At 70.6% G+C, this 114,793-nt stretch carries 96 protein-coding genes and 3 pseudogenes (1 of these 99 running past the window's edge); 60 read left to right on the top strand and 39 right to left on the bottom strand.

Going from position 1 to position 114,793, the window contains the following annotated elements:
• From ACQEXA_RS27490 to ACQEXA_RS27480, 3 genes are all read right to left on the bottom strand, one after another.
• Positions 1–731: the 5' portion of a glycosyltransferase gene (locus ACQEXA_RS27490; RefSeq protein ID WP_433131360.1), read on the bottom strand. It extends 448 nt beyond the left edge of the window; 731 of the gene's 1,179 nt are visible here — the first part of the coding sequence; its start codon is at positions 729–731; its stop codon lies off the left edge, out of view.
• Between the two features lie 197 nt (positions 732–928).
• On the bottom strand, positions 929–2,128 hold the full coding sequence (locus ACQEXA_RS27485) for an MraY family glycosyltransferase (RefSeq protein WP_432930483.1): 1,200 nt from the start codon (positions 2,126–2,128) through the stop codon (positions 929–931).
• Positions 2,129–2,133: 5 nt separating this feature from the next.
• The gene (locus ACQEXA_RS27480) at positions 2,134–3,204 is read right to left on the bottom strand and encodes an NAD-dependent epimerase/dehydratase family protein (RefSeq protein WP_433131358.1); all 1,071 of its coding nucleotides are present in this window, start codon (positions 3,202–3,204) and stop codon (positions 2,134–2,136) included.
• 262 nt (positions 3,205–3,466) lie between these two features.
• Here ACQEXA_RS27480 and ACQEXA_RS27475 point away from each other — a divergent pair, with 262 nt between their 5' ends.
• A complete protein-coding gene (locus ACQEXA_RS27475) occupies positions 3,467–4,747 on the top strand; it encodes a nucleotide sugar dehydrogenase (RefSeq protein WP_433131356.1) in 1,281 nt (426 codons plus the stop codon).
• Between the two features lie 228 nt (positions 4,748–4,975).
• On the opposite strand, the gene ACQEXA_RS27470 is transcribed toward ACQEXA_RS27475, so the two are convergent.
• From ACQEXA_RS27470 to ACQEXA_RS27445, 6 genes are all read right to left on the bottom strand, one after another.
• On the bottom strand, positions 4,976–5,914 hold the full coding sequence (locus ACQEXA_RS27470) for an NAD-dependent epimerase/dehydratase family protein (RefSeq protein WP_432930491.1): 939 nt from the start codon (positions 5,912–5,914) through the stop codon (positions 4,976–4,978).
• On the bottom strand, positions 5,911–7,065 hold the full coding sequence (locus ACQEXA_RS27465; protein WP_432930493.1) for a glycosyltransferase: 1,155 nt from the start codon (positions 7,063–7,065) through the stop codon (positions 5,911–5,913). Before ACQEXA_RS27465 ends, ACQEXA_RS27470 begins: the two co-directional genes overlap by 4 nt.
• Before the next feature lie 315 nt (positions 7,066–7,380).
• Positions 7,381–9,648 carry a (Fe-S)-binding protein gene (locus ACQEXA_RS27460; protein ID WP_432930495.1) on the bottom strand — a complete coding sequence of 756 codons (2,268 nt, stop codon included), beginning with the start codon at positions 9,646–9,648 and terminating at the stop codon, positions 7,381–7,383.
• 206 nt (positions 9,649–9,854) lie between these two features.
• On the bottom strand, positions 9,855–10,736 hold the full coding sequence (locus ACQEXA_RS27455) for a glutaminyl-peptide cyclotransferase (RefSeq protein ID WP_432930497.1): 882 nt from the start codon (positions 10,734–10,736) through the stop codon (positions 9,855–9,857).
• The gene (locus tag ACQEXA_RS27450) at positions 10,729–12,606 is read right to left on the bottom strand and encodes a DUF4012 domain-containing protein (RefSeq protein ID WP_432930499.1); all 1,878 of its coding nucleotides are present in this window, start codon (positions 12,604–12,606) and stop codon (positions 10,729–10,731) included. Before ACQEXA_RS27450 ends, ACQEXA_RS27455 begins: the two co-directional genes overlap by 8 nt.
• Before the next feature lie 10 nt (positions 12,607–12,616).
• Positions 12,617–13,246, bottom strand: a complete 630-nt coding sequence (locus ACQEXA_RS27445) for an LPXTG cell wall anchor domain-containing protein (RefSeq protein ID WP_432930501.1) — start codon at positions 13,244–13,246, stop codon at positions 12,617–12,619.
• A gap of 343 nt (positions 13,247–13,589) precedes the next feature.
• Here ACQEXA_RS27445 and ACQEXA_RS27440 point away from each other — a divergent pair, with 343 nt between their 5' ends.
• The 8 genes from ACQEXA_RS27440 to ACQEXA_RS27405 all read left to right on the top strand — a co-directional run bounded on the left by ACQEXA_RS27440 (position 13,590) and on the right by ACQEXA_RS27405 (position 23,371).
• Complete coding sequence (locus ACQEXA_RS27440; RefSeq protein WP_433131354.1) at positions 13,590–15,059, top strand: polysaccharide biosynthesis tyrosine autokinase; 1,470 nt, start codon at positions 13,590–13,592, stop codon at positions 15,057–15,059.
• On the top strand, positions 15,056–15,757 hold the full coding sequence (locus tag ACQEXA_RS27435) for a low molecular weight phosphatase family protein (RefSeq protein WP_433131352.1): 702 nt from the start codon (positions 15,056–15,058) through the stop codon (positions 15,755–15,757). Before ACQEXA_RS27440 ends, ACQEXA_RS27435 begins: the two co-directional genes overlap by 4 nt.
• Before the next feature lie 211 nt (positions 15,758–15,968).
• The gene (dnaK, locus tag ACQEXA_RS27430) at positions 15,969–17,816 is read left to right on the top strand and encodes a molecular chaperone DnaK (RefSeq protein ID WP_359409223.1); all 1,848 of its coding nucleotides are present in this window, start codon (positions 15,969–15,971) and stop codon (positions 17,814–17,816) included.
• Positions 17,813–18,472, top strand: coding sequence for a nucleotide exchange factor GrpE (grpE, locus tag ACQEXA_RS27425; RefSeq protein WP_432930508.1), 660 nt, complete (start codon positions 17,813–17,815; stop codon positions 18,470–18,472). The genes dnaK and grpE overlap by 4 nt, the downstream gene beginning before the upstream one ends.
• A 39-nt stretch (positions 18,473–18,511) precedes the next feature.
• Positions 18,512–19,681: a molecular chaperone DnaJ gene (gene dnaJ / locus ACQEXA_RS27420; RefSeq protein WP_359409227.1), complete on the top strand. Its 1,170-nt coding sequence runs from the start codon at positions 18,512–18,514 to the stop codon at positions 19,679–19,681.
• A gap of 4 nt (positions 19,682–19,685) precedes the next feature.
• Positions 19,686–20,138, top strand: coding sequence for a heat shock protein transcriptional repressor HspR (locus tag ACQEXA_RS27415; RefSeq protein ID WP_432930511.1), 453 nt, complete (start codon positions 19,686–19,688; stop codon positions 20,136–20,138).
• A gap of 564 nt (positions 20,139–20,702) precedes the next feature.
• Positions 20,703–21,845, top strand: a complete 1,143-nt coding sequence (locus ACQEXA_RS27410) for a sugar ABC transporter substrate-binding protein (protein WP_433131350.1) — start codon at positions 20,703–20,705, stop codon at positions 21,843–21,845.
• Positions 21,846–22,333: 488 nt separating this feature from the next.
• The gene (locus ACQEXA_RS27405) at positions 22,334–23,371 is read left to right on the top strand and encodes a LuxR C-terminal-related transcriptional regulator (RefSeq protein WP_432930515.1); all 1,038 of its coding nucleotides are present in this window, start codon (positions 22,334–22,336) and stop codon (positions 23,369–23,371) included.
• A 391-nt stretch (positions 23,372–23,762) separates the two neighbouring features.
• Here the strand turns inward: ACQEXA_RS27405 and ACQEXA_RS27400 are convergent, their stop codons facing one another.
• Positions 23,763–24,794: a helix-turn-helix transcriptional regulator gene (locus ACQEXA_RS27400; RefSeq protein ID WP_432930517.1), complete on the bottom strand. Its 1,032-nt coding sequence runs from the start codon at positions 24,792–24,794 to the stop codon at positions 23,763–23,765.
• Between the two features lie 104 nt (positions 24,795–24,898).
• On the opposite strand from ACQEXA_RS27400, the gene ACQEXA_RS27395 reads away from it, so the two are divergent.
• Both ACQEXA_RS27395 and ACQEXA_RS27390 read left to right on the top strand, forming a co-directional pair.
• Positions 24,899–25,096, top strand: coding sequence for a hypothetical protein (locus ACQEXA_RS27395; RefSeq protein ID WP_359395609.1), 198 nt, complete (start codon positions 24,899–24,901; stop codon positions 25,094–25,096).
• Positions 25,097–25,136: 40 nt separating this feature from the next.
• Positions 25,137–25,433 carry a (2Fe-2S)-binding protein gene (locus tag ACQEXA_RS27390; protein WP_432939359.1) on the top strand — a complete coding sequence of 99 codons (297 nt, stop codon included), beginning with the start codon at positions 25,137–25,139 and terminating at the stop codon, positions 25,431–25,433.
• A gap of 134 nt (positions 25,434–25,567) precedes the next feature.
• On the opposite strand, the gene ACQEXA_RS27385 is transcribed toward ACQEXA_RS27390, so the two are convergent.
• Entirely contained in the window at positions 25,568–25,981 is a 414-nt protein-coding gene (locus ACQEXA_RS27385) for a pyridoxamine 5'-phosphate oxidase family protein (RefSeq protein ID WP_432930519.1), read from the bottom strand.
• A gap of 149 nt (positions 25,982–26,130) precedes the next feature.
• Here ACQEXA_RS27385 and clpB point away from each other — a divergent pair, with 149 nt between their 5' ends.
• Both clpB and ACQEXA_RS27375 read left to right on the top strand, forming a co-directional pair.
• Positions 26,131–28,728: an ATP-dependent chaperone ClpB gene (gene clpB / locus ACQEXA_RS27380; protein ID WP_433131348.1), complete on the top strand. Its 2,598-nt coding sequence runs from the start codon at positions 26,131–26,133 to the stop codon at positions 28,726–28,728.
• 349 nt (positions 28,729–29,077) lie between these two features.
• Complete coding sequence (locus ACQEXA_RS27375; RefSeq protein WP_359395617.1) at positions 29,078–29,608, top strand: YbjN domain-containing protein; 531 nt, start codon at positions 29,078–29,080, stop codon at positions 29,606–29,608.
• A gap of 24 nt (positions 29,609–29,632) precedes the next feature.
• Here ACQEXA_RS27375 and ACQEXA_RS27370 read toward each other — a convergent pair whose 3' ends face one another.
• A complete protein-coding gene (locus ACQEXA_RS27370; RefSeq protein WP_432930524.1) occupies positions 29,633–30,838 on the bottom strand; it encodes a mannosyltransferase family protein in 1,206 nt (401 codons plus the stop codon).
• Positions 30,839–30,990: 152 nt separating this feature from the next.
• Positions 30,991–32,190, bottom strand: a complete 1,200-nt coding sequence (locus ACQEXA_RS27365; protein WP_432930526.1) for a pyridoxal phosphate-dependent aminotransferase — start codon at positions 32,188–32,190, stop codon at positions 30,991–30,993.
• 354 nt (positions 32,191–32,544) lie between these two features.
• Here ACQEXA_RS27365 and ACQEXA_RS27360 point away from each other — a divergent pair, with 354 nt between their 5' ends.
• From ACQEXA_RS27360 to ACQEXA_RS27265, 20 genes are all read left to right on the top strand, one after another.
• Complete coding sequence (locus ACQEXA_RS27360) at positions 32,545–34,512, top strand: SpoIIE family protein phosphatase (RefSeq protein ID WP_432930528.1); 1,968 nt, start codon at positions 32,545–32,547, stop codon at positions 34,510–34,512.
• A gap of 995 nt (positions 34,513–35,507) precedes the next feature.
• Positions 35,508–36,062, top strand: coding sequence for a DUF2617 family protein (locus tag ACQEXA_RS27355; protein WP_433131346.1), 555 nt, complete (start codon positions 35,508–35,510; stop codon positions 36,060–36,062).
• Between the two features lie 79 nt (positions 36,063–36,141).
• Positions 36,142–37,794, top strand: coding sequence for a polyamine aminopropyltransferase (locus ACQEXA_RS27350; protein ID WP_432930532.1), 1,653 nt, complete (start codon positions 36,142–36,144; stop codon positions 37,792–37,794).
• Positions 37,795–37,873: 79 nt separating this feature from the next.
• A complete protein-coding gene (locus ACQEXA_RS27345) occupies positions 37,874–38,854 on the top strand; it encodes an SRPBCC family protein (RefSeq protein WP_432930534.1) in 981 nt (326 codons plus the stop codon).
• 64 nt (positions 38,855–38,918) lie between these two features.
• Positions 38,919–39,707 carry an aldose 1-epimerase gene (locus tag ACQEXA_RS27340; RefSeq protein WP_359395633.1) on the top strand — a complete coding sequence of 263 codons (789 nt, stop codon included), beginning with the start codon at positions 38,919–38,921 and terminating at the stop codon, positions 39,705–39,707.
• A 40-nt stretch (positions 39,708–39,747) separates the two neighbouring features.
• Positions 39,748–40,320 (top strand): orotate phosphoribosyltransferase, encoded by a 573-nt coding sequence (gene pyrE / locus ACQEXA_RS27335; protein ID WP_359395635.1) that lies wholly within the window; start codon positions 39,748–39,750, stop codon positions 40,318–40,320.
• 138 nt (positions 40,321–40,458) lie between these two features.
• Positions 40,459–41,490 (top strand): class II fructose-bisphosphate aldolase, encoded by a 1,032-nt coding sequence (gene fbaA / locus ACQEXA_RS27330; protein WP_359395637.1) that lies wholly within the window; start codon positions 40,459–40,461, stop codon positions 41,488–41,490.
• Between the two features lie 116 nt (positions 41,491–41,606).
• The gene (locus ACQEXA_RS27325; protein WP_432930537.1) at positions 41,607–43,106 is read left to right on the top strand and encodes an MFS transporter; all 1,500 of its coding nucleotides are present in this window, start codon (positions 41,607–41,609) and stop codon (positions 43,104–43,106) included.
• 174 nt (positions 43,107–43,280) lie between these two features.
• Positions 43,281–43,694 (top strand): DUF3151 domain-containing protein, encoded by a 414-nt coding sequence (locus ACQEXA_RS27320; protein WP_359395641.1) that lies wholly within the window; start codon positions 43,281–43,283, stop codon positions 43,692–43,694.
• A gap of 146 nt (positions 43,695–43,840) precedes the next feature.
• Positions 43,841–44,689 (top strand): tryptophan 2,3-dioxygenase family protein, encoded by an 849-nt coding sequence (locus ACQEXA_RS27315; protein ID WP_359395644.1) that lies wholly within the window; start codon positions 43,841–43,843, stop codon positions 44,687–44,689.
• Positions 44,682–45,875 (top strand): kynureninase, encoded by a 1,194-nt coding sequence (gene kynU / locus ACQEXA_RS27310; RefSeq protein ID WP_432930540.1) that lies wholly within the window; start codon positions 44,682–44,684, stop codon positions 45,873–45,875. Before ACQEXA_RS27315 ends, kynU begins: the two co-directional genes overlap by 8 nt.
• A gap of 484 nt (positions 45,876–46,359) precedes the next feature.
• Positions 46,360–47,409 (top strand): alpha/beta hydrolase, encoded by a 1,050-nt coding sequence (locus ACQEXA_RS27305; protein ID WP_432930542.1) that lies wholly within the window; start codon positions 46,360–46,362, stop codon positions 47,407–47,409.
• 182 nt (positions 47,410–47,591) lie between these two features.
• Positions 47,592–48,746: an alpha/beta hydrolase gene (locus ACQEXA_RS27300; protein ID WP_433131344.1), complete on the top strand. Its 1,155-nt coding sequence runs from the start codon at positions 47,592–47,594 to the stop codon at positions 48,744–48,746.
• On the top strand, positions 48,739–49,959 hold the full coding sequence (locus ACQEXA_RS27295) for an acyltransferase family protein (RefSeq protein WP_432930546.1): 1,221 nt from the start codon (positions 48,739–48,741) through the stop codon (positions 49,957–49,959). Before ACQEXA_RS27300 ends, ACQEXA_RS27295 begins: the two co-directional genes overlap by 8 nt.
• 34 nt (positions 49,960–49,993) lie before the next feature.
• Entirely contained in the window at positions 49,994–51,499 is a 1,506-nt protein-coding gene (locus tag ACQEXA_RS27290) for a sensor histidine kinase (protein WP_432939362.1), read from the top strand.
• Positions 51,496–52,170, top strand: coding sequence for a response regulator (locus tag ACQEXA_RS27285; RefSeq protein ID WP_432930548.1), 675 nt, complete (start codon positions 51,496–51,498; stop codon positions 52,168–52,170). The genes ACQEXA_RS27290 and ACQEXA_RS27285 overlap by 4 nt, the downstream gene beginning before the upstream one ends.
• A gap of 101 nt (positions 52,171–52,271) precedes the next feature.
• A complete protein-coding gene (locus tag ACQEXA_RS27280; RefSeq protein WP_433131342.1) occupies positions 52,272–53,615 on the top strand; it encodes a sensor histidine kinase in 1,344 nt (447 codons plus the stop codon).
• Positions 53,612–54,286, top strand: coding sequence for a response regulator (locus ACQEXA_RS27275; protein WP_432930552.1), 675 nt, complete (start codon positions 53,612–53,614; stop codon positions 54,284–54,286). Before ACQEXA_RS27280 ends, ACQEXA_RS27275 begins: the two co-directional genes overlap by 4 nt.
• A 70-nt stretch (positions 54,287–54,356) precedes the next feature.
• On the top strand, positions 54,357–55,577 hold the full coding sequence (locus ACQEXA_RS27270) for a cytochrome P450 (RefSeq protein WP_432930554.1): 1,221 nt from the start codon (positions 54,357–54,359) through the stop codon (positions 55,575–55,577).
• 88 nt (positions 55,578–55,665) lie between these two features.
• Complete coding sequence (locus ACQEXA_RS27265; RefSeq protein ID WP_432930556.1) at positions 55,666–56,259, top strand: Uma2 family endonuclease; 594 nt, start codon at positions 55,666–55,668, stop codon at positions 56,257–56,259.
• Between the two features lie 7 nt (positions 56,260–56,266).
• Here the strand turns inward: ACQEXA_RS27265 and ACQEXA_RS27260 are convergent, their stop codons facing one another.
• Both ACQEXA_RS27260 and ACQEXA_RS27255 read right to left on the bottom strand, forming a co-directional pair.
• Complete coding sequence (locus tag ACQEXA_RS27260; protein WP_432930558.1) at positions 56,267–57,877, bottom strand: ABC transporter permease; 1,611 nt, start codon at positions 57,875–57,877, stop codon at positions 56,267–56,269.
• A complete protein-coding gene (locus ACQEXA_RS27255; protein WP_432930560.1) occupies positions 57,874–58,776 on the bottom strand; it encodes an ABC transporter ATP-binding protein in 903 nt (300 codons plus the stop codon). Before ACQEXA_RS27255 ends, ACQEXA_RS27260 begins: the two co-directional genes overlap by 4 nt.
• Before the next feature lie 102 nt (positions 58,777–58,878).
• On the opposite strand from ACQEXA_RS27255, the gene ACQEXA_RS27250 reads away from it, so the two are divergent.
• Positions 58,879–59,376, top strand: coding sequence for a GbsR/MarR family transcriptional regulator (locus ACQEXA_RS27250; protein ID WP_359395665.1), 498 nt, complete (start codon positions 58,879–58,881; stop codon positions 59,374–59,376).
• A gap of 55 nt (positions 59,377–59,431) precedes the next feature.
• On the opposite strand, the gene ACQEXA_RS27245 is transcribed toward ACQEXA_RS27250, so the two are convergent.
• Positions 59,432–60,286: a diacylglycerol kinase family protein gene (locus ACQEXA_RS27245; RefSeq protein ID WP_432930563.1), complete on the bottom strand. Its 855-nt coding sequence runs from the start codon at positions 60,284–60,286 to the stop codon at positions 59,432–59,434.
• Positions 60,287–60,481: 195 nt separating this feature from the next.
• On the opposite strand from ACQEXA_RS27245, the gene ACQEXA_RS27240 reads away from it, so the two are divergent.
• A complete protein-coding gene (locus ACQEXA_RS27240) occupies positions 60,482–61,765 on the top strand; it encodes an adenylosuccinate synthase (protein WP_359395669.1) in 1,284 nt (427 codons plus the stop codon).
• Between the two features lie 216 nt (positions 61,766–61,981).
• A complete protein-coding gene (locus ACQEXA_RS27235) occupies positions 61,982–63,790 on the top strand; it encodes a bifunctional metallophosphatase/5'-nucleotidase (RefSeq protein ID WP_432930566.1) in 1,809 nt (602 codons plus the stop codon).
• On the opposite strand, the gene ACQEXA_RS27230 is transcribed toward ACQEXA_RS27235, so the two are convergent.
• A complete protein-coding gene (locus ACQEXA_RS27230; RefSeq protein WP_433131340.1) occupies positions 63,787–64,581 on the bottom strand; it encodes an SDR family oxidoreductase in 795 nt (264 codons plus the stop codon). The genes ACQEXA_RS27235 and ACQEXA_RS27230 overlap by 4 nt on opposite strands.
• 99 nt (positions 64,582–64,680) lie before the next feature.
• On the opposite strand from ACQEXA_RS27230, the gene ACQEXA_RS27225 reads away from it, so the two are divergent.
• Complete coding sequence (locus tag ACQEXA_RS27225) at positions 64,681–65,547, top strand: sigma-70 family RNA polymerase sigma factor (protein ID WP_433134632.1); 867 nt, start codon at positions 64,681–64,683, stop codon at positions 65,545–65,547.
• Positions 65,548–65,566: 19 nt separating this feature from the next.
• Here the strand turns inward: ACQEXA_RS27225 and ACQEXA_RS27220 are convergent, their stop codons facing one another.
• The 4 genes from ACQEXA_RS27220 to ACQEXA_RS27205 all read right to left on the bottom strand — a co-directional run bounded on the left by ACQEXA_RS27220 (position 65,567) and on the right by ACQEXA_RS27205 (position 70,925).
• The gene (locus ACQEXA_RS27220; RefSeq protein ID WP_360996185.1) at positions 65,567–66,217 is read right to left on the bottom strand and encodes a hypothetical protein; all 651 of its coding nucleotides are present in this window, start codon (positions 66,215–66,217) and stop codon (positions 65,567–65,569) included.
• Between the two features lie 74 nt (positions 66,218–66,291).
• Positions 66,292–68,748 carry a dolichyl-phosphate beta-glucosyltransferase gene (locus ACQEXA_RS27215; protein WP_433131338.1) on the bottom strand — a complete coding sequence of 819 codons (2,457 nt, stop codon included), beginning with the start codon at positions 68,746–68,748 and terminating at the stop codon, positions 66,292–66,294.
• Positions 68,745–69,434 (bottom strand): GntR family transcriptional regulator, encoded by a 690-nt coding sequence (locus ACQEXA_RS27210; protein ID WP_359395775.1) that lies wholly within the window; start codon positions 69,432–69,434, stop codon positions 68,745–68,747. Before ACQEXA_RS27210 ends, ACQEXA_RS27215 begins: the two co-directional genes overlap by 4 nt.
• 135 nt (positions 69,435–69,569) lie before the next feature.
• Entirely contained in the window at positions 69,570–70,925 is a 1,356-nt protein-coding gene (locus tag ACQEXA_RS27205; RefSeq protein ID WP_433131335.1) for an aspartate aminotransferase family protein, read from the bottom strand.
• 327 nt (positions 70,926–71,252) lie between these two features.
• Here ACQEXA_RS27205 and ACQEXA_RS27200 point away from each other — a divergent pair, with 327 nt between their 5' ends.
• Positions 71,253–73,160 (top strand): protein kinase domain-containing protein, encoded by a 1,908-nt coding sequence (locus ACQEXA_RS27200; protein WP_433131333.1) that lies wholly within the window; start codon positions 71,253–71,255, stop codon positions 73,158–73,160.
• Positions 73,161–73,166: 6 nt separating this feature from the next.
• Here ACQEXA_RS27200 and ACQEXA_RS27195 read toward each other — a convergent pair.
• Positions 73,167–73,616: pseudogene (locus ACQEXA_RS27195) on the bottom strand (RNA-guided endonuclease InsQ/TnpB family protein); the annotation flags it as partial.
• Between the two features lie 168 nt (positions 73,617–73,784).
• Here ACQEXA_RS27195 and ACQEXA_RS27190 point away from each other — a divergent pair.
• Positions 73,785–75,053, top strand: a complete 1,269-nt coding sequence (locus tag ACQEXA_RS27190; protein WP_432920608.1) for an ISL3 family transposase — start codon at positions 73,785–73,787, stop codon at positions 75,051–75,053.
• Here ACQEXA_RS27190 and ACQEXA_RS27185 read toward each other — a convergent pair.
• Entirely contained in the window at positions 74,948–75,907 is a 960-nt protein-coding gene (locus ACQEXA_RS27185) for a transposase (protein ID WP_433131331.1), read from the bottom strand. The genes ACQEXA_RS27190 and ACQEXA_RS27185 overlap by 106 nt on opposite strands.
• Positions 75,908–76,165: 258 nt before the next feature.
• Between ACQEXA_RS27185 and ACQEXA_RS27180 the strand changes: the two genes are divergently transcribed.
• Entirely contained in the window at positions 76,166–77,716 is a 1,551-nt protein-coding gene (locus ACQEXA_RS27180) for a PstS family phosphate ABC transporter substrate-binding protein (protein ID WP_433134630.1), read from the top strand.
• A 121-nt stretch (positions 77,717–77,837) separates the two neighbouring features.
• Here ACQEXA_RS27180 and ACQEXA_RS27175 read toward each other — a convergent pair whose 3' ends face one another.
• A complete protein-coding gene (locus ACQEXA_RS27175; RefSeq protein ID WP_359395682.1) occupies positions 77,838–78,578 on the bottom strand; it encodes an SLATT domain-containing protein in 741 nt (246 codons plus the stop codon).
• A 367-nt stretch (positions 78,579–78,945) separates the two neighbouring features.
• On the opposite strand from ACQEXA_RS27175, the gene ACQEXA_RS27170 reads away from it, so the two are divergent.
• From ACQEXA_RS27170 to ACQEXA_RS27140, 7 genes are all read left to right on the top strand, one after another.
• Complete coding sequence (locus ACQEXA_RS27170) at positions 78,946–79,284, top strand: YbaB/EbfC family nucleoid-associated protein (protein WP_432930575.1); 339 nt, start codon at positions 78,946–78,948, stop codon at positions 79,282–79,284.
• Between the two features lie 108 nt (positions 79,285–79,392).
• Positions 79,393–79,992 (top strand): recombination mediator RecR, encoded by a 600-nt coding sequence (gene recR, locus ACQEXA_RS27165; RefSeq protein ID WP_103837909.1) that lies wholly within the window; start codon positions 79,393–79,395, stop codon positions 79,990–79,992.
• Entirely contained in the window at positions 79,985–80,644 is a 660-nt protein-coding gene (locus ACQEXA_RS27160; protein WP_432930578.1) for a DUF5063 domain-containing protein, read from the top strand. Before recR ends, ACQEXA_RS27160 begins: the two co-directional genes overlap by 8 nt.
• A gap of 372 nt (positions 80,645–81,016) precedes the next feature.
• On the top strand, positions 81,017–82,294 hold the full coding sequence (locus ACQEXA_RS27155; protein WP_359395690.1) for an aspartate kinase: 1,278 nt from the start codon (positions 81,017–81,019) through the stop codon (positions 82,292–82,294).
• A gap of 40 nt (positions 82,295–82,334) precedes the next feature.
• Positions 82,335–83,402 (top strand): aspartate-semialdehyde dehydrogenase, encoded by a 1,068-nt coding sequence (locus tag ACQEXA_RS27150; RefSeq protein ID WP_432930580.1) that lies wholly within the window; start codon positions 82,335–82,337, stop codon positions 83,400–83,402.
• A 486-nt stretch (positions 83,403–83,888) separates the two neighbouring features.
• Entirely contained in the window at positions 83,889–84,548 is a 660-nt protein-coding gene (locus tag ACQEXA_RS27145) for a SigE family RNA polymerase sigma factor (protein WP_359395695.1), read from the top strand.
• Complete coding sequence (locus ACQEXA_RS27140; protein WP_432930582.1) at positions 84,545–86,002, top strand: hypothetical protein; 1,458 nt, start codon at positions 84,545–84,547, stop codon at positions 86,000–86,002. Before ACQEXA_RS27145 ends, ACQEXA_RS27140 begins: the two co-directional genes overlap by 4 nt.
• Before the next feature lie 361 nt (positions 86,003–86,363).
• Here ACQEXA_RS27140 and ACQEXA_RS27135 read toward each other — a convergent pair whose 3' ends face one another.
• The gene (locus ACQEXA_RS27135; RefSeq protein ID WP_432930584.1) at positions 86,364–87,278 is read right to left on the bottom strand and encodes an SURF1 family protein; all 915 of its coding nucleotides are present in this window, start codon (positions 87,276–87,278) and stop codon (positions 86,364–86,366) included.
• 297 nt (positions 87,279–87,575) lie between these two features.
• Positions 87,576–89,450: a S9 family peptidase gene (locus tag ACQEXA_RS27130; RefSeq protein ID WP_432930586.1), complete on the bottom strand. Its 1,875-nt coding sequence runs from the start codon at positions 89,448–89,450 to the stop codon at positions 87,576–87,578.
• A gap of 455 nt (positions 89,451–89,905) precedes the next feature.
• On the opposite strand from ACQEXA_RS27130, the gene ACQEXA_RS27125 reads away from it, so the two are divergent.
• A complete protein-coding gene (locus tag ACQEXA_RS27125; RefSeq protein WP_432939370.1) occupies positions 89,906–90,280 on the top strand; it encodes a nuclear transport factor 2 family protein in 375 nt (124 codons plus the stop codon).
• 44 nt (positions 90,281–90,324) lie between these two features.
• Here the strand turns inward: ACQEXA_RS27125 and ACQEXA_RS27120 are convergent, their stop codons facing one another.
• Positions 90,325–92,298, bottom strand: coding sequence for an NAD-binding protein (locus tag ACQEXA_RS27120; RefSeq protein ID WP_432939373.1), 1,974 nt, complete (start codon positions 92,296–92,298; stop codon positions 90,325–90,327).
• A gap of 267 nt (positions 92,299–92,565) precedes the next feature.
• Between ACQEXA_RS27120 and ACQEXA_RS27115 the strand changes: the two genes are divergently transcribed.
• The 3 genes from ACQEXA_RS27115 to ACQEXA_RS27105 all read left to right on the top strand — a co-directional run bounded on the left by ACQEXA_RS27115 (position 92,566) and on the right by ACQEXA_RS27105 (position 96,811).
• Positions 92,566–92,775: a twin-arginine translocase TatA/TatE family subunit gene (locus tag ACQEXA_RS27115; RefSeq protein WP_432930587.1), complete on the top strand. Its 210-nt coding sequence runs from the start codon at positions 92,566–92,568 to the stop codon at positions 92,773–92,775.
• Between the two features lie 305 nt (positions 92,776–93,080).
• Positions 93,081–94,028 (top strand): MIP/aquaporin family protein, encoded by a 948-nt coding sequence (locus ACQEXA_RS27110; protein ID WP_433131329.1) that lies wholly within the window; start codon positions 93,081–93,083, stop codon positions 94,026–94,028.
• Between the two features lie 263 nt (positions 94,029–94,291).
• Positions 94,292–96,811 (top strand): SpoIIE family protein phosphatase, encoded by a 2,520-nt coding sequence (locus ACQEXA_RS27105; RefSeq protein ID WP_433131326.1) that lies wholly within the window; start codon positions 94,292–94,294, stop codon positions 96,809–96,811.
• A 20-nt stretch (positions 96,812–96,831) separates the two neighbouring features.
• On the opposite strand, the gene ACQEXA_RS27100 is transcribed toward ACQEXA_RS27105, so the two are convergent.
• The gene (locus ACQEXA_RS27100) at positions 96,832–97,296 is read right to left on the bottom strand and encodes a nuclear transport factor 2 family protein (protein ID WP_433131324.1); all 465 of its coding nucleotides are present in this window, start codon (positions 97,294–97,296) and stop codon (positions 96,832–96,834) included.
• A 513-nt stretch (positions 97,297–97,809) separates the two neighbouring features.
• Between ACQEXA_RS27100 and ACQEXA_RS27095 the strand changes: the two genes are divergently transcribed.
• On the top strand, positions 97,810–98,418 hold the full coding sequence (locus ACQEXA_RS27095) for a GNAT family N-acetyltransferase (RefSeq protein WP_432930595.1): 609 nt from the start codon (positions 97,810–97,812) through the stop codon (positions 98,416–98,418).
• Between the two features lie 536 nt (positions 98,419–98,954).
• Here ACQEXA_RS27095 and ACQEXA_RS27090 read toward each other — a convergent pair.
• The 3 genes from ACQEXA_RS27090 to ACQEXA_RS27080 are packed head-to-tail and all read right to left on the bottom strand — an operon-like array spanning position 98,955 to position 100,636.
• Entirely contained in the window at positions 98,955–99,236 is a 282-nt protein-coding gene (locus ACQEXA_RS27090; protein WP_433134628.1) for a calcium-binding protein, read from the bottom strand.
• 51 nt (positions 99,237–99,287) lie between these two features.
• Positions 99,288–100,232 (bottom strand): M56 family metallopeptidase, encoded by a 945-nt coding sequence (locus tag ACQEXA_RS27085; protein WP_433131322.1) that lies wholly within the window; start codon positions 100,230–100,232, stop codon positions 99,288–99,290.
• Between the two features lie 14 nt (positions 100,233–100,246).
• Positions 100,247–100,636 (bottom strand): BlaI/MecI/CopY family transcriptional regulator, encoded by a 390-nt coding sequence (locus tag ACQEXA_RS27080; RefSeq protein ID WP_433131320.1) that lies wholly within the window; start codon positions 100,634–100,636, stop codon positions 100,247–100,249.
• Between the two features lie 511 nt (positions 100,637–101,147).
• On the opposite strand from ACQEXA_RS27080, the gene ACQEXA_RS27075 reads away from it, so the two are divergent.
• The 3 genes and pseudogenes from ACQEXA_RS27075 (at position 101,148) to ACQEXA_RS27065 (ending at position 103,950) form a co-directional block, all read left to right on the top strand.
• Positions 101,148–101,801 carry a DedA family protein gene (locus tag ACQEXA_RS27075; protein ID WP_432930601.1) on the top strand — a complete coding sequence of 218 codons (654 nt, stop codon included), beginning with the start codon at positions 101,148–101,150 and terminating at the stop codon, positions 101,799–101,801.
• Positions 101,798–103,018: pseudogene (locus ACQEXA_RS27070) on the top strand (glycosyltransferase family 4 protein). Before ACQEXA_RS27075 ends, ACQEXA_RS27070 begins: the two are co-directional and overlap by 4 nt.
• A 95-nt stretch (positions 103,019–103,113) precedes the next feature.
• Positions 103,114–103,950 carry an undecaprenyl-diphosphate phosphatase gene (locus ACQEXA_RS27065; RefSeq protein WP_432930603.1) on the top strand — a complete coding sequence of 279 codons (837 nt, stop codon included), beginning with the start codon at positions 103,114–103,116 and terminating at the stop codon, positions 103,948–103,950.
• 427 nt (positions 103,951–104,377) lie between these two features.
• Here the strand turns inward: ACQEXA_RS27065 and ACQEXA_RS27060 are convergent, their stop codons facing one another.
• Positions 104,378–106,357: a heavy metal translocating P-type ATPase gene (locus tag ACQEXA_RS27060; protein ID WP_433131318.1), complete on the bottom strand. Its 1,980-nt coding sequence runs from the start codon at positions 106,355–106,357 to the stop codon at positions 104,378–104,380.
• 113 nt (positions 106,358–106,470) lie between these two features.
• On the opposite strand from ACQEXA_RS27060, the gene ACQEXA_RS27055 reads away from it, so the two are divergent.
• Positions 106,471–106,866: an ArsR/SmtB family transcription factor gene (locus ACQEXA_RS27055; protein ID WP_433131316.1), complete on the top strand. Its 396-nt coding sequence runs from the start codon at positions 106,471–106,473 to the stop codon at positions 106,864–106,866.
• 102 nt (positions 106,867–106,968) lie between these two features.
• Here the strand turns inward: ACQEXA_RS27055 and ACQEXA_RS27050 are convergent, their stop codons facing one another.
• Positions 106,969–107,607 (bottom strand): DedA family protein, encoded by a 639-nt coding sequence (locus ACQEXA_RS27050; RefSeq protein WP_432939378.1) that lies wholly within the window; start codon positions 107,605–107,607, stop codon positions 106,969–106,971.
• Between the two features lie 226 nt (positions 107,608–107,833).
• Between ACQEXA_RS27050 and ACQEXA_RS27045 the strand changes: the two genes are divergently transcribed.
• Positions 107,834–108,061: a hypothetical protein gene (locus ACQEXA_RS27045; protein ID WP_432930610.1), complete on the top strand. Its 228-nt coding sequence runs from the start codon at positions 107,834–107,836 to the stop codon at positions 108,059–108,061.
• A 55-nt stretch (positions 108,062–108,116) separates the two neighbouring features.
• Here ACQEXA_RS27045 and ACQEXA_RS27040 read toward each other — a convergent pair whose 3' ends face one another.
• The 3 genes from ACQEXA_RS27040 to ACQEXA_RS27030 form a co-directional block, all read right to left on the bottom strand.
• Complete coding sequence (locus tag ACQEXA_RS27040; protein ID WP_432930612.1) at positions 108,117–108,851, bottom strand: polysaccharide deacetylase family protein; 735 nt, start codon at positions 108,849–108,851, stop codon at positions 108,117–108,119.
• Positions 108,848–110,176, bottom strand: a complete 1,329-nt coding sequence (locus ACQEXA_RS27035; protein ID WP_433131314.1) for an MGDG synthase family glycosyltransferase — start codon at positions 110,174–110,176, stop codon at positions 108,848–108,850. Before ACQEXA_RS27035 ends, ACQEXA_RS27040 begins: the two co-directional genes overlap by 4 nt.
• Before the next feature lie 138 nt (positions 110,177–110,314).
• Positions 110,315–110,575 carry a hypothetical protein gene (locus ACQEXA_RS27030; RefSeq protein WP_432930616.1) on the bottom strand — a complete coding sequence of 87 codons (261 nt, stop codon included), beginning with the start codon at positions 110,573–110,575 and terminating at the stop codon, positions 110,315–110,317.
• 398 nt (positions 110,576–110,973) lie between these two features.
• Between ACQEXA_RS27030 and ACQEXA_RS27025 the strand changes: the two genes are divergently transcribed.
• Entirely contained in the window at positions 110,974–111,624 is a 651-nt protein-coding gene (locus ACQEXA_RS27025; RefSeq protein ID WP_432930618.1) for a phosphatase PAP2 family protein, read from the top strand.
• Positions 111,625–111,822: 198 nt separating this feature from the next.
• On the opposite strand, the gene ACQEXA_RS27020 is transcribed toward ACQEXA_RS27025, so the two are convergent.
• The 3 genes from ACQEXA_RS27020 to ACQEXA_RS27010 form a co-directional block, all read right to left on the bottom strand.
• The gene (locus tag ACQEXA_RS27020; protein WP_433131312.1) at positions 111,823–112,275 is read right to left on the bottom strand and encodes a hypothetical protein; all 453 of its coding nucleotides are present in this window, start codon (positions 112,273–112,275) and stop codon (positions 111,823–111,825) included.
• A 282-nt stretch (positions 112,276–112,557) separates the two neighbouring features.
• A complete protein-coding gene (locus tag ACQEXA_RS27015) occupies positions 112,558–113,493 on the bottom strand; it encodes a M56 family metallopeptidase (protein WP_433131310.1) in 936 nt (311 codons plus the stop codon).
• A 3-nt stretch (positions 113,494–113,496) separates the two neighbouring features.
• Entirely contained in the window at positions 113,497–113,889 is a 393-nt protein-coding gene (locus ACQEXA_RS27010) for a BlaI/MecI/CopY family transcriptional regulator (RefSeq protein ID WP_360996129.1), read from the bottom strand.
• Between the two features lie 117 nt (positions 113,890–114,006).
• Here ACQEXA_RS27010 and ACQEXA_RS27005 point away from each other — a divergent pair.
• Positions 114,007–114,144, top strand: a pseudogene (locus ACQEXA_RS27005) (protein kinase); the annotation flags it as partial.
• A gap of 121 nt (positions 114,145–114,265) precedes the next feature.
• Positions 114,266–114,541, top strand: coding sequence for an SHOCT domain-containing protein (locus tag ACQEXA_RS27000; protein WP_432930623.1), 276 nt, complete (start codon positions 114,266–114,268; stop codon positions 114,539–114,541).
• The last annotated feature ends 252 nt before the right edge of the window (positions 114,542–114,793 follow it).

The following is a 114,793-nucleotide window of genomic DNA, read 5'->3' as shown; positions in this document are numbered from 1 at the left end:
CTTCCGGAGCGCTGGAGCATCCCACAGGCCTCCAGGAGGTACCGGTGCCCTTTGTGCGTGGCGAAGTTGGCGACGCACAGCACCACGGGCAGTGCGGTGTCGACATCGGCGGGTTCGGCGGACTCGAATTCGTTCGGCTCCATCCCATTGGGAATGACGGAGATCTTGGCCGACGGCACCCTCTCGTCACGGCGGACCTCGTCGGCGATCGCGGTCGCGTTGGCCACCAGGAAGTCCGTCCAGCGGGTGGCGACCCGCTCCACCGCGAGCGCCAAACGGTTGCCCCTCTTGAAGAAGCCGAGACTCCGCCGGCCTGCGATCAGCACCGGAACGCGTGCAAGCCGTGCGGCAGGCGCGGCCATGACGTAGGAATGGAACAGAAAGGCTTGGAGAACCCCCGGCCTTTCTTTGCGCAAGAAGGCCACGAAGCGGGCGAAGGCACGGATGTCACCGGCGAGTGACTCGAGGCCCTGGCAACGGAAGCCGAGTTCCACCACGGAGACACCGGAATCCCGAAGTTCCTGCTCCCGCGCCCCTTTCTCGAACATGACGGCCAAGTGGGTGCGAATACCACGGGCGCTCAGCCCCCGAGCGAGCAGCACGAGTTGTTTCTCGGCACCCCCGAGACCGAGTTGCCCGATCAACAGGCAGATCTGACCGGGGTGTTGCACCAGCTCTGTGTTCCGAGCGGCCGGAGCCAGGGGCGCTGGTGTTTCGTCAGTCAATGGCATGCGGCACACCCCTTTTTCCGTGAATCGTGGATCTTTTGACATAGTCTATGCCGCATATTGATCGGAGCCGTAGCTTTTGATGGCCGTACGTCCGCGTGTCAGAGCGGGATCGGTTTATCACGGCACGTCGGCTTGGTATCCGCGCAAGGCGGGGCCAAGCCGACGTGCCGTGATCCCTACACTTCCGGCACTCGGCATCACTGCGGTGCGGCCGGAGTGCCGGCGGTCCGGGACAGCGTGGTTGCCTCCCGGGCTCCTCGCGAATGCGGCACCGCTGTCGGCCGGAGCAGTCGGTGACGGCGCGCGAATGCGCCACCGGATCTCAACGGCCGTGGGCCGTGTACGAGTCCGCCCGTCGACGTCCCGGCCTGTCCGGTGAAGCTCGGTGAAGCCGGTGCCGTGGCAGGGACGTTGAGCAGCAACCGCACCGCCCCGGCACCCACCAGACAGGCGATGACGAGCGCGACTCCGGGAGGGAGCCACCCGTGCGCCACCAGTGTCGCCGACAAGCAGCCCGCAACCGCGAACGCGCTGAGGAATCGCACGACCTGACGTACCGTCAAGCCCATGCGCCGAAGCCGGTGGGCGACATGGTCCGTGCCACCCTGCAGCAGGGGCCTCGACTCCCGATAGCGCGACACCATCACCAGGGTGGTGTCCAAGGTCGGGACGAGGGTGGTGAGCAGAAGGACGGCGGGCCCGGAAAGGCCCTCGACGTCGTCGTGCACCACCATCATCGCGGAGGCCAGCGTGAAGCCGAGGAAGAGCGAGCCGGCGTCGCCCAGAAAGATCCGTGCCGGATGCCTGTTGTGAAAGAGGAAGCCGAGGCAGGACCCGGCAAGGGCCGCCATCACCACGCCCTGGCCGACCGAGCCGTCGGCCAGGGCGGCCAGGCAGAGGAATCCGCCGATGACGACGCCCACTGACGACGCCGCACCGTCCATGTTGTCGAGCAGATTGAACGCGTTGGTCACGAAGACGATCCATACGACGGCGAGCACCACGTCGATCCTGCCGCCGAGGATGGTGGGATGCCCCCCTGCCAGTACGACCACCGCGGCGGCCGACGTCTCGACGCACAGCCGGAGCCGTGGGCTGAGCTGGCGCAGATCGTCGACGAGTCCGAGGACGCACATGAGCGCGGAACCGCCGAGCAGGGCCCCGAGAACCGGGTCGAAGACGTCGGTGGCGAGTGCGGCGACCGCGGTCGCCGCCAGAGTGGCGGTCGCGATGGCGACACCACCGAGGTAGGGCGTCGGCGAGGCGTGCGCCTTGCGGGCGCTGGGACGGTCGGTGATCCCATGACGCAGGGCGAATCGTCTCAGGGGCTCCGTCAGCAGCAGGCCGAGCAGCAGGGCCGCGAGGCCCGCGCCCGTCGTCGCGAGCGCTGTGCTCATGCCTGTCACCGTCCTGCCAGAGCGGTCTCGGCAACGGGCCCGCAGGTCAGCGGGAGACGTTGCTCCGGGGTGCTCGGCACCCGCAGCGGCCGGCCGCCGCGCCAATCGGCCCGGGCGTCCGCGATCGCATCCGCGAGGACGTCGGCGAGGGTGCGCCGGGGCTGCCAGCCCGTCAGGGCACGGAGCTTCCCGGTGTCGGGGACGCGTCGTTCCATGTCCTCGAAGCCCGGGCCGTACGCGTCGGCGTACGACAGGTGCTCCAGCCGGGAGACGCTTTCGGCCTGAGCGATGATCCGGTCGGCCAGCTCGCGGATGCTGATCTCGTCGTCCGCGCCGATGTTGAAGGTCTCTCCCTCCGCCCCCGGGTGCTCCAGCAGGAGCAGCAGTGCCGCGACGGCGTCGTGGACGTGCAGGAAGCAGCGCCTCTGACGGCCGTCCGCATGGATGGTGAGGGGCTCCCCGTGCACCGCCTGCCGGGCGAACCGCGGGATGACCATCCCGTACGCCGGGCTCTGGCGGGGCCCCACGGTGTTGAAGAACCGGACGACCGTCGACCGCAGTCCGCGCTCCCGGTGGTAAAGGACGGCCATGATCTCGTCCACCGCCTTGGCCGTGCTGTACGACCACCGGGCCACGGACGGACTTCCCAGGATGCGGTCGGAGGTCTCGTTGAGCGGTCCGGACGAATTCTTTCCGTAGATTTCCGAGGTGCTGGCGATCAGAATCCTGCGCTCGTGCCGCTGCGCCGACTCGATGACGTTCTCGGTGCCTTTTGTGTTCGTGACGAACGACTTCAGCGGGTGCTCGACGATCAGTTTGACCCCGACGGCGGCGGCCAGATGGATGACCGCATCGCTTTCCTCCACGAGTTCGTCGACGAACGGCGCGTCAAGGACCGATCCGCGGAAGAACCGGAAACGCGGGTTGTTCTGGGCCTTGGCGAGGTTCTCCTGCCGCCCGGTGGTGAGGTCGTCGAGGACCACCACGTTGTGTCCGTTGGCTAGCAATGCGTCCACGAGATGGGAGCCGATGAAGCCGGCTCCACCCGTGACCAGGTACTTCGAACTGCGATCCATGTGCGGCTTCACTCCGGTTTCGGGGGTGGAGACTGGGGTCCGACACAGCTCGATCGATCGCCGAGCCGACGTTCACATATGCGATGAATAGCGGAAGTTGAAACCTCCCAGGTGAACGTCGGTCCCTTCGGCGCGTCTGTTTCGTTACGGAAACAGGGTGACGCGGGGCGGACACATTGCACAGGACCTCGAAAGGGCCGTCATACATGCGTGAATGAAGGCCGGCGTATGCCGATTCCTCTACAGCAACGGAGTGGTGACCGTGCGTCAGAGAAGTGATGTCGACAAGGGCAAGCTGATTGTGGTGGGCCTGGGCTACGTAGGCCTTCCCCTGGCGGTGCGGGCCGTCGAAGTGGGCTATTCGGTCGTCGGCGTGGACACGGACGAATTGCGTGTGAAGCGCCTGGGTGCTTGCGACTCCTACATCGAAGGCGTCGACGACGCACGTCTCGTGGCCGCCGCCGACAGCGGCCGTTTCCACGCCACGACCGAGTACAAGTACATCGACGGTTTCGACGTGTGCGTCATCACCGTTCCGACGCCGCTGCGTGAGGGCGTACCGGACCTGAGCTTCGTGGAGTGTGCCGGACGGAGCGTCGCCCCGCACCTCACCCCCGGCGCCACCGTGGTCCTGGAGTCCACCACGTATCCCGGGACGACCGAGAGCCTGCTGCGTCCGCTGCTGGAGGCGGGCAGCGGGCTGACGGCGGGCGACCACTTCCACCTGGGCTACAGCCCCGAGCGCATCGACCCCGGCAATCCCGACTGGCACCTGGAGAACACCCCCAAGGTGATCTCCGGAATCGACGCCGCGTCGCTGAGCCGCGTCGAGCGTTTCTACGGCGACATCGTGGAGCGCACCGTGTCCGTGAGTTCCTGCCGGACCGCCGAGCTGACCAAGCTGCTCGAGAACACCTACCGTCATGTCAACATCGCGCTGGTCAACGAAATGGCCATGGTGTCACGGCAGTTGGGTGCCGACATCTGGGAGGCCGTGGACGCCGCCAGCACCAAGCCGTTCGGCTTCATGCCGTTCAGGCCCGGCCCGGGCGTGGGCGGGCACTGTCTGCCGGTGGATCCCTCCTATCTGTCCTGGCAGGTCAAGAGGTTGCTGAAGCGGGATCTCCGGTTCATCTCGCTGGCCAACGAGATCAACGACCACATGCCCGACCACGTCGTCCGGCGGATCACCCGCGGGCTGAACGAACGCGGCAAATCGGTCAAGGGGTCGCGGGTACTCCAACTCGGCCTCGCCTACAAGAAGAACACCGGTGACATCCGTGAGTCGCCGGCGCTCGTCCTCGCCCGGTCGCTGCTCGCCCTCGGTGCCCGGCTGGTGGTGTCCGAGCCGCACACCGACGCGTATCTCGTTCCCCTGGACATCACACGGGTGGAATTCAACGAGGCGGAGATCCGGGCGGCCGACGTGGTCCTTGTGGCGACCGACCACGACGCCTTCGACTACGCGCTCGTCGAGCGTGCCGGGGCATACGTGCTCGACACCCGCAACCGATGCCGGGGAGAGAGGGTCGAGATCCTCTGACGGGGGGCTGCCCCGGTCCGAGCCGGCCGGTGCCCGCCATGTGCCGGCTGCGCGGCCGTGGCGGGCCCCGGTCGCTTTTCTGCTGCTCACGTACCGCGGTTCGCCGCGGCGCGCGCACCGCGGCGAACATCGCGGTCCAGACCGCGAAACGGGCCGCGATCAAGGACCGCGACCCGTTTCCTCAGCCTGTTGCGCGGCGCCCAGTGGCCGCTTCTGCCCCTGCCGCTGTCACGCGTACGCGGGCAGGGAGCGGAACCACCGGACGGTCTCGGCCAGACCCTGCTCCAGGGGAACCGCCTGGAGACCCGCGAAGAGACCGCGGAGCACCCCGTCGTCGGCCTGCGAGTCCCGCACATCACCGGGGCGCGGTGCCTCGTGGCGGATCTCCACTGCCAACTCCATTGCCTTGGCGAGGTGATGGGCCAGTTCCAGGACGCTGACCCGGGTACCGAAGGCCAGGTTGACGGGGCTCGCGCAGGTGACCTTCCGCAGGACGGCGTCGGCGAGCACCCGGACGACCGTTCCCACGTAGGTGAAGTCGCGGGTCTGGTGGCCGTCCCCGAAGACCGTGAGCGGGTGACCGCGCAGCGCCGCATCGATGAACGACGGAACGACCGCTGCGTACGCGTGTCCGGCGGGCTGCAGCGGGCCGTAGACGTTGAAGAAGCGGAACACGAGCGCCGGCAGACCGAAGGCCGGTCCGTAGGAGAGCACATAGGACTCGGTCGCGAGTTTGCTGGCGGCGTACGGGCTGAGCGGACGGGTCGGCAGGTCCTCGTGCTTGGGCAGGTCGGTGACCGAGCCGTACACCGAGGACGACGACGCGGCGACGAGGTGGGTGTGACGGCGGCGGCACGCTTCGAGCACGCGCACGGTGCCGGTGGCGTTGACGTCATGGGTGGCGAACGGATCCGCCAGGGAGCGCGGCACGGACGGCCGGGCGGCCAGGTGGACCACGGCGTCGGCGCTGTCCACCACGTCTTCGAGCAGGGCCTGGTCGAGGATGCTGCCATCGACCAACTCCACGTCCGTGCCTGCCAGATTGGCCGCCGAACCGGTGCTCAGGTCGTCCAGGGCGACGACCTTGCCGACGGAGGGGCGGGAGGCAAGCTCGCGGCAGAGGTTCGCTCCGATGAACCCGGCGCCGCCGGTCACTACGACGTTCAACGGTTGACACCTTTCGGTAGGGCTGAGGGCCACCAGCCGCGTTCCACAGCGATGGAGGCATAGAGGTCATGGGTGTCCTGGACCAGGCGCTCCGTCCCGAACTTCCGCGCCGTCCACGCGCGGGCCTGCTGCCCCATGCGCGAACGGAGCCCGTCGTCGTTGAGCAGCCTGATGGCGTGACGGGTGAGTTCCTGGGCGTCGGGGGGAGCCAGCAGGCCGGTCTGCCCGTCCTGCACCACCTCCGACACGCTGCCCACGTTCGTCGCCACGGTCGGCACACCGGCCAGGCCCGCCTCGATGAGACTGACCGGCATGCCCTCGTTGTCCGACGTCAGCAGCACCAGGTCCGCGGCCGCGTACACGGTCTCGACGTCGGCGCGCCAGCCCAGCAGGTGGAGCGACTCGCGCAGGTCGGCGGCCGTTTCCAGCTCGCTCTGCAGGTCTCCGCCACCGCACACCAGGAACCGGGCGTCCGGCACGGCGCGACGCACCTCCCGGGCCACCGACAGGAACCGGTCGGGCCGCTTGACCCTCGTCACCCGCCCGACGTAGGCCACGACGGGGCCGTCCGCCGGCAGGCCGAGCTGCCTGCGTGCCTCCGGGCGCGGGGAAGGCACGGCCGGGGTGGTGCCGGGCGGCACCACGGCGTACTGCCGGGGCTCGCCGATGCCGGCGGCCAGGAGGTCGTCGCGGACGGTGCGCCCCACTGCCACCAGCCGGTCGGTGACGGTCGCCAGGCCCCGCTCGGCCTGCACCAGCAGCCGGGTCTTCGCCGGTGAGAAATAGCCGTGCAGAAGGTGGCCGTGGTACGTGTGCACGCGTGCCGGCACCCGCGCGAGCACGGCCGCCGCACGTCCCAGGGTTCCGGCCTTGGCGGTGTGCGTGTGCACGATGTGCGGGCGGAACCGGCGCATGGCGGCGGTCAGTGCGGCCAGTGCGCGCAGGTCGTCGGTGGGCCGCACGGCCCGTCCCAGGGTGGGCACCCGGCACACCTGCACATCGGGCGCCCGTTGATCGACGTAGTCGGCCTCGTCCGGGCCCACGAAACCGGCGTACAGCCGATGGTCGAAGAACTCGTCGTCGAGGCCGCGCATCAGGGTGGAGACCTGGAGGGCCGGACCACCCACGTTCATCCTGGCGATGACCCTCATCACCCGGATACGGGAGCCATCGGGGCCGGCTGTGTCACGCCGGGCAGACACCATTCAGCTTCACCGCGTTCCTGGCCGACCGCTGAGGCGGCAGCGATTCATGATCACGACAGGCAGTCATGCTGGCAGCACAGGACAGAGCGGCGTGGGCGGCGTACCGCCCACCGGGAGAAGAGCACACCTACGGCCTACAGACCTGCGGACGTCGCCGAAGAGCCCTGGTGGAGCCCGGTGCAGCGGCGCTGGCCGTGAACGGCCGAGGGGCCGAGGTCGCAGTACGCGACCTCGGCCCCTCGGCCGTTGTTCGAGCACCGGCTACTTCACCGGCTGCGGCTCCGGCTCGCTCTCCGTCTCCGCCTCGCCCGCCGGGTCGACCGGCGTCCTGACGGAGTCCAGCAGCAGCTGGGCCACGTCCACGACCTGGATGGACTCCTTGGCCTTGCCCTCGTTCTTCTTGCCGTTGACCGAGTCGGTCAGCATGACCAGGCAGAACGGGCAGGCTGTGGAGACGATGTCCGGGTTCAGGGAGAGGGCCTCGTCCACGCGCTCGTTGTTGATGCGCTTGCCGATGCGCTCCTCCATCCACATCCGGGCGCCGCCGGCGCCGCAGCAGAAGCCGCGCTCCTTGTGGCGGTGCATCTCCTCGTTGCGCAGGCCCGGGACCTTGCCGATGATCTCGCGCGGCGGCGTGTAGATCTTGTTGTGGCGGCCCAGGTAGCACGGGTCGTGGTAGGTGATGATGCCCTCGACCGGGGTGACCGGGATCAGCTTGCCCTCGTCCACCAGGTGCTGGAGCAGCTGGGTGTGGTGGACGACCTCGTAGTCGCCGCCGATCTGCGGGTACTCGTTGCCGATCGTGTTGAGGCAGTGGGGGCAGGTCGCGACGATCTTCTTGGCCGACCGCGGCTTCTTCGTCGCCGGGTCCTCGTCGTCCTCACCGAAGGCCATGTTCAACGCGGCCACGTTCTCCATGCCGAGCTCCTGGAACAGGGGCTCGTTGCCGAGGCGGCGGGCGGAGTCACCGGTGCACTTCTCGTCGCCGCCCATGATCGCGAACTTGACGCCCGCGATGTGGAGGAGTTCGGCGAACGCCTTCGTGGTCTTCTTGGCGCGGTCCTCGAGGGCGCCCGCGCAGCCGACCCAGTACAGGTACTCGACCTCGGACAGGTCCTCGATGTCCTGGCCCACGACCGGCACCTCGAAGTCGACCTCCTTGGTCCACTCCAGGCGCTGCTTCTTGGCCAGGCCCCAGGGGTTGCCCTTCTTCTCCAGGTTCTTGAGCATCGTGCCCGCCTCGGACGGGAACGAGGACTCGATCATGACCTGGTAGCGGCGCATGTCGACGATGTGGTCGACGTGCTCGATGTCCACCGGGCACTGCTCCACGCACGCACCGCAGGTGGTGCAGGACCACAGCACGTCCGGGTCGATGACGCCGTTCTCCTCGGCGGTGCCGATCAGCGGGCGCTCGGCCTCGGCGAGGGCGGCGGCCGGAACGTCCTTGAGCTGCTCGGCGGACGCCTTCTCCTCGCCCTCCATGGTCTTGCCGCCGCCGGCCAGCAGGTACGGAGCCTTGGCGTGGGCGTGGTCCCTCAGGGACATGATCAGGAGCTTGGGGGAGAGCGGCTTGCCCGTGTTCCAGGCCGGGCACTGCGACTGGCAGCGGCCGCACTCGGTGCAGGTGGAGAAGTCCAGCAGACCCTTCCAGGAGAACTGCTCGACCTGGGAGACGCCGAAGACGTCGTCCTCGCCCGGGTCGGTGAAGTCGATCGGCTTGCCGCCGCTCGTCATCGGCTGGAGGGCGCCGAGGGCCGTACCGCCGTCGCTCTCCCGCTTGAACCAGATGTTGGGGAAGGCGAGGAAGCGGTGCCAGGCCACGCCCATGTCCGTCTTCAGCGAGACGGTGATCATCCAGATGAAGGACGTCGCGATCTTGATCATTGCGACCAGGTAGACCACGTTCTGCAGCGTGCCCACGCTCAGGCCCTTGAAGGCCGCGACCAGCGGGTACGAGATCAGGTACGACGCCTCGTAGCCCGTCACGTGGTGGAGGGCACCCTCCAGGCCGCGCAGCGTGAGGATCGCCAGGCCGATGATGAGGATGACGGCCTCGACGAAGTACGCCTGCCCGGTGTTGGAGCCCGCGAAGCGGGACTTGCGGCCCGGGCGGCCCGGGCGCGACAGCTGGCGGATCGCGATGAGCGTCAGGATGCCGAGCGTGGTGAGCAGGCCCACGAGCTCGGTGAAGACCTCGTACGGCGGCCAGTCGCCGATGACGGGGATGTACCAGTCGGCCTGGAAGAGCTGGCCGAAGGCGTTGACCAGGGTCAGGACCAGGGTGAAGAAGCCCACCGCCACGAACCAGTGCGCGACGCCGACGATGCCCCAGCGGTTCATACGGGTGTGGCCGAGGAACTCCTTGACCACGGTGACGGTGCGCTGCTTGGGGTCGTTGGTGCGGGTGCCGGCGGGCACGTTCTGTCCGAGCCGCACGAAGCGGTAGATCTGGCCGATGGCTCGGGCGAACAACGCCACGCCGACCACAGCCAGGACCAGCGACACGATGATCGCGGCGAGTTGCATTTGGGGGCTCCTCGGGCCTGCGAGGGGGGTCACCTCCGTTGTACGTCCGTGTACTCCGAAGATGCGATTACTAAGCGGTAACTTATGCAGTCCGTCTGAGACTACCCACTTATCCCGCCGCACTGTAGTGGCGCAAGCGGTGATCTGCGTCGCTGTGGGGCCGGCGCCGGTCCCGGCTCGGCCGCTGGTCCGGCCCGTCCGCGGGATCAGGCCGGAACGAACTCGACACGGAACATTCTGGGCCAGAACTTCCCGGTGATGAGGAACTGATCCGTTCCGGGGACGGCCGCGATGCCGTTCAGTACGGCCCCGGGGGCGAGATCCTCACCGGACATCAGGCCCGAGGCGTCGATGGTCGCCGTCACCGCGCCGGTGGCGGGATCGATGCGCACGATCCGGTCGGTGGGCAGCACATTCGCGTACACGGTGGAGCCGACGCACTCCAGCTCGTTCAGCTCGGTGACCGGCCGCCCCGACTCCGTCACCGTGACGCCGCCCGTCCTCGCGAGCCTGACAGGGCTGCGGAACGTCAGGCGCGCCGAGCCGTCGCTGGTGATCAGCCGCTGTGTCCCCCGCTGGAGGCAGATGCCCCAGCCCTCGTCCGGATACGGGACGCGGCGCAGCTCCCTGAGCGTCGTGGCGTCCCGCTCGATGGCGATCCCGTCACGCCAGGTGAGCTGCCACAGGGTCCGGCCCAGCACGGTGATCCCCTCCCCGAACAAGGGGGAGGGCAGCTTCACCCGGGCCTTGGGCGGTTTGCCGGGAGGGCCTGCCTGCACCGAGGACCCGCCCGCCAGACCGGTGCCCTCGTAGAGGGTGCCGCCGGCCATCTCCAGGCCCTCGGTGAACGCGCGCCGGTCGTGCGGCAGGACCTCGAGCACCTTGACCCGCAATCGCTCGACCCGGTGGGCGGAGGCCCGCCGCCCACTGACAGCCGGGTCCGCCGCGACGCCGGGGGTGCGGTCCCCCGCGGGACGGAACGCGAGCAGCAGCACGGAGGCGAGCACGGCTGCCGCGGCGCAGCGCACAGGCCGCGCCGCCCCGGGGCGCACGCGCTCGGCCGTCGCACGGCGTACGCGCTCAGACATAGCAGCCGACTCCCGGCTTCAGCGTGGCCCGCAGCGGTGTCGCCAGCGGCTGCCGCAGCAGGGTGGGGGTGCCCTCGGCGCTCGGCTCCCGCAAGTGGAGCACGAGGGTGCGCTGCGAGCCGGCCGGCAGCTCCAGGTCCAGTGTGAAGACCGAGTGGCCGCGCTCGATGCCCGGCGCGAGCAGCGCGGGCCGGCCGTCCAGGGTGGCACTGCTCAAGGTGGCTCCGACCCCGGCGTAGTAGGAGACCAGGAGCCGGTTGTCCCCGGGCCGGGTGCGGTAGAGCGGGTAGTCGGACCTCATCGTGACGGAGGTGGGCAAACCTGCGGTCGGCGCCCGGTTGGCCAGGGTCACGGTCACCGTCACCGGACGGCCGCCGGCGGCGCAGCCGCCCGCTTCCCAGACCAGGCTCCGGTCGAGGTAGTAGTCCAGCTTGCCGCCGGCCTTGTTGTTCACCACCAGTCCGGCGAAGGGGCCGGCGGTTTCCGGGAGCGTCCCCGCCAGAGGGCGGGACTGGATGAGGCTCTGCTCTTCCTCGTGGGCGCTCCACACCTTCAGCCGTCCGTCCCGCTGGACGTCGTCCACGGCGACGAGCAGCGCGGGCAGCCGGCGTGCGTCGTCGAGCGCCCCCAGCACCCCGCCGGCAGCGACACGGGCCGCGTCGACGAAGAAGTCCCTGCGCTTGATGACGTCGTGGTACTCCGCGTAGCCGGACCTCTCGGTGAGGTCCACCACGTTGTCGGCGGTGAGCTTGGTGCCGTCGGCCATGCGGACCGGGCCGGTGACCCGCAGGAGGCGGCTCAGCACCACCGGGTCGACGGCGATCGCCCCGTCCACGTCTTCGCCGGTGTGTTTCTGCCAAGCCGCTGCCCAGATGCGGGCCGCGTAGGGGAAGTGCGGGCTCATGTTGGAGTTGGCCCACACCTTGGTGGGGTTGCTGGCCCGGTACTGGGTCTTGAATTCCGATCCGAGGTCGACGGCCGACTTCACCTTGGCCATCTCGGTGCTGCCGAACCGTTCGAACGACAGCCGGCCCCGGTCGGCCCGCAGCACGGCGAAGGCGCCCGGAAGACCTCCGGTGCCGCGTGCCTCGGCCGGGTTCTGGAACGCGAGGAAGTAACGTCTCTCCCCTTGCATGCCGAGCATGGGCGGCAGGACACGGGCGGCCAGGGAGACGTCGGTCATCACGGGGGCGAGATGGTCGAGCTGCTGTTTCAGATCGGCACGGGCCCGGTCGGCCTCGGGCAGCCAGGTGGAGTGGGGCAGGGCGTCCACCTGAGCCCGCACCCCGGCGGTGACGTCCGCGGCCCGGGCGAGGTACGGCGTGTACAGCTGCAGCGCCGCCACGGCCTGGGCCATCCCGCCGCCGCTTCCGCCCGGGGCGGACGCCGGAAGGACACCGATCAGCGGGGTCAGCACCCTGCGGGTCAGCCGGTCCACCGCATGGGCGGTACCACTCATGCTGGTGACCGGGCTGCCGAAGTAGGGGACCTCGGCGGCCGCGTCCCAGGCCGGTCCGGAGGTGAGACGGCGCGCCCGAGCCGCGTGGACGGCGGCGGACTGCACCAGCCGCAGCCGTTGTGAGGGGGACGCGGTCGCCGCGCCGGAGGCGGCTCTGGGCGACAGCGAGTGCCGCAGCGCGTCGAGGTCCCGCTGGGCGGCGAGGAGTTCCTGGCGGGCGAACAGTCCGGTGATGCCGATCCAGACGGCGCAGGCCAGCGGGATCAGCGCAGCGGTCAGCAGAACAATCCTGAGTGCTCGAGGGCGGTGTGGTGCCCGGTCGCCGGAACCGCCGGATCCGGGCATGGCGACGGCGTCCCGGCCGGTGCCGGGACGCCGTGCTTCCGCCATACGGATGTCTTGCTCCGTCATCGACTGTCCGTCATGAGCCGTGGCGGCGACGCACGGCCAGGAGCGTGCCACCACCCGCCAGGAGCAGTGCCGCCGCGGTGCCGCCGAGTGCCAGGGCCTGGTCGTCGCCCGTCGCTGCGAGGCTGCTGCGGTTCTGGTTCACGTGCTGGTTCTGGTGCCGGTAGCTCACCGTGCCGCCGGTCGCGCCGCGTCCCTGGGACCCGTTGCGTCCTCCGCCGGTTGCGTTGTGCCCGCCCGGGGGGGTGGTCGCCGTCCCGCCCAGGACGTAGATGGTGGCGCCCAGGCTGATGTCGGGATGGTCCGCGGCGAGCCGGAAGACGTGCCAGCCGGCCGGGGCCCTCCTCGGGATGGTCACGGTCCCGGACACGGATCCGTCGTGGTGGGCATGGAACCGGCCAAGGATGATCGGCGTCGACTCCAGGATCGCCAGGACCCTCTGCCGGAAACGGAACAGTCCCGCGGCGGTGTGGAAGTGCAGCTGCTGTCCCCGCGCCATCGTGGTGAGGTCGAGGCCCAGGGCCGAGGACGGCGGGTACGGCTGCGCGTGAGCGGCCTGCGCCCCTGCCAGCGGTGCGGCGATGAGCATGGCAACCGATGCTGCCGATGCCAACGCGACCCGCCATCTGGGCGATGTCGTCATTTTCTTCACTCTCCTTCTTCGCTCTTCTCGACTTCAGTCCGGGCCAGGCGGCTGCGCGTCGGCCGTCATCAAGATCTAGATACATCGAATAAATGGGACATATCTACATCGGCTGACGGGGCGTCGCTCAGGAGTGACCGGATGGGGTAGCGCTCGCTTCTCGATGGCCCAAGCGGTCGCGCCGACGGGGTGACGCGGCGATGTGCGTCGACAGGGGCGTTCGACGGGCCCGTGCGGGGGTGGCTCCCCCCTTCGCTGTGGATGAGTCCCTATCGTCGGCGGTGCGAAACGGGAAGTAAGACGGCATTTCAACTGATTTCGTCAGTTCTATGATGGGTGCAGTTTGGATCTCCACGGTTTCCTGAAGGCCCTTGCCAGACGCTGGCCGACCGTCACGGTCTGTCTGGTTCTCGCAATCGGGGCGGCGATCGCCGCAACGGCCTTGAGCACCCCGGTCTATGAGGCCAGGACCCAGCTCTTCGTCGCGACCCGCACCGGCGAGGACACCACCCAGCTCAACCAGGGGCAGAGCTTCTCGCAGGCGCGAGTGCAGTCGTACGCCGCGATCGTGACGACCCGTCAGGTGACGGAGTTCGTCGTGCAGAAGCTGCGGCTGCGCACCACGCCCGAGGAGCTCGCGTCCCGGATCACGGCCGTCGCCCCGCTCAACACCGTGCTCATCGACATCACCGTGCGGGACACCGCTCCCCGGCGGGCGGCGCGCATCGCCAACGCCGTGGCGACGCGATTCAGTGCGGTCGTCGAGCGGCTGGAGACGCCCAAGCGTGCGGTGACCTCCGAACGGCCCGTCAGGAGCCGCACCGCTGCGGGCACTTCCCCCGTCTCCCTGGGCATCACCCAGGAGGCCGTGGCCCCCACCGTTCCGGTCTCGCCGCGGCCCATGGTGAACCTGGCCGCGGGCGTGCTCGGCGGCCTGCTGCTCGGTGCCGGGATCGTCGCCCTGCGCGAGACGCTCGACACCACGTTCAAGGCGAGCGAGGCGCTCGGCGAGTTCACCGCACTGCCCGGCCTCGGCACGATCCCGTACGACAGGAACGCCCCCAAGCGGCCGCTCGTCACGGTGGACGCGCACTCGAGGCGCGCCGAGGCCTTCCGCAAGCTGCGCACCAACCTGCAGTTCTCACAGGTCGACGACCCGCCCCGGATCATCGTGGTGACGAGTTCCATGCCGGGCGAGGGCAAGACCAACACCGCCGTGAACCTCGCGCTGTCGCTCGCCGAGGCGGGCGTGTCCACCTGTCTGGTCGACGGCGACCTGCGCCGGCCGTGTGTGGCCCCGGCCTTCGGCCTCGTCCAGGACGCCGGTCTGACCACGGTGCTCATCGGGCAGGCCCGTATCGAGGAGGTGATGCAGCAGGCCGGCCGGCTCTCCGTGCTCGCCGCCGGCGCCGTACCGCCGAACCCCACGGAACTGCTGGCCTCGGCACGCATGGAGGAGGTGCTGCGCGAGCTGGCCGGCACCTACGAGGTCGTGATCGTCGACACCGCGCCGCTGCTGCCGGTCGCCGACACCGTCGGCCTCGCCTCGCTCGCTCAAGGTGCGTTGCTCGTCGTCCGCGCGGCCAAGACCAGCCGGGACCAGGTGCGCACCGCCGCCCAGTCGCTGGAGCGCGTGGGTGTCCGCGTCCTCGGCACGGTTTTCAGCATGGCGCCTGTTCCCAAGGGGGGGCGCTACGGCTACGGCCGCTACGGCGCCTACGGGCGGTACGGCGAGCTGCCCGCACCTCGTGCGTCTGCCCCCGGGGAGGAGGCCGTCGCGCCCGCGGCGACGCGGCGCACGGGTGAGAAATGACCCGGGTCCTGTTCGTCTGCACGGGCAACGTGCACCGCTCGGTGTTCGCCGAGCGGTTGCTGGCCGCGCGGCTCCCGCCCGGGTCGGCCGTGCGGCCGGAGAGCGCGGGCACCGAGGCGCGGCCCCGGCCCGGTATGGAGAACTCCACGAGGGCCGTGCTGGAGAGGCTGGGCGGGGACGGATCCGGGTTCTCGGCCCGCCCGCTCACCGCGCAACTCGTCGCTGAGGCGGCTCTGGTGCTCGGGCTCGCGCGCGAGCACCGGGAGGCGGCCGTGCGGCTCGCGCCGTCGGCGATGCGCCGCTGCTTCACGCTGAAGGAGTTCGTCCGTCTCGCCGCCGGGGGAGTGGACGGCGCGCGGGCCCGGGACGCCGCGGTCGCCGTGGACGACTCCGTCGCCACGGGTGCCGTGGACGGCCTGCGCACGGCGGCTGGCAGTGCTGCGGGCGGTGCGGGGCGGTGGGCGGTGTCCGGCGGGATGATGGACGGGGAAGACCTCGGGGTTGCGGGTGGTTTCGATGGAGTGGTGGCAGTCGTGGCCGCCCGCAGAGGTGCCACCGCCCCGGTCGCCGCCGCCGAGGACGACGTCCCCGACCCCTGGGCGCAGCCGCACGACGTGCTGTACGACTGCGCCCGCGAGATCGACCGGGCGGTGAGCCGGCTGGCCCTGCTGCTGGGCAGCGGTGGCGCGAGCGCTTGAGGGCGCGGGTCCGGTGCGTGCGGCGGTCCTGCTGGTCGCGGTGTCCGGGCCCCTGGCGTGGTCCCCGGAGGGCTGCCACGCAGGGTGTTTCCCTGGTTGCCGAGCGGCCCCGGACCAAAGTTGAGTCTGCTCGACTCAGGTCTGTTGACGCCGCACCGATCCCTCGTGCATCCTTGAGCCTGTTCCACTCAAGTCAGCTGGAGGAATCGAAATGGCACGTGCGGTCGGCATCGACCTGGGCACGACTAACTCCGTCGTCAGCGTTCTGGAAGGCGGCGAGCCCACCGTCATCACCAACGCCGAGGGTGCCAGGACCACGCCGTCCGTCGTCGCCTTCGCCAAGAACGGTGAGGTGCTCGTCGGAGAGGTGGCCAAGCGTCAGGCGGTCACCAACGTGGACCGGACCATCCGCTCCGTGAAGCGTCACATGGGCACGGACTGGAAGATCCAGCTCGACGGCAAGGACTTCAACCCGCAGCAGATCTCCGCGTTCATCCTGCAGAAGCTGAAGCGGGACGCGGAGGCCTACCTGGGCGAGAAGGTGACCGACGCGGTCATCACCGTCCCGGCCTACTTCAACGACTCCGAGCGGCAGGCCACCAAGGAGGCCGGTGAGATCGCGGGCCTCAACGTCCTGCGCATCGTCAACGAGCCGACCGCGGCCGCCCTCGCCTACGGCCTCGACAAGGACGACCAGACCATCCTCGTCTTCGACCTCGGTGGCGGCACCTTCGACGTGTCCCTCCTGGAGATCGGTGACGGCGTCGTCGAGGTGAAGGCCACCAACGGTGACAACCACCTCGGTGGTGACGACTGGGACCAGCGCGTCGTCGACTACCTGGTCAAGCAGTTCGCCGCCGGCCACGGCGTCGACCTCGGCAAGGACAAGATGGCCCTCCAGCGCCTGCGTGAGGCTGCGGAGAAGGCCAAGATCGAGCTGTCCTCGTCCACCGAGACCTCGATCAACCTGCCGTACATCACCGCGTCCGCCGAGGGCCCGCTGCACCTGGACGAGAAGCTCACCCGGGCTCAGTTCCAGCAGCTGACGGCCGACCTGCTCGAGCGCTGCAAGACGCCGTTCCACAACGTCATCAAGGACGCCGGCATCTCCATCGGTGAGATCGACCACGTCGTCCTCGTGGGTGGCTCCACCCGTATGCCCGCCGTCGCCGAGCTCGTCAAGGAGCTGACCGGCGGCAAGGAGGCCAACAAGGGCGTGAACCCGGACGAGGTCGTCGCCATCGGCGCCTCGCTCCAGGCCGGTGTCCTCAAGGGCGAGGTCAAGGATGTCCTGCTCCTCGACGTCACCCCGCTGTCCCTCGGTATCGAGACCAAGGGCGGCATCATGACCAAGCTCATCGAGCGCAACACCACGATCCCGACCAAGCGGTCCGAGATCTTCACCACGGCCGAGGACAACCAGCCGTCCGTGCAGATCCAGGTCTACCAGGGCGAGCGTGAGATCGCGGCGTACAACAAGAAGCTCGGCATGTTCGAGCTGACCGGTCTGCCGCCGGCCCCGCGCGGTGTCCCGCAGATCGAGGTGTCCTTCGACATCGACGCCAACGGCATCATGCACGTCACGGCGAAGGACCTCGGCACCGGCAAGGAGCAGAAGATGACCGTCACCGGCGGCTCCTCGCTGCCGAAGGACGAGGTCGACCGGATGCGCCAGGAGGCCGAGCAGTACGCGGAGGAGGACCACCGCCGCCGCGAGGCCGCCGAGACCCGCAACCAGGGCGAGCAGCTCGTCTACCAGACGGAGAAGTTCCTCAAGGACAACGAGGACAAGGTCCCGGGCGAGATCAAGACCGAGGTCGAGGCCGCCGTCGCCGAGCTGAAGGAGACGCTCAAGGGCGAGGACACGGCCGAGATCCGCAGCGCCACGGAGAAGGTCGCGGCCGTCTCCCAGAAGCTCGGCCAGGCCATGTACGCCGACGCCCAGGCCGCGCAGGCCGCGGGCGGTGCCGGTGACGCCGGTGCCGGCCAGGCGAAGGCCGACGACGATGTCGTCGACGCCGAGATCGTCGACGAGGACCGTAAGGACGGTGCCGCGTGACGGAGGAGACCCCGGGCTTCGAGGAGAAGCCCGACGTCCCCTCCGGCGCCACCCCTGATGACGCCGAGCCGCAGGCCGCCTCTTCCTCTCCGAAGGAGGCGGCGGCCCCGGCAGGGGACGCGAACACACAGACCGCCGGTCTGATGGCACAGCTGGACCAGGTGCGCACTGCGCTCAACGAGCGCACCCTGGACCTCCAGCGCCTCCAGGCCGAATACCAGAACTACCGTCGCCGCGTCGAGCGCGACCGGATCACGGTCAAGGAGATCGCGATCGCGAACCTCCTGACCGAGCTCCTGCCGGTGCTCGACGACATCGGCCGCGCGCGGGACCACGGCGAGCTCGTCGGCGGATTCAAGTCCGTCGCCGAGTCGCTGGAGACCGTCGCGGCGAAGATGGGTCTGCAGCAGTTCGGCAAGGAGGGCGAGCCCTTCGACCCGACGATCCACGAGGCCCTGATGCACTCGTACGCGCCGGACGTCACGGAGACGACGTGCGTGGCGATTCTGCAGCCCGGGTATCGCTTCGGCGAGCGCACCATCCGCCCCGCGCGGGTGGCCGTCGCCGAGCCGCAGCCGGGGGCGCAGACGGTCAAGGCCGGGGAGACGGGCGAGGCGGGCGACGACAAGGAGAGCGGTGGCCCGGACGAGGGCTGACGTACACCCATGCGGCGTAGGGAAGGAGGGACGTCGGGGATGAGCACCAAGGACTTCATCGAGAAGGACTACTACAAGGTCCTCGGCGTCCCCAAGGACGCCACTGAGGCCGAGATCAAGAAGGCGTACCGGAAGCTCGCCCGCGAGTTCCACCCGGACGCCAACAAGGGCAACGCCAAGGCGGAGGAACGTTTCAAGGAGATCTCCGAGGCGAACGACGTCCTCGGCGACCCCAAGAAGCGCAAGGAGTACGACGAGGCCCGCACCCTCTTCGGGAACGGCGGCTTCCGCCCCGGTCCCGGAGCGGGTGGCTCGTTCAACTTCGACCTCGGCGACCTCTTCGGCGGCCAGGGGAGCGCCGGCGGAGGGAATTTCGGCGGCGGCATCGGTGACGTCTTCGGGGGCCTGTTCAACCGCGGCGGCGGCGCGGGCACGCGTACGCAGCCGAGGCGCGGCCAGGACATCGAGTCCGAGGTCACGCTGAGCTTCATGGAGGCGGTGGACGGCGCGACGGTACCGCTGCGCATGTCCTCGCAGGCGCCGTGCAAGGCCTGTTCGGGAACCGGCGACAAGAACGGCACACCGCGTGTGTGCCCGACCTGCGTCGGCACCGGCCAGGTGGCGCGCGGCTCCGGCGGCGGCTTCTCGCTGACCGACCCCTGCCCGGACTGCAAGGGCCGCGGACTCATCGCCGAGCACCCCTGCCTGGAGTGCAAGGGCAGCGGCCGGGCGAAGTCGTCCCGGACGATGCAGGTCCGCATCCCGGCGGGCGTCACGGACGGGCAGCGCATCCGGCTGCGCGGCAAGGGCGGTCCCGGCGAGCGGGGCGGCCCGGCCGGCGATCTGTACGTCGTCGTGCACGTGGACGCGCACCCCGTCTTCGGCCGCAAGGGCGACAACCTGACGGTGACCGTGCCCGTGACGTTCGCGGAGGCGGCGCTCGGCGCCGACATCCGGGTGCCCACCCTCGGCGGGCCCCCGGTGACGCTGAAGCTGCCCCCGGGCACGCCCAACGGGCGCACCATGCGTGCCCGTGGCAAGGGCGCGGTCCGCAAGGACGGCACCCGCGGCGATCTGCTGGTCACCGTCGAGGTGAGTGTCCCGAAGGACCTGTCGGGGAAAGCTCGTGACGCGCTTGAGGCGTATCGCGAGGCGACCGCGGGCGAGGATCCGCGGGCGGAGCTGTTCCAGGCGGCGAAGGGAGCATGACGAGATGGACGGCCGTCGACGCAACCCGTACGAACTGACCGAGGACAGCCCGGTCTACGTCATCTCGGTGGCGGCCCAGCTCTCCGGACTGCACCCGCAGACGCTGCGCCAGTACGACCGCCTGGGACTCGTGTCCCCCGGCCGCACGGCCGGCCGGGGCCGGCGCTACTCGGCCCGCGACATCGAACTGCTCCGTCAGGTGCAGCAGTTGTCGCAGGACGAGGGCATCAACCTGGCCGGCATCAAGCGCATCATCGAACTGGAGAACCAGGTCATCGCGCTCCAGGCCCGCGTCGCCGAGCTCCAGTCCGCGCTGGACGGCGCGGCGGCGACGATGCGCCAGCGCGAGGCCGCGGTACACGCCTCGTACCGCCGTGACCTGGTGCCGTACCAGGAGGTGCAGCAGACCAGCGCGCTGGTGGTGTGGCGGCCCAAGCGGCAGCAGCAGACCGACTGAGGTCATACCGAAGGGGCGGCACCGGAACTCTTCCGGTGCCGCCCCTTCGCGTGCGGCAAGGGCCAGAAGCCGGAGCCAGGAGCCGGTCCCGGATGCCGTAGGCCGAGGTCCTCACGGCCTTCCCGGCTTCCGTTTCGATCGCGCGGCAGTGGTCCGTCTTCTTCGATATGCCCGGAAACGTGCCGTTGATGGCGAACTGCCGCATGCGGCCCGGAGGATGCGCGGTTCGACTCCTCCTGGCGCACGGCGACTGCGGCAGGCGGTGACTCGGCCGACGGAACGTGAGGTAGATCACGTTTGCAGTGAGGTGGTGAACCACACTCCGTGGTCAACAAGTTGACGGTTCGTCGGTTTCCGGATCCCCGCAGGTGGCGGGCGAAATCTTCATCACACGGAGGTTTGGGAACCGTCCTCGCACCGTTATGCCTTGGTCTTCACTTGACTTCCACCCGAGTGCTGTTGCCATCTCGTTAACCGGTAGTTCTTGACGTTGCATACCGTCCCCGCGTTGGCTTTCAGCCACCTGGGTCGCAACGCTGCTCCCACGCCCGGAAGGCTTCTGATGTGAACGCTCGTACCACCCGTAGGACCGCTGTGCGTCGTACCGCGATAGCTCTGGCCGCCGCGGCGTCGGCCATCTCGCTCGCCGCATGCGGCGTCATCGACGGAGTCGGCGGGGGCAGCAGCTCCGCGAGCCCCAAGAAGGGCAACGACATCACAGTGGGTCTCCTTCTGCCCGAGAAGGAGAACCCCCGGTACGACAAGTTCGACTACCCCATCATCGAGAAGCAGGTCCGTTCCCTTACCGACGACAAGGGCAAGGTCGTCTACGAGAACGCCGACGCGGACGCGGCCAAGCAGAACCAGCAGCTCGACCAGATGATCGCCGACAAGGTGGACGTGCTCCTGGTGGACGCGGTGGACGCCAAGGCCATCGCTCCCGGTGTGCAGAAGGCGAAGGACGCGGGCATTCCGGTCATCGCCTACGACCGGCTCGCGCAGGGCCCGATCGACGCGTACATCTCCTTCGACAACGAGCTGGTCGGCCAGGTGCAGGGGCGCGCCCTCGTCGACAAGTTGGGCTCCAACGCCTCCAGCAGCACGATCGTCATGATGAACGGCTCGCCCACCGACCCGAACGCCGCGCAGTTCAAGGCGGGTGCGCTGAGCGAGCTCAAGGACAAGGTGAAGATCCCCAAGGCGGGGGAGTTCGACACCAAGGACTGGAAGCCGGAGAACGCCAAGGCGAACATGCAGGCGGCGATCCGGGCCATCGGGCTGAGCAACATCACCGGTGTCTACTCCGCGAACGACGGCATGGCGGGCGCCATCATCGACGCGCTGAAGGAGGCCGGCGCCACCAAGATCCCGCCGGTGACCGGACAGGACGCGGCGCTGGACGCGGTGCAGCGGATCCTTTCGGGCGAGCAGTACATGAGTGTGTACAAGTCGTACCCCGAAGAGGCCAACAACGCCGCGGAGATGGCGGTGTCCAAGGTCCAGGGCCGCTCGATCGAGTTCGACGCGCTGACCCGCGACAAGGTCGACAGCCCGACGCAGAAGCAGATCCCGTCGATGCTGGTGCCGGTGGTCGCGCTCACCAAGGGCAACATCAAGGACACGGTGCTCCAGGACAGCATCTACACCGTCCAGGAGATCTGCACCCCCAAGTACAAGACGTACTGCGACGCCAACGGCATCAAGTGACCCACGCGGTGGGCGGGCGACGGCGCCCGTCCACCGGCGGTCCGGGCGTTCTCACATCGCCCGGGTGAACTCCACCGCCGCTGCCGGCGGTCCTCCCGCCGTCCCTTCGGCCACCCACCACGCGTCGGTCAACGTGTGAACGTCGAACATGTCTGCCATGCCCGGACGCCGAGTGCCTCACTCGGCGCGCCGATTTCCCGGTGGTTTCCGGAAGCGCACACGATCGTGCGCCGCGGCGCCTGCCGCGACTCCGTCAGCTTGCTGCAGTGAAAGTTCCTGAGGCCCGGATGATCAGGGATACATCAGGTCATTCCTGGGTGCTCCGGTGAGGGACCTGTGTTGCGGAGGCGGGCGGCTCCGCGCATAGTTGCGCTGCGAAGGCGTTCGGACACGGTGCAAACGGCCGTGTCCGGACGCGCGCGAGGACGTCGCTGGTGAGCTGAGCAGCTCAGGACGCCGGAGCCAGGAGTCGGAGCCAGGGGTGGAAGATGGCCGGGGATGGGACGGAGACGCATCCGCACGGCGCTGACCGGCTCTGCGGGGCCGGCAACCGCGTGTACTCCCGGGCCGTACGCCGGGGCCGGTTGCCCCGCGCGGACGCCGAGCCGGTGCCCTGCCTGCTGGAACTCGCGCTGCTGCACCCGGACCCCGACGACATGGACTGGCTGGTGCCGACCTCCCCGCAGGAGGTCATGACCCGGCTGCTGCGCGGCGTGTACGAGGAGGTCGGCGCGAGTCAGGCGCGGCTCGGGACCGCGGTGGCCGCGGTCGAGTGGTACGGAGGGCTCGGCGGCCGCGAACAGGGTCCCGGGGAGGGCGTGGCGATCAGGGTCCTGGACGGGCTGTCGCGGATCCGCGCCGCCATGGACGAGGCGACGGAGCAGTGCGCGTCCGAGGTGCTGACGGTGCAGCCGGGCGGTATCCGCCGCGAGGACGAGCTCTCCGAGGGCCTGCACCGGGCCATGGAGATGCGCCGCAGGGGCGTGCGCATGCGCGACCTGTACACGCATGTCGCCCGGCACGGCCAGGGCCTGCACAACTACATGGAGCTGATGGGTGACGCGGCCGAGGCGCGCACCCTCGACGAGGTGCCCGAGCGCCTGATCCTCTTCGACCGCAAGGTCGCCTTCATCCCGGCGAACGCGGACCGCACGATCGCGCTCGAACTGCGCCATCCGGCGCTGGTCGACTACCTGATGACCGTCTTCGAGCGCCTGTGGCGCCTCGCGATCCCGCTCACCTCGCCGCTCCCCGAGACGGGCATCGACGGCATCACCCACCGGGAGCGCTCGATCGCGGCGCTGCTCGCGGAGGGCCACCAGGACGCCGTGGTCGCCGAGCGCCTGGGCATCAGTGTCCGTACCTGCCGCGCGCACATCGCCCGGCTCTCGGAGACCCTGGGAGCGGCAAGCCGGACGCAGCTCGGGGTCCGTATCGCCCAGGCGGGCCTGGACGGCCCCGTGCGCGCGACGGAGCTGCTCCCGGCCACCGCTCCCGCCGTTCCGGGATCCCCGGCCGATCTGTGAGCGATACGGGGTGCGCCGGGCGCCCGCTGCCGACTGCGGCGGCGATGCCTCCTTGCGGGGATCCCCAGGGTGACTCGAGAAGCAGAGTGACCCACGGGGGCGCGTGGCCGACCGAGTTGCGTCGTAGTGCCGTATCGACACCGCCGTGAGGCCGATCTGCCCGTCCTGGTTCGAGGCGTTGGGTGATGGCAAGGCCGCACTGCGCTCTCTGGTCGAGGCGTTGTGCCCCGTGCGGCCGCCAAGGCCGAACCGGCCACGCTCGGCAGCGACTTCGACATCCATGGCTCAGGGCCGGAGCCGGAGCCGCGGGCTCCCGATTCCGCGTCGGCCCCCCGGATCGGTGTGGTTCGGCCCTGGCGGCCCCGCGATCCGTCGCGCGGGCGCGGCCGCGTCACTGCGCCCGGTCGTCGCCCGGTTCGTCCCGGCTCAGGATCCCCGACTGCGCTATGAGGTAGCCGAGTTGGGCCCTGCTGCCGCTGCCCAGGACTGTGGCCAGCTTGGCTATGTGAGCGCGGCAGGTGCGCACGTTCATGCCCAGCCGGCGGGCGATGGCCTCGTCGACGTGGCCCTCCACGAGGAGTTTCGCGATGGAGTGCTGGATGTTCGTGATGCCGCCGGCGGCGGTTTCGTAGGGGGCGCCCGCACTCAGCGGGACCGCCCGGTCCCACATGAACTCGAACACCTTGATCAGATAGCGGACGAGTCCCGGCTGCCGCAGCTCCAGCGCGACCTGCTGGTCGTCCCGGGTGGGGATGAAGGCCACGGTCTCGTCGCAGATGATGAGGCGTTCGACCAGTTCGTCGATGGTGCGGTACTCCACCTTGCCGGCGGCCAGCTGGGCGACGTACGCCAGCTTCTCCGGGTTGTGCCTGGCCGTGTGCTGGTACAGGGTCCGGATCCGCACCCCGCGGTCGACCAGCGGCCGGTCGCGTTCCAGCCCGCGCAGCAGGCTGCGTTCGGTGTAGCGGTCGCTGGGCTGGATCGTGAGCACCTCGGTCTGGCACTGTGAAGTGGCCAGGTTGAGCGCCGCGTTGATGCGTTCGCCGCCCTCCAGGACGGTGAGGGAGTCGCCGGCGGAGCCCCTGTGCGCGCTCAGGGCCATGAACGGCTGGAACGCGTCGGCGAGTTCGATCGACTGCCGTCGGCGGTCACTGATCTCGCGCTCTATGGGATTGAGACGCTGAGCCAGGGCCACCGACGCGGGGACGGGGCGCAGCCAGTCCGAGTCGTCGGGGTCGGGGTGGAGAAGCGCGAACTCCATGAGGCAGGGAGCCGGCTCCACCTCGGCGCGGGCGATCCGTCCCGTGCGGAGGGCAATCGCGTAGAGGCGACCCCCTTCCTCGCACATCTCGGTCACTGGATGGGGATGTGCAACTTCAGTCCGATTCGTTGCCAAATCTCCACCCCCCAGGGTCCTGAACATGCAGGAACATGATGCATCGATTATGTGGCCACCATGTGCCCGAATGAGCCATCGTCGTACCGGACGGGGGAAGAGGGGACCTTCACGTGAGGACGAGGCCGACTATGGGTAAGAAAATGCTTCGCTCGGTGCTTGCCGTCGCCTTCACCGCCGTTGTGGCCTTGGGCGCGCTGAGCGGCCTCACCGGCGAGAAGGGTGACAGTCGAGCTGACACCAGCTGGCCGGCGGTGGTCAAGTCCACTGCACACGTCAACGACACCAGCTGGCCCGTGATGCCCGCGGACGGCCGTGTGAGGGGCTGACGTGACCAATCCTCCCGACGACCGCTCGTTCCGGCGGGAAATGGCCACCGCCTACCGTTCCGGCTGGCACTTCATCGACCTGGTCACAGCGATTCCCCACAGTGGCGACTCGTTGATGGTGACGGTGTTCGGAGAACCTGTGGTCGTCACCCGGGACGATGAAGAGGACGTGCGGGCATACCGTCTTCTGCGGCGGCCTCGGGGGGCGCCACAGCCGGTGCGGTGTGCCATACGGTACGGAATGATCTTTGTGAACCTCGACCGGGGTGACCACCGGCTGGCCGAGCCGGACACTCCGGAAGTGAGGGCCATCTCAGCCACCCCCCGCAGTGCCTGACGCGATTCCCCCGTCGTAACAGATCGCTCAGGTGCTTCCCCCCGCAGCGGCGTCACCGTGACCTGAACACGGTGACGCCGCTGCAGTTTTCCGGGACATCTCCGGATATCCACCGAAGCCATAGATGGCCGGAATCAGCCGCGCCCCGACGCCCGGGTCAGGGTGATCTCGATCACCACTCGTGAAGGGTTGGGCGACGGCACCCGTCCGTAGCGCTCGGCGTAGCGCCGCTCCGCGTCGGCGATCCGCTCCGGGTCCGCCGAGATCCGGGCGCGGCCCTCCAGCGTCGCCCAGCGCCGTCCGTCCACCTGGCAGACCGCGACCTGCGCCCCGTCCGGGCCCGCGGCCGCCACGTGCCCCACCTTCGCGCTCGCCTTGTTGGTGATCACCCGCGCCAGCCCCGCCTCGGGGTCGTAGGTCACTCCGACCGGAACGACGTGCGGGCTGCCGTCCGGGCGCAGGGTGGTCAGCGTGCACAGGTGCCGCTCCCGCCAGAACCTGAGGTACGAGGTGCCGGGCGCGCCCGGGTCTACGGAGTACGTGGCCATGGTTCGGAACTTAGTGGGTGTCCCTCCCGTTCACCGCCTTGAGTGGAATAGACTCAACTTTGTGCAGGTTGCTTCAGTCACACTGGAAGACCTGAAAGACCTGGAAGAGAACGTCTGAGCGCGGCCGACGCAAGGAGGAGAAGGCGAACGTGGACGCGGAGCTGACCAACAGGAGCCGGGACGCGATCAATGCGGCCAGTAACCGGGCCGTGTCCGAGGGCCACCCGGACCTCACCCCCGCCCATCTGCTCCTCGCGCTGCTCGAGGGGCAGGACAACGAGAACATCATCGACCTGCTGGCCGCCGTGGACGCCGACCAGGCCTCCGTGCGGGCCGGTGCGGAGCGCGTGCTCGCCGGTCTGCCCAGCGTGACCGGCTCGACCGTCGCGCCGCCCCAGCCCAACCGCGAGCTGCTGGCCGTGATCGCCGATGCGACCCAGCGCGCCAAGGACCTCGGTGATGACTACCTTTCCACCGAGCACCTGCTCATCGGCATCGCCGCGAAGGGCGGCGCCGCCGGGGACGTACTGTTCCGGCAGGGAGCGAACGCCAAGAAGCTCCTGGACGCATTCCAGAAGACCAGGGGAGGACGCCGGGTGATGACCCCGGACCCGGAGGGTCAGTACAAGGCGCTCGAGAAGTTCGGCACCGACTTCACCGCCGCCGCGCGCGACGGCAAGCTGGACCCGGTCATCGGCCGGGACCAGGAGATCCGCCGCGTGGTGCAGGTGCTCTCCCGCCGCACGAAGAACAACCCGGTGCTGATCGGTGAGCCCGGCGTCGGCAAGACCGCCGTCGTGGAGGGGCTCGCCCAGCGGATCGTGAAGGGCGACGTGCCCGAGTCCCTGAAGGACAAGCGGCTGGTCGCGCTGGACCTCGGCGCCATGGTCGCGGGTGCCAAGTACCGCGGCGAGTTCGAGGAGCGCCTGAAGACGGTCCTCGCCGAGATCAAGGACTCCGACGGCCAGATCATCACCTTCATCGACGAACTGCACACCGTCGTGGGCACCGGCGCCGGCGGCGACTCCGCCATGGACGCCGGCAACATGCTCAAGCCGATGCTGGCCCGCGGTGAGCTGCGCATGGTCGGTGCCACGACCCTGGACGAGTACCGCGAGCGGATCGAGAAGGACCCCGCGCTGGAGCGGCGCTTCCAGCAGGTGCTGGTCGCCGAGCCGACCGTCGAGGACACCATCGCGATCCTGCGCGGGCTCAAGGGCCGGTACGAGGCGCACCACAAGGTGCAGATCGCGGACAGCGCGCTGGTCGCGGCCGCCACCCTCTCGGACCGGTACATCACCTCCCGTTTCCTGCCCGACAAGGCCATCGACCTGGTCGACGAGTCGGCCTCGCGGCTGCGTATGGAGATCGACTCGTCCCCAGTCGAGATCGACGAGCTCCAGCGCGCCGTGGACCGGCTGCGCATGGAGGACCTGGCCCTGAGCAAGGAGACCGACCAGGCCTCCAAGGAGCGGCTGGAGAAGCTGCGCCGCGACCTCGCCGACAAGGAGGAGGAGCTGCGCGGCCTGACCGCCCGCTGGGAGAAGGAGAAGCAGTCCCTCAACCGCGTCGGTGAGCTGAAGGAGAAGCTCGACGAGCTGCGCGGCCAGGCCGAACGCGCCCAGCGCGACGGCGACTTCGACAGCGCGTCCAAGCTGCTGTACGGCGAGATCCCGGCCGTCGAGAAGGAGCTGGAGGCGGCCTCGGAGGCCGAGGAGGAGGCGTCCAAGGGCACGATGGTCAAGGACGAGGTCGGCCCCGACGACATCGCGGACGTCGTGGCCTCCTGGACCGGTATCCCTGCCGGACGGCTCCTCGAGGGCGAGACGCAGAAGCTGCTGCGCATGGAGGACGAGATCGGCAAGCGGCTCATCGGCCAGGGCGAGGCCGTGCGCGCGGTGTCCGACGCCGTGCGCCGCAGCCGGGCCGGTATCGCCGACCCGGACCGCCCGACCGGCTCGTTCCTCTTCCTCGGCCCCACCGGTGTCGGCAAGACCGAACTGGCCAAGGCGCTGGCCGACTTCCTCTTCGACGACGAGCGGGCGATGGTACGCATCGACATGTCGGAGTACGGCGAGAAGCACAGCGTCGCCCGGCTGGTCGGCGCGCCCCCCGGGTACGTCGGCTACGGGGAGGGCGGACAGCTCACCGAGGCCGTGCGCCGGCGCCCGTACAGCGTGGTGCTGCTGGACGAGGTGGAGAAGGCCCACCCCGAGGTCTTCGACATCCTTCTCCAGGTGCTGGACGACGGCCGTCTGACGGACGGTCAGGGCCGCACAGTCGACTTCCGCAACACCATCCTGGTGCTGACCTCCAACCTCGGCAGCCAGTTCCTGGTGGACCCGCTGACCAGCGAGGAGGAGAAGAAGGAGCAGGTCCTCGAGGTGGTCCGGGCCTCCTTCAAGCCCGAGTTCCTCAACCGGCTCGACGACTTCGTGGTCTTCTCGGCGCTGTCGAAGGCCGAGCTGAGCCGGATCGCGCAGCTCCAGCTCGACCGCCTGGCCAAGCGCCTGGCCGAGCGGCGCCTGACGCTGGAGATCACGCCCGAGGCGCTGGCCTGGCTGGCGGACGAGGGCAACGACCCGGCGTACGGCGCCCGCCCGCTGCGCCGCCTGGTCCAGACGGCCATCGGCGACCGGCTGGCCAAGGAGATCCTGGCCGGCGAGATCAAGGACGGCGACACGGTCCGGGTGGACACCTTCGGTGACGGGCTGATCGTGGGCCAGGCGTCCGGCAAGACGCTCTGAGCGCGGGCGCCGGTCCCCGGCGCGGGCCTGTGGACGGACGAGGGCGGTGCCTCCGACCTCGTCCATCCGCCGCGATCTCCCATCTCGCCGACGTGGGGCAAGGCGTCGTGAACGGGTCGTCCCGGTCCTCCGTGTACGCGTACACGGAGGATGACCACAGCGGACACACCGTCGCGAAAGCCGCGCACAGTCGCCGACGGATCGTGCGGACATGCTCCGCCTCCACGCCGCCGGGCGGCGGCGAGCGGCCGGATCCTGTCCGCCCCCGGCGGACACACCGTGCCCGGGGTTGCCACCCCCCTCCCCGCATGGGGGAGGATGGCGGAATCCGTACGAAGGGAAGAACACGGTGAGCATCGACCCGTCCTCGATTCCGAACTTCGGGGGCCAGCCCGAGCCGCAGCCGCAAGGACCGGCGGGCCCCGTGGTTCCGGATCAGGACCTCGTGAAGCAGCTCCTGGACCAGATGGAGCTCAAGCACCTCGTCGACGAAGAGGGAGACCTCGTCGCGCCGTGGGAGCAGTTCCGGACGTACTTCATGTTCCGCGGCGAGGCCGACCAGCAGGTCTTCTCGGTACGCACGTTCTACGACCGGCCGCACAAGATCGATGAGAAGCCGCAGTTGCTGGAGTCCATCGACGACTGGAACCGGCGCACCCTGTGGCCCAAGGTCTACACCCACACGCACGACGACGGCACCGTCCGCCTCATCGGTGAGGCGCAGATGCTGATCGGCACGGGCGTCAGCCTCGAGCACTTCGTCTCGTCGACCGTCAGCTGGGTGCGGGCCGCCATCGAGTTCGACCGGTGGCTCGTCGAGCAGCTCGGTCTCGCGGAGGACGTCGACGACTCGGAGAAGCCCGAGGACGACGAGGAGTAGATCCGGCCGGCAGACCAGACCCGGCTAGAGGGGCGACCGGGCCAGCACCACGACATACGCCCCATAGATGAACGAGAGCCCGGCCAGGGCGCTCGCCACCACGGTGGCGTGCCACGGCCGGGCTCTCGCCGTCCGCACCAGTGCCCGCGCCACCACGATCAGCAGCGGGAACGCCGGCAGCAGGAAACGCGGCTTGCACTCGAAGAACCCGGAACCGCCGAGCGCGACGACCAGCAGCACGCCGCTGTAGACGACCAGTGGCAGCGGGGCCCGGTCGGCGAGGAGCAGCGCGAACAGCACCGTGCTCACGGCGACGATCGCCAGCGCCATCGGGAAGAGCACACGGCTGCCGTGCAGCATCATGTGCTCGGCGAACCGCAGCGATCCCTGGCCGAAGTCGAAGCGCGACCCCCACAATCGCTGCACGGTGAAGTAGCCGCCGAACAGGTCGTGCCTGCGGTGGCCCACCCACAGCACGTAGCCGGCCCAGCCGAGGGGTGCGAGCGCCGCGCCCATCCACAGCCTGTGGGAAACGCCCCGTCCGCGTCTGAGCCACACCTCCTGGGCGGCCGCCGCGAGGATCGCCGCCGCGACCGCGAAACCGTTGGGCCGGGACAGTCCGGCGAGCGCCGAGAGCGTCCCCGCCCAGATCCAGCGGCCGGTGAGGGCCGAGTACAGCGACCAGGCGGCGAACGCGGTCAGCAACGGCTCCGTGTAGGCCATCGACAGCACCACGGAGTGCGGGAGGAGCCCCCAGAGGGCGACGAGGACGATGGCCACGGCGGGGCCGTACAGCCGCAGGCCGAGCTGGTGGATGCCGTACGCGGCGACCGCGGCGGCCGTCCAGGACACCAGAAGTCCGGCCGTGATCCGGTCGAGCGGGCCGAGCGTGGTCAGGGCGCGGATCAGCGCGGGGTACAGCGGGAAGAACGCCAGGTCGCTGTGGATGCCGTGGCGGGTGTGCTGGGTGAGCCCGTAGCCGTGCGTCGTGATGTGCAGGTACCAGACGGAGTCCCAGGAGCGTCCGAACAGGAGCAGGGGCCGCTTGCCCGTGGCCCGGGCGACGACCACGAGCACGAGGCCGCCGCACAGCCGGGCGGCCACGAAGAGCCCCAGGGCGGTGAGGGCCGAGGCCGGCACTCGCCGCCGTCTCCGCTCGGCCGGCCGGACACGGTCGCGGTTGTCCGGGCCCCTTACGGCAGGGGCCGGAATGGTGCTGGCGTGGGTCACGCCCGCACCATGCGTCGGTCACGACCGTTTTGCGAACCTTGCACGGCCGTGCGGACGGGAATTCCCACGCCTGGGGGTGCACTCGGTTGACGGCCAGAGGTGCCAGGGGCTACGGGGCGGCGAGCCGTGTTTCCGGCATGCGGCCGACGGTCTCAGCCCGCGAGGGCCTTGAGTCGCTGGGCGGCCTCCTCCAGGACCTCCACGCGCTTGCAGAAGGCGAAGCGGACGAACGGGGCCCCGGCCTCGCGGTGGTCGTAGAAGACCGCGTTGGGGATGGCGACGACGCCCGCCCGCTCCGGCAGGGTGCGGCAGAAGGCGAAGCCGTCGCTCTCGCCGAGGGGCCGGATGTCGGTGGTGACGAAATACGTGCCGGCCGTCCTGAAGACGTGGAAGCCCGCCTCCGCGAGCCCGGCGGCGAGCAGGTCCCGCTTGGCCCGCATGTCCTCCCGGAAGTTCTCGAAGTAGGTCTCGGGCAGGGCGAGGGCCTCGGCGACGGCGTACTGGAACGGGCCGGAGGACACATAGGTCAGGAACTGCTTGGCCGAGCGCACCGCCGTGACGAGCCCGGGCGCGGCGGTCACCCAGCCGACCTTCCAGCCCGTGAAGGAGAAGGTCTTCCCGGCCGAGCCGATCGTGACGGTCCGCTCGCGCATGCCCGGGAACGTGGCGAGCGGCACGTGCTCGGCGTCGTCGAAGACCAGGTGCTCGTACACCTCGTCGGTGACCACGAGCAGATCGCGTTCGACGGCGAGGGCGGCGATCGCGCGCAGTTCCTCGCGAGTGAGCACGGTGCCGGTCGGGTTGTGCGGGGTGTTGATCAGCAGCAGGCGGGTGCGGTCGGTGACGGCGTCGCGCAGTTCGTCGAGGTCGAGCCGGAAGCCGCCGCCCTCCTCGTGGTGCGGCCGCAGGGTGACCGGTACGCGCCTGCCTCCCGCCATCGCGATACAGGCGGCGTAGGAGTCGTAGTACGGCTCCAGGGCGATCACCTCGTCGCCGGGTTCCAGGAGCGCCAGCAGGGTCGCGGCGATGGCCTCGGTGGCGCCCGCGGTGACCAGCACCTCGGTGCCGGGGTCGTACGACAGGCCGTAGCGGCGCTGCTGGTGCGCGGCGATCGCCTCGCGCAGCTCGGGGATGCCGGGGCCCGGCGGGTACTGGTTGCCGCGCCCGTCGCGCAGCGCCCGTACGGCGGCCTCGCGGACCTCCTCGGGGCCGTCGGTGTCGGGGAAGCCCTGTCCGAGGTTGATGGACCCCGTGCTCACCGCGAGGGCCGACATCTCGGCGAAGATCGTCGTCCCGAACTCGGCGAGCCGGCGGTTGAGGAGGGGGCGTGCGCTCGAGGTCATGGCCGCCATCCTGCGCCCAAGCTCTGGACTTCCTCAACTCACCTCCCCGGACGGCCGTCTGCGCCGGAACCCGAAGCACCGCCTCCGAGGAGGGGAGAGTCGTCGTGGACTGCCGTCATCCGTCGTCGTCGGCCACCCCCCGGACGGCCCACAGACGGCCTGGCGCGTACACGTCTACGGAGGCCGGTGCCGGGGTGCTGTACTCCCCTCCTGTACCGCAGGCCGCCGCCAACCGTTTTCTGCGGTTCCCCGTCGTCGCCACTCGTCGCAGGGCGGTCAGACGTATCCCTCACCGAGAAATCGCCATAAAATGCGCGAACATAAGGGAAGAGGCTGTTTCGGTATGTGCCAGGGAGCCACTGGATGGACGCCTCGGACGAACTTCTTCACAGGGATGACCCGTCGGCTCTCTTGACGATGGGCGGTGCCATCCACAGCCTCAACGCGGCGATGGCCACGGCGCTGGGCAGGCCGGCGGAGCAGTGCCTGGGACGCGACTTCGGCGATCTGTGTCCCGCGAGCCAGCGGATGTCGGCCGGGATTCTCGTGGCGACCGCCGCCAGGACGGAGACGGTCGCGATGCGGGTGCTGGAGTTCACCGGGCCGGGCGGAGCATCCGTCGCCTGCTTGCTCCAGGCGCAGCCGGTGACGGATCCCTCCACTGACGAGCATCTGGTCTGGGTGCATGCCCTGGACGCGCGCAACGACCTGGCCAGCCTGCTGATCCCGTTCCGGCTGGCCACCGAGGCCTGCGACCTCGGCCTGTGGATGTACTCGCCCGGTGAGCAGCAGATGGAGTGGCTCAGTGGCCTGCCCGCCCTGGTCGCGCTCTACCCGGATCCCACCGCGCCGCTCTCCCGAGTGATCTCGGCGGTGCACGCCGACGACCGGGAGGCCTTCCGGCGGCTGCTGCGCTCGGCCCCCGCCCAGTCCCTTTGGGTGAGGCTGCGGTATCTCACCCCGCACGACGGCTGGCACCACCTGGCCGTTCAGACCCGCCGGATCCAGCTGGGGTACGGCGGCCCCGAACGGATCTTCGGGCTGGTCCGCGACGACACCAAGCAGGAGGAGCGCAAGAAGAAGGCGCAGGCCGCACTGACCGCCGAGCGGCAGCGCGCCAAGGAGGTCGCGGACTTCTCCTCCGCCTTGATCACCGCGGCCACGGAGCAGGAACTGCGGCAGGTCGTCCTGACCCGGCTCGCCGCGACCTTCGGCGCCAGGGGTGCCCTGCTCGCACTCGTCGACGACGGCCGCCTGAACGTCTCCTCCGACGCCGGGATATCCATGCGGGAGGCCCAGGCCCGGCAGGGCATGCCGCTGGACCATCCCAGCGCGCTGCCCGAGGCGATCCGCACCGGCAAGCAGCTCTTCATCACCGGGCGTGAGGACTACATCCGCCGCTGGCCGCACGGGGTCGGATATCCGCGGCTCGGCCGGCTCGGCTCCGACTACACGGTCTCCGTCACGCCCCTCAGTGAGACCGGCGATCCGCCACTGGGGGCGTGGATGGTGTTCTACGGCAGCGGACACCGCCCCTCGCTGGAGGAGCGGACTCTCATGGACACGCTGGCCGACCTGGCAGGCCAGGCGCTGCGGCGCATCAGACTGCAGCAGACACGCGTCGAGCTGGCCACGGCCTTGCAGCAGACCATGCTTCCCATGCTGCCCGAGCACCTCCCGGGCCTGGAGGTCGCCGCCGGCTACCGGCCGAGCCGGGACGGGCTGGACATCGGCGGGGACTGGTACGACGCCTTCGTCATGCCCGACGGCGCGATCGCGCTGGAGATCGGCGATGTCCAGGGGCACGACGTGGACGCCGCCGCCTTCATGGGGCAGGTCCGTTTGTCCATCCGTGCGATCGCCGCCCAGGAACCGGATCCGGCAGCCGTGCTGACCCGTACCAACAAGCTGCTGACCACGATGGATCCCACACGATTCGCCAGCTGCACCATGCTGCAGGTCGATCCGCACGACGGACAGGTCACCGGCACCAGCGCGGGCCATGTGCCGGTGCTGTGCGCGCACAGGGACGGCAGCCACGAGGTCCGTGAGCTGCCGGGCGGGCCGGTCCTGGGAGTCGTGCCCGGTACCGAGTACCGCGAGGGGACCTTCACCCTGGGCGAGGACAGTGCGCTGGTCATGGTCACCGACGGGGTGGTCGAGGGACCGGGCCTGACGCTGGAGGCCGGACTGGAGCGGGTCGGAACACTGGCCGCCCAGGCTGTCCACGAAGGGCTGAGCGCTGAAGAGACCGCCGACCGCATCCTCGACGCGGCGGTCGCTGTCGACCACCTCGACGACGTGGCCGTGCTGGTCATCCGACGCACCTGACGACGCCTGCGTCCTCACGCACCCTCTCTGCGGCCCCCCTGCAAGGTCCCCTCTTCGGTGCAGGTCAGGGGCCTTTTTCGCGGCGTGACCCTCAGAATTTCCTCAACTCTGCTTTGGCGTGGGGAGCGTGGGGGCATCCCCCGTGCACCCAGGAACACACAGGGGCCCACGGGGGGCCGGTCCGGGGGTTCGAAAGGGGGACGGTGCCATGGTCTTCGGTATCGGTCTGGCGATCATCTGCATCGCTTTGGTCGCGCTCATCGTGGCCGGCCGCAGGAACGGGAAGGCCCGTTCGTTGCGCGGGACGCGGGGGGCGTCCTGGCGCCGCGGCGGCAGCGACAGCAGCTGGTGGGCGGCCGGGGCGGCCTCGGCGGGCAGCGAGTCCTCCTCGGGCGGACACCACTCGGGCGGACACCACTCGGGCGGACACCACTCGGGCGGCCATCACTCCTGCGGCGGTGGCCACTCTTCGTGCGGCGGCCACTCGTCCTGCGGGTCGTCGTGCGGCGGGGGCGGATGCGGCGGAGGCAGCTGACACGGGGCAGCCCGGCTCCGCGGGGGAGACGCGTCCGCGGTACGCCGAGTGCCCGCCGGGGGTAGTGCGGCGGGCACTCGGCATATCACCCGACCAGGGGGCGTGACGGCGCACGTCATCGGCGCTTTGCCTTGGGCGCGCGCTCACGGCCTCCCGGCGGAAACGCCTCCGACCTGCGGATCAACGCTCCAGGCGCACGCCATAGTTGAACAATTGCGCTGCTGAGCCCCCGGTGGGATGGAAACCCTACGAACTTGGGTAAAAACGCTGTTGCGGCGCCCCAGTTCATGATTCCCTTTCAACTATCAACGCAGCCCCTGGACGCCCGTCCTGAAGGCGTTCTGCCCGTCCGGGCCGACCCGGACGGCGCGCCGACCGGCTGAGCCGGCCGAACCTCCGGTGCCGACCGGGGAGCGCCGGAACCCCTCCCCGTTTTTCTGCGTGCTAGCGGAGCCGATCCATGCTCACGACCCTGAACACCTCCTATACCGACACGCGCGCGGCCGACCTCGCCTGGACCCTGGGGCGCGAGCCGCTCCCGGCGCTGGCCACGCTCGACCTGGAATTCGAGGGCACACAGCTTCAGTTGAGACTGCTCGGCGCGTCCCACCAGGTACTTCTGGAGGAGGAGCGTGGCACGTGCTCGGAGACGGTGGCGTGCATCCCGGGCTCCAGCACACCCCTGCCCCTGGGCGTCGCCAAGCGGGTCGGCGACTGGGAGTACGAGTTCGCGGCACGGGTCGAGGTGCTGTCCCCCGGCTCCTTCGCGGGTCGCGCCCAGGAGCTGCTGGCCCTGGTCTCCGACCATCCCCACGGCCTGGCAGGCGTCTTCCCGGGCAGCCCGCACGCGTTCACGGCGATGCTGGCCCAGCACCACGAGGGCCAGGTCCACTGGCGCACCTGGCACGCGTACCCGCAGGACGGGCAGTTGGTGGCGACGCGGACCCGGGTCGGGGTGAAGGTGCCGGCCCGGCCGGGTCCCGCCCGGTCCCGGCTGAGCCCCTCCGGAGTGTGAGGAGAGGTCACGTCGTGCCGGGCATTTCCACACGTGTGGGTGACGAGGCCCAGCGCAGGTGTGACGTAGCGTTCCGACCGTGATCGAACCGCACGCGCCCGCACCCCCCGGGGTGCCACGGCCCAGGGGCGAGGGCGGCCAGAACCGGTCGCGGCTGCCCGTACGCCCCGGCACCGGACGGTTCCTGGTGCTCGCCGGCGTGTTCGTCTGTGCGGCCTGCGGTCTCGTGTACGAACTCGAACTGGTCGCCCTGGCCTCGTACTTGATCGGAGACTCGGTCACCCAGGCCTCGGTCGTGCTCTCGGTGATGGTCTTCGCGATGGGCGTCGGCTCACTGGCCGCGAAACGGCTCCGCTGCCGTGCCGCGGCCGGATTCGGCGCGGTGGAGGCGGCGCTCGCCCTCGTCGGCGGCTGCAGTGCGATGGCCCTGTACGCGGTCTTCGCCTGGACCGGCGACTGGGGTGGCGTCTGGTCCGGCGGGCCGCGCTGCCTGCTGGTCGCCTTCTCGCTGGCCATCGGCCTGCTCATCGGTGCCGAGGTCCCCCTGCTGATGGAGCTGATCCAGCGGATCCGCCGCCAGGACGCGGGCGGGGCGGTGGCCGATCTGTTCGCGGCGGACTACGTGGGGGCGCTGGTCGGCGGGCTCGCCTTCCCCTTCCTGCTGCTCCCGCAGCTCGGTCAGCTGACCGGCGCCCTGCTCACCGGCGCGATCAACGCGGTCGCGGGCGGCGCCCTCGTCCTCGGCCTGTTCCGCCGCGACCTCTCCCGCCGCGGCCGCAGGCTGCTCCTGGTCGCCAACCTCGTGGTGCTGGGCGTGCTCGCCGCGGCGGCCGTCCTGGTCGACGACTTCGAACAAGCGGCCCGTCAGGCGGTGTACGGCGGCCATGTACGGGTCGCAGTGCACAGCGACCTGCACGAGGTCGTGCTGAGCGGTGGCACCCACGGCCGCCCGCTGGCCCTGTTCCTCGACGGACGGCTGCGGGTGAGCGGCCGTGACGAGCGCCTCTACCACGAGGCGCTGGTGCACCCGGCGATGAGCGGCGGCCCGCAGGCGCGCGTGCTCGTCCTCGGCGGCGGCGACGGCCTCGCGGCGCGCGAGGTGCTGCGCCATCCGGGAGTCTCACGGGTCGACGTGATCGAGCCCGATCCAGCGGTGGTCCGGCTCGCCCGCCGCGACCCGGCGCTGTCCGCACTGAACGGCCACGCCCTCGCCGACCCGCGTGTCCATGTGTGCACGGCGGACGTGTTCCGCTGGCTCAGACACACCCGGCGCACCTACGACGTGGTGATCGCCGACCTCCCCGACCCGGGCAGCACGGCGAGCACGAAGCTGTACTCGCAGGAGTTCTACGGCCTGTCCCTCCGCGTGCTCGCGCCCGGTGGCCGGCTGGTGGTGCACGCGGGCCCGGTGACCTCCCGCCCACGCGTCTTCTGGACGGTCGAGGCGACGATACGGGCGGCCGGGCTGCGCACGGCCCCGTACCGCGTCGGAGGACGCGCCTCCGGTCCTGCGAAGGACCCCGGCCGCTCGCCCCGCGCGGCCGCCGCACCGGGCGACTGGGGCTTCGTGCTCGCCGCCCGTACCCGTCCCGTCCTGGGCCTCGACCCGGACGCCCCCCGCCCGCGCACGCTGACCGAGGCGTCCCTGCGGGCGGACGCACGGGGGGCGGCCCGTAGCCGGGTGCCGGGACTGCCCCCGTCGACGCTGGTGCACCCCAGGTACGCCGGCTGAGCCCGCCCGGTTCCCCGGCCGGGACAAAACCCGTGATGCAGGGGTGCGGTTCGGGCCCTGCTGGGTAGGCTCGGCTGGTATGGAGTACGAGGTGTTCGTTCCGGTTCCTGCCGAGCGGCTCAGTGAGACGCTGGCCGATCCCGCGCGGCTGGCCCGTGCGATCCCCGGGCTCCAGCGGGACGCGGACACCGAGCCGGTCGCGGGCCGGCTGAAGGTGCGCGTCGCCGGCCACACGATCACCTACCGCGGCGCTCTGCGGGTCACCGGACAGGACGACGGCTCGTACGCCGTGGAGGCCGAGGCGACGGAGGCCCGGGGCACCGGCACGGTGAAGCTGTCCCTGACCGTGCGCCTGCTCCCGGCCGAGGGCGGCACGACGGTCGCGTTCTCGGGCACGGCGGCCGCCGACGGCCGGATCGCGGAACTGCCCGGCGATGCGGTGGCCTCCGCGGGGACCCGGCTGCTGGGGCGGTTCGCGGAGGGCCTGGCGGCGGAGGAGGCCGATACGGCCTCGGAGTCCGCCGGGGGCAAGGAAACTGACGGGCCGTCGGGGAAGCCGGTGGCCGAGGGGCCGCAGGACACAGCGGGTCAGGCGCCCGCCGGGAAACCGGAGGCCGCGTCGCGGGAGACGCCCCCCGCCTCGCAGGACACCCCGGAGGCGGCCGCGGAACCCCCTGCCGTCGCCCCGTCGGTCCACGACGCCGAGATCCCCCCGTCGTCCCTCGATCCCTTCGCCGACGACGACTTCGCCGCCGAGGACGACTTCGTGGACGAGGACGAGCCCGAGGACGAGCCCGAGGACGAGCCCGAGGAGGGGCTCGTGGTCGACGGCTTCGATGTGGAGGGCGAGCCGCCCGCGGAGGCGGCACACGCCCGGCGCACCATGATCGGCCGTAGCGCGGAAGAGGTCGACCACGCGCCCCCGCGCGGCCGCTATGCCCCCGTCCCCGCCCCCGAGGCCATGTCGGCCGGTACGACCCTGCGCTGGGCGGCCCCGGCGGCGGCCCTGATCGTGGCCTCCGCCATCGTGGCCGGCCGGATGCTCCGGCGCCGCCGCTGACCCGCGGGCCACGGCACACCGGCGCCGTCGCACGCGCTCTGGATCGGCCCAGTAGGGTCGCCTCGTGAGTAACGACGAGATCACGTTGACCGCGGGAGACGCGGAGGTCGCGCTGGCACCCGGGAACGGCGGACGCGTGCGGAGTCTGCGCGTCGGCGGTACGGAACTGCTGCGGCAAGGCGAGAGGTTCGGGTGCTTCCCCATGGTCCCCTGGTGCGGCCGGATCCGGGACGGCATGTTCCGCGACGGCGGCACGGTCCACCGGATGCCCCTCAACTCGCCGCCGCACGCCATCCACGGCACCGCGCGCGACGGCGCCTGGCGCGTGGCGCGCGCCGACCCCGCCGAGGCCGTCCTCACCTACGACCTGGTCGCTCCCTGGCCCTATCCGGGCCGCGTCACCCAGCTCGTCACGCTCGCCGAGGACTCACTCACGCTGACCATGTCCGTGGAGACGTACGACTCCTCGTTCCCGGCCCAGATCGGCTGGCACCCCTGGTTCAACCGCACCCTCGACGGCCAGGACGCGCGCATCGACTTCAGCCCCGCCTGGCAGGAGGAGCGCGGTGAGGACCATCTGCCCACCGGCAACCGCATCGACCCGCGGCCCGGCCCCTGGGACGACTGCTTCGGGATGCCCGGCGGCGTCGACGTCACCCTCACCTGGCCGGAGCGGCTGGAACTGAGGGTCACCAGCCGTGAGGAGTGGGTGGTGGTCTACGACGAGCAGTCCGAGGCGGTGTGCGTGGAGCCGCAGACGGGTCCGCCGAACGGCCTCAACACCCTTCCGCGGCTGGTCACCCCCATCGAGCCGCTGGAGGCCACGACGACGTGGACCTGGCGCCGTCCGTAGGCGCGGGGGAGTCCGGGGGGGCGCGCTTAAGCTGACTCGTATGAGTGACGTCTACGCAGGAACGCCGTCAGGTGCGCGCACCGCGCTGCTGCAGCAGATCAAGGACAAGGCCGTGGTGCACGGCAAGGTGACCCTCTCCTCGGGCCTGGAAGCCGACTACTACGTCGACCTGCGCCGCATCACCCTCGACGGCGAGGCCGCCCCGCTGGTGGGCCAGGTGCTGCTGGACCTGACCGCCGACCTGGACTTCGACGCGGTGGGCGGGCTGACCATGGGCGCGGACCCGGTCGCGGCCGCCATGCTGCACGCGGCGGCGGCACGCGGCCGGAAGCTGGACGCCTTCGTCGTGCGCAAGGCCGCCAAGGCCCACGGGCTGCAGCGGCGGGTGGAGGGCCCGGAGATCGAGGGGCGCCGCGTCCTGGTCGTCGAGGACACCTCCACCACCGGCGGGTCCCCGCTCACCGCGGTGGAGGCGGTGCGCGAGGCGGGGGCCGAGGTGGTTGCCGTCGCGACGATCGTCGACCGGGCCACGGGCGCGGCCGAGAAGATCGAGGCGGGAGCCGGGGTCCCGTACCGGTTCGCGTACTCGAAGGACGAACTGGGGCTGGACTGACGACGCGGTCATCCACAGGCTGGACAGGGTGTCCGAAGCATCCGGTCCCGTCTGGAAAGATGGGCCCGACGATGACGTCGCACCCTAGGTCAGGGCCGTAAGTACGCAGAACGCACCCGCACATACAAGGAGCGGACCATGCCCATCGCAACCCCCGAGGTCTACAACGAGATGCTCGACCGGGCGAAGGCAGGCAAGTTCGCCTACCCGGCCATCAACGTGACCTCGTCCCAGACCCTGCACGCTGCTCTGCGCGGCTTCGCGGAGGCCGAGAGCGACGGCATCGTCCAGATCTCGACGGGCGGCGCCGAGTTCCTGGGCGGCCAGTACCAGAAGGACATGGTCACCGGCGCCGTGGCCCTGGCCGAGTTCGCGCACATCGTTGCCGAGAAGTACCCGGTCAACATCGCCCTGCACACGGACCACTGCCCGAAGGACAAGCTCGACGGGTACGTACGTCCGCTGCTCGCGATCTCCGAGGAGCGCGTCGCCCGCGGCGAGAACCCGCTCTTCCAGTCCCACATGTGGGACGGATCGGCGGAGACCCTCTCCGACAACCTGAAGATCGCTCAGGAGCTGCTGGAGCGCGCCCGCGCCGCCAAGATCATCCTCGAGGTCGAGATCACCCCCACCGGCGGTGAGGAGGACGGCGTCTCGCACGAGATCAACGACTCCCTCTACACCACGGCCGAGGACGCGATCCGCACGGCGGAGGCGCTGGGCCTCGGCGACAAGGGCCGCTACCTGCTGGCCGCCTCGTTCGGCAATGTCCACGGCGTGTACAAGCCGGGCAACGTGGTGCTGCGCCCCGACCTGCTGAAGGAGCTGACCGACGGCGTGGTCGCCAAGTTCGGCCTGCCGGCCGAGAGCAAGCCGTTCAACTTCGTCTTCCACGGCGGTTCGGGCTCCAGCAAGGAGGAGATCCTGACGGCGCTGGAGAACGGCGTGGTCAAGATGAACATCGACACGGACACCCAGTACGCCTTCACGCGTCCGGTCGCCGACCACATGCTGAAGAACTACGACGGCGTCCTGAAGGTCGACGGCGAGGTCGGCTCCAAGAAGGCCTATGACCCGCGTACCTGGGGCAAGCTGGCGGAGGTGTCGATGTCCAAGCGCGTCATCGAGGCCTGCGACAACCTCCGTTCCGCGGGCACGAAGATCAAGTAAGACCGATCGCCCGGGTGCGCGCCCGGCGGCCCTCCGCCGCCGGGTCGCGCGCCCGTCCCGTGGCCGACGACAGGGCGGGTCTGGTCCGGCGGCAGCGGACGCGGGATGATCCGAACATGGCCGCCACCGCACAGCAGGTACCCGCCATCAGGATCGGCTCCGCGCAGGGGAAATGGATTCTCCTGACGACCGTCCTCGGCTCCAGCATGGCCCTGCTGGACTCCACCGTCGTCAATGTCGCCCTGCCCCGCATCGGCAAGGATCTTCATACGAACCTCGCCGCCCTGCAGTGGACCGTCAACGCGTACCTGGTCACGCTCGCGGGTCTGATCCTGCTGGGCGGGGCCCTCGGAGACCGCTTCGGCCGCCGCAAGGTCTTCGTCGTCGGAGTCGTCTGGTTCGCGAGCGCCTCCCTCCTGTGCGGCCTCGCCCCCCATCCGGGTGTCCTCATCGCCGCCCGCGCCCTGCAGGGCATCGGCGGCGCCCTTCTGACCCCCGGCTCGCTCGCGCTGATCCAAGGCTCCTTCCACCCCGACGACCGCGCACGCGCGGTGGGACTGTGGTCCGGGTTCGGCGGTATCGGCGCCGCCGTCGGTCCCTTCCTCGGCGGCTGGCTCGTCGACGGGCCGGGCTGGCGCTGGGTCTTCCTCCTCAACGTCCCGCTCGCCCTGCTCTGCGCGCCCATCGCCGTCAAGCACGTACCGGAATCCGCGGATCCGCGCGCCCACGGCCGTTTCGACGTCCTCGGTGCCGCCCTCGGCGCCCTGGCCCTCGCCCTCGTCACCTACGCCCTGATCGAGGCCCGCGGCGGCTCCGTGGCCGTGCCCCTCACGGCGATCGCGGGCGTGGCCGCCGGAGTCGCCTTCGTGTACGTCGAAAGGCACCGTGCCAATCCGATGATGCCGCTCGACATCTTCGCGTCCCGCCAGTTCACGGCCGTCAACCTGGTCACCTTCTGCGTCTATGCAGCGTTCGGCGGCTTCTTCTTCCTCACCGCGCTCCAGCTTCAGGTGGTGGCGGGCTACTCGCCGCTGCGGGCCGGTACGGCCCTGCTGCCCACGACCGTCCTGATGCTGCTCCTCTCCTCCCGCTCGGGCGCCCTCGCCGAGCGCATCGGGCCGCGTATCCCGCTCACCGTCGGCCCCCTGCTCTGCGCGGGCGGCATGCTGCTCATGCTGCGCATCGGCAAGGACGCCTCGTACGTCGCCGACGTACTGCCCGCCGTGCTCGTCATGGGCGCGGGCATGGTCACCCTGGTCGCCCCGCTCACCGCCACCGTGCTCGCCTCCGTGGACACCGGCCGGGCGGGCCTGGCCAGCGGCATCAACAACGCGGCGGCCCGCGCGGCCGGTCTGATCGCCGTGGCCGCGTTGCCGCTCCTGACCGGAATGGGCCCGGAGGCGTACCGCTCGGCAGACGCGTTCGACGCCGCCTTCCGCCGGGCCATGCCGCTGTGCGCGGGCGTCCTGGCGGCCGGTGCGGTCCTCGCCTTCGCGACCGTCCGCCGCCCGGTGCCGCACTGCTGCCGTCCCGAATGCCACACCCACGGCTCCGTGACGGCGCCGCCGCTGGAGCCGCAGCACAGGGCCACGGACCCCGGCGAGAAGCCGGCTTGATCGTCCGCCCGCCTCACCCGGTGCGCCCTGGGCGGCGGCGCGGGGGCCGACGACGCCGGCCGGCGGCCGGACGGCGCACCGTCTGAGGAACCTCCCGGACCTGGCGGAACCTTCCGTTCCTGAGGGACCTGCGCAACCGTCACCGATCAAGGCCGATGCCTCACACTGGACCCCATGACCGTTCACGAGAACCTCCTCGGGGGCCCGCCCCCGACCCACCTGCCGGACGACCCGGGGCCGCGCGAGCTCCTTGCGAGCGGCACGGCGCCCGCCGACGTCGCCGCCAAGCACCCCTCCTCCTCGCTCGCCTGGGCCCAGCTGGCCGACGACGCGTTCGAGCGGGGCTCGGTCGTCGAGTCGTACGCCTATGCGCGTACGGGCTACCACCGCGGCCTGGACGCCCTGCGCCGCAACGGCTGGAAGGGCCATGGCCCCGTGCCCTGGGAGCACGAGCCGAACCGCGGCTTCCTGCGCGCCCTGCACGCCCTCGCGCGCGCCGCGCAGACGATCGGCGAGCAGGAGGAGTACGAGCGCTGCACGCAGTTCCTGAAGGACTCCTCCCCGACGGCGGCCCAGACGCTCGGCTAGCCCCGAAGAGTGCCAAGGCCCGCCTGTGACCAGGCGGGCCTTGCGATGTCCGGGTGTGTTGCGCAGGATGCGGGTGGGGACCGGGGCCCCCGTGCCGGCATCGGCAGGGGCGGACCGCTACCCAGAGCACACATCAGGAGACAGGGATGTCCCACAAGGCTCATCAGTCCGAGGAGACTCAGGAGCCCGAGACCCCGCATCTCGACTTCCAGGGCACGACACCGTACGAGGACTACGTCAAGGCGGATGTGCTCACCCATCTCCAGCACACCCTCTCCGAAGATCCCGGGGAGATGGTCTTCCTGGTCACGACCCAGGTGATGGAGCTGTGGTTCACGGTCATCGTCCACGAGTGGGAGACCGCGGCGCGGGCTCTGCGCGAGGACCGGGTGCCGGTGGCGATCGACGCGCTGAAGAGGTCCGTACGGGAGCTGGAGGCGCTGAACGCGTCCTGGCGGCCGCTCGGCCAGTTGACCCCGGCCCAGTTCAACTCCTACCGCTCCGCCCTCGGCGAGGGCTCAGGCTTCCAGTCCGCCATGTACCGCCGTATGGAGTTCCTGCTCGGCGAGAAGTCCGCCTCCATGCTGGTCCCGCACCGGGGCGCGCCGCGCGTCCACGCGGAGCTGGAGAAGGCCCTGCACGAGCCGAGCCTGTACGACGAGGTGCTGCGACTGCTCGCACGGCGCGGCCACGCGATCCCGGACACCGTGCTGCGACGTGACGTCTCCCAGCGCTACGAGCCGTCGGCCGAGGTCGAGGCGGCATGGGTCGCCCTCTACTCCGGGGATCCGATGGACGAGCTCGCGCGGCTGGGCGAGACGATGACCGATGTGGCCGAGCTGGTCTGGCGCTGGCGCAACGACCACCTGGTGGCCACCCGCCGCGCGATGGGCGCCAAGTCCGGCACGGGCGGTTCGGCCGGCGTGGCCTGGCTGGAGAAGCGGACGCAGAAGAACGTGTTTCCCGAGCTGTGGACGGCGCGGTCTTATGTCTGAATCCATCCTGAGAGCGCAGAAGCTGGACGCGGCCGACGAACTGGCCGGACTGCGCGCCAAGTTCGTGCTCGACGACACCGTCTACCTGGACGGGAACTCGCTGGGCGCGCTGCCGGCCGCCGTGCCGGAGCGCATGCAGGACGTGGTCCGCAGGCAGTGGGGGTCACTGCGGATCCGGTCCTGGGACGAGAGCGGCTGGTGGACGGCGCCGGAGCGGATCGGCGACCTGATCGCGCCGCTGGTCGGGGCGGCGCCCGGGCAGATCGTGGTGGGCGACTCGACCAGCGTCAACGTCTTCAAGGCACTGGTGGCGGCCGTACGGCTGGCCGCGGAGGGCGGCGAGGGCCGGGACGAGATCGTGGTCGACGCGACCACGTTCCCCACGGACGGGTACATCGCCGAGTCGGCGGCCCGGATGACCGGCTGCACCCTGCGCCCGGTGCCCCCGGCCGAGGTGCCCGGAGCCCTCACCGGACGTACCGCGGCGGTGCTGCTGAACCACGTCGACTACCGCACGGGCCGGCTGCACGACCTGCCCGGGCTGACGGCCGCCGTACACGCGGCGGGCGCCGTCGCGGTCTGGGACCTGTGCCACAGCGCGGGTGCGCTGCCGGTGGGCCTGGACGAGCACGGGGTCGACCTGGCGGTCGGCTGCACCTACAAGTACCTGAACGGGGGCCCCGGCTCGCCCGCGTACCTGTATGTACGCCAGGACCTGCAGGAACGCTTCGACTCCCCGCTGCCGGGCTGGAACTCGCACACGGAACCCTTCGGCATGCGGCCGGCCTACGAACCGGCGGCGGGCGCCCTGCGCGGTCGTGTCGGCACCCCGGACATCCTCTCCATGCTCGCCCTGGAGGCGGCGCTGGAGGTGTGGGACGGCGTCTCGATCGACGCGGTGCGCGCCAAGTCGCTGGCGCTCACGGACTTCTTCCTGGAGTGCGTGGCGGCCTACGTCCCCGAGGGCGCGGTGGAGTCACTGACCCCGGCCGGGCACGCCGAGCGGGGCAGTCAGGTGGCGCTGCGGTGCCGGGACGCCGGGACCGTGATGAAGCGGCTGATCGACAACGGCGTGGTCGGCGACTTCCGGCCGCCGGACGTGCTGCGCTTCGGTTTCACACCGCTGTACGTGGGATTCGCGGACGCCGAGCGTGCGGCCAGGATCCTGGCGGAGACGCTGTCCTGAGAGAGGGACGGCTCCGCCGGGCCCGTCCTGCTGATCCTGAGGGGTCGTGTCCTGATTGCGGGACGCGCCCGTCCTCACAGACGGCGTCGTCCGTGACCGACCCCTGTCGTCCGTGACCGGCCTCCCCGGCTGCCCAGTGGTACGCCGGGGAGACCGTGCGGCGCAGCTCGGTGGCGCCAGGCGTGACAGTCGGGCGGGCGGGGGCGAGCATGGAAGCACCGGCGGGTCTCCGCCGGGGGGACCGGTCGGCGTGTGGTCCCGGCACCCGTGCCCGGCATGGCAACGGGTCCGCCGGATCCGTGCAAGGCCACGGCCCATGCCGACTCCGCAGATGTCACGCGGAGATCGCAGAAGCGTTTGCTCCTCACCGAGCGTGACCACCCCCCGCCGATGCATGCCGGACGCCTGATACCGTCCCCGCCAACGGCCGATCACCTTCCGGCCACCGCGCACGAATCTCGTTTCGCCGCTGAGAGGTTGGAGCATGTCCGACGCCGCCCCCCGCGATGCCGCAGAACCGGACGACGCGTCCACCGGAGCCGGCGCGACCGCAGGGGACGCGACCGGCCGGGGAGACGCCCTGGACGGGCAGGCCGCCGCTCGTGCCGCCGCAGCCCGGGACGCCGCGGCACGCGACGCCGCCGAGGAGGCGTCCGCCTTCTCCCATCCGCCGGTGGAGCCGGACGCCACCGCCGCCTACGGCGCCCATCCCGACCAGGTGATCGACTTCTACGCACCGCGCGGGACGGAGCCGGGCGAGGCGCCGGACCAGGCCCCCCTCGTCGTCGTTCTGCACGGCGGCGCGTGGCGGTCGGCCTACGACCGGCGGCACATCACCCCCTTCGCGGACTTCCTGGCCCGCCGGGGCTTCGCCGTGGCCAACGTCGAGTACCGCAGGGGCGCGCTCATCCCGTCCCAGACCGACGGATCGTCGGCCCCGGACGCGGGCGCGGGCGGTGCCACGGGAGCGGTCGCGGGCCGCTGGCCCGACACGCTCGACGATGTCGCGGCCGCTTTCGACGCGCTTCCGGCGCTGGTCCGCGAGGCGCTGCCGCAGGCCGATCCGCGCCGCATGGTGATCACCGGGCACTCGGCGGGCGGCCACCTCGCGCTGTGGGCGGCGGCCCGCCATGTCCTCCCGTCCGGCTCCCCGTGGCGCACGGACCGTCCGGCACCGCTGCGCGGTGTGGTGGCGCTGGCCCCGATCGCGGACTTCCACGCCGCCGAGAAGCTGGACGTGTGCGGCGGGGCGGTGACCCAGTTCCTGGGCGGCCAGGCGCAGTTCGCGGAGCGGCGTCCGCATGTGGACCCGGCGTTGCTGCTGCCCACCGGTATCGCCACCACCCTCGTCCAGGGACGCGCGGATGTCGTGGTCCCGCATGTGGTCGCCGAGGCGTACGCGGATGCGGCGGCGAAGGCGGGCGAGGTCGTCGGCTTCACGCTGCTCGAGGACGTCGGTCACTTCCCGCTGATCGACCCGGCGGCGGACGCGTGCGCCGTGGTGGCGGAGGAGATCGCCCAGTTGGCGTGGTAGCTCCCGAGCCGACGATGAAAGAGGCGGGTCGAGGGATGCCCGGGAGTCCCCGGTCGTACCCGTAGTACCTGGGAGCTACCCCGGATGTGAGCTCCACAGCGTGACGCCGACGACGTGTGACGCTCCGTAACTTCCCTTCCGTGACGGTCCGATGTGCGGGCCGAGCGGGAGGGAAGGACACCATGGGGTTGCGGCGGAGGCACGAGGCCGCGGTCACGGACGCGGACGGGCGGACCGGAGGCGGCCGCAGCGCCGGGGACGTCCAGCGGCACCGGCAGGACGCCGGGGCGCGGGGCGCTCCCGGGAGCGAGGGAGACGATCGGGCCGAAGGCGGGGAGCCTCGGCGTCGGAGGCGGTCCGCCGGGGACCCGGTGCGGGAGCGTCGGGGGCGGCTCGGACGGCCGCTCGGCCGCCTGTGCCGCGCCCTGTTGGCCGCGCTGGTCACCGGCGCGGTCGTCGTTCCCCTCTCGGCCGCCGCGCGCCCCCGGATTCCGGCCCCGCCCCCGGCGGCGCTCGCCCCTCTCTCGACGGCCACGCTCACCGGGACGTACGAGGCGAACCGCGCCGACGCCGCCGAGGCGTCCCGTATGGCCGCGGCCCACGGCGACCAGGACCGCGCCGCGGCGGACCGCGCCATGGCCGCCCCGGACCGCCACCTCCTGGCCTTCGACGGCCGGGGCACGGGCCGGACCACCGAGGTCCTCGGCGACCTGGCCACGGCGGAACACATCGCGATCCTGGTCCCGGAGTCGGACACGACGCTGGACACCTACGACCGCTTCCGCGCCACCGCGCTCGCCCTGCACCGCGCGGCCGGGCCCCGTACCGCGGTCATCGCCTGGCTCGGTTACGACACACCGCGCATGCTCAGCACGGCCGCGCTCACCACGACCAGGGCCGAGCAGGCCGCACCGGGGCTCGAGGCCTTTGTCCGCCGACTGCGGGCCGCCTTCGGGCCGTTGCCCGGCATCTCCCTCCTCTGCCACTCCTACGGCACGGCGGTGTGCGCCCGCGCGGCCGGCACCGACGTCCAGGACATCGCCCTGGTCGGCAGCCCCGGCACGGGCCTGGACTCCGTCGCCGGCCTGCACACCCGTGCCCGCGTCTGGGCCGCCCGCGGCGCCGGCGACTGGATCGCGGACGTACCCCATGTCCGCACGGACCTGTTCGGCACGCGCGTCGGCTTCGGCACGGACCCGGTGTCCCCGGCCTACGGCGCCCGGGTGTTCGCCGCGGGCGACGGCGGCCACAGCGACTACTTCAAGCCGGGCTCGGTTCCCCTGGCCAACCTCGCCCGGATCGTCCTCGGCAGGACATCGGAGGTGACCCATGCGTGAACGCGGCGCAGTCAGGCGGCAGTCCCCGAACGGCATACGCGCCACGGCACACCGCATCGACGCGGCCACCCCCGCGGAACGGGACCGCGCGGTGGACGCCCTGCGCGCCTTCGCGATCCTCGGCGTCGTGCTGGGGCACTGGCTGGTGACCGCGCTCGTCGCGGACGGGGGCGCCCTGCACACGGCCTGCCCGCTGCACTTCATGCCCTGGCTCGCCCCGATCTCCTGGGCGTTCCAGACGCTCGCCGTGTTCTTCCTGGTGGGCGGCCATGTGGCGACGAGGAGTCATTCCTCGGCCCGTGCGCGAGGAGTCCCCTACGGACAGTGGCTGCGCGCCCGTCTGAGCCGGCTGTTCAGACCGGTGGCGGCGCTCGTGGCCCTGTGGGCGGTGGCCGCGTGCTGCCTGCTCGGGGCCGGCGCGGACGTCGGTACGGTGCACACCCTCGTGAAGCTCGCCCTCTCACCCCTGTGGTTCCTGCTGGTCTTCGCGGCCCTCACAGCGGCGACACCGCTGCTGACCCGGCTCAACCCGCTGTGGCCGCTGGCCGTCGTTCTCCATGTGGACCTCATTCGCTTCGGACTCGGCGGCCCGTCCTGGCTCGGCTGGGTGAATCTGGCGGCGGGCTGGCTCGTCCCGTTCTCGCTGGGCGCGGCCTGGACGCGCGGGGAGCTGGAAGGCCGCCGGGCCGGCCTGGTGCTGCTCTCGGCCGGGGCCGCGGCGACGGCGGGGCTGGTCGCATGGGCGGGTTACCCGGCGTCGATGGTCGGCGTTCCGGGCGCTCCGGTCTCCAATCTGAACCCGCCGACCCTGGCCGCCGTCACCTTCGGTCTGGCCCAGTGCGGACTCGCGCTTGCGCTGCGTGAACCGCTGCACCGGTGGATGCGCCGCCCCCTGGCCTGGGCGGCGGTGGCGCTGGTGAACCTCTCCGCGATGACGATCTTCCTGTGGCACCAGACGGCTCTGATGGCGACCACGGCGGCGGGACTCCTCGCGGGCCGTCTGCCAGGCCTGCACACCGTCCCGGACGATCTGGCCTGGGTGGCGTTCCGCCTTGCCTGGCTCCCGGTCTTCGGCCTGGCGCTCGCCGTGTGCTGGTTCGGCTTCCGCACCTGCGAGCAGGGCGGCCGGCGCCGCACCGGGGCCGGCCGGTCCCGCGTGGTCCGCGTCCACCGGCGCTCCGGTTCCACCACGAGGACGCCTCATGGTGCCTAGGCTCGAACCCGTGAGGGGAGGGGAGTTCAGCGGCATGGCGGACGGCGGCGATGCGGCCGGGTCCCGTGGTCCGGGGGGCGCGACATCGCCCGGCGGCCCCGGAGTCCCGGCCGGCCCGGCGACCGCCGCCACCCGCCGGCAGTCACCCGTCCGCCCACTGCTGCTGCGCCTGCCCGGTCCGCTCCGCACGCTCCGCGACGACCTGTGGACAGTGGCCCTGCACCCGCTGCCGCCGCTCTCCCGACCCCGGTTCCTGCGGTGGCTGCCGCACGTGGTGGTCCTGCTCCTCGCCGTGGAGGTGACCGGCCTCAACGCGTTCCTGCTGCAGAGCGAGTACGGGCTGGGCGTCGCGCCCTCCTTGACCGTGGCGCTGGCGCTGGGCCTCGCCATGGGGCTCGCGCTGTGGCGTCCCGTGCCGGCGTGGTGGCTCTCGTCGGCCGTCGCCCTCATGGCCGCCGAGGTGATACGGCCGACGCTGAGCCCCGGTGTGCCCCTGGGCGTCCCCCACGGTCCTGGCGGCCCTTGGCCTGCCGGCACCGAGGGGCTCGCCTGGCCGTGGACCCCGGTGGCCATCGCCGCGCAGGCACTCGTGCTGTTCCTGCTCGCCCTGCGTGTGCCCACCCGGGTCGCGGCCGAGGCCCTGGCCGTCACCGCCGCCGCGACCTTCGTCGTCCAGGGACTCGTGGGCGACGCCGTGTACTCCTCGACGGGCGTGCTCGCGGTGGTCGTCTTCGGCTGCGTCGTCCTTCTCGGCATGGCACTGCGCGGTCGTCGCGAGGCCCGTTCCCAGCTGGTCGAACTGACCACCGTCACGGCCGAGGAGCGGGCCCGCCGCACCCTTCTGGAGGAGCGGAACCGCATCGCCCGGGAGCTGCACGACGTGGTCGCGCACCATATGTCGGTCATCTCCATCCAGGCCCAGGTCGCCCCGCACCTCGTGGAGAACCCCTCCGGCGAGCTGAGGGAGAACCTGGAGGGCATCCGCGAGAACGCCCTGGAGGCCCTGACCGAACTGCGCCGCGTGCTCGGCGTGCTGAGGTCGGAGAACCCCGGGGACCCCTACGGCATCGGCGGCGGCACCGGTGCCGCGCCCGACGCTCCGCAGCCCACCCTCGACCGGCTCGACGCCCTGGTGGAGAACACCCGCGCGGCCGGACTGGGGGTACTGACGGAGATCACCGGGGAGGTGCGCCCGCTGTCGCCCGGCGTGGAGCTGTCCGCGTACCGGATCATCCAGGAGGCCCTCAGCAACGCGCTGCGGCACGCTCCCGGATCCGCCGTCCGGGTCGGACTCGCCTACTCCCCGCAGGGCCTGCAGGTCCGGGTCGTCAACTCCCGGCCCACGCACCCGACCCCGCCCTCCCCGGGAGCGGGCCACGGACTGCTCGGCATGCGGGAGCGCGCCGCGATGCTCGGCGGCACGCTCACCACGTCCAAGACGTCCGACGGCGGATACGCCGTGGCCTGCTTCCTCCCCGGTCCCGTGGACCCCCGGCCCGACGACGACCCGACCGGCCCGACAGGAGAAGAGAACCGATGACGAGCGGCACCATCCGTGTACTGATCGCCGACGACCAGATGATGGTCCGGCAGGGCTTCACCGTGCTGCTCAACGCCCGGCCCGGCATCGAGGTCGTCGGCCAGGCCGTCGACGGCAAGAACGCGATCGCCAAGGTCGCCGAACTGACCCCGGACGTCGTCCTGATGGACATACGCATGCCGGAACTGGGCGGCATCGAGGCGACCCGGCGCATCACCGCGGACACCCCGCACCCCAGGGTCCTGGTGCTCACCACCTTCGACCTGGACGAGTACGTGTACGAGGCACTGCGGGCGGGTGCCTCCGGCTTCCTGCTCAAGGACGCCTCGGCCGATCAGCTCGCCGAGGCCGTCAGGGTGGTGGCCGCGGGCGACGCGCTGCTGGCGCCCGGTATCACCCGGCGGCTGATCGCGGAGTTCTCGCGCCTGGACAGTGCCCCCCGGATCCCGCTGAAGACACGCGTCGGCGACCTCACCGAGCGGGAGACGGAGGTCCTCTCGCTCATCGCCCAGGGCCTGTCGAACGCGGAGATCGCCGGACGGCTCGTGGTGGCCGAGCAGACCGTGAAGACCCATGTGGGCCGCATCCTGGTGAAGCTGGGGCTGCGGGACCGGACGCAGGCGGCGGTGTTCGCCTACGAGTCGGGGCTGGTCCGGCCGGCGGGGTACTGAGCCCGGCGGGGAGACCCCGGCCCGTAGTACTTGAGACGGATGCCCAAGGCCCCCCTCACTGGTGACGACCGCCGGCCCCGCCTCCGCCTACCGTGTCAAGCGTGACCGAGACGACCCAGGGGCAGACGGCACCGGACGGTGCGTCCGGCCCGTACATACCGCGCAGCCCGGAGTACCGGGCGGCCGTGGAGGCCCTGCGCGGGCTGCGACAGGACCTCTTCCACGACGCGTTCGCCTACCGTCCGCTGCCTCGCAGGAGCGTCGACGGCGTGCTGAGCCGGCGGATGTCCGGCCGCGCGCGGGAGTACGCGGCCTGGCGGCCGCACGCCCTGGTGGTCGCGGCCGGACTGCTGGCGATGTTCGCCGGCTGGGCGAGTGAGGGCAGCGGCCCCGCGGCCTCGGTGTCCGGCCTGCTGGCCCTGGTGCCAGTGCTGCTCACTCTGGTCCGCCCGGTCGGGGCCTTCTGGGTGTCCCTGATGGCGACCGCGGCCTCCTCGGTGGTCGCCGGCGTCTTCGGCGACTGGCCCTGGCAGCCCGGCAGCTTCATCTCGCATCTGACGGTGCTCACCGTGGTGGCGATACGCACCCGGCCGCGCACGGCGGCCTGGATGTGGGTGATCACCGCGGTCTACGCCTTCGTCGTCGAGGCCGCGTTCGGCTACCACTTCAGCAACAACTCGGCGCCCATGCTCGTCCTGTCCGCCCTGGCGCTGCTGGCCGTCACCATCTGGCACACCCGCCGCAGCGCCGAGCAGGAGGTGACCGCCCAGCAGACGGTGACCGCGCACGAGCGCTCCCGGCGCACGCTGCTCGAGGAGCGCACCACGATCGCCCGCGAGCTGCACGACGTGGTCGCCCACCACATGTCGGTGGTCGCCATCCAGGCGGAGGCCGCGCCCTACCGGGTGGAGAACCCGCCGCCGGAGCTGGAGAAGGCGTTCGCCACGATCCGGGAGAACGCGGTGGCGGCCCTGACCGAGCTCCGCCGGGTGCTCGGTGTCGTACGGGCGGAGGACTACGAGGCCCCGGACGCCCCGCAGCCCACCCTCGCCGACCTGGACGCCCTGCTGGCGAACGTGCGTGAGGCAGGCCTGGACGTGGAAAAGGTGGTCACGGGCGCGGTGCGGGAACTTCCGCAGGGCGTCGAGCTGTCGGCGTACCGCATCGTCCAGGAGGCCCTCAGCAATGCGCTGCGGCACGCCCCGGGGGCGCCTGCCCGCGTGGAGATCGGCTATGTGCTCGGCGGGCTCGGCCTGCGCGTGGTCAACGGACCGGCGCCGCAGGACACCCTGAAGAAGTCGACGCACGGTGCGGGACACGGCATCACGGGCATGCGTGAGCGGGTCTCGATGCTGAACGGGGAGATGACGGCGGGGTGGACGGACGACGGAGGGTATGAGGTGACGGTGTACCTGCCGGTGGCCACGGCGGAGGACTCCGCGTGACGACGGGCGCCATCCGTGTACTGATCGCCGACGACCAGATGATGGTCCGGGAGGGCTTCTCGGTGCTCCTCGGGGCGATGCCGGACATCGAGGTCGTCGGGGAGGCGGTCAACGGCAGGGAAGCGGTCGAGCGGGTCCGTGAACTGTCCCCGGACGTCGTGCTGATGGACATCCGCATGCCGGAGATGAACGGCATCGAGGCGACCCGGGAGATCGTCGCCGCGGACGGGTCGGCGAAGGTGCTGGTGCTGACGACGTTCGACCTCGACGAGTACGTGTACCAGGCGCTGCGGGCGGGGGCCTCGGGCTTTCTGCTCAAGGACGCCTCCGCACGGCAGCTGGCCGACGGAGTGCGGATCGTGGCGGCCGGCGAGGCGCTGCTCGCCCCCTCGGTCACGAAACGGCTGATCACGGAGTTCTCCAAGCTGTCCGAGGGTCCGCGCCTCGCCCCCTCCGCGCACGCGGCGTACGGGGAGCTGACCGAGCGGGAGACGGAGGTGCTGGTCCTCATCGCGCAGGGTCTGTCGAACATGGAGATCGCCGGGCGCCTGGTGGTCGCCGAGTCGACGATCAAGACGCATGTGAGCCGGATCCTGGTGAAGCTGGGGCTGCGGGACCGGACGCAGGCGGCGGTGTTCGCGTACGAGGCACGTCTGGTGACGCCTGGCTGACCCCGCGCCGGTGCCACGGCCGGTGGAACGCCTCTGGTCAGAGAGGGGCAGACCGGGCTAGCGTCCGGACATGGCAGCCCGATCCGACCTCGCGTTCGACCCCTGGGACCCGGCGTTCGTCGCCGATCCCTACCCCGCCTATGCCGAGCTGCGCGCCCGGGGGCGGGTGCACTACTACGAGCCCACCGACCAGTGGCTGGTCCCGCACCACGCGGATGTGTCGGCGCTGCTGCGCGACCGGCGTCTGGGCCGGACGTACCAGCACCGGTTCACCCATGAGGACTTCGGCCGGACGGCGCCAATGCCCGAGCACGAGCCGTTCCACACGCTCAACGACCACGGCATGCTCGACCTGGAGCCGCCGGACCACACCCGTATCCGGCGGCTGGTCTCGAAGGCGTTCACACCGCGCACGGTGGAGCGGCTCAAGCCGTATGTGCACGGGCTGGCCGGCGAACTGGTGACCCGGCTGGTGGAGGCGGGCGGGGGCGACCTGCTGAGGGACGTCGCCGAGCCGCTGCCGGTCGCGGTGATCGCCGAGATGCTGGGCATCCCGGAGGCGGACCGCGGGCAGCTGCGGCCCTGGTCGGCGGACATCTGCGGGATGTACGAGCTGGGTCCGTCGGAGGAGACGGCGCGGAAGGCGGTACGGGCGTCGGTCGAGTTCTCGGACTACCTCCGGGAGCTGATCGCGACGCGTCGCAAGGAGCCCGGGGAGGACCTGATCTCGGGTCTGATCGCGGCGTACGACGAGGGCGACCGGCTCAGCGAGCAGGAGATGATCTCGACCTGCGTGCTGCTGCTGAACGCGGGGCACGAGGCGACGGTGAACGCGACGGTCAACGGCTGGTGGGCGCTGTTCCGCAACCCGGACCAGCTGGCCGCTCTCCGCGCCGACCACTCACTCGTCCCGTCCGCCGTCGAGGAGCTGATGCGCTACGACACCCCGCTCCAGCTGTTCGAGCGCTGGGTGCTGGACGAGATCGAGATCGACGGCACGACCGTCCCCCGGGGCGCGGAGATCGCCATGCTGTTCGGCTCGGCCAACCACGACCCGGCGGTCTTCACCGCCCCCGAGAAGCTGGACCTGACCCGCGAGGACAACCCGCACATCTCCTTCAGCGCGGGCATCCACTACTGCATCGGCGCCCCGCTCGCCCGCATCGAACTGGCGGCGTCGATGACGGCTCTGCTGGAGAAGGCGCCGACGCTGCGGCCTGCGGCGGAGCCGGAGCGCAAGCCGAACTTCGTGATCCGGGGGCTGGAAGGGCTGAGCGTGGAGATCGGCTGATCACCCGTTTGGATGATCATGCAGGTGATCCGGGCCGGTGGTCATCGCCGGCTCGGCAAGCTGGTGTGTGCCTGTGGAGGGAGGCACCATGACGGTTATGGCAGAGCACGCGTTGTCCCGGATGCCGGTGGGCTTGTTCGAGCGCATTGCCGAATTCGCCGCCCGTGAGGACGAGACCGTCAGGTTCGAGCTCATCGACGGACGGATCGGACTCAAGAAGGTGACGAACGGCAACCACGGCGAGATCATCATGTGGCTGATCCGCCAGTGCATGCAGTCCCGGCCCGAGCTCAACCTCAACCCGACTCAGGGGTTGCAGGTCGAGGCCTATCGCAAGGGCCGGGCGTTGCCCGACGCGGTATTGACACCGGTGGGGCACTTCACGGGGCAGGGCGACTGGGCGGACCCCGAAGGCGTACTGATGGCGGTCGAGGTCACCTCGTACGACTCGGACACGCACAATCGCGACCGTGTGGAGAAGCCTCGCGCCTACGCGGAGGTGGGTATCCCCGTCTATCTGCTGATCGATCGGGACTACCTCTCGGTTGTCGTGCACAGTCACCCCGACCCGGAGGACGGGTACCGGGTCACTCACACGGTGAAGTTCGGCGAGAAAGTCGCCCTCCCCGCCCCGGTCGGCATCGACCTCGACACCGAGGAACTGAAGCGCTGGGCCGACTGAGGCGCCCTCAGCTGCTCACGTCCCGCCTCCGCAACCCCACCAGCCCCCCGGCCACCAGCACCACCGCGAGCCCCGTCAGGATGAGCACCGGCGGCCAGTCCATCTCCCCGCCCGGCAGCTTCGGCAGATGCCCGAAGGGCGACAGGTCCAGCACCACCTGCGGAAGGTTCAGCGCCGGTCCCACCCAGCCGATGAGCAGTGCCGCGCCAGCCACGCCCCACGCCGCCATCGCACCCTGCGGCAGCACCCCGTACAGCAGGACCGCCAGGCCGCCGATCACCCACACCGCCGGGAGCTGCACCAGGCAGGCACCCAGGATCGGGCCGATCTCCTTGCCGTAGCCCGCCGCGAAGCCGAGGCCCGCCAGGAGCATGATCAGCGCGGCTCCGCCGAAGGCGATCACCAGATGGCCGGCGGCCCAGCGCAGCCGTCCCACCGCGTTCGCCAGCACCGGTTCCGCCCGCCCCGAGGACTCCTCGCCGCCCAGACGCAGGACCGACGCGACGATGTACAGGGCGGCGACCAGGCCCATGACGCCGACCATCGCGGAGAGGAACGTGTCCGTCAGCCCGGACTGCCCGCCCATCCGCTCGAAGATCTCCCGGGCCTTGTCGTTGTCGCTGACGAGCTTCGTCGCGCCGTCCGTCATCCCGCCGTAGACGACTCCGGCGAGGAAGAAGCCGAGACTCCAGCCGAGCACACCGCCGCGCTGCAGCCGCCAGGCCAGCGCGCCCGCCGAGCCCAGACGGCCGGAGGCGGGTCCGGGCCGGGTGGGCAGGAAGCTCATGCCGATGTCGCGCCGTCCGGCAAGCGCGTACGCCACCGCTCCCTGGACGAGCGCCGCCGCCGCGAACAGCAGCAGCACCCACCAGCGTTCACCGGCGTACGGGCGCTCGTTCTCCAGCCAGCCGAGCGGGGAGAGCCAGGTCAGCACGGACGAGCCGTCGTTCGCCCCGGCGTCCCCCGCCGCGCGCAGCACGAAGGCGGCGCCCAGCACCGCGCCCGTGAGCCCGCGCGCCAGCCGTGCGCTCTCCGTCAGTTGCGCGACGATCGCCGCCATCGTGGCGAAGACCATCCCGACCCCGCCGATGCCCAGGCCCAGCGCCAGTGACCCCGCGGCGCCCTGCCCGGCCAGACCGACCGTGATCACCAGCGCCAGTACGGCGTTCGCGACCGCGGCAGCGAGCAGCGCCGCCGTCAGCGGGGCGCGCCGTCCCACCATCGCCGAGGAGATCAGCTCCTGCCGTCCGCTCTCCTCCTCGTCGCGGGTGTGCCGTACGACGACGAGCAGGCTCATCACGGCGGCCAGCAGTCCGGCGTAGACGCCGATGCGCCAGGCGGTGAGCGCGCCGAGCGACTCGCCGAAGACCGGGCCGACCATCGCGCGCAGTGAGGTGTTGGTGGCCATCTGGTCGGCCAGGTCCGCGCGTTGGGCCGCCGTGCCGTACAGGCCCTTGAGCGTGCCCGGCATGGACAGCACCATCAGGGCGTTGACCGCGATCCAGAGGGGGATCATCAGCCGGTCCCGGCGCAGTGCGAACCGCAACAGCGTCCCGGTGCCGGCGAGTTGACGGGACCCCCCGGTCCGTACGGTCAAGGCCGGTGCCGCGGCGGTCATCGGGTCCCCTCTTCCTGGTAATGCCGCAGGAACAGCTCCTCCAGCGTGGGCGGTGTCGACGTCAGCGAGCGCACCCCCGACTCGCTCAGTGACCTGAGCACCGCGTTCAGCTTGTCGGTGTCGACCTGGAGCCTGACCCGCCGGCCCTGTATGTCGAGGTCGTGGACGCCGGGCAGGCCGGCCAGCCCGTTGGGCGCCCCGGCGAGTTCGGCGGTGACGCTCGTCCGGGTCAGATGGCGCAGTTCGGCGAGCGAGCCGCTCTCGACCGTCCGCCCCTTGCGGATGATGCTGACCCGGTCGCAGAGCTCCTCGACCTCGCTCAGGATGTGCGAGGACAGCAGGATCGTCCGGCCGCGCTCCCGCTCCTCCTCGACGCAGCGCTGGAAGACCTCCTCCATCAGCGGGTCGAGCCCGGACGTCGGCTCGTCGAGGATCAGCAGGTCGACGTCCGATGAGAAGGCGGCGACGAGGGCGACCTTCTGCCGGTTGCCCTTCGAGTACGTCCGCCCCTTCTTGGTGGGGTCCAGTTCGAACCGCTCGATCAGCTCCGCCCGGCGCGCCCGGTCGAGGCCACCGCGCAGCCGGCCGTACAGGTCGATGACCTCGCCTCCGGACAGGTTGCGCCACAGGGTGACGTCGCCGGGGACGTACGCGACCCGGCGGTGGAGTTCCACCGCGTCCGACCACGGATCGCGGCCGAGCACCTGCGTGGTGCCCGAGTCGGCGCGCAGCAGGCCCAGCAGGACCCGGATGGTGGTGGACTTGCCGGCGCCGTTCGGGCCCAGGAACCCGTGGACCTCACCGGCCTCGACGTGCAGGTCGAGTCCGTCCAGCGCATGCGTCCTGCCGAACGACTTGTGCAGTCCGGAAACATCGATGGCGGGGTTGGCCTTCGTCATGATTCGGAAGGTACGCTGTTTTCAGAAAATTGTGAAGTTAAGGAAGCGTAGAAAACGTGGGTAGACTCGACGAGGTGTCTGACCAGGGGAGATGATCCAGGGATGACGGAGCCGCAGGCCGCAGAGCGGGATCCGGAGTCGGTCTCGCGGTTCGTGGAGCACTTCGCCGCACAGCTTGTCGAGGCGGGCGTGCCGCGCATGCCGGCCCGGGTCTTCGGTGCGCTGCTCGCCTCCGACACCGGCACCCTCACCTCCGCCGAACTGGGCGAGCAGTTGCAGATCAGCCCGGCCGCGGTGTCCGGGGCGGTGCGCTATCTGGCGCAGGTGCACCTGGTGTCACGGGAGCGGGAGCCGGGGTCGCGCCGGGAGCGCTACCGGGTGCACAGCGACCAGTGGTACGAGGCGCTCACCAATCGCGAGGCGATCATCAAGCGGTGGGAGGAAGCCCTGCGGGAAGGGGTCACCAGCCTGGGCGCCGACACCCCGGCGGGCCGCAGGCTCGAGGAGACCCTCGCCTTCTTCGAGTTCGTCGAGGGTGAGGTCGTGGCCATGATGGAGCGCTGGCGCGTGCACCGGGACAGGACGTTCCGCCAGGGCTGAGCATCCCGTCCGGAAGCCGGTGGCACCCCAGGCTTCCGGGCTCCCGAGTCACGAGCTATGGCGAAGCCGGCACCGTGAGCCCCCAGGCCCCCGCCCACACCGTCCACGTCCGGCTGCGCACCGGTCCGGCCACCACCGCGTCCGCCCGGTACCGGAAGTCCGCTCCGCTCACGGTCACGGCCCGTCCGCGCGCCTCCAGCGGCGACGCCGCCGCCCCCACCGACACCGGCCGCACCTCCACGACCGCGGTACCGGAGGAACCCGGCGTCACCGACACCCCTTGAACGGGCTCGTCCAGGTCCACCAGCAGCACTCCGTCCACCTCCACCCGCAGCCGGGAGGGTCCGGGCGGGGGTGGCGTCGTGAGCCGGGGCGGGCGCACCGCCAGCGTCCGCACCAGGGACCGCCCCACCCGCAGCCAGGGCCGTCCCGAAGAGATCCGCTCGTCGTCCGGCGTCCCGTCCCGCTGGGCCGGCACGGCCGGTACCGACGGGATCCGCAGATCGCCGAGGACCACACCGTCACTGTCGTCCACCAGCAGATCCAGCCGCCGCTCCACCCCGTCCAGTACGGCCCGGGCCGCCGCCACCGCCCCCTCGGGTACCCCCAGCGAGCGCGCCAGGGACTGCGCGGTGCCCACCGGCACCAGCGACAGCGCCGTCGTCTGCAGCTCACGTCTGCGGTGCAGCAGGGTCACCGCACGGAGCAGGGCCCGGTCGTCGCCCACGACCACGGGGCGCCGTGCCCCTCGGCGGTCCAGTGCCCGGGCGAATTCCTCCGGGTTCTCCGGGAGGCACACCTTGGTCGCCGCACCCGCGCTGAGCACGTCTTTTGCAATCAGTACCGACTCACCGTCACTGAGACGGGCAACCGGGTCGATCACCACGAGGAGCTGGTCGGAAGTCGCCACCTCGGTCCTGCCTCGCTTCCTCGGGTAGCATCTTTGTGCAAGAGCCCCTTGCGCTATTGCGCCAGGGGCTTCGTCTATTCCGGGGCATCCGGTCCGACGGTTTGCGGCCAATGACGGCCGCGGTGCACGCGGCGGTGGAACCGCCGCGTACGCCCCCGACCCTGGACATGCCCCGCCCGGAAGGGGTGTACGCGCGTGCCAGCACTTGTGCTGCTCGGTGCTCAGTGGGGTGACGAGGGCAAGGGAAAGGCCACCGACCTGCTCGGTGGCTCCGTGGACTATGTGGTGCGCTACCAGGGCGGCAACAACGCCGGTCACACGGTGGTCGTGGGTGACCAGAAGTATGCCCTCCACCTCCTCCCTTCCGGAATCCTCTCGCCCGGATGCACGCCCGTCATCGGCAACGGAGTCGTCGTCGACCCCTCGGTCCTGCTCTCCGAGCTGAGCGGTCTGAACGAGCGCGGCGTCGACACGTCGAAGCTGATGATCAGCGGGAACGCGCACATCATCACGCCGTACAACGTCACCATGGACAAGGTGACGGAGCGCTTCCTCGGCAAGCGCAAGATCGGCACCACCGGCCGCGGCATCGGCCCGACCTACTCCGACAAGATCAACCGCGTCGGCATCCGGGTCCAGGACCTGTACGACGAGTCGATCCTGACCCAGAAGGTCGAGGCGGCCCTCGACGTCAAGAACCAGATCCTCACCAAGCTGTACAACCGGCGCGCGATCGTCGTCGACCAGGTGGTCGAGGAACTGCTGGGCTACGCCGAGAAGATCGAGCCGTATGTCGCCGACACCGTCCTGGTCCTCAACCAGGCGCTCGACGACGACAAGGTCGTCCTCTTCGAGGGCGGCCAGGGCACGCTCCTCGACATCGACCACGGGACGTACCCCTTCGTCACCTCGTCGAACCCGACCGCGGGCGGCGCCTGCACCGGCTCCGGTGTCGGTCCCACGAAGATCAGCCGCGTCATCGGCATCCTGAAGGCGTACACGACCCGCGTCGGCTCCGGTCCCTTCCCGACCGAGCTGTTCGACGAGGACGGCGAGGCGCTGCGCCGCATCGGCGGCGAGCGGGGCGTGACCACCGGACGTGACCGCCGCTGCGGCTGGTTCGACGCGGTGATCGCCCGTTACGCGACCCGGGTCAACGGGCTGACGGACTTCTTCCTCACCAAGCTCGACGTGCTGGACGGCTGGGAGCAGATCCCGGTCTGCGTCGCCTACGAGATCGACGGCAAGCGGGTCGAGGAACTCCCCTACTCCCAGACCGACTTCCACCACGCGAAGCCGATCTACGAGTACCTGCCGGGCTGGCAGGAGGACATCACGAAGGCGAAGACCTTCAGCGATCTCCCCAAGAACGCCCAGAACTACGTCAAAGCCCTGGAGGAGATGTCGGGTGCGCCGATCTCGGCGATCGGCGTCGGCCCTGGCCGCGACGAGACGATCGAGATCAACTCGTTCCTGTAGGCCGCTAGTCCGCGGTTTCCCCCTCTCTCACGCCCCCGGTGAGGCTCCGGCCGACCCGGGGGCGTGGTCGTTTCATGGGCCATCCTTGACCTGTACATGAACCATTGGAGGTTCCGTACACAACTGGGGTGACGCAACCTTCTACGCGTGTAGTCCCCGTACTGCCCGCTCAGCAAGCGCAGTTGACCTCCGTCACCTCAGCTCCAGGAGCCTCGAATGCCCGTCAGTCCCATGAACCGCCGGGAGTTCATGCAGAAGTCGGCCGTCACCGGAGCGGCCGTGGCCGCGGCGGGAAGCATCGCCGCCGCGCCCGCCGAGGCGGCCGGCCGCACGCCCGAACACGCGCCCCGCACCTGGTCGTTCTCCATCCTGGGCACCACCGACCTGCACAGCCACGTCTTCGACTGGGACTACTACCTGGACGCGGCCTACAGCGACAAGGCGGGCAACTCCATCGGTGTCGCACGCGTCGCCACGCTCATCAAGCAGCAGCGGGAGGCGAAGGGCGAGGAGCGCGTCCTGCTGATCGACGCGGGCGACATCATCCAGGGGACCTCGCTCGCGTACTACTACGCCCGCGTCGACCCGATCACGGGCAAGGACGCCCCCAAGCACCCCATGGCCGTCGCCATGAACCACATGCGCTACGACGCCGCCGCGCTCGGCAACCACGAGTTCAACTACGGCATCGACGTGCTGCGCAAGTTCGAGAGCCAGTGCCGCTTCCCGCTGCTCGGCGCCAACGCCCTCGACGCCAGGACCCTGCGTCCCGCCTTCCAGCCGTACACGGTGAAGCGCATCTGCGTGCCGGGCGCGCCCGACATCAAGGTCGGCATCCTCGGACTCACCAACCCCGGTATCGCGCTGTGGGACAAGGACAACGTCAGCGGCAAGATGGTCTTCCCCGGGCTGGTGGAGCAGGCGAAGAAGTACGTGCCGCGACTGCGCGCCCTCGGCTGCGACATCGTCTTCCTGACCGACCACTCCGGCCTCGACGGCTCATCCTCGTACGGCAGTGAACTCCCGTACGTCGAGAACGCCTCCAACCTCGTCGCCGAGCAGGTCCCCGGCATCGACGCCATCCTCGTCGGCCACACCCACGTCGAGGTCCCCTCCTACACCGTCAAGAACGAGGAGACCGGCGAGGACGTCCTGCTGTCCGAGCCGTACTGCTGGGGCATGCGGCTGACCGTCTTCGACTTCGAGGTCGAACTGCACCACGGCCAGTGGAAGGTCACGAGCAAGAAGGCCCAGACCCTCAACCCCAACGGCGTCGAGGAGGACCCGGAGATCACCCGGCTCCTCAAGGCCGACCACGACCTCGTCGTGAAGTACGTCAACACGCCCGTCGGCACCTGCACCCAGGACCTCTCGGCGGCCGAGTCCTGCTGGCAGGACGTCCCCATCATGGACTTCATCCACCAGGTCCAGATGGCGGCGGTCGCCACCGGCCTCTCCACCGCCGACGCCGCCCTCCCGCTCATCTCGGTCGCCGCGCCCTTCAGCCGCACCGCCGACATCCCGGCCGGGAACGTGACGATCAAGGACATCGCCGGGCTCTACATCTACGACAACACCCTGTACGGCAAGAAGCTCACCGGCGCCCAGCTCAAGGACTACCTGGAGTACGCGGCGAAGTACTACCACCAGGTCCCGTCCGGCACGAAGGTCGACACCGCGACCCTCACCAACGCCAACAACTTCTGGGACTACATGTACGACACCGCCGCCGGCGTCGACTACGAGATCGACATCGCCCAGCCCGAGGGCTCGCGGATCAAAAACCTCACCTACAAGGGCGCCGCGGTCGCCGACGACCAGGTCTTCGTCGTCGCCGTGAACAACTACCGCGCCAACGGCGGCAGCGGCTACCCGCACATCGCCGCCGCGGACATCGCGTACAGCTCCACCAACGAGATCCGCCAGCTGATGATCGACTACGTCACGTCGAAGGGCACCCTGAACCCGGCGGACTTCGCGGTCACCAACTGGAAGCTGACCCAGAACGGCACGCCCGTCTTCTAGACGGCCGCTTTCCCCGGGGCGCCCTCCAGCCGCTCCGCCAGGAAGTCCTCCCAGGTCCGGGTGCCCGTCTCGGCCCCTTCGAGGGTCAGGTTGGCCCCGGCCCGGTAGGCGCGGCCCGCCTTGCCGGGCATACGGACCGGCAGCATCGGGCGGCGCCTGCCGCGCGCGGTCAGGTAGGTGCGGAGCAGGTCCGCCAGGCCGTACACCGTCGGCCCGGCCAGATCGGGGACCAGGCCGGCCGGCTCACCGAGCGTCAGCTCCACGAGCCGGGCGGCCACGTCCCGCGCGTCGACCGGCTGCAGCCGCAGGCCGCCCGGGACCGGGACGACCGGCAGCTTCGCCATCTTCTCGGCCATCAGCAGCGCCAGGTCGTGGAACTGGGCGGCCCGCAGCGTCGTCCACGGCAGGCCCGACGCGGCGACGGCCCGCTCGGCCTCCAGCTTGGAGCGCAGCCACGCCAGCGGGACCCGATCCGCACCGATGACCGAGATGTACACCAGGTGCCGCACCCCGGCCGCCTGCGCGGCCCGCACCAGATTCCGGGTCGCCTCGTCGTCGCCCTTGGGGCCGCCCGCGAGGTGCAGCACGGTCCCGGCGCCCGCCACCGCCGCGTCGAGACCCTCACCCGTGCGCAGGTCGACGGCCACGTGAGTGACGCCGGCCGCGGGCTCGTGCGCGTGCCTGCTCAGCACCCGCACCTCGCGGCCCGCCTCCCGCAGGAGCGGTACGACGTGGCGGCCGAGCGTGCCGGTGCCGCCGGTGACGAGGACGGGCGCGGTCGTCGAGTTCATGATCTTCCTCCCAAGCGGTCGGTTCTCACCCGTGCGGGTGATCTACTGGGACGACCCGCCGTCCGGAAGGAATGTGACACGGTGTCCGAACGCCAGCTGATGACCGAGCGGTTCGAGGAGCAGCGGCCCAGGCTGCGGGCGGTGGCCCACCGGATGCTCGGCTCGCTCAGCGAGGCCGACGACGCCCTCCAGGACGCGTGGCTGCGCGTCGACCGCGCCGACACGAAGGACATCCAGAACCCGGCCGCGTGGCTGACCACGGTGGTGGCCCGGGTGTGCCTGAACATGCTGCGCTCGCGCGAGACGCGGCGCGAGGAGCCGCTGGACGCGGGAGGGAACCCGGTCGCGGACACGGTGGTCGACCCCGAGGAGGAGGCGCTGCTGGCCGAATCGGTCGGACTCGCGCTGCTGGTCGTCCTCGACACGCTGACGCCCGCCGAGCGGCTCGCGTTCGTACTGCACGACATGTTCGCCGTGCCGTTCGACGAGATCGGCCCGATGATCGACAAGACCCCGGCCGCGACCCGCCAGCTGGCGAGCCGGGCGCGCCGCCGGGTACGGGGGACCGCGGCGCCCGAGGCCGATCCGCCCCGCCGGCGCCGGGTCGTGGACGCGTATCTGGCCGCGACGCGCGACGGAGACTTCGAGGCGCTCCTCGCCCTGCTCCATCCGGATGTGGTGCTCCGGGCCGACCGGGCGGTCGTCCCGACCCCCGAGCCCTTCCGCATCACCGGCGCCCACCCGGTGGCCAAGGGCGCGATGGCCTCCATGGGCCGGGCCCGGTTCAGCACGCGCGTCCTGGTCGACGGCCGGGCCGGCCTGGCGATGCTCCGGGCCGGCCGGCTGCGCCTGGTGCTGAGCTTCACCCTCTCCGACGCCGACGGTCTGATCACCGCGATCGACGTGATCGCCGACCCGGAGCGTCTGCGAGAGGTGGAGGTCGCGGTGCCCGACGACCGGGCCTAGCGGTCCCCCACCTGCCGCCTCAGCTAAAGATGATCATCGATCCCTGGGCCAGGCTCCGCGTCGCCGCCGAGTGCAGTCCGAGCCACACGTGCCGCTCGCGGGCGAAGGGGCTCGGGTCGTACGGGGCCGGGAGCGCCGGTTCCTCCAACGCCGTGGGCGCGAGCGGGGGATCCGGCGCGGCGGGCGGGTTCGCCGGGTCGATGCCGATCGCCTGCCCCACCGCCTCCAGCTCCCGCAGCAAGGCCTGGGAGGACCCCAGCGGACCGCCGCCCGCGAGGAGTTCGTCGTTCGACAGCGGCTGCGGGAAGTCCACCGGGACGTACGCGCCCGCGTGGTCGTAGTGCCACACCAGATGCGACTGCTGGGCCGTCGACTCGAACATCTCGAGCAGCTGCTCGTAGTCGCCGCCCAGCTCGTCGACCGGCGTCACCGCCAGACCGCACACCTGGAGCAGATAGGCGCGGCGCAGGAAGTGCAGCGCGTCGTAGTCGAAGCCCGCGACCGGCGCCACCTCACCCGTCAGCCCCGGCATGTACTGGTACACCGGCACCGGCGGCAGTCCTGCCTCGCCCAGCACCTTGTCGTAGAGGGCGAGTTCTTCCGCGAACGGATTGTCGGGCGTGTGGCACAACACGTCGACGAGCGGGACCAGCCACAGGTCACAGGCCAACAGTAAGCTCCTCGGGTTATCGGAGTGGTGCAGGCGTGGTTCAGGCAGCGTAATGGGCGCGAAGCCGGGGTGTCTCAACCGTGCAGGTCCCATACCCATACGCCGCCCACCCACTTACCCGGCCGCCCCACGAGCGCGTCCACGGCCCGGCGCAGCTGGTCCTGGTACGGCTGCGGGGCCAGCACCAGAGCACCCGCCTTCCAGTACGCGAAGTCGACGCGCGCCTGTGCCCGCCAGTTCTTGCCGATGGTGGGGGCCACTCCGGTGAAGCTGACGTCCCGCAGCATGCTGGACGTGTAGCGGGGCTGCGCGGTGTAGATGCCGATGCGGTCGCTGCCGTAGGGGCCGTTGAAGTAGCCGCCCGGCACACTGAACTTCAGGCCGGTCGCGGTCTGCCAGTGCAGGGCCTCCGCGTTGCCCGAGTCCGGCAGCGGGATCGGCACGAGCGTCTCGTCCTTGCCGACGTAGGACTTCCACGTCCCGTCCGCGATGAACGCCGGCACCTTGGCGCGCTCCACCGTCTTCAGCGGGGCGGGCAGGATCGGGATGAGCGCCGCCGCGACCGCGGTCAGGCCGATGAACTGGTTCGCGATGTTCGGCGTGCGCAGCAGCCGCTCGATCGCCACGGCCAGCAGCATGCCCAGTGCCGGCGCGCAGATCATCGCGACCCGGCCCTCGATGACCGACTCGAACAGGGGCTTGTCCGCGAGCAGGGCCCAGGGGCCCGGGAGAGTGGTCTGGCTGAGCGGGATCCGGAATCGGGGACCCAGGGACAGGAAGGCGGCGGCCACCGCCGTGAACGCGAGCGCCTTGACGAGGGCGCGGTCCCACAGCCGCACGGTGATCGCGAAGGCGAGGCCCACCAGCGGCCAGCCGTAGAAGGCGTTCTGCTCCGTGGGGTTCAGCGACAGGGCGTTCGCGGTCACCTCGTTGCCCGCGACCAGCGAGCGCTCGGCGAAGGAGAGCAGGGCGAGCGGACTGTTGCCCGCGTTGTCGCCGTGCAGAACGCTCTTGTAGCTCTGCGGACCGAAGAACTGCCAGTACAGGGGGAGCGCCACCAGGGGCAGGCACACCGCCGCGCCGATCGCCAGCCCCTTCAGCAGCGGCTGCCAGGCCTTCTTCGCCACGTCCCGGCGCACGACCCCGTACGCGGCGGCGAACAGCGCCATGCCGAGGGACGCCAGCAGCAGCGGCTCCTCGCCGAGGAAGACCTGATACGCCGCCATCAGCCCGAGGACGACCCCGTCCCGGACGACCCTTGTACCCGAACACAGGCGCAGGGCGCGCTCGATGAGCAGCGGGATCATGAACAGGACGGTGAAGTTCGGGTGCGCGTTGGCGTGGCTGACCATCGGGGGCGCGAAGGCCGCGAGCGCCGCACCGGTGAAGGCGGCACCCCGGTGCCGTACGACCCGTTTCACGATCAGCCGGTACCAGACGGCGGCCGTCGCGGCGAGGCCCAGCGTCATCACCAGCGCGAGGGTGACCGCGGGACCGAGGAGCAGCGTGACCGGCGTCAGGGGGACGGTCAGGCCCAGCATCACCGTGTTGGCCATGAGGTTCACGCCGTCGGGGAAGCCCTGCAGCGTGGTGAAGAGGGGGTTGCGGAGATGGGCCACGTTGTCGGCCGTCACCGCGAAGAACCACTCCCACTGGTTCTGGTCCTGGAGCGAGTCCGGGAGGTAGCGGTGGCCCGGGTCGGCCCAGCGGCCCGAGTACAGGCCCACCGACATCAGCAGGAACACGGCGACGGCGACGAGGTCCGCGGGGCGCACGGAGCGGATCTTCAGGCCGGCCAGTTCGGCCAGCACACGGAGGTAGTCGAGGGGGCGGACCTTGGAACCCGGCTGGTGGGCCCAGCGCACCGGCACCTCGGTGACCGGCCAGCCCGAGCGCCGGAAGTGCTGGAGTATCTCCACGTCGATGCCCCAGCCACTGAGCCGGGACCCGGTGAACGCCTCGCGGGCGCGGTCGCCGTCGAAGAGTTTGAAGCCGCACTGGGTGTCGCGTATGCCCGGCACGGCGATCCCGCGTATCAGGAGATTGCCCGCGCGCCCGAGCAGTTCGCGCAGAAGGCTCTGGTGCCGCTCTATGGTCGCCCCCGGTGCCGAGCGGGAGCCGATCGCCGCCGAGTGCCCGTCGGCCAGCGCCTTCTCCAGGGCCTCCAGCTCCTCGATCGGCGCCGCCAGGTCGGCGTCCGTGATCAGGACCCGGCGGCCGTAGGAGGCGAGGACGCCCAGACGCAGGGCGTGGCCCTTGCCGCGGTTGCGGGGGCTGGTGAGGAGCTGCACGCGCCGGTCGCGGACCGTGACCGCGGCGACGATGTCCCGTGTGCCGTCGGTGGACCCGTCGTCGACGACGACGACCTCCCACTCGCCGAAGCGGCCCTCGTGCTCGCGCAGATACCCCTCGATCGCGTCGAGGGTGGGTCCGAGGCGTTCCTCCTCGTTGTAGGCGGGGACGACGACGGACAGGTCGATGGAGGTGGCCCGCATGTCCTGTATGACGTCGGTGGCCTGCGTCGCGCTCATCCGGCAGCGCGTCTTTCGAGCAGCGCGAGGGAGTGCGCGTTGTACGCGGCGACCACGGACTGCGCCGTGGCGGGGTCGCGGCGCGCCAGCGCGTCCACGAGCTCGGTGTGCCCGGCCCAGAGCCGGCCCCTGAGGTCGGTGGCCTTGCGCAGGTGCTGGACCGTGCAGACCCAGGTCTGCACGCGCAGCCGGTGCAGGAAGTCGCCGAGGTAGGAATTGCCGTACAGGGAGCTGAGCTCCCGCCAGAAGCGCAGGTCGTAGCCGATCAGGATGTTCAGTTCGCCGGCCGCCGCGGCGCGCTGGGCCTCCTCGCCGCGCCGCCGCACCGCCCCGAGGGCGGCCGGCAGGCCCGGGAGGTCCACCGCGATGCGCCCGCCGCCCTCGATGAGGTGGCGGAAGATTCCGTCGGTCACGAGGCTGCGGGCCTCGATCATCTCGCGATAGTCGTCGAGGGAGTAGGCGTGCACCTCGAAACCGCGGTGCTGCACGGCGTCCAGGAGACCCTGGGCCGACAGGTCGACCAGCGCCTCGCGGACGGGGGTCGCGGAGACGCCGTACTGCTCGGCGATCTCCTTCACCGTGAACTCCTGGCCCGGCTGCAGCCGGCCGGCCAGCACCTCGTCGCGGAGCGCGTCCGCGATCTGCTGCCGCAGGGTGCTACGGGTAACGGTGCCATTGCCGGGCATCGTGGTCTGGATCCCCCATCCGCGTACGGTTCCGTGTTCCTCATCGAGCACGTCACCTTACGCGGTGGGGGTTGCACGAGTGCCGTATGCGGCGCCTGTGGCGGGGGCCGGCGCGATGGCTCCCCGCCGGACCGGCTACGCGGTGTACTCGTCCGCGACGGCCAGCGCCGCGTCCAGGGCCGCGAGGCCCTCCTTGGCCTCCGCCTCCGTGACGGTGCAGGGCGGAACGACGTGCGTGCGGTTCATGTTCACGAAGGGCCACAGACCGTTGGCCTTCGCGGCGGCGGCGAACGCGGCCATCGGCGCGTTCGCCTCACCGGCCGCGTTGTACGGCACGAGCGGCTCCCGGGTCTCCCGGTTCCGCACCAGTTCCAGGGCCCAGAACATGCCCACACCGCGCACGTCGCCCACCGACGGGTGCCGTTCGGCCAGCTCGCGCAGCCCGGGTTCGATGACCTGCGCACCGACGACCGCCGCGTTCGCGACGACGCCCTCTTCGGCCATCACGTTGATCGTGGCCACGGCCGCGGCACAGGCCAGCGGGTGCCCGGAGTAGGTCAGACCGCCCGGATAGGGCTGCTTGCCGAAGGTCTCCGCGATCTTGCCGGAGATGGCGACGCCGCCGAGCGGCACATAGCCGGAGTTCACGCCCTTCGCGAAGGTCATCAGGTCCGGGGTCACCTCGAAGAGGTCAGCGGCGAACCACTCGCCGGTGCGCCCGAACCCGGCCATGACCTCGTCGAGGACGAAGACGATGCCGTACTTGTCGCACAGATCGCGGACACCCGTGAGATAGCCGCGCGGCGGGACCATGATCCCGGCCGTCCCGGGGATGGTCTCCAGGACGATGGCGGCGATGGTCCCCGGCCCCTCGAAGGCGATGGTCGTCTCCAGGTGCTCGAGCGCCCGCTCGCACTCCTGCTGCTCGGTCTCGGCGTAGAAGCGCGAGCGGTACAGGAACGGCGCCCAGAAGTGCACCACCCCGGCGGAGCCGCTGTCGGAGGCCCAGCGGCGCGGGTCGCCGGTGATGTTCACGGCCTGCTGGGTGCCACCGTGGTACGAGCGGTAGGCGGACAGCACCTTGGGCCGGCCGGTGTGCAGGCGCGCCATGCGCACCGCGTGCTCGTTCGCGTCGGCACCGCCGTTGGTGAAGAAGATCTTGTCGAGGTCGCCGGGGGTGCGTTCGGCGATCAGCCGGGCGGCCTCCGAGCGGGCCTCGACGGCGAAGGCCGGCGCGAACGTGGTCAGGGTGGCGGCCTGCTCCTGTATCGCGGCGACGACCTTCGGGTGCTGGTAGCCGATGTTCGTGAAGACGAGGCCGCTGGTGAAGTCCAGGTAGCGGTTGCCGTCGTAGTCCCAGAAGTACGACCCCTCCGCACCGGCGACGGCGAGCGGGTCGATGAGATCCTGCGCTGACCAGGAGTGGAAGACGTGCGCACGGTCCGCGGCCTTGACGGCGGCACCGGCCTGAGGGTCGGTCTGAGGGGTCATGCGCCGAAGCGTAGGTGTCCGCGGTGCGGGCGCGACATCGGCGTCCTGTCTGCGGTCGGGGACTTTCCGCGACAGGTTGTCGTATGGATGCCGCCCGGGGCAGGCCTGCCCCGCGCCGGGTACCGGATCCGGGCGGGCCACGCCCCGCACTGCCCGCCACCAGGTGTTCGCCGAGGTCCGCCGCGTACGGACGCCTTCTGCGGACCGGAAGCCGTCCGCCCGGCCTGTTACGGAACCGTAGACACCACCCTGACAGACTCCCCGTACGGCGGCATTATCCTCGGGCTGTCGCACGCAGGGGGAATCAGGGGGGTAGGTGACACGGCGATGGACAAGCCGAAGGCGGGGGATCCGGTGGGGACGGCTCCCGGAACGGACCTCCGGGGGAGTGCCGGGTCCTATCGGCTGCTCAGGCGGCTCGGGGCCGGCGGTATGGGAAACGTGTATCTGGCCCGCTCCGACCGGGGCCGCACCGTCGCGGTGAAGCTCGTCCGGCGGGAGCTGGCCGAGCAGGAGGAGTTCCGGGCGCGTTTCCGGCACGAGGTGCAGGTCGCCCGGCGGGTCGGCGGGCACTGGACGGCGCCCGTCCTGGACGCCGACACCGAGGCCGACATCCCCTGGGTCGCCACCGGGTACGTGGCGGGCCTGACCCTGCACACCGTCGTCTCGCAGGACCACGGCGCCCTGCCGGAGCGCTCCGTGCGCGTGCTGGCCGCCGGTCTCGCCCACGCCCTTCAGGACATCCACGCGGCGGGGCTGATCCACCGCGACCTCAAGCCCTCCAACGTCCTCGTCACCATCGACGGGCCGCGGGTCATCGACTTCGGCATCGCCCGCGCCATGGAGACGCTCACCGGCGCCTGGCTCACGCGTACCGGGGCGCTCGTCGGATCGCCCGGGTTCATGTCGCCGGAGCAGGTGCGCGGCGACCGCATCACACCCGCGTGCGACGTCTTCTGCCTCGGGTCCGTCCTCACCTACGCCGCCACGGGCGCCTTTCCCTTCGGCACCGTCGACAGCGGCGTGCACGCCCTGATGTTCCGCATCGCGCAGCAGGAACCGGAACTGAGCGGCATGCCCGAGGAACTCGCCGCTCTCGTACGGGACTGTCTGCGCAAGGACCCAGCAGCCCGGCCCACGCCCGCGCAGATCCTGGAGCGGATCGGCGCGGAGGACACGGTCTCGGACGGCCGGAGCCGGGAACCCTGGCTGCCCGGTTCCCTGGTCGCCCAGCTCGGCCGCCATGCCGTGCGGCTGCTGGACGCGGAGGATCCGCAGGACGCGGTGAAGGCCACCCTTCCGGGGCCCAGGACGGGCGATTCCGGCGCCCCGCAGGACCCCGTCGACCTGACCAAGCGGCTCCCGGACCCGCAGGTCGCTCCCGAGCACGCCGCCGCGGCCGACGCGGCGCCCGCGCCGGGTGCGCCCGCCGTCCCCGACCGGCTGCCCGTCCAGGCCGCCGGTCCCGACCACACGCCCGCGCCGGGTGCCCCACCCGCCTACGGTCACCCGCAGCAGCACCCTCAGCCCCCGGTGCACGGCGACCCGCAGAACGCCGGCGGCTGGACCGGTACGCCGGCCCCCGGCCCGGTCCCGCCGTACCGGTCCGTGCCGTACGGCGACCTGGAACCGCAGTCCCGACGCGGGAACCGCCGCTCCACCGCCGTGCTGGTCGCCGTCGCCCTGGTCGTCGCACTCGGCGCGGGCGGATCGGTGTACGCGCTGATGCGGGGCAACGGGCACGGTACGAAGGGCGCCGCGGGCCCCTCGCACACCGCCGGGGCGCCCACGACCCAGCACCCGACCATGCCGGCGCCCTCGGCCTCGAAGAGCGCGAGCCCCGGCTCGCAGTCACAGGCCGCCGGCACCGTCCCCTCGGCCTACCTCGGCACCTGGAACGCCGCCATCGACAACGCCGGTGGGCACAGCACCCGCCAACTGGTCGTCCAGCAGGGCAAGGTGGGCGACACGGTGCTCTCCCTGACGGCGGACGGCCCGCCCGGCAGCGGCACGTACCACTGCGTCTTCCAGGCGAAGCTGGCCGAAAAGCCCACCGCAGGGAGCCCGTTGGAGATCGGCCCGTCCACGGTCACGGTCGGCAGGCCGGCTTCGTCCTGCACCCCGGGCCAGGCCACCGAGCTGACGATCCTCCCGGACGGCCGCCTCAAACGCCTGAACACCAGCACCGGAGAGTCCCTGACGTACGCGAAGGGGGGGGCAACTGCCCGTCGCTGAAGCGACAGGGCTTGCACAACGGTCGCCACTGGCTGTGGCGCTGTGTTTGCGTCCTACTCCACCCGGTTGTCTCGGGGGTGGGGCTGGGGTGGTTGACTGCACCCCGCGTCGCCACAACTGCCGTGCGCGGGCGCGGATGTTGCGGGAGGCGTTGTGGTCCGCGTGCGCAACGACGCCGCAGGACCGGCATGCGAACCAGGCCTGCGAGACCCGGTTCGCTCTGTCGAGGTGGCCGCACTCGGCGCAGGTGCGGGAGGTGTACGCCGGATCGACGTACACCACCGGCACCCCGGCCCGGCGGGCCTTGTACGCGATGAACTGCCCGAGCTGGTGAAAGGCCCAGCTGTGCAGGGTGGCCCGTTGGGGCTTGCGAAGCCGTACCCGCTCGCGGATGCCCGTCAGATCTTCCAGGGCGATCCCGCGACCGGTGCGTTCTGCCTCGGCCACCACATGTTTCGGGCTCTCCGGGTATGGGTGTGGGTGACTGGGTGTGATCTCGGCGTCAATGTGTTGACCGGGTTGGATGGTTCCGTCCCAGGGCGGTGGAATGCAGGACGCGCACGGGGTGGACCGTAGGTTTGGAGGTTGTCGAAGACCGTCCTGACCTGCCGGAGAGCCAGCGCCGTGCGCGTTACCACTGCATTCAACCGCCTTCTGGACCTTCCCGGCGCGAGCGTCACCGACGTGTCGTTCGGCGAGGACCGCGTGATCGTGGACGTGGTGCTGACCCGTCGGCGTCTGGTCTGCCCGGAGGCTGGCTGTGACTTCACCGCTGCGTCGCGGTACGACACCCGGCCGGTCTCCTCCTGCTGGCGGCATCTGGACCTGGGCCGCTGGGGCCTGGTCCTGCGTGCAAACCTTCGCCGCCTGGACTGTCCCCAGCACGGTGTCAAGATCGAGGCCGTCCCCTTCGCCAGGCACCGCTCCGGCTTCACCCGAGACTTCGAGGACGTCGTCGCCTACCTGGCCACCCGCACCGACAAGACCACCATCACCCGCCTGCAGCGCGTCGACTGGGACACTGTGGGCCGCATCTGCGCCCGCGTGGTCACCGACGGCCTGGACACCGACCGGCTCGACGGCCTGGTCGCCATCGGCGTCGACGAAGTGAGCTGGAAGAAGCACCACAACTACCTCACCTTGGTCGCCGACCACACCGGGAAGAAGATCGTCTGGGGCGCCGAGGGCAAGGACAGCGAGACGCTCGACCGGTTCTTCGCCGAGCTCGGCCCCGAGCGTGCCGCACGACTGGCCGCGGTGAGCATGGACATGGGCCCGGCCTTCGCCAAGAGCGTCCGCGAGAAGGGCCACGCCCCGCAGGCCGCGATCTGCATCGACCCCTTCCACGCCGTCAAGCTCGTCGGCGACGCCCTGGACACTGTGCGCCGCGAAGCCTGGAACGAGATGCGCGGGCTCGGCGACCAGGAAGGAGCGAAGAAGTTCAAGGGCGCCCGCTGGTCGCTGCTCAAGAACCCGGAGAACCTCACCGACGAACAGGCATCCACACTCCGCAAGCTCCGCCGCAAAGGCGGCGGCATCTGGCGGGCCTACCGCCTCAAGGAGTCCTTCCGGGCCATCTTCGCCGGCGACCTGAACGCCGACGAGGCCGCCGAGTTGATCGACCGCTGGACCTCCCAGGCCCAGCGTTCCCAGCTCCCCGCCTTCATCAAGGTCGCCAAGACCATCCGCAAGTTCCGCGACGGGATCCTCGCCTCGATCCGCATGAAGATCAACAATGGGCGGGCGGAGGGCCTCAACAACCACGTCCGCCTACTGGTCCGACGCGCCTACGGCTTCCACACCGCCACAGCCGCACTCTCCCTGGTCATGCTCACCTGCGGACCCATCACCCTCGTCCTACCCTGGGAGCGCCCCCCAACTCGCACCGGCTGACCCACACCGATGCCGGGAGAGCCATGTTTCGCGATCTTGTGGTTGATGTCCCGCGCCCGCCGTGCCTCCTTGCGTCGCCGCTTCTTCAGCCGGCGCCTGGCGGACGGGGTGTTCTTCTTCTGCAGCTTGGCCCGCAGTGTGCGTTCCCGGACCCGGATCCGGTTGAGCGCCCGCCCGGCCATGAGCTGGCCGTCGGACGTGGTGGCGATGTTGACGATGCCCAGGTCGATGCCGAGGAAGTCCACCGGATCGCTGTTCGGCGCGGCTTCGGGGACCTCGCAGGTGGCCTGCAGGAACCACATGCCGTCCCGCACCAGCAGGTCGGATTCGCCTTTGCGGTATCGGGCCGGGGCGGCCAACTGCTCCCCACCGGCGGTGAACGCCACGTCCCGCATCCGCCCGTGCACGGTCCAGATCGAGATCCGCCGCTCGGCCATCTGCCAGGACAGCATCCGGTCGTCATACGGCTGCGCGCTGTCCGGCCGGAAGGTGATCGGCTTCCCGGTGGCCTTCCGATAGCGCTTCGAGCCGGGCTTGCCCAGATTCCCAGCCTTCAGGTTCGCCCTCAACGCGGCGTACGCATCGCACGTCTTCTTGATCACGTGCTGGGCGGCCTGCGCACCCAGCCTCCACCGAGCCTTGATCTCACCGTAGGTGTGCTCGCGCAGCGCGAAGTTCCGCTTCACATCCTTTTCGAACGCCACGCCGCCGGCCCAGCTGGCGGCCTCATTGCAGGCGCGCAGGGTCGCCTCAAGCGCCGCCGCCTGCAGGGGCGTCGGCAGCAGTTTCACCTGCACCACCAGCTTCACACCCGCGACGCTACCCAGCCCCACCGAGCCCGCGCATTCGAACACCGGAACTTCCCTCATCCCGGACCCAGCCGTACAGCGCTCCGCGACGACGAAGGCTGCGGCACTCCGTGCCGCCCGCTTGAGGATGCGACTCCTCCCGGGCGTAAACCCCGGGGCTCCTCGCAGGAAGCATGCTGAACTCCCACGTACGCCCACCCGTTGAACGTCACATGAACTTCGGCGGAGGGCCCCTGCGGGTTTTCGCCGACGGGCCGTACGGTGACCGCACGATCGGCTCCGGTGAGTAGCGGGGGACCCACGGTGGAGTGGTTGAGCGCAGAGAACGTCGTGGCCGTGGGGACCGCGGTGCTCGGCATCGTCGCTTCCGGTGTCATGGTCTGGTACGAACGCCGGGTGCCGCGCCGCAAGCGCATCGGCTATCGCGTCCAGATGGACAACCCGATAGGCGACGACGTCCGCTCGGGCCGTGCGAACAGACGCCTCGGCCTCTTCGACGAGGACCCGGGCATGGTGGACGCGACGCTCGTCCTCCTGCGCATCGAGAACGACGGCTCGCAGGGCATCGACCGCGACGACTACACCGGCCCCGAAATCCACGGTCTGACCGCGGTGTTCACCGACCGCACCATCCGCGGTGTCTCGGTCACGCAGCCGACTGACGCCGACCACCTCATGGACCACTTCATCCCGGATCGCGGCTTCGGGTACGAGGGCAACACGCTGCGCATCCCGCGGGTCCCGCTCAACCGCGGCGACCACTTCAAGCTGCTCGTGCTGCTGTCGGGCGGCGATGTGGGCCGCGAGATACGGCTCATCGGCGGCATCCGGGAAGGCGAGGTGCACCCGAACCGCAGCGCCACCCCGGACGAGAAGCCGCCGCTGTTCAGCCGCGCCGCCCGGCTGATCAGCATCACGCTCACGCTCAGCGTCGTCACGCTCGCCGGCATCGTCATCGCCCGGGACGACAACCCGCCCCCCATCGAATGTGCCAGCGGCTCCCTGGCGATCACGGGTTCGACGGCCTTTGCCCCTGTGGTGCGGGAAGTGGCGAAGCAGTACGAGAAGAAGTGCGAGGGCTCCGACATCAAAGTGGACGCGCGGGGCAGCGAGGCGGGTGTGGGTGAACTCGCCGCCCGGGGCGCCCAGTCGAAGAGGTCCCCGTCCATGATCGCGTTCTCCGACGGGCCCACCGCCGGCGAGTCCCGTGACCTCGAGGGGAACAGGGTCGCGGTGCTGGCCTTCACCCTGGTCGTCAACCAGGGCCTCGATCTCGGGCGCGGGCTGTCGCTGACCGACGTACGCCGCATCTACCGCGGGCAGATCACCCGCTGGAGGCAACTCGACCCGCATCTGCCGAATCTGCCCGTGGTGCTCGTCAGTCGCAACGCCGACTCCGGCACGCGGCAGATCTTCCAGCGGCGGGTGCTGGGCAGCTGGGAGCGGGTCCCCAGCACGTCGCTGGACTGCCTCCACAAGGACGACAGGACAGCCCCGGTCATGCGCTGCGAACTCGACTCCACGCAGGAGGTGCTGGACAAGGTGGCCGCGATCCCGGGCGCCATCGGCTACAGCGAGCTCAACTTCGCCCTGGGCCACAAGGGGCTGCGCCGGGTCCCCCTGGGCGGCGCCGTGGCCTCCGTCCAGGACATCGAGTACGGCAGGAGCGACTACCCGTACCGCGGGGTCGAGTACGCCTATACCTACGGTCACCCGCCCGCTGGTTCCCTGGCCGCCGGCTTCCTCGCCTATCTCGGCCAGAGCGTCGGCGAGACCGTGATCCGCAGCCACGGCAACCTGCCGTGCTCCGCGCCGGCCGTGCTGCCGCTGTGCGACGACGACGGCGGAAGCTGACCCGTACGAGGGACTGCGCCAGGGTGTTGCCGGGCCGATGCGGAGGCGTGTTGCCGGCGGGCGTCGGGCCTCTGCGGTACGCGCCTGGTTCTGGTGGGGCGTTGGGCCCGTGTCGGCGCGCTCACCTCGGCTCGGGTGGCCGCTGCCGGGGCATGTTCGGGCGGGTCCCGTTCGGCGGCGCCAACCTCCCCAGCGCCAGTACGTCCCCCCGCGGCGCGGCCGCCCCCACCGACTGGATGCCCAGGGGGCCCGACCTCGTCCGGAATTCCACCATCCAGTCCGCCGTCTCCGCCCGTACCAGTTCCGTCAGGTCCTCCGAGAACCGCCGCAGGACCGACAGGCACCGCTCCGCCGCCTCCCCGGCGGTCCCCTCCGTCGGCCCCAGCACCTCCCGCACGCTCTCGGTCGCCCAGTCAAACTGCAGGGCCTGGAGCCGCCGTTGCACGGCCTGAGCGGTCGCCACGTCCCTTATCCAGCCGGACGTCACTCCGAAGAACCGGTCCCCGGCCACACAGGACACCCCGAGCAGCAGCGACAGATAAGCCCAGGGTGCGACCCCGTCGACCGCCCCGGTCAGCTCGAGCAGCGGCAGCGCGGCCCCGCACACGGCACCGGACGCCGCACCCACACGCAGCGCGAGCGCCCCCCGCCGCTTCCACACCCGGTTCGCGAGATACCAGGCCACCGTCTCCAGCGCCCGGTCCTCCACCCACCGGTACAGCTCGTCGAGCCGCTGCGCGGGCTCCCCCCAGTCGCCGTGCGGGAACGGCCCTCCCGTGAGGTCGTCCGGCCGCAGCCCCGCCGCACCCTCGCCCCGCCCGTCCTGGAGCGGACTCTCGGGCTGCATCTCCGGCTGGCTCACCCGGCACTCCCTACATACGGCATGACTTCCGCGATGCACCCTCCGCAGTGCGCGCGTCCCCCGCTCCGTGCACGCTTCGCACTGCTCAGGTGACGCATGGTGCTGAGGCGGCGGACCCTTCCTACCGCCCATGGGTGGCGAGCACCCGGGTTTCAGCGCTTTTCCGCCCGGAAGTGGGTCCTGGTCGGGTAGAGGATGGCTGACAATCTCACTCGAAAGAGTGTCGCCACGGTCCAGGTCAGGGTCCGGTCGGACTACCGGAGCGCGCGTGACGGTGACCACGTAGGCTCGTGCCAGGCGGCGAAAACCCGCCCGGAAAGCCGTACGAAACCCTGACAGCCGTACCGTACGAGACCAGGAGCTGATCGTGATTCCCGGTGGTGGCCAGCCCAACATGCAGCAGTTGCTCCAGCAGGCCCAGAAGATGCAGCAGGACCTCGCGCAGGCGCAGGAGGAGCTGGCTCGGACCGAGGTCGAGGGCCAGGCGGGCGGTGGTCTGGTGAAGGCCACGGTCACCGGCGCCGGCGAACTGCGGGCCCTGGCCATCGATCCCAAGGCGGTGGACCCGGAGGACACGGAGACCCTCGCCGACTTGATCGTCGCGGCCGTCCAGGCGGCCAACGAGAACGCGCAGACCCTCCAGCAGCAGAAGCTCGGTCCGCTGGCCCAGGGGCTGGGCGGCGGCATCCCCGGCTTGCCGTTCTGAGTCCACCGGTCCGTCCCTTCTCAGTGGGGCAAGGGCCAACTACCGTACGTACCAAGAAACCGAGCCCGGCTACGGTACGTACCGAAGCTCTCCAGGAAAGGCAGTCCGTTGTACGAAGGCGTGGTCCAGGACCTCATCGACGAGCTGGGGCGGCTGCCCGGCGTCGGTCCCAAGAGCGCGCAGCGGATCGCCTTCCACATCCTGCAGGCCGAGCCGACGGATGTGCGTCGGCTCGCCCAGGCACTGCTCGAGGTGAAGGCCAAGGTCCGCTTCTGCGCGACCTGTGGCAACGTCGCGCAGGAGGAGTTGTGCGGCATCTGCCGTGACGCCCGCCGCGACCCGTCGGTGATCTGTGTGGTGGAGGAGCCGAAGGACGTCGTCGCGATCGAGCGGACTCGTGAGTTCCGGGGCCGCTACCACGTTCTGGGCGGAGCGATCAGCCCGATCGAGGGCGTGGGCCCGGACGACCTGAGGATCAGGGAACTGCTCGCGAGGCTGGCCGACGGCACGGTCACCGAGCTCATCCTGGCCACGGATCCCAACCTGGAGGGCGAGGCCACGGCCACGTACCTCGCCCGGATGATCAAGCCCATGGGCCTCAAGGTCACCCGCCTGGCCAGCGGCCTCCCGGTGGGTGGCGACCTGGAATACGCGGACGAGGTCACGCTCGGCCGCGCCTTCGAGGGGAGACGACTCCTAGATGTCTGACGCCACGCTGCACTCCACGACGATGGACCCCGACGACTTCGCGGTGCAGATCGCGGACCAGATCGAGAGTTTCCTGGTCGCCGTCACGGAGGTCGCGAAGGGTGACGAGCCGGACTCTGCTATTCCGTTCCTCTTGCTGGAGGTCTCCCAGCTGCTCCTCGCGGGCGGCCGCCTCGGCGCACACGAGGACATCGTGCCGGACGAGCGCTACGAGCCGGACTCGGGCCCGGACGCGGATGCGGACGAGCTGCGCGAACGCCTTGCCACCATGCTGGACCCGGTCGACGTGTACTCGGAGGTCTTCGACCCGTACGAGCCGCGCAGGGCGCCGGTTCCGGCCCGTATCTCCGACGACCTGGCGGACGTCATCACGGACCTGCGCCACGGCATGGCCCACTACCGGGCCGGCCGCACCACGGAAGCCCTGTGGTGGTGGCAGTTCTCGTACTTCTCCAACTGGGGTTCGACGGCGTCGGCGGCGCTCCGCGCGCTCCAGTCGCTGGTCGCCCATGTGCGGCTGAACCAGCCGCTGGAGGAGCTCGACGGCCTCGACACCGACCAGGGCCTCGGCGACGAGGTCCTCGCCGAGGAGGCGGGCCGGGTCATGGTCCGGGAGATCGCCCGGCCGCTGGGGCTGCGACCGGTCAAGTAGGCCCGGTCGCCCCCTTCCCCGGCGGATCGGCGGACCGGTCCCCGACTCGTCCGGAACGTGTGCACGGCCCGCGTCTGCATGCCCGGAACCCGGTGCACACCGGTCTCCTGTGACACGCGGCACTTTTCGAGTACCTCTTGTCGCACCGGGGCAGATGCGCTCCTGGAGCGGCCGAGTCGCACGCCGGAAACCTTCGGTGAAAACCGTCGTACGCCTGTCGTACGTACGAAGAAAACCGGGGTGATCCCGGCGTGAGCGGGACATCTCACCATGCGATATCCCGGAAGGGAAATTCGGTCGCTCGATAGACTGAGCCGACCGCACGTGCAGATACGCGGGTGCGGAAAGAGACGGACTGAGCGAGGAGCGCACGTGGGCCTTGTCGTGCAGAAGTACGGAGGCTCCTCCGTAGCCGATGCCGAGGGCATCAAGCGCGTCGCCAAGCGGATCGTGGAAGCCAAGAAGAACGGCAACCAGGTGGTTGTCGTGGTCTCCGCGATGGGCGACACGACGGACGAGTTGATCGATCTCGCCGAGCAGGTTTCCCCCATGCCTGCCGGGCGTGAGTTCGACATGCTGCTGACCGCCGGAGAGCGGATCTCCATGGCCCTGCTGGCCATGGCGATCAAAAACCTGGGTCACGAGGCTCAGAGTTTCACCGGCAGCCAGGCAGGCGTCATCACCGACTCGGTCCACAACAAAGCCCGGATCATCGACGTCACGCCGGGCCGCATCCGCACCGCGCTGGACGAGGGCAACATCGCCATCGTCGCCGGTTTCCAGGGCGTCAGCCAGGACAAGAAGGACATCACGACCCTGGGTCGCGGTGGTTCCGACACGACCGCGGTCGCGCTGGCCGCGGCCCTCGACGCCGAGGTGTGCGAGATCTACACCGACGTCGACGGCGTGTTCACCGCCGACCCGCGTGTGGTGAAGAAGGCCCGGAAGATCGACTGGATCTCCTTCGAGGACATGCTGGAACTGGCCGCGTCCGGGTCCAAGGTGCTGCTCCACCGCTGTGTGGAGTACGCACGCCGTTACAACATCCCGATCCACGTCCGCTCGTCCTTCAGCGGGCTGCAGGGCACGTGGGTCAGCAGCGAACCGATTCAGCAAGGGGACGTGAAGGTGGAGCAGGCCATCATCTCCGGTGTCGCCCACGACACCTCCGAGGCCAAGATCACGGTCGTCGGCGTGCCGGACAAGCCGGGCGAGGCCGCCTCGATCTTCCGTGCCATCGCCGACGCCGAGATCAACATCGACATGGTCGTGCAGAACGTGTCCGCCGCGGCGACCGGTCTCACGGACATCTCCTTCACCCTTCCGAAGACCGAGGGGCGCAAGGCGATCGACGCCCTGGAGAAGGGCAGGACCGCGATCGGCTTCGACTCGCTGCGCTACGACGACCAGATCGGCAAGATCTCGCTGGTCGGCGCGGGCATGAAGACGAACCCGGGTGTCACGGCGGCCTTCTTCGAGGCGCTGAGCGACGCCGGTGTGAACATCGAGCTGATCTCGACCTCCGAGATCCGTATCTCGGTGGTCACACGTGCGGACGACGTGGCGGAGGCCGTCCGTGCGGTGCACAGCGCGTTCGGCCTGGACTCCGAGACCGACGAGGCCGTTGTCTACGGAGGCACCGGGCGATGACCGGCCTCCCCCGCGGGGGCACGGGCCGTATGGGGCGTCGATGACAACGCGAACCGAGAAGCCGACGCTCGCGGTCGTGGGCGCGACCGGGGCCGTCGGCAGGGTCATGCTCCAGATCCTGTCCCAGCACGCGGACATCTGGGGCGAGATCCGTCTGATCGCCTCGCCGCGCTCCGCCGGCCGCAAGCTGGCCGTGCGCGGCGAGGAGGTCGAGGTCATGGCGCTCGGCGAGGAAGCGCTGACCGGCGTCGACGTGGCGATGTTCGACGTCCCGGACGAGATCGCCGCGCAGTGGGCACCGATCGCCGCGAGCCTGGGCGCGGTCGTGGTGGACAACTCGGGCGCGTTCCGGATGGACCCCGAGGTTCCCCTGGTCGTGCCGGAGGTCAATCCGCATGCCGCCCGGCTGCGTCCGCGCGGCATCATCGCCAACCCCAACTGCACGACCCTCTCGATGATCGTGGCGCTCGGCGCGCTGCACGCCGAGTTCGGGCTGCGGGAGCTGGTCGTCTCCTCGTACCAGGCCGTCAGCGGCGCCGGCCGCGCGGGCATCGACACCCTGCGGCAGCAGCTGTCGCTGGTCGCCGGCACGGAGCTGGGGACCAACCCGGGTGACGTACGGCGCGCGGTGGGCGACAGCACGGGGCCCTTCCCGGAGCCGGTCGCGCTCAATGTGGTGCCGTGGGCCGGGTCGCTGCGCGAGGACGGGTGGTCCTCGGAGGAGATGAAGGTCCGCGACGAGTCCCGCAAGATCCTCGGGCTGCCGGAACTGCGGGTGGCCGTCACCTGTGTCCGCGTACCCGTGGTCACGGTGCACTCGCTGACGGTCCACGCCCGCTTCGAGGGCGATGTGACGGTCGACCACGCCCGCGAGATCCTCGACACGGCGCCCGGCGTGGTCCTCTTCGACAACCCGGCGGCGGGCGAATTCCCCACGCCCGCGGACGTGGTGGGCACGGACCCGACCTGGGTGGGCCGGGTGCGCCGCGCCCTGGACGATCCGACCGCGCTGGAACTGTTCGTGTGCGGTGACAACCTGCGCAAGGGCGCGGCGCTGAACACGGCGCAGATCGCGGAGCTGGTGGCGGCGGAACTCGGGGCGTCCTAGGGCCGCCGCGACGGCCGGGGTCGCCGGACCCCGGCCGGCACAGACGCCGGGGACCGGCGTTCGCGCGTGGTCGACGGGGTGCCGCCCGGTGCGTTCGGTGCCCGTACGCGTACGTTTTCCGGTGCCGGCTGTCCGATGGCCGGAATCCCCCATGGCCGCTGGCTGAATCGTTTGTAGGATCTCTTTCGGTTCAGCGGGTCGGCCTGTGGTCCAAACCACTTGAATCGAAGCCTCTCGGCGTTCGAAGATTTCCCCTCCCGCCCTGCAACCGCGCACAGGGCTGGGAGCGTCTTTGCGGTCGCCCTCTGGGGGGCGGGCACGACACACACGGGGCATAGGGGAAGAGCTGGTACGCATGAGGGCACTTGACGCACGGTCCGATGTGCTGGGGGGCACATGGCAGGACGTGCAGACGGATGCGAAGCCTGTCGCAAAAGTGATGCCTGTCGCGTACAACCCTGGCGCGTGGAGACGTGTCCAACTGGCGTGGCAGAGGTACTCGAATTCACCGCGGTACGGACGAGGGGCGCGGCCCTGCGTCCACCCAGTCGTCCCCGCTTGCCCGGCGGCATGCCGGTGATCGCCCCCATGCCCACAGCGCGGCCTACCCGCATCCCCAATCAGCGCGAGAGCGCGGACGAGTCGGCGGTGGCCGGCACCACGGTCGACCATCTCACCGAGACCTACCGCGCCCACTACCGCTCCCTCCTCGGCCTGGCGGCGCTCCTCCTCGACGACACCGCGTCCTGCGAGGACGTCGTCCAGGAGGCGTTCATCCGCGTCCACTCGGCACGCAAGCGCGTCCGTGACCCGGAGAAGACGCTCGCGTACCTGCGTCAGACCGTGGTCAATCTGTCGCGTTCGGCACTGCGCCGCCGCATCATCGGTCTCAAGCTGCTCTCCAAGCCCATGCCGGACATGGCGAGCGCCGAGGAAGGCGCGTACGACCAGCTGGAGCGCGACTCGCTGATCAAGGCGATGAAGGGCCTCCAGCGCCGTCAGCGCGAGGTCCTGGTGCTGCGCTACTTCGCGGACATGACCGAGGCCCAGGTCGCGGCGACACTGGGGATCTCGCTGGGGTCGGTGAAGGCCTACGGCTCGCGCGGCATAGCGGCGCTCCGTATCGCCATGGGGGCACCGGCATGAGCGGCCACGAGGAGCGTCGCGCCGCCTCCTGGGGCAGCGACGCCCATCAGCAACACCAACACGAGCCCTATGAGTGGCATGAGCCGACAGACCGGCCCGAGCTCCCCGAGGACGAACACAAGCAGCATGCTGGGAACGGAACTGTGAGCCACCGACCCGACGACCAAGGCCAGTACGAAGCCGGACCGGACCACGCCGCCCCCGACGCGACCGAATCCGACCGCTTGGCACGGGGACGCGGTGACGTCGAGGGCCGGGGCGACTCGGGTGCCGGTTCTGGCGCTGCGGGAGGCTTCGGCACCGGGGCGGACCCGGACGACGGGCGCGGTCCTTTCGGCGACGCCGTCGAGGGGCTGGACGCGGGGCGGGACCGGCTCATGGCGGCGCTCGCAGGACTCGACCGCGGTGACTCCCCGACCGAGGGGAGCGCGGCCGGTCCCGACGAGCCGGAAGCGGCACCCGAGGATCTCGGTTCGGACGAGTTGGCGCTGCGCCGGATGCTGCATCAGGCAGTGCTCGAGATCGAGCCGCGCGACGGCGCTCTGGAGCATCTGCGGCGCGCGGTTCCGGCCCGCCGCGCGCGGAAGCGGCAGGCGCTGGTCGGCATGGCGGCCGCCGCCCTGTTCATCGGTACGGCGATCCCCGCTCTCGTGCACGTCTCGAACGCCACCGGCTCTGACGCCGACCCCTCCATGGCCGCACAGGCCTCACAGGCCCAGGGCGGCACCAACCAGGGCAAGGGCCCGGACGGTGGATCCAACGGCGCCGTCGGCTCCTCGGACACCACCAAGGGTGCGGGGGGCAAGGAAGGCGAGAAGGGCAAGGACGACAAGGGCAAGGGCGTCGGCAGCGGGCCCACCGACGGGGTCGGGCCGACCGCCTCGACGGAGAGCGCACCCACCTGCACGGCGGTACAGCTCGGCGGTGCGACCGGCACCGCGGGCGCCCCGGACGCCACCGGTGTGGTCTACGGCACCTTCCGCGTGACCAACATCTCCACCACGACCTGTACCGTCTCCGGCGCCGGCAACGTGTCCACCGCCGCCCAGGGTGCCGCGGACGCGTCCAAGATCAGCGTGGTGAACCACACCGCGGGCGACCCGGCCACCGGACTGCCCGCCCCGTCCCAGGAAGTCACCTCCCTGGTGCTCAAGCCCGGGGCGGCGTACGAGGTCAAGTTCGCCTGGGTCCCGTCCGAGACCTGTCCCACCACGGGCGGCAACACCGGCGGCCCGACCCCGGACCCGTCCCCCTCGACCAGCGCGCCGAGCGGCAGCACGGGCTCGGGCAGCAGCGGCACAGCACCGCAGCTGATGCTGGAGGACGGCGTGGCCGACGGCAGTGTGGTGGTCTCCCACACGCCGGAGATCGGCTCCGCCTCGGCCACGGCGACGGTCACCAACGCGTGCGCCGGCACGGTCTACCGCACGGGAATGCTTTCGCCGACGCCCTGAAGCCTGGGCACGGCCCGGCTCCCTCCCATTCGGGGGGCAAGCCGCCTCGGGCCGGGGGCCGGGGGGCCAGCGGCCGGGCAGAGGCCTGGCGCGGGGGCTGAGCGGGGTCCGGGTGTGGGCGTGCGCGTGCGGTGGAGCGGGTGCCGGTCGTGGCGTGCGGGGCTGGGAGCGGGTGCCAGCGGGTGCCAGTGTCGTGGCGTACGGGGGCTCAGCAGGGCCCGGTAGCGGCGTGAGGGCGCGTGCCAGCGGTGGTGTAGGGCCGGACAGGCCAGGGCCGCGGTGTGAGCTTGGGGCGGGCGCCAGCCGTGGCCGTCGGGCCAGGCGAGTCCCGTGTGTGGCGTCAGCGTCCTCTGGAGCGGGTTCAGGCCGTCGCGGTGGGGGCCTGGCTCTCGGCGGTGGCTTCTTCGCCCTCGGCCGTCTTGCCTCCGGTCTCCTCGGCCCCGGTCCGCCCCACAGGGCCGTCCTCCGGACCGTCGTCCCCGGCGGTCCTCGCCCCGGAGCCCGTTCCTTCCGTTCCCTCCGCCACGAGCCCCAGCTCAGCGTCCCGGGCGTACTCGACCTCGCGTCGCAACAGCCTGAACCACATGAAGACCGTGAAGCCCGCGAAGACGAACCACTCGCCGGTGTAGCCCAGGTTCTGGAACGCCTTCAGATCAAGTCCGGACCCCTGGGGTGCCGTCGCCGGCACGGCCTTCATACCGCTGTCCGCCCTGTCGAGGGTGATCCAGGCGTCGTAGAGGTCGTACGGCACCAGATTGACCAGCGAGGCCGCGCTGATCGCCGCGGTCTGACCGGTGGGCAGCCCGCCGGCCGCGCCCACCCCGTTCGCGCCGGGGCTCTCGGACGCCTGCAGGGCTCCGGTGACCGTGACCTCGCCGGTAGGCGCGGCCGGCGCCTTGGCGGGGTTCGCGTCACCCGGCAGCCAGCCCCGTACGACCGGCAGCGCCTTGCCCGAGTCGGTCTGCAGCATGGTCAGCACGTAGAAGCCGCGCCTGCCGTCCAGCTCACGCTCCGGTACCAGCAGCTGCTTCCCGTACCGCCCCTTCGCCGTGGCCTTCATCCCGGATGTCCGCTGGTCCACCGGCAGCAGCTCGCCGAGCGGCCGGGCCGCCTCCTTCTGGTCCGCGGCGGCCCGCTCTGTCTGGGTCCTGTGGTCCTGGACCCGGGCCTCGAACCGGCTCAGCTGCCATGACCCCATGAAGATGCAGAAGGGGATGGCCAGCAGCACGAAGACGTTGATCCCCCACCAGCGGGACGTCAGCAGAAACCGGTACACGCCTTAAACGGTACGGGGCCGCCCTGGCGGATCACCCCGTGGGGGGTCTGTGGCCCGCCGGTGTGCCCCGTTGGACGAGGCGCCGGAGGGCGGAGGTCGGCCCGTCTGCAAGAGGTGGCTACGTGGCTACGGTGCACGTGTGCATGCCCCGTACTCCCCCGCTCGGCCACACCTACCCGTTCGCCACCTGGCCGGCCGACCGCCGCCCTCGGACAGGTGACGTCGAGGCGTCACCTGTCCGAGGGCCACTTCCCGGTCACCGCACTCCGGCGTCACACCGCCCTGTGCCGTCCGCCTCTATGCCACGGTCGCCGCTCCCTTCACCTCCTCCGCTGCCGTCCCCAGGTTCCGCGCGGCGAAGTCCAGCTCCAGCCGTACCTGCTTGATCCGCTCGTCCACCACCAGCGAGCCGTGTCCGGCGTCGTACCTGTAGACCTCGTGCACCGCATCGCGTGCCGTCAGCCGGTCCACATAGTTCTCGACCTGGCGGATCGGGCACCGCGGGTCGTTCACCCCGGCAGAGATGTACACCGGTGCCTTCACCGCGTCGACGTACGTCAGCGGCGACGAGGCCTCGAACCGCTCCGGCACCTCCTCGGGTGTGCCCCCGAGCAGTGTCCGGTCCATCGCCTTCAGCGCCTCCATCTCGTCGTGGTACGCCGTGACGTAGTCCGCGACCGGGACCGCCGCGATACCGATGGTCCACGCGTCCGGCTGCGTACCGAGCCCGAGCAGCGTCAGATACCCGCCCCACGAACCACCCGTCAGGATGAGCCGCTCCGGATCCGCGAGCCCGGACGACACCGCCCACTCCCGGACCGCCGCGATGTCCTCCAGCTCGATCAGCCCGACCCGGTGCTTGAGCGCGTCCGTCCACTCACGCCCGTATCCCGTCGAGCCGCGGTAGTTGACCCGCACGACCGCATACCCGTGATCCACCCAGGCCGCCGGACCCGCCGCGAACGAGTCGCTGTCGTGCCAGGTCGGGCCGCCGTGGATGTCGAACACCGTCGGCAGCGGCCCGCTCGCCCCGGCCGGTCTCTGCACCAGCGCGTGGATACGGCCGCCCGGCCCTTCCACCCACAGGTCCTCGACGGGCACCGACTCCGGTGACTTCATCCCCGGCGGATCCAGCACGACGTCGCCCGACGTCGACCGCACCACCGGCGGCTCGGCCGCCGACGACCACAGGTACTCCACGCTCCCGTCGGGGCGCGCGGTGGCCCCCGACACCGAGCCCGGGGGAGTCGGCACCCGTGTTAGCTCCCGTGCCGCCAGGTCGTAGCGGAACAGCTCGCTGCGCGCCTCGAAGCTGTGCACGATCAGCAGCGCGGAGCCGTCGGGATACCACTCCGCGGCCACGTCACCCGGCAGCTCGAGCGCCAGGTCCGTCTCCTCGCCCGAGGCGACGTCCCACACCATCGGCTCCCACCGGCCGCGCCGCTGGTGCCCGACCAGCAGCCGTGTGTCGCCGTCGACCGGTGCGAAGCCCAGCACCTCCAGGCCCAGCTCGGCCGTACCACCCTTGGTGTCGTCCAGCTCCGCCACCGTCGAGCCGTCCGGCCGCAGCACACGCAGCGCGGAGTGCATCGCGTCGCCGTGCTCGGTGTGCTCGAGGGCGATCAGCGAGCCGTCCCGCGAGAAGTCGCCCACGCCGGCCGACTCCCGGTGCCGGTAGATCTCCACCGGGTCCCCATCGTTTCGCACGAGGTGGATCGTGGACCCGTCCTGGTCGGTCGAACGGCCCACGACCGCCGTCTGCCCGTCGCGCCCGATCGCGAGCCCGGCCGGGTATGAGGGCTCGAGCCCGGGAGCCGCCGGCTCGTCGGTCCCGGAGTCCTTGCCGGATGCGCCGGGCGCGAACCGCTGGCGTCTCCAGATCCCGAACTCGTCGCCGTCCGTGTCGTCGAACCACCAGATCCACTCGCCGTCCGGCGAGAGCAGGCCGTCCGTCGTGCCGTTCGGCCGGTCCGTGACCTGGCGCTGCGCGCCCGTGACCCGGTCCCACGCGTACAGCTCGTACGTCCCCGTCGCGTTGGAGACGAACAGCGAGCGGTGCGGCGCGTCCTCCGCCCAGTCGGGCAGCGACACCCTCGGCGCCCGGAAGCGCTTCTCCCAGTCCGGCATGTCCGCGTCGCGCTTCGGCGAGCTGGACCCGTTGCTCTCAGTCATGGCCCCATAGTGCCTGGCCCCGCCGACTTTCCGCGGGCAAGGTCCCGAGCCTGTGGACAACTCCTCGGCAAACCGCCTTGACCAGGCGTGATCACGGAGTCCGTAAGGACTGGCGACGTGCGTGGCCCATGTGGCGTGGTTCGGCGTGCGTGACGGTGTTCGGCGTCCGCGGTGTGGCCTCTGCGGCGCCCTCGGCATCCGAGGCGCTCGTCTCTGTGGCTCGTGTGCCTTGCGTCACCTGAGGCGCTCGCCACTGCAGCGTGCGTGGCTTGCGCGGGTTCCGTGGCGTGGGTGGCTTGCGCGCCCTGCGTGAGGAGGGCCGTCCGCGTGGCAGGGGCGTGGACGACTCGGGCCCGAGGCCCGCACCCGACGGCTCCGCAACCCCGCCGAGATCCGATGTGCGCAGGTCAGAACCGATTGTCAGTGGCGGGATGCACACTCGCGACATGACCTCGATGACCGATCTGCGTAAGACCGTGGAGAGCTTCTGGGCCGCCGCGGAGGCCCGTGAATGGGACGCGTTCGCTGCCACGCTGGCCGAGGACGTCGTCTACACCCTGCCGCAGACGCGCGAGCGCATCCGCGGGCGGGAGAGGTACGTCCAGTTCAACCGCGAGTACCCGGGCGACTGGCACCTGCGCGTCGAGCGCGTCGTCGCCGAGCCCGACCAGGTCGTCACCTGGCTGTACGTCACGGTGGGCCTGGACGAGATGTACGGCATCACGTTCTTCACGGCCGACCGGGAGGGACATATAGCCACGGTGACGGACTTCTGGCCCGAGCCGTACGAGCCGCCGAAGGGCCGCGAGCACTTGGCCGAGCGTTTCTGACGGCCGCGGGGCGGCTGCTCGCCCTTGGTCGCGCGCTCCGTTTCCTACGCGCCGGCCGGCTCGCGGCGCCTGCGGCCGAGGAGTTCGGCCAGGCCACGGCGGGTCGCCGCCAGGACCACCCGGTCCTCGGGGCGCAGGACATAGGTGGCCGGCAGGTCCCAGACCAGACCCGAGGCCTGGGTGGGGGAGTCCGTCTCGGGGTCCGGCGTCTGGTTCCATTCATCGGGCGCCGCGGTGTCCAGGGCCAGCACACGCCACGCTCCCGCACGGAACGCCTCGGCGACCGTCTGTCCCTCCAACTGGGGATGGCCGCCCACGTCCACGGAGGCGAACAGCAGCACCCGCCGCTCCACCGGGATCGCACCGAGGATCTGCCGCCCCAGCATGGCTCCGGCGAACGCGGGCGCGGCCAGGTGGGACACGCTGCGGCTGCGGGTCACCGCGTGCGGGTACGCGACACGCAACGTGCGGTAGACCGCGGTCGCGAAGTCGTCGTCGTACAGACGCAGGACCACCTGCAGGTCGGGCCGTACGGACCGTGCGTACAGAACGGCCTCGAGGTTCGTGGTGTCGGCGCTGGTCAGCGCGAGCAGCGCATGGGCTCGATGGATCTTGGCGGCCTCCAGGACGCCTTCCTGCGTCACGTCCCCGAGTACGACGGGCACCCCCAGCCGGCGTGCCGTGGCGAGTCCGCGTGCCTCGGGATCGCCCTCGACGCACACCACGGGAATCCTCAGTTCGCGCAGCCGGGTCATGACCCGTGTGCCGATCTTTCCGACGCCGAGCAGCACGACGTGCCCGGACAGGCCGCGTGCCGGTTTCCGCAGCGCGGACCCGCTGCGGAACGTGCCGAGCGCCTCAAGCACGGCGGCCAGCAATACGGGCAGCAGCAACAACCCCATCAGCCCGGACAGCAACTGCAGAATCTGCCGTCCGAGAGGTTCACCGATGGCCGGGTTGTTGATGGCGAACAGGTCGAGCAGCGTCAAGTACGTGGCTTGCAGCGGGGGTTCGCCGGTCACTGCCATCGACGCGACGGCGAGTGCGACGACACACCCCACGACACCGGCGACCGACCAGCGCAGCCGCCGCGACAGCAGCGAGGCGAGCGGGACGACGCTGCGCCCGGCCGGCAGCGCGGGTCCCGCGTAGGAGACGGTCTCCAGGACGATGGTGCCGCGTCCGGTGGCCGCCGCGACCGCCCTTTCGTCGGGCAGGAGTTGGGGCCCCTGCTCACCGCTTCCCTCCGGGCCGTAGGCTCCGGCCGGATCGTTGGTCGTCGCGGACAGCAGCGCCAGTGTGCACAGTCCGGGGTCGGCGACCTGGCCCGGTCCCGGTGGCGGTCGCTCGGCGGCCCGCAGGATCAGCCCGTCGGTCTGTACGACCTTGGTGGTGCCGGCGACGGCGGTCGCGGCCAGCGCCGGCGCCGCGGTGTCGGCGTCGGACAGGACGGTCGTGGAGGCGTCGAAGCCCTCGGACTCCACGTCGGGCTCGCCGGAGGCCAGCGCGGCGGCCTGGTCGAGGAGCGCCTCGATGTGCTGCCCGAGTCGCCGGTTGTAGAGGCGCAGGACAAGCCGGAGTCGCGGGTTGAGGCGACGGGCGGTGAGCGCGGCGCGGATGTTGGTCTCGTCGTCGTCATAGACGAGTGCCAGCGCCGTCGCCCGTTCCACTCCTGCCTCGGCGAGGACGGCCTCGGACGCTTCGAAAGCCTCCAACGTCGTTATGTCGGAAGGCGTTCCGGCGGTGCGGTTCGTCGTTCCCGTCGTGCGGCTCCCCGCTCCCGGGACGCGTCCGTCCGCACCGCTGCCGTGACCGTTTCCCCCGTTGCCGTTGCCTGCCGCCCGTGTGACCGCGGCGGAGACCCGGTCCAGCAGTCCCGAGGCGCGAGCGCGGCCCACCACCGGCTGCCGTGCGAGCCGTTGGGAGGGCGGCACGACGAGCGTCACCTGCTCGTCGTACACCCCGCGCAACTCGGCGGCGAGCCGGTGCGCGAGCCCGTCGTCGCCGCACACCACCATGTGCGCGACGGGGTCGCTCGAACCATTCTGTTGCGGAACGCCTGCCACGGGGAGAAAGACTGCCTTACTGATGGTGCTGGTTCCATAGGGGTGCGGGGCGTGACGGGCGCCGGGCCGGGACCGGCCGCAGGGCACCGTGGGTGCCGCCGCCCGCCGGCTGAGAGCGTCCGGCCCAAAGCGGGACTTGTGGGTCGCTCCCCACCGGGAGAGACTTCCACAGCCTTGTGGATCCACACACCTGTCCTGGGAGCAAGCCTGATGTTCGGCATGAGTGAGCTGGCCGTGGTCCTCCTGGTGGTGGTCGTGGTCCTCGGGATCAAGAAGCTGCCGGAACTGGCGCGTTCGGCGGGAAAGGCGACGCGGATCTTCAAGAGCGAGGCGAAAGCACTGAGGGAACAGGACGACGGAGCGCCCGGCGAGGGCCGTGTCATCCAGGGCACAGTGGTGGGTCGGGAGGACCCGGCAAAGCGCCCCTGAACGGCTCGCCTTCCTGAGCAAAGTGGTCGACTCGCCCATACGGCGCAGGAGCCCGTTCGGTGAAGCGCGCGGCTGCATGCCGTGAGCCATACTCGTGTGTATGCCTCGACCGCGGCCACGGATGGGAGCGCACGTCCCAGATCCGGCACCTGGCTCGGAATGCGGAGGTCGTTCCATTCGAATAGTCAGGCCCGGACGAGTGGCATCGGCTTGCCCCGCCACAGGGAGCGAGGCGGCCGGATCGCGGAGTGCTCGGCGAGGGGAGGGGCCGCCACTGGCCGGATTAGTCCCTTAGGGGGCCTTTCATGGCTGTGGAAAATCCGCCCTTGGTAAGACCCTCCCGTCTCAGGAGCCGAGGTGGCCTCTTCGGTGAATGCCTCGCAGAATTCCTGGGGACGTTCGTGCTCGTCTCCTTCGGGTGCGGCTCGGTGGCCACGGCGGTTGCGGCACTGCCGGGATCGGGCCGGACCGCGGGACCCACCACCATCTTCGTCGCCGCAGGTGACTGGCTCCTCATCACCTGGGGCTGGGCCCTGGCCGTGGCCTTCGGCATCTACGTGGCCGGCGGGGTCAGCGGCGCACACCTGAATCCGGCGGTCACGCTCGCTTTCGCGGTGCGTCGCCGATTCCCCTGGCCCAAGGTCCCGTCGTACATGTTGTCGCAGCTGGTGGGTGCGTTCGCCGGGGCTGCGCTGGTGTATGCCGTGTACCACGACGCGATCAACACCTTCGACCGTGCCATGACGGGACCGAAGACGAACGGTCACACCCTCGCCACCTTCTCGATCTTCGGAACTTTCCCCGCGCAGTACTTCCACGGCGGCGTCTGGGGACCGCTGGTGGATCAGATCGTCGGCACGGCGTTCCTGGTCATGTTCGTGGTGGCGGTGGTCGATCTGCGCAACACGGCGGTGAAGGCCAACCTCGGGCCACTGGTGATCGGCTTCGTCGTCGCGGCCGTGGGGATGTCGTACGGCGCGAACGCCGGCTACGCCATCAACCCGGCCCGCGACTTCGGGCCGCGTCTGTTCACCTGGCTGGCGGGGTGGCAGGAACTTGCGCTGCCCGGCACGCTGGCCGGTTCCTTCCACGACTACTTCTGGATCCCCATCGTCGGACCTCTTGTCGGCGGCGTGATCGGCGTTCTGGTCTATGACCTGTTCATCGGTGACGTCCTGCACATCCGGGCGCAGTCGAACGCGCCCCCCGAGCCCGGCCAGGCCGGTCCGGTGCGGACCTCGGACGAGGAGTGACCGGAGGGGTCAGGCGTGATCGGTGAATCGCTCAGGGACGCGTCCGGTGTAGTGGCTCGATGCGGCTTCGGAGCTGGTCGATGCGGCATCGAAGCTGGTCAGTGGCCTGTTGTGGACCCGGCCGAAAACACCTGCCGCAGGTAAAGTGGAACAAGTCCGGCAGCCGCACAGGCGCAGGCGGCTGCGCGCTGGGAACGCGACGGTACTGGATGGCGGGCATGGGTGCTCCCTTGAGAACTCGTTCCACAGCAGCGGACACCCCTTTGGGCACCTCGACCGCCGTGGCCGTGGCCGACGGCGCGGGGGTGGTGCGGGGATGGAGCGAGGGAGCTGCGAAACTTCTCGGCCACTCGATCCCGGAGGCGCTGGGCAGACCCCTGTCGGACCTGATCCGACCCGTGGAAAGTGCGGCGCATCAGGCGGACACCCCTGACCTTGCCGCGCGGCTCGGATCACCACAGGGCTGGGAGGGCCGGCAGACCGTACGCCATCGCGACGGCCATCATCTCGACCTGGAGATCAAGATCCTGCCCCTCCAGGACTCCGGCGACTGCTCACTACGCCTTGTCCTCGCCTCCGACGCGACTCGGACCTGGTGGTCGAGCGCCAGCCGGTCCCTGCTGGAAGGGATCACCCACACCGCGCCGGTAGGCATGATCATGCTCGACACCGAGCTGCGGCCCACCTGGGTGAACGACGCCATGGAGCACCTGTGCGGCATCCCCCGCGAGCGTTTCCTCGGGCGGCGCCTGGGAGACGTCCTGCCAGGCCTGGACATAGAGCACACCGAAGCGGAGATACGCCAGGTTCTGGAGACCGGCCGCCCCTCGATGGGCTGTGAATACTTCGGCCACGTCCTGTCCGATCCGGACCAGGTCAGCTACTCCACCTCGTGCTTCCGCCTGGAGAGCGAGGACGGCGAGCCGCTGGGCGCCTGCTACATCGTCCTGTCCACCACCGAGCACTACCGCGCCCGGGAGAAGCTCACGCTCCTGAACGAGGCCCGCAAGCGCATGGGCAGCACGCTGGACATCCCGCGCACAGCACAGGAACTGGCCGACGTCGCCGTCCCTGGACTCGCCGACCACGTCACGGTCGACCTCCTCGACTCGGTGCTCCGCGGCGAAGAGCCCCCACCCGGCCCCACCGACGCCACCACCGCGGCCTCCCTCCGCTGTGCCGGACACCGCTCCCTCCGGAGAGGCGCTTCGCCGCCCGTCCCGTTGGGTCAGCCATGCGGCTACCCCTCGTCATCGCCCATCGCACGAGCTCTGATCGACGGCGCCGCCGCACTGATCCCGGCACTGGACCCCATGGACCGCCACCTGGCCGCCGAGGACCCCGCCCGCAGCGCCCACCTGCGCGACCTCGACTTCGGCACCCACTCCCTGATGATCGTGCCCATCTGCGCACGCGGCACCACTCTCGGAGCGGTCACCATCGGCCGCTGGCAGCCCAAAGGGCCGTTCCAGCCCGACGACCTGGTCCTCGCGGAAGAGCTGGTCGGACACGCCGCGGTCTGCATCGACAACGCCCGCCGCTACACCCATGAGCACGCTGCCGCACTGGCCCTCCAGCGCAGCCTCCTGCCCCGGGAACTGCCCGAACAGAGCGCCGTCGACGCCGCCTACCGCTACCTGCCGGCCGACATGGAAGCCGGCGTGGGCGGCGACTGGTTCGACGTCATCCCGCTCTCCGGAGCCCGCGTCGCCCTGGTCGTCGGCGACGTCGTCGGACACGGCATGCACGCCGCCGCCACCATGGGACGCTTCCGCGCGGCCGTACAGACCCTTGCCGACATCGACCTCGCCCCCGACGAAGTACTGGCCCACCTGGACGACATGGTCAGCCGGATCGCCGAGGAGGCCGGCGACGAATCCGGCGTGACCGGAGCGACCTGCCTCTACGCGGTCTACGACCCGGTGAGCCGCCTGTGCACCCTCGCCCGCGCGGGCCACCCCTCGCCGGTACTCGTCGCTCCCTCCGGCGCCGCCCGGCTCATGGACCTTCCGAGCGGCCCTCCCTTGGGCCTCGGCGGTCTGCCGTTCGAATCCACTCAGATGACGGTCCCCGAAGGCAGCATCCTCGTCCTCTACACCGACGGCCTCATCCACAGCCCTTCCCTCGACGCCGACCAAGGCGTCCAGCAGCTACTGGACGCCCTGTCCGCGCCACAGACCCAGCTGGAGGACGTCTGCGACGCAGCGGTCGGAAAGCTCTGGGCCAACCGGCCGGGAGACGACGCGGCACTGCTCCTGGCGCGCACCCACGCCCTGGGCGAGGACAACGTCGCCTCCTGGGACATCCCCAAGGATTCCGTCGCCGTCGCTCCGGCCCGCACCGAGGCAGACCGGCAACTCGCGGCCTGGGGGTTGGAGGACCTCGCCTTCACCACGGAACTGGTGGTCAGCGAACTCGTCACCAACGCCATCCGCTACGCCTCGGAACCCATCCGGCTGCGTATGATCCGCGACCGCACCCTCATCTGCGAGGTCTCCGACGGCAGCAGCACCTCACCTCACCTGCGGCACGCCCGGACGACCGACGAGGGCGGCCGCGGCCTCTTCCTGATCGCCCAATTCGCCCAGCGCTGGGGCACCCGATACGACAGGAACGGCAAGACCATCTGGTCCGAACAACCCCTCCAGCCCACCGGGCCCGCATACGACTCCAGCTTCGACGCCTTCGCGGACCTCGACGCTCTCGGAGACCTCGGCGCCCACGACGTCGAAGACCCAAGTGGAGAGAGCCGGCGCAAACCAGCAGAAACCAGACCCATCTGATGGGATTCAGCCACGCCGCGCTACGACTGGGCGCCGACGCCCGACGGCGGCTGTCCCTTCGTCCAGATCGGCCGGACCACCACGCGGCTGAAGCGCCAGCCGTCGGGGGTGCGGCGGAGATCAGCCTCGAAGCGGCCGCCCACTGTGAACAGAGGGTCGGCGTCACCGCCGCGCTCCTGGAGCGTGGCGTCATGATGGACGTGGGTCATCAGGGCATTCCACGAGGCGGTGGCCCGCTCCGCCCCGGCGTCTGCATCGGTGATGATCCCGGAGGCGATGTGCTGAGTGCGGTCGTAGCGCTCGAGCGCCTCCTCTGCGGCGCGGATGGCCTCGGCACCCTGGGACGTCCCTAAGGGTGTTTCCATACGCGCGTCGTCCGTGAGGAAGTCGCGGGTCCAGTCCGCCGCGAACTTCCGTTCGTCCAGAACCCGGAAGAACCGGTCGACGAGCATGCTGATCTCCGCGTGATCCGTCTGCGTAGTCATGATCAGAGCCTCTTACCTCAAGGGGACTTGAGGTCAAGCTCGCCTGTGGCCGATTCGCAGAAGGAGAATCCGCGCGGTGGTACGGAGCCGCGGAACGGCACTTGCGAGTTCGAGCAGCGACCGGGCCGGGGTTCGCCGGATCCGCGTACATAACCTCCGTGATTCCAGGCCCCATCCGGCGGCTCTTCCTGCTTGTGTTTGCCCTCCTTGCCGCCGATCAGGTCGGCCGACGAGAATCAGAGGTCGCTGTAGTCCGCTTCTGTACAGCAACTTCCGCCGCCGGCGTTCAACTTGCGAAGATCGAACGAGCGGTGCTTCCCCAGCCGCCGTCGACACCAGACGGATGCCCGCACAGGTGGCATTAGACTCCCGGCCGACGTCGAACGCGGCCGAGTCGGCCGAGGGGTTTCCAGGGGGCGCATGGTCTGGTCATTGCTGCGCCGGCGTCGGGAGCGCCCTACGCCCAAGCTCCCGCTACCCGGCCCATGCTGGCAACGGCGGCACACCCTGTACATGGCGCGCCTCCTCTTCTACACCCCGGAGACGTCGCTGGACCTTGCCGCCGCCGCGGCCGCCGGCTCGGACCCTGAGGCCCAGCGATGGCTCGGGTGGGACAAGGGCATCGTGACCGACGCGCACGTCCGCGAGGCAGTGCTCCAGCTACGTCCCGGTGACACCAACTCCCTTCGTTCGTCCCCGGTGGCCCAGCGCCTGCTGGCCCATCCCTTCGAACCCCGCCCCGACCAGGGAGAGATACTGATCGGCGTGCGCCTGGACGATGGCAGATACGCCGGGGTCACAGGGCTGGATGTCAGCACCGGGGAGATCGGCGGGTGGCTGGCCCCGCATGCGCGTGGCCAGGGGTTCGGCGCGGAGTTGTTCGGGGCCGCTGCGATCCTCGGCCATGCTCACCTGGGACTTCAGACGGTGCGGGCAGGACACGAGACGACGAACACCGCGTCCGCGCGGGCGCTGGCGGGCGCCGGCTTCGTCGCGGACGACGGGCCGCCACGCCACACCCTGGCGGACGGCCGCGAGATCGACTCTCGCTGGCTGCGGCATACGGCCGCGGAGCCGACCTCCCGCTGCCGCGGCACCGTACCCGCAGCACCCCGCGGGTGAAGATCGGCACCGGCTGGCAGGGCTACAAGGCCCTCTACTGACGGCCTCGCCCGAGACCGCGCGGCCGGGGGCGCCGCGTCCCAGGGCATGGGCCTGGCGGCCATGCAGGAGCGCGCGGACCTGCTGGACGCGTATCTCGCCTTCTCCAGCGTGCCCGGCGCGGGGACCCGGGTGAGGCTGCGGGTGCCGTACGACCGGTGACGTGGCGGGCCCGGCGCCGAGCGGACCCGCTGGACGGAACCTGCCAAGTGTGGCCCACATCCGGCCTGCCGGGCGACGGCACCACGTCGACGACGCCCCGCCTCACCCGAGGCGGGGCGTGCGCCGGAGCACTCTGGCGGCAGTCAGCTACAGCGTGTCCACAGGCGCGCTACTCCGACATCACGCGGGAGATGCGCGAGGGCCTGTTGGCGGACCTCACCGCCGAGAGGAAAGCGACTCTCGATGCTCGGCTCGCGTTGGGTCCTGGCGCGTCATCGTCCTCATCGACAGGCACAACTCCATCGTGCTCCGGAGTGATGATGTGGCGTGGGCCGTCAGACGGGACAGCCGGGCCCGGTGGCGGGGCTGGCGCATGTGTTGTTGCCAGGACCACCGTCATTGAAGTTGTTGCCAGGACCACCGTCGAGGGTGTCGTTGGCTTCGCCGCCGAAGACGGTGTCATTGCCGTCGTCGCCGTGGAGGTTGTCGTCGCCGTCGCCGCCGTTGAGGCTGTCGTCGCCTTTGCCACCGGAGAGGCTGTCGTTTGCGGCGCCGCCGTTGAGGCTGTCGTTGCCGCTGCCGCCGTCGAGGTTGTCGTTGCCAGTGCCGCCGAAGATGACATGTTCGTGCCTGATGATCAGCAGGACGGCGAGGGTGGGCTCGTCACCTCACCGCCAGGCGCCCACGGTCGTCAGGAGCCGATGGAGGTCGTGGGCGGCTTCGGCGGTGGCGAGGGTGGCGGCCGCCAGGACGGCCGCGGTCGTGATGGTGAGGGCTGGGTGGCGCCTTAGGGGCGGTGCCAGGAGCGCGGCGACGCGGCGCGGCACCGGGCCCGCCTTGGCCAGCGGACCGCGGCGGCCCAGGATGCCGAGGGTGGCGCTCGTTGCTCGGGTAAGTGCTGGGAGTTGGTGGGCGGCGAGGGCGGCCTTGCCGACGGTGCGGGCGACGCGCTTGCGGTCGCCGGTGGCGGTGGCGGCGTTCTCGTCGGCCCAGCGTTCGATGGTGTAGGTGACAGCGGTGGCAAGCGGGCGCAGTAGGGGGTTGGCGGCGGCGCCGAACTGGGCGAGGGCGACGAAGGCGTAGTGATGGGCGGTCAGGTGGGCGCGTTCGTGGGCGAGCAGGATGTCGTGCTCGGCTTCGTCCAGGGTGTCCAGCATGCCGGTGGAGACAACGACCCGGCCGGGGAGTCCGGGGAGGGCGTAGGCATCCGGGGCATCGTCGTCGAGGACGACGATGCCATCGCGCGCAGGCATGCAGGCGGCATCCACCGCGGCGACCGCCAGCGTGTGTGCGCGCCGCCAGAGCATCCGGACGGCAGTCAGCAGGGCACCGCCGAGCAGCAGGCCGGCAACGAGCGCGACAGAGAGCTGGGCGGGGTCATCCCGCTGCGCGGAGTGGGTCGACCAGTGTCCGAGACCTGCGAGGAGAGGGATGCGGATCAGGCCGGTGATCGCCAACAGGCCGAGGGAGATCGTGCTCGCCGTTCCCAGCACGAGCGCCGAGACGGTGAGCAGCCACGTGGCGAGGCGGGGTTCGCAGCGCTCGGAAAGGGGCCGTGCGCCCAGAGGGGCGACAAGGGAGAGCAGCAGCGGCAAATAGACGGCGATGTGCATCCGGGCGGGTGCCTCTACCGGTCAGGGTCCTGTTCGGTGCCGAGCACCTGGCGCAGCAGATCAGCATCGGTGTCGGACAAGGTGTCGGCAAAACGGGCGAGCACGGCCTCGCGGTCGGGGCGTTCCTCCAGCACGGTGTGCATCCGCTGGGCGGCGAAGCCGGCGTCGTCGGTGACGGGGGCGTAGGCGTAGGCCCTCCCGCGCGCCGTGCGGGTCAGTACGCCCTTGACGTACATGCGGGTGAGGATCGTGACCACGCTGTTGTAGGTCAGCTCGCCGCCGAGGCGTTCGGTGACCTCGCCAGGGGTCAACGCGGTGTCTGACTGCTGGAGGTGGTCGAGGATCTCGGCCTCGCGAACGCCGTTGGCCCGCCTGTGCCTCCGGTCCCGTGTGATGTCGCCCATGGGATGTGTTGTCCCCTCCCGGTCTTCGTCAGTCAGGCAGAACTTTTACGGCCGTGTAGAAGGCCGATCATGTCCCGAGTGTGCCATGTGTTCGGACCTGGCGGCAGCCCCGCTTGGGTGCCGTGCGGCGGAGAAGCGCAGTGGCGGCATGTGTCCAGGGTGGCGCGGCGCTGTCGTCACGGGGCGCCCTCGGGCCCTCACAAGCATGGCTTGCGGCCCATCCACCTCATCTCCTGCATTCGCGTAGAACTTCTACAGCAGTGTAAAAGCAACCCCGCTCCAGGCGAGGGTGGCCTTCGACGCCCTGCCTTCCCCTCAGTGCTCGACGACGAGGAGGCGGCCTCGGCTTGTCGGACTCTGTCTGCGCGTGGCGCCTGCCATGGGGTTTGCCGTTCCCTGTTTTATCTTTTACAGTCGCGTAGAACTTTTATTGCCGTGTAAAAGCTTTCGTGTTCCGAGTCTGTCATGCGTCTGCTCCCCGAAGGACGGCGCGAGCGGGAAAGGACCTGTGGTGCCCCAGGCCATCAACCCATTGGACGCCACGTCCCTGCTGACCGCGTTCGGCAGCGCGGGCATCTTCCTGGTGCTGTTCGCCGAGACCGGGCTGCTGGTCGGCTTCTTCCTGCCGGGCGACTCCCTACTGTTCACCGCCGGACTGCTGTGCACCGGTACAGGCAGTGTGCGACTCGCCCTTCCCGGTGTGCTGGTCTCCGCCGTGGCCGGAGCGTTGCTCGGAGCCCAGGCCGGATACCTGATCGGCCGCCGTGCCGGTCGCACGCTGCTGGGCCGCACTCGTAACCGGCACTTGGCCGAGGGCGTGGCCCGCGCCGAAGACCTGCTCGCCCGCTATGGCCATCGAAAGGCCATTGTGCTCGCCCGCTTCATTCCCGTGGTGCGCACGGTGCTCAATCCGCTCGCCGGCATCGTCCGGATACCCGCGCGCACGTTCACGCTCTGGCAGGCCGTCGGCGGGCTGGTGTGGACGGTCGGACTGGTGCTCGGCGGCTACGGCCTGGGCGCGACCATCCCGAACGTCGACCACTACCTGCTTCCCCTGGTCGGAGTGATCGTCGCCGTCTCCCTGCTGCCGCTCGTCTTGGAGGTACTGCGGGGTCGCCGCCGTGCCCGTACAGCCGAACAGCCGCCACGGGGGACCGCCCTGTGAAGATCACCTTCCTGATCCACGACATCTACGGGATCGGAGGCACCAACCGCACCACTCTCAATCTCGCCTCCGCGTTCGCCGACCGCCGCCACGAGGTGACGATCGTGTCCCTGCGGCGGCACCGCACCCGCCCCCGCTTCCCCGTAGATCCCCGGGTAACGCTGGTGCCCCTGGTCGACGTACGCAAGGACTCCGCCGACCTGGCGGACCCACTGCTGCACGATCCCGCCCGGGCTTTCCCCACAGCCGAGAAGCGCCATCACCAGTACAGCCGCCTCACCGACCGGCGGGCCGAGGAGTACTTGCGCGACTGCGACGCGGACGTGGTCGTCGGCACCCGGCCGGGCCTCAACGTCTACCTGGCCCGCTTCGCCCCCACCCACGCGCTGCGCATCGCCCAGGAACACCTCACCCACGACACTCACAGCCCCAAACTCCGCGCCCAGTTCGCCCGCCACTACCGTCGCTTGGACGCCCTGGTCACCACGACCGAGGCCGACGCCGCTGTCTACCCGGGCCCGGACGCGGTTGCTGGGCGTCAGGGTCGTGGCCATCCCCAACGGCGTACCCAAACCGGTCCTCCCGCCCGCCGACGGCACGTCCAAGGTCATCGCCGCGGCCGGGCGCCTGGCCCGCACCAAGCGGTTCGACCTGCTCATCGAGGCGTTCACCGACGTCGCGGCCAAGCATGCCGACTGGACCCTGCGCATCTACGGGTCCGGGACCGAGCAGGAGCGGTTGCAGCAGCTGATCGACGAACAGGGCCTGGCCGGCCGGGCGGTGCTGATGGGCGTCGTCTCGCCGATCGAAGCCGAGTTCGCTCGCGCGGCGATCGTCGCCTCCGCCTCCGACGCCGAGTCCTTCGGGATGACCATCGTCGAAGCGATGCGCTGCGGGGTGCCGGTGGTCGCCACCGACTGCCGCTCGGTCCTGCCGAGATCATCCACGACGGCGTCGACGGACGTCTGGTCCCCATGGGCGACCGCCAGGCGCTGGCCACCGCCCTGCTCGACCTCATCGCGGACGAGCCCGGCCGCCGCCGCATGGGGGAGGCTGCCCGCACAGCCGCCCGCCGCTTCGATCCTGCCCGCGTCGCGACCGCTTACGAGGAGCTCTTCGCCGAGCTCGCCGCCACCCGGCGCGCCCGAGCCTGGCAGCGCGGCACGGCCCGGTGGCGCATCAGAATCGGCCGAGCCCCGCGCAGACTGCGCCCCTGAACCAGGCGCCCACGCCTTCATTACCCTGCCGCACCACCGTGTGCGCTCCCGTCACGTCCGCCAAACGACATCCGCCCACCGCAGAGTTGGATCCCATGAGCGCAATAAGCATCGGCCAAGCCGTCATCCTCGGAGTGGTCGAGGGAATCACGGAATTCCTGCCGGTCTCCTCCACCGGCCACCTGAAGATCACCGAAGGGCTGATGGGTATACCGGTCGACGACACATCCGTGGTCGGCTTCACTGCCGTCATCCAGGTCGGCGCCATCGCCGCCGTGCTGGTGTACTTCTTCAAGGACATCGTGCGGATCGTGTCCGCTTGGAGCCGTGGCCTGCGCAACCGTGAGGAGCGGTACCACCACGACTACAAGTTCGCCTGGTGGGTCATCTACGCCACGATCCCGATCGTGGTCGTCGGCCTGGCCGCGAAGAAGCTCGTCGAAGGGCCGCTGGGCTCACTGTGGGTGGTGGCAGCTTCGCTGATCGTCGGCTCCGGTGTGATGTGGGCGGCCGACCAGATGGGCCGGCACAAGCGCGGGGAGGACGACACCACATTCAAGGACGCGATGCTGGTGGGCAGTTCGCAGATCCTCGCGCTGCTCTTCCCCGGCTTCTCCCGCTCCGGCGCCACCATGTCCACCGCGCTGGTCCTCGACCTGGACCGGGTGGCGGCCACACGTCTGTCGTTCTTCCTCGGCATTCCGGCCCTCACCGGCGCGGGCCTGTACGAGCTGAAGGACGCCGTCGGTGCCGGAGTCGGCGCCGTGCCGCTTGCCGTCGGCACCGCCGTCTCCTTCGTGGTCGCCTACGCCTCCATCGCGTGGCTGCTGAAGTTCGTCGCCCGGCACTCGTTCAACGCTTTCGTGATCTATCGGATCGTCATCGGGGTGGGACTGCTGGGGCTGCTGGCCACCGGGGTGCTGAACGCCTGACGATGCCGAGCCGGCCACGGACGCAGAACCACCAGACGGCTGGCTCATCCTGTGATCAAGCTGGCCCCGGAGCCGTTCGGCACCGGGGCGCAGTCTGGCCTGAACTGCGGGAGTGCTCCGCGCAGTACTCACCCACACGCTTTGCGCGGGCACCATCACCCTGTCCTCCGCCCGCAGCGCCATCAAGAACAACTGGACCACGAGCCCTGCAGGTCACCCGAATCGGCTGACCCTGCCAACTGCCGGGACATCCAGGCCACGCGGGCTGGATGTCCCGGCAACAAGCGTCGAGTCCATTGATCGCTCCACGAACCGCACCGCGGCTGCGTCGCATCAGGGGGTCGAATCCTGTCTGTGCCGGCCTCTTGGAACGGGCCTTCCTGGATGCCCGACGCTGCCGCAGGGGCGTAGTTGTCTGCGCGTCGGCTCACTGACCGCTCTGGGTGAGTGCGCGGCGCCAGGTGGCGTCGGCCAGCAGGCGCAGGCCGTTGAGGCCCACGATGACGGTGGATCCCTCGTGCCCGGCGACACCCAGCGGGAGCGGCAGGGTTCCGGCCAGGTCCCAGATGACCAGGCCGGTGATGAACAGCGCGGCGATGAGAAGGTTCTGCACCACCAGGCGCCGTGCCTGCCGGGACAGGCTGACCACGGTGGGAATGGTGGCGAGTTCGTCGCGCACGATCACGGCGTCGGCGGTCTCCAGCGCGAGATGGGAACCGGCGTGGCCCATGGCGATGCCGGTGTGGGCGGCGGCCAGGGCGGGGGCGTCGTTGACTCCGTCCCCGACCACGAGGACCTTGCGCCCGGAGCTCTCCAGCTCCTTCACGGTGGTGACCTTGTCCTGTGGCAGCAGGCCGGCGCGCACCTCCGTGATGCCGACCTCGGCAGCGAGGTGGTGGGCGGCGCGCAGGTTGTCCCCGGTGACCAGTACCGGCGCGGCGCCGGTGAGCGTGGTCAGGGCGCTGACGGTGGCGGCAGCGTCAGGGCGGAGCCGGTCGGACACACCGAGCAGGCCGACCGATGTGTTCTCGACCTTGACCAGCACGGCGGTGCGGCCCTCGGTCTCCAACTGCGCCGCCACAGCGGCGGCCGGGAGTTCGGTGCGCCCGTTCAGCAGCCGGGCGGGGCTGCCGACCGCAACGGTCTTGCCGTCAACGATGGCGCTCACCCCGGTACCGGGGGCAGAGGTGAACTCTTCGGCCCGCGGGATGGTGAGGTCGCGGGTGCGGGCGGCGTCCACGATGGCGCGGGCCAGCGGGTGTTCGCTGGGGTGCTCGGCCGCGGCCGCGAGTCGCAGCAACTCCTCCTCGCTCAGGCCGGGGTCGGCCAGCGGCAGGAGGTCGGTCACCTTGGGGGTGCCCTCGGTGAGGGTGCCGGTCTTGTCCAGTGCCACGGCGTCGACCTGCCCGAGCCGCTCCATCACTACGGCCGACTTCACCAGTACGCCGTGGCGGCCGGCGTTGGCGATCGCGGACAGCAGCGGCGGCATGGTGGCGAGTACCACCGCACACGGCGAGGCGACGATCATGAACGTCATGGCCCGCAGCAGCGTGGGCTGCATTGCGGCTCCGAAGAGCAGCGGGATGACGAACAGGGCGATCGTTGCGACGACCATGCCGAGGCTGTAGCGCTGTTCAACCTTCTCGATGAACAACTGGGTCGGCGCCTTGGTCTGGGATGCTTCCTCGACCATGGTGACGATCCGGGCGATGACGGAATCCGACGGGTCGCGTTCGACCTTGACTCGCAGCGCGCCGGTGCCGTTGAGGGTCCCGGCGAACACCTCGTCCCCGGCATGCTTGGGCACCGGTAGCGGTTCGCCGGTGATGGTGGCCTGGTCGACCTCGCTGGCGCCGTCCAGGACGCGGCCGTCTGCGCCGATCCGGTCGCCTGGCCGGACCAGGATCGTGTCGCCGACGGTGAGCCGTTCGGTCGCGACGGTCTCCTCCGTGCCGTCGTCGGCGAGCCGGGTGGCGGTGACCGGGGCGAGGTCGAGCAGGCCGCGGACCGAGTCTGCGGTGCGGGCGGTGGCGATCGCCTCCAGGGCACCGGAGGTGGCGAAGATGACGATCAGGAGGGCGCCGTCCAGCACCTGCCCGATCGCTGCCGCACCGATGGCGGCCACGACCATCAGCAGGTCGACGTCCAGGGTCTTGTCCCTCAATGCCTGCAGTCCGGCCCAGCCGGGTTCCCAGCCGCCGGTGATGTAGGTCAGCGCATACAGGGGCCCCCAGGTCCATGCGGGCGCACTGGTCAGGTGCAGAGGCAGCGCGATGAGGAACAGCATCAGCGCGGCTGTCGCCCAGCGGGCTTCGGGTAGGGCGAAGACCTGCGTGCGGCGCCTGGGCGCCACCCCGTCACGGACGGGGTCGGCAGCGGGGGCAGGACGGGTCATGGCGGAAGACATGCGGGCGGTGTTCCTTAGCGCGCGCGAGAGCTCGATACGGTCTGACCCGGCCACCATACAGGAATACATGAACATCCATTCATCCATCGATGATGGGCCGTATCATGGGCGCCATGGGTCATGGAGCAGCCACGTCCGCAGGTTCCGTCCCGCACGCGCGCCTGGATGCCGACACCGCGGCGAAGGTCGCCACCACGCTGCAGGCGTTGGCGACCCCCTCACGGCTGCTGATCCTGGCCCGGTTGCGCGAGGGCCCACTGCCGGCGACCGAGTTGGCCGCCGAAGTCGGCATGGAGCAGTCCGCCTGCTCCCACCAGCTCCGCCTGCTACGCAATCTGGGCCTGGTGACCGGCACCCGCAAGGGCCGCTCCGTGGTCTACGCGTTGTACGACCACCACGTTGCCGAACTACTCGACCAGGCCCTCTACCACGTCGAACACCTGCGACTCGGCATCACCGACGAGACCGTGGCAGACACTGCTCAGACCCTCACCCCTGCCGGCCCCTGAGCGGGTCAGGGGCTCGCTCTTTGATCCGTGGCTCTATCCGGATCGATGAGGGGCGACTATTCCGATCGCTGCACGGCTCCGGAAGGATCGCCTGTGGCTGGGTCACACGTCCGCCGGCGTGTCACGGTCGGCGCGCTCGGTGCGGCGTCCACGCAACACTTCCAGGGCCACCGGGACCAAGGAGGCGACGACAACCGTGGCCACCGCGGGCACAAGGTAGGCGTCCGGATGCCGTACGGAGTCGCCCAGCCAGTACCCACCCAGTACGAGCGACTGCGACCATGCCAGGCCGCCGATCGCTTGCCACAGGGTGAAGGCTCGCACCGGCACGCCGAGCGCCCCGGCCACTGGATTGAGAACGGTGCGCACCACTGGGATGAACCGTCCGAGCACCGCCGCCTTCGCATAGCCGTAGCGAGCCAGCAGCCGCTCAGCGCGATCCGCTCCCGCGCGTAGGCGCTGATTGCCGACCCTGGCGAGAGCGGCGCGGCCGGCTCGCCGTCCGGTCCAGAACCCGACCTGCGCACCGGCGATGGTGCCCGCCGCGGCGCAGGCCAGAACCGGGAGCAAGGGCAGGTGCGGCCCGCTGCGGGCGGTGGAGGCGCACAACAGCCCGGCCGGCACCAGCAATGTGTCGCCTGGCAGGAAAAAGCCGACCACCAGCAGCCCGGTCTCGGCAAAGATGCAGACCAGAACCCCGAACGCGCCGAACGTGGACAGCAGCCAGGTGGCGTTCACCATGGCCACCGCGCGCAGCTACCAGGACGCAGCAACCCCAGGGACATGGGTTTCGGATTCCTTCCGCCGCTTCTCACCACACCGGTCGCCCACCGCCCATGCGCGGGCAAGGCCGAAGGTTCGTGCATGCGCGAGGAGCCGCTTCCGCAACCGGATTAGCTCCAGTTCTACATCATGTAGTAGTTTGCGGCATGCCCGCCCAGCCCACTCCCGAGTCGGAGCACGTCGGATGAGCCCCTCGATTCCCCACACCGCTGCCTTCGACGCGGCGATCCTGCTGGATCTGAGCGTCGAGTTGATACTGCCGTCCGTCATGCTGCTCGGGGTCGTGGCGTTCGTCTCGGAGAAGGTGCGCGAGAGGCTCGCGACCCGCGCTGGACTGATGGCCGCCACCGTCCTGGCACTTGGACCGGCTGCCGCCTATGTGGCATACCGACTCATCGCCCTGACCGGGTGACCAACCGACCGCAACCTCTGAGGCGCACACCCCTCCCACACCGAGGTTCGCAACTTCACTGCGCCCGGTGTCCGTGCTCGCGCAGGGGACCGACCTGCCAACCGTGAGCCTGGCACGTGTCGAGGATGCGGGGCAGTGCCTGCAGGGTGGTGCGCCAGGAGCCGGTGGCGGAAGTGCAGTCGGAGTCGTGCAGCAGGATGGTGCCGCCGCCGCGCAGGTCCCTCAGGACGGTGTCCGCGACGGAACGGGGGGTGGCCCGCTTGCGCCAGTCCTCGCCCCAGCAGGTCCACAGCACAGGGGTCAAGCCGAGGCGGCGGCAGGCCAGATGGGCGGCGGTGGTCATCACCCCGTACGGCGGCCGGAAGAGCACCGGTGGCCGGCCGGTGACGTCGGCTACCGCGTCGCGGGCGCGGGCGAGGTCGTCGTAGGTGGTACGGGGGCCGCGCACCAGCAGGGGGCGGTGGTGCCAGCCGTGGACGGCGATTTCGTGCCCGGCGGCGGCCATCTCCTTCGCGAGCCCGGGAGAGCGGGCGAGCATCGAGCCGAGCAGGAAGAAGGTGGCATGGATCCCGCGTGCTTCGAGGAAGCGGAGGAAGAGCGGGGTGGACAGGTGGTCGGGGCCGTCGTCGAAGGTGAGGGCGACGTGGTCCGGGCGGCCCTGGCCGGCCAGACGCGGCATGGCCGTGTTGCGGAGCGGACCGAACGTGGAGATCACGGGTGCGGCGTGCAGGGCGGCGAGCGCGGGCAGAGCCGCGGCCGCGGCGAACAGGGCAGGGCGTGCCTGGGTCATCGCCTGTCTCCGTGCAGGTAGTGGGTGACGGCGATGAAGCGGGTGGGGGCTTCGGCGTAGGCATAGGCCAGCGGGGCGGCGACACCCAGCGACACGGTCGCCGCCGCGATGGTGGCGGTCAGAGCCAGCCGCCGCCTGCCGGTGTGACGCACCGCTGCGGACGGTGCGGTTGGCGTGAGCCCATGTCCGGTTCGTTCAGTGATGGCGGGCACCGGGCCGGGGGCGGATTCGTGCAGGGCGATCCCCGCCGCGCGTTGGGCCTGGCCGCGCGGCCCGTGCAGGAGTTCGGTGAGCACGGGGCCGAGTTGTGCCGGTTCGCGGATCCAGGCCGCGAGACCCGCCTCCTCCAGCGCTTGGGCGTTGGTCTGGCCATGGCCGGGGATGCAGCGGTAGCTGGCCACCGGCAGACCAGCGGCCAAAGCCTCCAGTGAGGTCAGCCCGCCGGCATTCTGGACCAGCACGTCGCAGGCGTGCATCAAGCCCGGCATGTCGTCGACCCAGCCGAAGGCGTGCTCGATGCCGTCCCGTCGCAACTCCTCGGCGAGGGCCTGGTTTCGTCCGCACACCACCACCGGGACGGCGACGCCCGTCTTTTGTATCTCGACGGCCGCCTGCCTCACCGGGCCGACGCCCCAAGAGCCCGCGACCAGCAAGGCCAGCGGCGCGTGCGCCGGAAGACCGAACCGGGTACGTGCGGCGGGCCGTTGCTCCGCGGTGGCGGGAGTGAAGCACGGGTCGGTGACAGGACCGGCGACCGTGACGCCGGCCGCACCTTGTGCGTGGGCCTGGGCTGCCGGAACCGGGTGCACGGCCAAATGCGCGTCGACGCCGGGGGCGACCCACATGGCATGAACGGAGAAGTCGGTCAGGTAGGTGAAGGCGGGTACCCTCAGCAGGCCGCGCCGCCGCAGTGCGCCGAGGACCTGGCCGGCCCCCGGGTACGTCGAGATCACCGCGCACGTGTCCGGTGGCAGCACCGCGAGGGTGCGGTGTTCGGCGCTGCGGAACAGCGCCCGCCAGAGCGCGCCGGGGCGTGACGCCTGATCGGTGGCCTTGTAGAGGCGCTGGTAACCCTCCGGCGCCCAGGTCAGCAGGCGGTGGTAGCCGCTGCACAGCAACCTGCCGGCTCGCGCGGGCAGGAGGTCGAGGAAGTCGTGACGGTCGACCAGAAACCCGTGCGCGGTCAGCCGGTCGGCGAGCCCGGCGGCGGCCCCGTCGTGTCCTGCGCCGACACTCGCGGAGATGAGGACGATCCGCCTGGGGCCCGAGCCCAGCTGGAGCGCAGAGGGTGCCGGCTGGGATGCCAGGTCATCACGGTGGGGCACGTTTGTTCAGCCTCCTGACGGAACAGCGCACGGCCGGAGATGCTCGAAGCCTCGACGGTGCCGTGCGCAGGGCGGGGCGCACACCTTCACGGCCGAGTGCGGCTACTCGGTCTCGGCGGACATCGAAGGCCGAAGCTACTACATGATGTAGAAATTTGGCAGCCATAGCCCGAACTCATCGGGACCTTGCGTCGCCCACCCCGCCGCACGAATCGCCACCGGGGCCAAGGCATACAGGGCCAGCGTGAACAGATATCCAGCACAGCCGAACTGGCGGCGCACTCTGGCCGAACTCATGGCGGCGGTGGCCAGGAGCGCGACGAGCGGGATGAGCACAGCGACGACCTGCACTCCGACCTCAATGGCGACGGTAAATGTGCACAGGAGGGCGGCGATCACAGGGGCGAGCTCCAACGGTACGGCCGACGGAGGGCTGGATACGGCAAAACTACTACATGATGTAGAAGCGTGGTGAGGGTGCGCCGAAGAGAGGCGGAGGGCCCGTCAATGACACGCCACCACCCCGCTTCTGCAGGCTGCCGCGGCGACGCGCGGCAGGCCCGGACGCCGGAATGCGCACAAGGGCCTGAAGGCATTCACGGATGGAAGCCGGCAGTGATCCGGCGACTGAGTCGCTCGGGCTGCAGACCACAATATTCTACAACATGTAGTAGGTTGGCTTTACGGCCACCACTGATTCACCGTGATGTCACCAGCATGCCATCGCGGGCGTGGGGATCGGCCGACGGCGCCGGGCCGTTCCACGGCGCCTCCTGCTCACATGGAAGGACGTGCCCATGACCGCGGCCGCCACCGCGCAGCTGGCCTTCGACGGATCCGGCATCGACGGTTCGTTGTTCACCACCGTCACCGACTTCGCCCGCGACACCAAGTGGCTCAACACCCCGATGGAGGTATGGACCAACCTCGGCCTGGGCGTCTTCGCGGTCCTCATGGTCATGGGCTGGTGGCATGCGCGCCGCCGCGGCACACAGGCGATGACTGTCGCGCTTGCCGCACCGGTCGCGGTGGTGATTGCCTTCGCGGCCGCCGAGGTGGTCAAGAAGATCGTTGCCGAGGTACGGCCCTGCCGGTCGATGCCCCACGCCTACCTGGTCGACTCCTGCCCGGCACCGTCGGACTACGCCTTTCCCAGCGGCCACGCCACTGTGGCCGCCGCGACCGTGGCCGCGCTGTTCCTGCTGGACCGCCGCCTGAGCGCCATCGCCGCGGTGTTCGCCGTCGTGGAGGGCTTCTCCCGGGTCTACGTCGGCGACCACTACCTCCACGACGTCCTCGGTTCCGCGATCCTCGCCCTTCCTGTCGCCTACCTCACCAGCCTCGCGCTGCGCCGCTGGGCCACCCCACTGGTCGCGGCCCTGAACCGTGGCGCGCTCCGTCCGGTGCTGACCGCCGAACCCCCTGCCGTCGCTCAGCACGCACAGTGATCGGCGCCCGAAGGGGACCCGCGCCGAGCACTCCTCAACTGCCCGGCGCCTGCACCGACCTTCCGGCTGTCCTGGACCAGCCGCTCAGGCCATCCGGCGCTCCGAGCCGTACCAGTTCGCGCTGACGGAGATCGTGTTCGCCGTCGCTTCCACGCCCCGGCCTTCCGTGGGCACTGGCTGGAACGCGGACGGTTTCCCTCAGCGACGGCCGACCCGCTCCTCGGCGCCGATCTCGGTCCGGTAGGCGCTCAGTGTGCGGGACGAAGCCGACCAGGGCTGCGGGAAGGGGCGAAGCCTTCGCCAGTCGTACGGAGGATGTCCGAGCTTCGGACGGCGCCGGTCGTAGCCGTTGATCAGCATCCAGCCCGCGACACACGCCGTGATCAGTACGCGCCCGGCGATATCGCTCAGACGCGCACCGGGCGCCAGCAGGCCACCCACGCCGGCCGTCCACAGCCAGTACCCGAGCAGCGGATAGACCACCAACTGGTGCCAGATCTTGGTCGGCGCCATCGCCTGCTCACAGGTGAAGAATCCTGCCCGCAGCTCTCCCCACCACTGCGCCAGGCCGAAGCACAGCCAGACCCCGCCGCAGGCCAGCCCCACCACCGCCCCGCCGGCCCGCCCGGCGCCGCCGCCCCCATTCGCCATACGCCCAGCGCGACGGCCACGGCCAGCAGCGGATCGCCGAGCAGCACCGCCATGAACCCGGTACGAACACCCATCAGCCGGCGCTCCAGCACGAGCGCCAACAGCCACAGACCACCCGGCGTGACAGCGAAGGCCGCGAACGCGGCGACCCAGGGGCCGTGCTGCAACGGCACGCCCAGCCACGGTAGATAGCGTCCGCTCACATCGGACACGATCCCCCGGCAGGCCGGCACTCATGCCCGACCGCCAGGAGTCTGGTGCCGAAGGCCCCTGGGAGAGCGGTCAGCGCGTGCGCAGCTGCGCTGCGGTGGTGTGAGCGTGCATCGCGGCCTCGAACAACCGCTCTGTGTCGTGTGCCGTGACGGCCAGGCTTGCGCAGCAGGTCCCCATCAGGACGACGAACGCCGCCATCATCATGTTGGAGCGGCGGAGCGGCGGAGCCAGCAGCGCCTGGACACGTTGGGGCACCGGCCCGCCGGTCGCGGACAGTGCCGCCGGCTTGGCCCGGCTCGATGCCAGTGCTGCCCGCGCGATGGCCCTGGCGACCAGCCGCCGGTCCCCCACCACAGCCCCGGCCTCCTCATCCGCCCAGCGCTCCACGGCAAACGCCCCTGCCCGCTCCGAGGGCCGCAACAGCGGGTTCACTACCGCTGTCAGATGCAGCACCAGCGAAAACAGATGGTGCCGATGCCGCAGATGCGCCCGTTCATGGGCGAGCAGAGCGCGCCGCTCCAGGCCGTCCAGCAGCCGCAGCATCCCGGAGGAGACGACCACCCGCCCCGGCATGCCGAGCACAGCGAACGCCGCCGGCATCGGATCGTCGAGCACGGCCAAATCCCCGCCTGATGCGATGTGCCGACATTCCCGCCAGGCATCGACCAAGGCACGTCCACGACGCCAGGACGCCACGGTCAGGCTCACCACTACGAGCAGGACCACCCCGGCACACACCGCGGCTGTCTTCCGGCTCACCGGATCCTCCGCCGCCAGCACACTCACCGACCACGGCCCCTGTTCCGCCACCAGCGGCACCTGGCCCACCGCGGTGAAGGCCAGAATCGCCAGCTCGGTCACCCAGGTTCCGGCCGCCACTACTGCCGCGCACAACATCGCCCACGCGCCCACGCGCGGGGGCATCCGGCGCCCCACCCATGGCGCAACCAACGCCAGCGCCGCGCTCACCAGCAACGGCAGATACATCGGCACCGGCCAGAACACGACTCACCCCCGGTCAGGAAAATCGCCGTGCAACAACTGCTCCAGCAGTTGCTCGTCCTCCGACGACAGATCCGAAACGAACCGGGCCAGCACCGCCGCACGGTCTCCACCCTCGTCCAGCAGCGAGTGCATTCCCGCAGCCGCATGTCCGGCCTGGTCATCCACGGGGGCGTAGACATGGCTGCGCCCCTCCCGTTGCCGGGTCACCATCCCCTTGTCGCACAGCCGAGTCAGGATGGTCAGCACCGTCGTATACGCGGCACCGGGCACCTGTTCCTGGACCACAGCCGCGGGCACCGGGCCGCCGACGGACCACAAGGCAGCCAGCACCTCTGCTTCCAGCTCACCCCGCGCACGTCGTCGGGCCTCGCCCCGGTCGTCCTTACCGCCCGTCATCTGGAACCTCCCTCGCTGCTTCTGCCAGGTCATTGTCGACCGCTCAAGCTACTACGAGACGTAGAAAAACGGCTATCTCGATCACGAGGACGTCTCCAACGGCCGCGCGAGCGGCTGGCTCCGGAGATCGCGCGCAGCGTGCTCGCCACGGGACTAGCCGAACCGTCACAGGAAGCGGACATCTACGCCCTCGGAGCTTTCCTGCTCATCTCCGCCACCGGCTGGCGCGCGGTCGCATTCCCGGGGACATTCCCCGGGGCGAGGGCGGTTGTTGGCCCATCCGGCCCCCTCGCGGGGAAGGATGGCCCCACTCCTGAGATGCCTCCGCTGGCCATCCTGGAATTCACACAGCCACCAGCCGAGGGAAGTGGTCGGCATGATGTGGTACGACGGCGGATGGGGCTGGGGCGGCTGGTTCGCCATGATCGTGTTTATGGTGCTGTTCTGGGCTCTGATCATCGTTGGAGTCATCGCGCTCGTGCGCTACCTCACCGGAACCCATCACCACCAGTCCGGCCCGCATCCGGCTTCGGGCGGACCCCGAGGGGGAAGCCGGCAGGCTGAGGACCTGCTTGCCGAGCGGTTCGCCCGCGGAGAGATCGACGAGGACGAGTACAAACGCCGTCTCACACTGCTGCGGGAGCGCTGGTGAGCGCGAACCGCCGTCGAGGGAAGCGACTCCCACGCCTCGCACAGCCCAGAGACAGCCCAGGGATCAGCCGAGGGATCAGCCGCCTGGGCCTGAGGCGGAGCAGCAAGCACCAGGACTTTGATCGCCGGATTGCCGGGAACCTCCGGCAATCCGCCATTGGCTCACCCCCTGCGCCGGTGGGATCAGTGGACGGCGGGCTCGCTTACGGTTGGTTCTCCGGTGCGCATGAGGGCGTTGGGGCCGGCGCTCTCG

Origin of the sequence: Streptomyces sp. CA-106110, assembly GCF_050936285.1 — a bacterium.
Taxonomy (GTDB): domain Bacteria; phylum Actinomycetota; class Actinomycetes; order Streptomycetales; family Streptomycetaceae; genus Streptomyces.
The sequence above is the reverse complement of the archived record's forward strand: the minus strand, read 5'-3'. Positions and strand labels throughout refer to the sequence as shown.

Excerpts from the sequence above, each read along its gene's own strand:
- ACQEXA_RS27000 (WP_432930623.1), top strand. The coding sequence starts at position 114,266 with ATGATGTGGTACGACGGCGGATGGGGCTGGGGCGGCTGGTTCGCCATG.
- ACQEXA_RS27485 (WP_432930483.1), bottom strand. The coding sequence starts at position 2,128 with ATGAGCACAGCGCTCGCGACGACGGGCGCGGGCCTCGCGGCCCTGCTG.
- ACQEXA_RS27110 (WP_433131329.1), top strand. The coding sequence starts at position 93,081 with ATGGCTGTGGAAAATCCGCCCTTGGTAAGACCCTCCCGTCTCAGGAGC.
- ACQEXA_RS27400 (WP_432930517.1), bottom strand. The coding sequence starts at position 24,794 with ATGTTCAGGACCCTGGGGGGTGGAGATTTGGCAACGAATCGGACTGAA.
- ACQEXA_RS27300 (WP_433131344.1), top strand. The coding sequence starts at position 47,592 with ATGGGGTTGCGGCGGAGGCACGAGGCCGCGGTCACGGACGCGGACGGG.
- ACQEXA_RS27060 (WP_433131318.1), bottom strand. The coding sequence starts at position 106,357 with ATGTCTTCCGCCATGACCCGTCCTGCCCCCGCTGCCGACCCCGTCCGT.
- ACQEXA_RS27140 (WP_432930582.1), top strand. The coding sequence starts at position 84,545 with ATGAGCGGCCACGAGGAGCGTCGCGCCGCCTCCTGGGGCAGCGACGCC.
- dnaK (WP_359409223.1), top strand. The coding sequence starts at position 15,969 with ATGGCACGTGCGGTCGGCATCGACCTGGGCACGACTAACTCCGTCGTC.
- ACQEXA_RS27445 (WP_432930501.1), bottom strand. The coding sequence starts at position 13,246 with ATGACGACATCGCCCAGATGGCGGGTCGCGTTGGCATCGGCAGCATCG.
- ACQEXA_RS27235 (WP_432930566.1), top strand. The coding sequence starts at position 61,982 with ATGCCCGTCAGTCCCATGAACCGCCGGGAGTTCATGCAGAAGTCGGCC.
- ACQEXA_RS27040 (WP_432930612.1), bottom strand. The coding sequence starts at position 108,851 with ATGACCCAGGCACGCCCTGCCCTGTTCGCCGCGGCCGCGGCTCTGCCC.
- ACQEXA_RS27385 (WP_432930519.1), bottom strand. The coding sequence starts at position 25,981 with ATGGCCACGTACTCCGTAGACCCGGGCGCGCCCGGCACCTCGTACCTC.
- ACQEXA_RS27290 (WP_432939362.1), top strand. The coding sequence starts at position 49,994 with ATGGCGGACGGCGGCGATGCGGCCGGGTCCCGTGGTCCGGGGGGCGCG.
- ACQEXA_RS27205 (WP_433131335.1), bottom strand. The coding sequence starts at position 70,925 with ATGACCCCTCAGACCGACCCTCAGGCCGGTGCCGCCGTCAAGGCCGCG.
- ACQEXA_RS27450 (WP_432930499.1), bottom strand. The coding sequence starts at position 12,606 with ATGACGGAGCAAGACATCCGTATGGCGGAAGCACGGCGTCCCGGCACC.
- ACQEXA_RS27465 (WP_432930493.1), bottom strand. The coding sequence starts at position 7,065 with ATGAGGGTCATCGCCAGGATGAACGTGGGTGGTCCGGCCCTCCAGGTC.
- ACQEXA_RS27365 (WP_432930526.1), bottom strand. The coding sequence starts at position 32,190 with ATGGCGGCCATGACCTCGAGCGCACGCCCCCTCCTCAACCGCCGGCTC.
- dnaJ (WP_359409227.1), top strand. The coding sequence starts at position 18,512 with ATGAGCACCAAGGACTTCATCGAGAAGGACTACTACAAGGTCCTCGGC.
- ACQEXA_RS27260 (WP_432930558.1), bottom strand. The coding sequence starts at position 57,877 with ATGACCGCCGCGGCACCGGCCTTGACCGTACGGACCGGGGGGTCCCGT.
- ACQEXA_RS27460 (WP_432930495.1), bottom strand. The coding sequence starts at position 9,648 with ATGCAACTCGCCGCGATCATCGTGTCGCTGGTCCTGGCTGTGGTCGGC.
- ACQEXA_RS27435 (WP_433131352.1), top strand. The coding sequence starts at position 15,056 with ATGACCCGGGTCCTGTTCGTCTGCACGGGCAACGTGCACCGCTCGGTG.
- ACQEXA_RS27305 (WP_432930542.1), top strand. The coding sequence starts at position 46,360 with ATGTCCGACGCCGCCCCCCGCGATGCCGCAGAACCGGACGACGCGTCC.
- ACQEXA_RS27295 (WP_432930546.1), top strand. The coding sequence starts at position 48,739 with ATGCGTGAACGCGGCGCAGTCAGGCGGCAGTCCCCGAACGGCATACGC.
- ACQEXA_RS27405 (WP_432930515.1), top strand. The coding sequence starts at position 22,334 with ATGGCCGGGGATGGGACGGAGACGCATCCGCACGGCGCTGACCGGCTC.
- ACQEXA_RS27250 (WP_359395665.1), top strand. The coding sequence starts at position 58,879 with ATGACGGAGCCGCAGGCCGCAGAGCGGGATCCGGAGTCGGTCTCGCGG.
- ACQEXA_RS27095 (WP_432930595.1), top strand. The coding sequence starts at position 97,810 with ATGGCGCGCCTCCTCTTCTACACCCCGGAGACGTCGCTGGACCTTGCC.
- ACQEXA_RS27120 (WP_432939373.1), bottom strand. The coding sequence starts at position 92,298 with ATGGTGGTGTGCGGCGACGACGGGCTCGCGCACCGGCTCGCCGCCGAG.
- ACQEXA_RS27160 (WP_432930578.1), top strand. The coding sequence starts at position 79,985 with ATGTCTGACGCCACGCTGCACTCCACGACGATGGACCCCGACGACTTC.
- pyrE (WP_359395635.1), top strand. The coding sequence starts at position 39,748 with ATGAGTGACGTCTACGCAGGAACGCCGTCAGGTGCGCGCACCGCGCTG.
- ACQEXA_RS27020 (WP_433131312.1), bottom strand. The coding sequence starts at position 112,275 with ATGGCGAATGGGGGCGGCGGCGCCGGGCGGGCCGGCGGGGCGGTGGTG.
- ACQEXA_RS27345 (WP_432930534.1), top strand. The coding sequence starts at position 37,874 with ATGGAGTACGAGGTGTTCGTTCCGGTTCCTGCCGAGCGGCTCAGTGAG.
- ACQEXA_RS27100 (WP_433131324.1), bottom strand. The coding sequence starts at position 97,296 with ATGACTACGCAGACGGATCACGCGGAGATCAGCATGCTCGTCGACCGG.
- ACQEXA_RS27210 (WP_359395775.1), bottom strand. The coding sequence starts at position 69,434 with ATGCCCGGCAATGGCACCGTTACCCGTAGCACCCTGCGGCAGCAGATC.
- ACQEXA_RS27125 (WP_432939370.1), top strand. The coding sequence starts at position 89,906 with ATGACCGATCTGCGTAAGACCGTGGAGAGCTTCTGGGCCGCCGCGGAG.
- ACQEXA_RS27255 (WP_432930560.1), bottom strand. The coding sequence starts at position 58,776 with ATGACGAAGGCCAACCCCGCCATCGATGTTTCCGGACTGCACAAGTCG.
- ACQEXA_RS27215 (WP_433131338.1), bottom strand. The coding sequence starts at position 68,748 with ATGAGCGCGACGCAGGCCACCGACGTCATACAGGACATGCGGGCCACC.
- ACQEXA_RS27270 (WP_432930554.1), top strand. The coding sequence starts at position 54,357 with ATGGCAGCCCGATCCGACCTCGCGTTCGACCCCTGGGACCCGGCGTTC.
- ACQEXA_RS27395 (WP_359395609.1), top strand. The coding sequence starts at position 24,899 with ATGGGTAAGAAAATGCTTCGCTCGGTGCTTGCCGTCGCCTTCACCGCC.
- ACQEXA_RS27320 (WP_359395641.1), top strand. The coding sequence starts at position 43,281 with ATGACCGTTCACGAGAACCTCCTCGGGGGCCCGCCCCCGACCCACCTG.
- ACQEXA_RS27085 (WP_433131322.1), bottom strand. The coding sequence starts at position 100,232 with ATGCACATCGCCGTCTATTTGCCGCTGCTGCTCTCCCTTGTCGCCCCT.
- ACQEXA_RS27360 (WP_432930528.1), top strand. The coding sequence starts at position 32,545 with ATGGACGCCTCGGACGAACTTCTTCACAGGGATGACCCGTCGGCTCTC.
- ACQEXA_RS27415 (WP_432930511.1), top strand. The coding sequence starts at position 19,686 with ATGGACGGCCGTCGACGCAACCCGTACGAACTGACCGAGGACAGCCCG.
- ACQEXA_RS27315 (WP_359395644.1), top strand. The coding sequence starts at position 43,841 with ATGTCCCACAAGGCTCATCAGTCCGAGGAGACTCAGGAGCCCGAGACC.
- fbaA (WP_359395637.1), top strand. The coding sequence starts at position 40,459 with ATGCCCATCGCAACCCCCGAGGTCTACAACGAGATGCTCGACCGGGCG.
- ACQEXA_RS27200 (WP_433131333.1), top strand. The coding sequence starts at position 71,253 with ATGGACAAGCCGAAGGCGGGGGATCCGGTGGGGACGGCTCCCGGAACG.
- ACQEXA_RS27050 (WP_432939378.1), bottom strand. The coding sequence starts at position 107,607 with ATGGTGAACGCCACCTGGCTGCTGTCCACGTTCGGCGCGTTCGGGGTT.
- ACQEXA_RS27065 (WP_432930603.1), top strand. The coding sequence starts at position 103,114 with ATGAGCGCAATAAGCATCGGCCAAGCCGTCATCCTCGGAGTGGTCGAG.
- ACQEXA_RS27390 (WP_432939359.1), top strand. The coding sequence starts at position 25,137 with ATGGCCACCGCCTACCGTTCCGGCTGGCACTTCATCGACCTGGTCACA.
- ACQEXA_RS27480 (WP_433131358.1), bottom strand. The coding sequence starts at position 3,204 with ATGGATCGCAGTTCGAAGTACCTGGTCACGGGTGGAGCCGGCTTCATC.
- ACQEXA_RS27010 (WP_360996129.1), bottom strand. The coding sequence starts at position 113,889 with ATGACGGGCGGTAAGGACGACCGGGGCGAGGCCCGACGACGTGCGCGG.
- kynU (WP_432930540.1), top strand. The coding sequence starts at position 44,682 with ATGTCTGAATCCATCCTGAGAGCGCAGAAGCTGGACGCGGCCGACGAA.
- ACQEXA_RS27080 (WP_433131320.1), bottom strand. The coding sequence starts at position 100,636 with ATGGGCGACATCACACGGGACCGGAGGCACAGGCGGGCCAACGGCGTT.
- ACQEXA_RS27325 (WP_432930537.1), top strand. The coding sequence starts at position 41,607 with ATGGCCGCCACCGCACAGCAGGTACCCGCCATCAGGATCGGCTCCGCG.
- ACQEXA_RS27150 (WP_432930580.1), top strand. The coding sequence starts at position 82,335 with ATGACAACGCGAACCGAGAAGCCGACGCTCGCGGTCGTGGGCGCGACC.
- ACQEXA_RS27455 (WP_432930497.1), bottom strand. The coding sequence starts at position 10,736 with ATGTCTGAGCGCGTACGCCGTGCGACGGCCGAGCGCGTGCGCCCCGGG.
- ACQEXA_RS27045 (WP_432930610.1), top strand. The coding sequence starts at position 107,834 with ATGAGCCCCTCGATTCCCCACACCGCTGCCTTCGACGCGGCGATCCTG.
- ACQEXA_RS27025 (WP_432930618.1), top strand. The coding sequence starts at position 110,974 with ATGACCGCGGCCGCCACCGCGCAGCTGGCCTTCGACGGATCCGGCATC.
- ACQEXA_RS27055 (WP_433131316.1), top strand. The coding sequence starts at position 106,471 with ATGGGTCATGGAGCAGCCACGTCCGCAGGTTCCGTCCCGCACGCGCGC.
- ACQEXA_RS27355 (WP_433131346.1), top strand. The coding sequence starts at position 35,508 with ATGCTCACGACCCTGAACACCTCCTATACCGACACGCGCGCGGCCGAC.
- ACQEXA_RS27130 (WP_432930586.1), bottom strand. The coding sequence starts at position 89,450 with ATGACTGAGAGCAACGGGTCCAGCTCGCCGAAGCGCGACGCGGACATG.
- ACQEXA_RS27285 (WP_432930548.1), top strand. The coding sequence starts at position 51,496 with ATGACGAGCGGCACCATCCGTGTACTGATCGCCGACGACCAGATGATG.
- ACQEXA_RS27265 (WP_432930556.1), top strand. The coding sequence starts at position 55,666 with ATGACGGTTATGGCAGAGCACGCGTTGTCCCGGATGCCGGTGGGCTTG.
- ACQEXA_RS27115 (WP_432930587.1), top strand. The coding sequence starts at position 92,566 with ATGAGTGAGCTGGCCGTGGTCCTCCTGGTGGTGGTCGTGGTCCTCGGG.
- ACQEXA_RS27225 (WP_433134632.1), top strand. The coding sequence starts at position 64,681 with ATGACCGAGCGGTTCGAGGAGCAGCGGCCCAGGCTGCGGGCGGTGGCC.
- ACQEXA_RS27230 (WP_433131340.1), bottom strand. The coding sequence starts at position 64,581 with ATGAACTCGACGACCGCGCCCGTCCTCGTCACCGGCGGCACCGGCACG.